A 115343-nucleotide genomic window follows, 5' to 3' on the forward strand; every position below is an offset into this window, starting at 1 on the left:
ATGTCTCCTAATATTATATATTTAAACGCTTTCTGGGAAAATATCCTTGAGAAACTGAAAGATGAATTATCTAAGCCCAGTTTTGAAACTTGGCTGTCTTCAACGAAGCTGGTTGATTTCTCCAACAATCGGTTGACCATCAGTGTTTCCAATGAGTTTGCAAAAGACTGGCTGGAAAGCAGGTATTCCTCGCTCGTTAAATCCACTGTTCAAAATTACCTGAATGCACCAGTTACTCTAAACTTTATCGCAGAGCAAGATCCTTCCGATATTCCTCCAATAGAAACCCCTGGTGTTAATTTTGGCGTTTTGTCTCATTCCCTGAACCCAAAGTATACGTTTGATACTTTTGTAATCGGCAACGGGAATCGTTTTGCCCATGCCGCAGCACTTGCAGTTGCGGAATCTCCTGCTAAATCCTATAACCCTTTATTTGTCTACGGCGGCAGCGGGCTTGGCAAAACGCATCTAATGCATGCGATCAGTCACGTGATCAGCAAGAATTTTCCTTCGATGAAAATTCTCTATGTCACCGGCGAACAGTTCACGAATGAAATGATTGATTCTATTCGTTATGAAAGACAGGTCGAATTCCGGAACACTTACCGGAAAATTGACATCTTATTAATTGACGATATTCAGTTCCTGGCAGGCAAAGAAGGCACCCAGGAAGAATTCTTTCATACGTTTAACACTCTTTATGAGGCCAACAAACAAATCATTATTTCTTCAGACCGTCCCCCGAGAGAAATACCAACACTCGAGGAAAGACTTCGTTCGCGATTTGAATGGGGTTTAACAACTGATATTAATCCGCCTGATTACGAAACAAGAATTGCTATTTTACGCAAAAAAGCTGAGCTGGAAAATTTTATTGTACCTGATGAAATTATTATTTTTATTGCTTCCGAGATTCAATCCAATATCCGGGAGCTGGAAGGTGCCTTAAGTAAAATAACAGCTTACTGCATGCTCACTAACCAACCGATAACCGTTACCCTGGCAGAAGAGATATTGAAGGATATGATCCCACAGAAAAATCAAAAATTGATTTCTCTTGATATGATTCAAAAAAGTGTTGCTGAACATTATAAGATGTCCATTCAGGAATTCAAACAGAAGAAAAGAACAAGAACCATTGCTTTTCCCAGACAAATCGCGATGTTCCTATGCCGCGAGATGACGGATCTTTCTTTGGAACAGATCGGTGACAAATTTGGAGGCCGGGATCATACAACAGTCATTCATGCCTGTGAAAAGATAAGCGAACTGAAAAAAAATGATCCACTGGTTGAAAAGAGCATCAATGACATTATCAGTAAAATTAAATCAAGTTAGAGTCTAATGAATATTTATTTTATTTACTTAAACACACCTTAAATTAATAATTGTGGATATCATTCTATCATTTCCACATGATATCAATATATTTATCCAATCAGACAAAAACCATATTTGGCTTTATATATCCTTTTATCCACAATTATTACCGCTATACTACTACGGTTACTACTAAATTAATATCTTATTATGAATAGTGAATAAATATGGTATAATTTTGAAATAGAGTCAGAATACATAGGAGGTATCCGATGAAAGTCTTATGCAAAAAGGAAGATTTGATTTTAGGAATCAATACTGTACAAAGAGCCGTGTCCTCCAAAAATACGCTTCCTATACTTCAAGGAGTCAGACTGAGAGCAGAAAAACAAAATCTCTGGTTTGAAGCCACTGATCTAGAAATTGGTATTCGATGCCAAGTCCCAGTCAATGTTCAGGAAGAAGGACAAGTCGTTTTACCGGCTAGGCTTTTTTCGGAAATTGCCAGGAAGCTTCCGGATACCGAAATTAGAATTGAAAGTACTGACAATAATATTAATATCTTTTACGATTCCTCTGATTTTGCGGTGAATGGATATGATCCTGAAGAGTATCCTGAGATTTCCGATATTACTTCCAATGAAAGCATTGAACTTCCGGCTTTACTTTTTAAAAGTATGATTCGTAAGACCATATTCGCCTGTTCAGTCGAAGAAACCAGACCTGTTTTTACCGGCGTGCTACTTCAGGTGAATAAAGAAAATATAACACTTGTCGGAACAGATACGCACCGACTAGCACTCAGCAATGAAGTTTTGCAGGGAAATCAAAAAGAGTTCAACGGGATTATTCCAGCCAAGACGCTGCATGAGATTTATAGGCTAATGGAAGATGATGACAGTATTTTAATCAGTTTTAACAATTCCAGAATTATTTTTAAATTTAGCCAGGTTCAAATTGTCACCCGTCTGATTGAAGGACAGTTTCCAAGCTACAAACAGGTTATTCCAGCAACATGCAACACGAAACTTTTGATATATACTCGAAAATTGATGGATGCAGTAGAAAGAGCCTCTCTTTTATCCAAAGACAATTACTTGAAGACCAATACGGTCCGTTTTAATATTGAGAATTCCCATATTAACATCAATCATTTTTCGGAAATGGGTAAAGTATTTGAACAGCTCGAAGTGGAACAGAATGGAGAGGACGTTGCAATTTCTTTTAATGCCAAGTATATCATTGACCTGCTTAAAGTTGTAGACACCGAAAACGTGGTTATGGAAGTTTCTGGACCATCTAGCCCCTGTATCTTCAGGCCCGAAAGTAATGATAAATATTTATGTTTAGTTCTGCCGCTAAGAAATTAGCATGATGATTCGTTTTTAAACATGTATATTAAAGACTTATATTTGGTTAATTTCAGAAATTATCAAGAACAAAAGATTGACTTCCAGCCGGGAATCAACCTGCTAATGGGTTCCAACGGTCAGGGAAAAACGAACATCCTTGAAGGAATCGGGTATCTTATTAGCGGTAAATCGGCCCGCTGTAAGTCAGAAAATGATTTAATACGCTGGGGGGAGAAAAATTTTTATCTCTCAGGTTCTTTTCTTGTTTCAGAAAGGCTCTTCATGCTGGAGGGTTATTACGAGACCGGAAAAAAAGTCATGAAGATTAACCAATTGGCTTGTAAACGTCTTTCAGATTACGTTGGTACAGTCAATGGGGTTTCTTTTTATCCGGATGATTTAAATATTGTTAAAAAAGGACCCAACGAAAGAAGGCGTTTTATTGATCTGCTGATTGCCCAGATTAGACCTACGCATTTTGCCCTTCTAAATGCTTATTTAAGGGCTGTTCACCAGAAAAATATTCTTTTGAAAAACGAAAGGAATATTAATCTGTTAAGAATTCAGCTCCAGGCATGGAATGAACAAATTTGTGAGATCGGTTCCAAGATTATTATTAATCGATCTGAATTTACAGATAAACTGAATACCCACTGCAGAAAGATATTTCAAAGCATTTTTTCGGATGAGGACCATCTCGATATCATTTATCAAGCCTTAGGAAAAAAGGATTTAGAGCAGGCTTTACAAAGCTTTCCGGAGATACTTGAGAAAAAAATGATGCAGGAAATTGAGAGAAAAGCTGTATTGTTCGGACCCCACCGCGACGAAATAATTATTTATCTGAATGGAAATGATACAAGAATATTTGCATCTCAAGGTCAGCAGCGTTCTCTGGTGCTCAGTCTAAAGCTGGCTGAAATGGAAATCATCCGGAATGAAAAAGATGAATATCCGATTTTACTGCTGGATGATGTTCTTTCCGAATTGGATGAATATCGGAGGGACTATTTGATTGAGTATATTAATACCCTGCAAAAACAGACAATCATCACCATGACTGGTGCAGATGACAGGATTACGAATCAGAACGCAGTGGTATATCAGGTATCTAATGGAAATATAAGGAGGAAATAGTTGATGTTTCTGCACATCGGTAATAATATTATGGTGAGAAAAGACAAAATCATTCTGGTTCTTGATTTGGATACAGCAGGAAGCAACCAGATTTCCCGCAGTTTGTTGAATAAAATGATGAAAAAGGGAAACGTACAGAATATTACTGAAAAAGGAAAAGAAAAATCCTTTGTGATGACAGATTCGGAATATTATCTGTCTCCGATTTCTTCGTCAACGTTAATGAAAAGATCACAAAGCGGAAGTATTCTTTAGTGTATAAGCAAGTGTAAGTACTTTTTTATACATCTAGACTTCTAGGACTTCTGCCAAAGGATTGGCGCCAGCCAAGTTTTCTTTAAGGAAGACGATTCGTTGTTTTATTGACCTCCGGAAGATGGGAGGTCTTCATATTTGAATGAAAGCAGATTTTATAGTATAATATTAAGGTTAAAGGATAAATTTGGGAGGGAACAGCTTTGCAAAATGAATCGGAATTAGCAAATCAAATAAATCCCGGATCTGATTATAATGCCGGCCAGATAGAAGTACTCGAAGGATTAGAAGCTGTTCGAAAACGCCCCGGTATGTACATCGGTTCCACCAGCAGCCGTGGTTTGCACCATCTGGTTTATGAGATCGTTGACAATAGCATCGATGAGGCTATGGCTGGTTACTGCGATGAAATAGAAGTTATTATTCATCAGGGAGAGAGTATTACTGTTCAAGATAATGGCCGCGGCATACCGGTTGATATGCATGAAAAGATGCAAAAGCCGGCAGTGGAAGTTGCCTTGACAGTATTGCATGCCGGCGGAAAATTTAATAACGAGGCTTATAAGGTTTCTGGTGGCCTGCACGGGGTCGGCATGAGCGTTGTTAATGCGCTTTCCGTTAATTTGTGTGTCGAGATCAAAAAAGATGGGAAAAAGTACAGCCAGGAATATTCCCGCGGCAAAACACTGACGGAACTCAAGCAAATCGGTACGTACCAAGGAAGATCCGGGACAATGATTACTTTCCAGCCTGATCCGGAAATCTTCGAAGATATCGTTTATGACTATGAAGTTCTGGCGCATCGTTTGAAGGAGCTTTCATTTCTGAATAAAAATGTCATGATTACTCTGATTGACGAGCGGAGCGAGGCCAAAGATGTCTATAATCACAATAATGGGCTGATTGATTTTGTAGAATATTTAAATAAAAATAAAGATCCGATTCATCAGAAAGCGATTGTATTTGAGACGGAGAAAGATAATACAAAGGTTGAGATTGCCCTTCAGTATAACGAAAGTTATACCGAAACCTTATTTTCGTATGCTAATAATATCAATACCACAGAAGGCGGGACGCACGAAGCGGGATTTAAAGCGGCTCTGACCAGAGTTGTTAATGACTACGCGCGTAAAAACAATATTTTAAAAGGCAATGAGAATAACTTAAGCGGTGAGGATGTCAGAGAAGGCCTTACAGCCATTATTTCGGTTAAGATCATGGAACCTCAGTTTGAAGGACAGACAAAGACTAAACTGGGTAACAGTGAAGTTAGATCCATTGTCGACAGCGTGGTTGGCGAAGGTTTAACGACCTTTTTTGAAGAAAATCCAGCCGTTGCCAAAAAGATTGTTGAAAAGGGCTTGCAGGCTACCCGGGCAAGGCTTGCCGCCCGTAAGGCCAGAGATCTTACCCGCAGAAAAAGTGCATTGGAAAGTACTTCTTTGCCGGGTAAACTGGCCGACTGCACCTGGAAAGATCCAAGGTACTGTGAAATGTACATCGTCGAAGGAGACAGCGCCGGCGGCTCAGCCAAACAAGGCAGGAATCAGAAATTTCAAGCGATTCTGCCGTTGCGCGGTAAAATTTTAAACGTCGAAAAAGCCCGATTGGACAGGATTCTGGGAAATATGGAAATAAGAGCAATGATCACAGCGCTTGGAACGGGCATATCTGAAGATTTTGATATTGAAAAAGCCCGCTATCATAAAGTTGTGATTATGACAGATGCCGATGTCGATGGCGCACATATCCGGATTCTCTTGTTGACATTTTTCTACAGGTTTATGAAACCGCTGATTGAAAATCATTATGTTTATATTGCGCAGCCACCACTTTTTAAGATTAAAAACGGTAAACAAATTCAATATGCTTATAGTGATAAAGAATTGAGTAAGGTTATGGAAACTGTCGGCAGAGAAAAGACAGAAATCCAACGCTATAAAGGTCTTGGTGAAATGAATCCCGAACAGCTTTGGGAGACAACCATGGATCCTGAATCGCGGACCATGTTCCAGGTCGAAATGGAAGATGCCATGAAAGCGGATGAATTGTTCACGATGCTGATGGGCGATAAAGTGGAGCCCCGTAAGGAATTTATTCAAAAACATGCCAGGGATGTACGAAATCTGGATATTTAAAGGAGCGTTGAACCATGTCCATGGAACTTTTTAGCGGCAAGGTTTTGCCCATTGAAATTTCCGATGAATTAAAAAAATCATTTATAGATTATTCCATGAGCGTTATTGTCAGCCGAGCCTTGCCGGATGTACGCGACGGACTGAAACCGGTTCATCGCAGAATTCTTTATGCGATGAATGAATTAGGGATGACGCCGAATAAAGGGTATAGTAAATCGGCCAGACTGGTTGGGGATTGCATGGGGAAATATCACCCACATGGAGATTCATCGATCTATGATGCGTCTGTCAGGATGGCGCAGAATTTTTCCAGTCGTTATCCTTTAATTGACGGACATGGCAACTTTGGTTCCATTGATGGCGATTCAGCGGCTGCCATGCGTTATACAGAGATGAAGATGGCTTCGCTGGCTACGTATATGCTGGCTGATATTGATAAGGATACCGTCAACTTTAGTCCGAACTATGATGAAAGAGAAAAAGAGCCGGACGTTTTGCCGGCGAAATTTCCGAATTTATTGGTTAACGGTTCTTCCGGGATTGCTGTCGGGATGGCCACGAATATACCGCCGCACAATTTGGGAGAAGTCATCGATGGCGTCGTATATTTGATGGACAGTGAGGATAACGAAGATGGAGCACCTCGACCTGGAATTAGAGATCTGATGAAATTTATTAAAGGACCTGATTTTCCGACCGGTGCCCAAATCATGGGCACGGAAGGAATCATCAGCGCGTACACGACTGGCAGGGGATCAATCAAGGTCCGGGCGAAGGCCAATATCGAAAAAATCGAAAAAAACGGAAAAATGCAGATCGTTGTTACGGAAATTCCGTATGTGGTCAATAAGTCCCGGCTGATTGAAAAGATAGCTGAACTTGTTCAGGAAAAGAAAATCGAAGGTATTACCGATTTGCGCGATGAGACCACAATGAAAGGGATTCGTATTGTGATTGAACTGCGCAGGGATGTTACACCTCAGGTCATTCTGAATCAGTTGTATAAGCATACCCAGATGGAAGATAGTTTCGGGATCAATATGCTGGCGCTGGTTGACAATACCCCGAAAGTACTCAACCTGCAGGAAATTCTGGAATATTTTATCAAACACCAAAAGGAAGTTATTGTCCGGCGCAGCCGGTTTGAACTGAAGAAAGCAGAAGATGAGGCACATATTGTTGAAGGACTGCGCAAGGCGCTGGACTATATCGATGAAGTCATTGAGATCATTCGTTCTTCCAAGGATGATGACATTGCTAAAGCCAAACTGATCCTGCGCTTTGATTTCAGCGACAGACAGGCTCAGGCTATTCTGGACATGCGCTTAAAGCGCCTAACCGGTTTGGAACGTGAAAAATTGGATGCCCAGTATCAAAGGCTGATGGATGAGATTGCTTACCTGACGGCAGTTTTGAATTCGGACAAAATGGTTCGTGGAATTATTAAAACTGAACTGAAGGAAATCAGGGATAAATTTGCGGACTCGAGACGTTCAGAAATTACCTTTGATGCGACGAAGATGGAAATTGAAGATCTGATCGCGGATGAGGACGTCGTAATTACGGTCACACACAGAGGGTATATCAAAAGACTGCCCTTAAACACCTATCACAGCCAGAGAAGAGGTGGACGTGGTGTCAACGGCATGTCTACCGGAGAAAATGATTTTGTGGAGAGCCTGTTTATTGCCTCTACACATCATCATATTCTTTTCTTCACTTCACGTGGCAAGGTTTACCGTCTGCGGGCGCATGAAATACCTGAGGCAAGCCGGACCGCTAAAGGGACTGCGATTGTGAACCTTTTGAGTCTTGCGCAGGATGAAAAAGTCACTGCGACGATTGCTGTCAAGGAGTTTAAAGACCAATTCAACCTGCTGACAGCAACGAAAAACGGAATTGTCAAAAAGACTTCGCTCCAGGATTACGACACAAAAAGAAGTGATGGCTTGATTGCGCTGACGCTGGATGAAAATGACGAACTGATCGGCGTGCGCCTCACGAAACAAGATGATGATGTCGTGATTGCAACCCGTCTGGGTTTGGCGATTCGTTTCTCTGAGGAAGATGTCAGAGCCATGGGACGGACAGCCCGCGGCGTAAGAGGAATCTCTCTCAGGAAAGATGACTATGTCATTGCCATGGATGTCGTGGATAAAACCACTAGTGATTTGGAATTGCTGACCGTTACCGAGAATGGCTTTGCTAAACGAAGCGAACTCAGTGAATTCCGGATCCAGGGACGCGGTGGCAAAGGCATTATCGGGCACAGAGTCACTTCTAAGACTGGGCCTCTGGCCGCCGTCAAGGTCGTCACCGCCGATCAGGAACTGATGGTCATTACCGATGAAGGCATTGTGATCCGTCAGGAAGTCAGCGGCATCTCCGTCCAGGGGAGATCGGCCCAGGGAGTCACTGCCATGAGAACCGGTGAAAGCAAGGTCGTGGCCGTAGCTAAATTTGTAAGCAAAGAAGAAGAATAAACGATTAATAAAATGATGTTAACAGGGAACAATAGGACGATTAACAGATCTATTAGGAGGAATCATTCATGGTTAAGGTAGCTTCATGGAAAGTAAAAACAGGCTTGGCGGAGATGTTAAAAGGCGGCGTCATTATGGATGTCACAACACCCGAGCAGGCAAAAATAGCGGAGGAAGCCGGGGCCTGTGCAGTTATGGCCCTGGAAAGAGTGCCCTCTGATATCCGGGCGGCAGGCGGTGTGGCAAGAATGGCCGATCCGACCATCGTTAAAAAAATCATGGAGGCAGTAACCATTCCGGTTATGGCTAAAGCAAGAATCGGACACTTTGTCGAAGCCCGGATCCTAGAAGCACTTGGCGCGGATTACATCGATGAGAGCGAAGTTCTGACTCCTGCCGACGACCTTTATCACATTGATAAGCATAATTTTAAAGTGCCATTTGTCTGCGGTGCGCGCAATCTGGGTGAAGCCCTGCGTCGGATTGGCGAGGGTACTGCGATGATCCGCACCAAAGGTGAACCCGGAACAGGCAATGTGGTTGAGGCAGTGCGTCATATGCGGACGGTTATGGCCGATATCCGCCGTCTGACCACCATGCCGAAAGAGGAACTGATGACCGCAGCCAAGGAAATGGCTGCACCTTACGATTTAGTTCTATATGTTGCCGAACACGGCAAACTGCCGGTTGTAAATTTTGCCGCAGGCGGAATTGCAACACCGGCTGATGCAGCCCTCATGATGCAGCTGGGTTGCGACGGTATTTTTGTTGGCTCCGGCATATTTAAATCCTCTGAACCAGCCAAGAGAGCCAGAGCAATCGTTCTCGCAACCACTCATCACAATGATCCGGACATACTGGCCAAACTTTCCGAAGAAATCGGTGAAGCAATGCCTGGTCTGGAGATTTCCTCGATTGCTCCGGCGGAAAGAATGCAGGATCGGGGCTGGTGAGCATGAAAAAGAAGATTGGTGTCCTGGCTATCCAGGGCGCTTTTCGCGAGCACTGCAAATCTTTGGAAAAACTTGGAGTTGAAGCAGTTGAAGTCCGCAGTGTCGATGATTTAAAAGGAATCAGTGGGCTGATTATTCCCGGCGGGGAAAGCACAGCAATCGGTAAGCAGCTTGAAATTGACGGTTTTGGCGATAAAATTGTAGAAATGGCTGGTGAAGGTTTTCCCATTTTTGGGACGTGTGCCGGTATGATTCTGCTCAGTAAAAAAATTGACCGGAGTAACCAGTATTCTTTGGGGCTTCTGGATATATCCGTCAAACGAAATGCTTTTGGCCGGCAGATTGCGAGTTTTGAAGCCGATATCCCGGTTAAGGGACTAAAAGGCGGAAATTTGCGAGCCGTATTCATCCGCGCGCCGTATGTGACGGAAGCAGGTCCGGAGGTCGATGTGCTGGCCGCATATGCTGGCAAGATTGTCTTGGTCCAGGATGATCATATTCTGGCCAGCGCGTTTCATCCCGAGCTTACCGATGATACCAGAATTCATGAATATTTCATTAACATCGTTGATCAGTATCGAAAATAGGAGGGGCCCGTTATGCTCGATCTAAAATTTGTGCGCAGCAATCCCGAGATTGTCAAAGAAGCGTTAGCGAAACGCTGTGCCGATATCAACCTGGATGATTTTTTGCGCCAAGAGGAAAAAAGACGGCAAATCTTATTTGAGGCGGAAAATCTGAAAGCGGAACGCAATAAGGTATCTGAAGAAGTTGCCCGGCGGAAGAAAAGCGGGCAGGATGCCGAGGAGCTGATCCTTCAAATGCGTGAGGTTGGTCAGAACATCAAAACGCTGGATGACAGTTTAAACGAGATCGAGCAAAAAATGCTGGAAGTACTCTATTTGATCCCGAATATTCCCGATGCATCTGTTCCGGTTGGTAAAGATGAAAATGATAACATCCAAGTCCGCAAATGGGGTGAACCCAGGAAGTTTGAATTTCAACCACTGGCCCACTATGAGCTGGGGGAAAACCTAGATATTTTAGATTTTGCCCGGGCCGGCAAAGTAACCGGGACTCGATTTACGTTCTACAAAGGGCTCGGAGCGCGCCTGGAAAGAGCCTTGATCAATTTTATGATGGACAGGCATGCTGCCAAAGGCTATACGGAGGTCTTTCCGCCGTTTATGGTCAACCGGCAATCTATGTTTTCCACCGGCCAGCTGCCCAAATTTGAAGAAGACGCTTTTAAAGTAGAAAAAACTGATTATTTCCTGATTCCTACAGCGGAAGTACCGGTCACCAATATTTACAGAGATGAGATCCTTGAAGCAGATATGCTTCCAATTAAATTTTGTGCCTACAGTGCGTGTTTCCGCGCCGAAGCCGGAGCGTCCGGGAGGGATACTCGCGGGCTGATCCGCCAGCATCAGTTTAATAAAGTCGAGCTTGTAAAATTCTCCTTTCCGGAGAACTCTTTCCAGGAGTTGGAGATGCTGACCGCGGATGCTGAAGCGATTTTGCAGGAACTGGAACTCTCTTACCGCGTTGTTGCCTTGTCCACCGGCGATCTTGGATTCAGCTCTGCTAAAACGTACGACATTGAAGTATGGCTGCCAAGCTTTAATCTGTACAGGGAAATATCTTCCTGCAGCAATTTTATTGATTTTCAGGCCAGAAGAGCGAATATTCGCTTTCGGCGCGGACCTAAGGAAAAACCGGAGTTTGTGCATACCTTGAACGGCAGCGGACTGGCCATCGGCAGGACCGTATCGGCCATTCTGGAGAACTACCAGGAAGAAGACGGCAGAATCAGGATTCCGAAAGTACTGGTTCCGTACATGGGCACGGAATTTATTGGTTAGATTAGAATAAAAGTTTTTTAGATTATGTTGAGAGCATTAATTCAATTAGATTATTATATTATTTGTTGCTTCATTATTTAAAATTGGCGCAAACAGCTTCTTGTTTAGTTATAAAGTTTATGTTATACTATCTTTCGTCTTACTGCTGGAGGGGTGTCCGAGCGGTTTAAGGAGCCGGTCTTGAAAACCGGTGACTCCGAAAGGGGCCGTGGGTTCGAATCCCACCCCCTCCGCCATGCAATCCATATGGCCTCGTAGCTCAGGTGGATAGAGCGGGGGTTTCCTAAACCCTGTCTTGCGGGGGTTCGAGTCCTCCCGGGGCCACCATTATATTGCAAAGGTTTTAAGGCCTTTTTTTTATCAGATTTGCCGTTGCAAACGTTTCGAAGTACTCGTACTATGTCAATCCTGAATCTGTATTTCCTGTCCAGCATATTTTGATTTTTCTGCGGACCTGGCAGGATGGTATTCGAGGCTGAGAGAAATGAAACATGAAGATTGGATGAGACTTGCGCTTGACCAAGCCCAAAAGGCGTATGACTGCAATGAGATTCCGGTTGGTGCGCTCGTTGTCGTGAATCAGCAGATTCTCTCTGTCGCCTTCAATGAAAAAGAGCAGAAACAAGACCCGACCGGACATGCCGAAATCCTTGCCATCCAGCGAGCAGCCGAGGCGATGGGCCACTGGCGGCTGACGGATGCGATGTTGTATGTTACCCTGGAACCCTGCCCGATGTGTGCCGGCGCGATTCTTCAAGCTAGGATTAAACACCTGGTCTACGGAGCGATGGATGCCAAAGGCGGTGCTGTTGAGTCCGTGATGAATGTACTGAACAGAAACTGTTGGAATCACAAAGTTGAAGTCACGGCAGGTGTCTTGGAAGAAGAATGCTCGGTACTGTTAAAACAATATTTTCGGGAAAAACGTACCGGAGTCTAAAGCAAAGCCTCATAAATCTTAAAAATAATATATTTATCATGGAGAAGTAGCGAAGTGGTCATAACGCGCCGCACTCGGAATCGAGTGAGTAGCGTGGAAGACATGTAGCCGAAAACCTTGTATTTATGCGGTTTTTACTACCCCTGGAGTTCAAATAAACATAGATTTTTGAGCTGTTCTATCCGAGGCGCTTAGATAGTTAATAATTCGGAGGGTTGTCCGAGAGGCTTAAGGAGCCGGTCTCGAAAACCGGTATACCGCAAGGTATCTAGGGTTCAAATCCCTAACCCTCCGCCATCATGGGGCTGCTGATCTTAAAGATTAGCAGCTCCTACCTTTTTAAGCGGTAGCGATTTCTGAATGATCTTAGCTGTTTTTTTCTTGGACTGATATTCCAGATGACCGTAAGTGTTGACTGTAGTCCGAATGTCACTATGGCCAACCCAATCCTTGATCCGCTCCATCGGTACTTCATTAGCCATCATCAAGCCTACACACGAATGCCGAAGGTCATGAAACCTGACATGGGGCAATCCGGCTTTTTTGAGTAAATCAGCGTGCCTATTGGTAATATATCCTGGGTCGATAATTTCTCCCAAAGGATGAACGCATAGATACCCAAGCCATTCCTTGCTGTAGGAGTTGCCGCAAAGTTCCCTCAGTTCCTTGTTCTCCGCTATTTTTGCTTTTATCCTTTCTTCGACATAAGGAATCAAGGGATAAGTACGGTTGCTCAAATCGGTTTTGAGCTTGTCTAATGGGATGTATATTTTTTCTTTGTTAATTCTTGCTGTGGTTACGGTATGATTGACCCTAAAGAATTTATACTTGAAATCAAACTGGCATTCTCTAGTTCTAACGCACTCACTGCGCCGCATCCCGTAAAAGCCACCCAGCAATATGGGGATTTCAATAACATCGCCGACAATAAATTCAAGGTAATACAACATTTGTTCGGCATTGAGCGTAGCAGCATTGTATTTTTCAATTTTGTGCAGGGTGATGGCGCTGTTCGGATTCACACTGATGATTTTTTTGCTAACGGCATAATTCAATGCCTGGTTGATAATGGTGTAATCCTTTACAACCGTGGACTTCTTCTTGCCGGATTTCAGTCGGTAAGCGTAATGTCCTTTAAGCAGATCGGGCGTAATCTCCCGGACCGTGCAGCCGTGAGCCTTGAAGGTTGGATATAGGTTGCGCTCGATGTTCTCCGCATATCCGGCCCAGGTATTGAGCTTGATTGGCTTGTCAAAATTAAAATCTTCGCCCACAATAATGTCTCTTTTAGCAAATCCGCAAATAGGGGATTTGCGGATTGGTTTGTATCGGAATCATCCTGAACGATATTGTCTTCATCAGGCTCTTCATGCGCAAGCGTCTTCCCAGTTTTATCAGCCACGCCATTTTTTAAGTCAAGGGAATATTGGATTCTAATTTTTTTTTTCTGGATGAGACCGTAGCCTGTCTTAAGGCTGATGCCAAGGATTTCAAACATTGTTTGATGTCAAGCACGTCGGGATATCCTTTCAGAATGATCCGGTAGGCTTTTTCCTGTGACAATTTTACATTAGCCATAGTTCAGCCTCCTTTTCATTTACATTCTGTTTTAAGATGCACAGCAAAAGGGTACGCCCTAAATTGGGCATACATATATGTTCGCATCAATGGGCGCACCCCTAACCTGCATGGTCCGTTTCAGTTTTATCGTTATGGGCTTATCGGTGGACGGTGGCTAACCGTCCTCATAGGAATTTCACCTCCCCCTATACTGACGGGCCGCCCCCATTGCCTGCGACGCTTTTAACGCTCGGACTGTGGCTGGAAGTATCAGTGTCCCAGTCTATGCTCATCGCCCCACAAGTTACCACGCTCATTTTGCGGCCTGGGTGGTGATCGCTCGTTCCCTTGGGGGAAGTCGTGGTGCACCCGCCGTCCGGCTCGGCATAGACCGAAAGTATCGATTTGCCCTAATACTTCTTGTGGTTAGCGTGCTTTCTTTGTCAAAGAGCAAAAGGCGTTTATCAGCCTGCAAAAGAATATTGGTTTATGATGTACTTTTGCAGAATGGCAAGCACAAAAAGCCTGCTACAGGAAGCGTGGAAAGGGGGGACGCGTTCTCGTTACAGGCTTTTCGTTATGCTACCCTGAAAGTCAGAATTTTTGTGAACAGATCGTGTCGGAAGCCACAAATTGCAGTCCCTGTTCGAACAGTCCGCGGGAACTCGGATGCGAAATCTGCGTCTTGAAGCCCAGGGCATGGAAGAACGTCGTCCAAAACGGCATACTGTCCTAAAACTCCAGTACGCGCGGCAGACCGATTACCGTCTTTTTTTCGTGAAAACGACACGGTTGGCATAATCCCTAAACAGTAACTCCTGACGGAGCCGGAACATGTCAGGGACTGCGTTCGCCGTCCGCTCGGCCTCGCTGACCTTTGACGCCAGTTCTTCCTTGGTATCGGCGACAATCGCGCCGCGCTCGCAGCGGTTTCTAGCGACCCATTACGCCCCGGAGCTGAAGGTTGTCACACGGTTCGGCTGTAATGGTTGGCGCATAGCGAGCAGCTGACACTGTCCTTCTGCGTGTAATCAAAGCCTGCCACAGCGTCAAACCCGATAAAGGAAGAACTGCTTCCATTTGCGTATCCGTGTTCCTCTATGAAATGCTTGGCAGCGATTGCCGCTCCCAAAGCCCCTTATTGAGTTTGGAATCAGTAATGCGCCAAGCATCGGAAGAAGAGGACCGAGGACCCGGATTCCCAGATTAGCCGGACTTACTACCACATAACTACGTTTTGGAGCGAGCGCTCTAACTGGAATAAACGCATCTCCCACTGGCTGGGTGTGATTTCCGTAAAGAAAGCATCCGGACTTTGCGCATTGTCTCAGGACAGCGATTTTCAATTTTCGCATGCAAACCAAACCGGCAGTATAAAAAAGAAAAAAGCAATGCGAGCAGATAGAGGCATTTTGATGCCAGGCGATACAACAAATTTCTACGAATCCAGACGTAATCATCCGGCGGCTGGAAAGACTGATTTTTGCTTTCAACGAAATCATCCGTATAGGATTGATAATATATTGTTTCTATTTTCTGGTTATCATTTATGTCCAAGGCCGGTAGTTTACCACGCATAACCACTATCCTTTCCGGGTCTTGCCTTGGAGTAATGTGGAACACCCTATTCGGCAACCTTGTAACCGTATCCGGAGAAACTGTTCAAGTTTTTTATTATGAATACCAATATTTTAGTGAACAAGACATAGCTAAAGACAAACAATAGTTGATGTCGTACTGTTTTTAACCAGAATGGAGGGCAAATTACCCATCCAATGGGCGTAAATAAAAACAAAGATCAGGAAGTGCCTACAAAAACCTACCTTGCGTTAAAAAGTATAGAAATCGTTAAAAAATAGATAGCATTACTCGTATCCGACGTCTGGCAAAGGCAGCTGACAGATTTGTTCTCGTGTTCGAGGCACATTGAGTGTGTCGCGTTGAAAGGATATATAATATCCAGGCCTTAGAGGCATTTGACCTTCTTTTTTCCTTTCTCTCCCGCTAACCCCTTCGACAAACGTTCTCTAATAATAGTTTCTTGTACATTTGTCGTATCTCCTTATTGGATAAATCAACTCCCATATAATGGTTAATATGCTCTCCCATTAAGAGAGGAAAGTTTAAACCACTTATTAAATTCAATGTTTTTAGAGAAAGAACACTGTCGTCTAGCTCCGGTATTTTTTTCCCAATCGTGTTTTTAATCAATTCAAATCCTTCGGTTTGGATGAAGACCAAGTACTCCTCATGTTCAGCAAGCGGTTTGTGGTGAATGGCATAGCTCGCCATGTGCCTGATAATATCCGGATACTTAAACAAGATGTCGATGTAGTTGTTGATAAACGTGGACAACTGCGTCTCCTCATCCTCGTTCCCCGTCTTCAAATATTCAAATATGTTTTTAAGCTGATCCATAACATGCTTTAAGGCTTCGTTGATTAAGACATCCTTGGAACCAAAATGATAGTTAATTGCGGCTGCATTAACACCTGCCTTCGCAGCAATTTTTCTGTTGGTAATGTTTTGAAACCCATCTTGAGCAATCATATCAATGACAACCTGAATAATTTTTTCTTTGGTTGTAAGCATATGTAATTGGCTTTTCATCTTTCAGTTCCTCCGTATTAAAAACAGCGTTTAAAACAATTGTAGAGGGAGTTACTACTCCTTTTTCAATCCCTATGGGAGTTGACATAATTTTATCATAAGGATATGATTAAATCAATCACTGATTTAATCATTGATTAAATCAGTGATTGAATGGAGGAGATGCGAATGATCAATGTACTACGTATGGGCCTAGATGTAGGATCTACAACAGTTAAAATAGTCATTATGGACGATGACGGCAGAATAATTTATAAAAACTATCGCCGGCATCACGTAGAAAACCGAAAGCACACCGCTCAACTTCTCCAGCAGGCATATGAAGAGGTCGGAAGCAGACCCCTTACAGCCAGGGTAAGCGGTTCAGCAGGATTGGCGATCTCCTCCTGGTTGGGCGTTAAACATATTCAGGAAGTCATTGCATGTAATCATGCGATCGAGTGCTTTATCCCTCAAACCGATGTTGCCGTCGAACTGGGGGGAGAAGATGCAAAGCTTACTTTTTTCCGTGGCGGGTTAGATCAACGCATGAATGGAATCTGCGCAGGAGGAACAGGCGCATTTATCGACCAAATGGCAACCCTGCTGGGGACAGATGCCCCTGGCTTAAACGAACTGGCCAGGCATTATTCCAGCATCTATCCGGTGGCAGCCCGTTGCGGTGTTTTTGCCAAAACGGACATTCAAGTGCTTTTAAATGAAGGTGCACGTAAAGAAGACATTGCAGCTTCTGTGTTTCAAGCGGTTGTCAATCAGACGATCAGTGGGCTGGCCGGCGGAAAACCAATAAGAGGTAATGTCGCCTTTCTCGGTGGTCCACTGCACTTCTTATCTGAACTTCGTGCAAGGTTTAAAGACACCCTGCAGCTTGATGATAAACAGGTCATCTTTCCGGAACAGGCGCAGTTTTTTGTGGCAATGGGTGCGGCGTTAACATCCGACAACGATAAGATTATCCATTTACCGGGCCTCATACAACGCTTAGCTGATGTAGAAGTTAGCCATGAGATTTCTCGGCTGCAGCCTCTCTTTAAGGATGCGGATGAGCTGGATCAGTTCCGCAAGCGGCATGATCTTCACCAGATCGGCAAGAGAGACTTAAACAGCTTTGCAGGAGACTGCTTTTTGGGTATCGACGCCGGTTCAACCACGACCAAAGCAGCCTTGATCGATGAAAATGGAGACCTCCTCTATTCTTACTATAGCAATAATACGGGTGATCCCTTGAATTTTGGCATCAATATCCTAAGAGACCTGTACAGCCGCCTGCCAGTCAACGCAAGAATTGCCAATGCAGCCGTAACAGGCTATGGCGAAGGACTCTTAAAAGCCGCTCTGCGTGTTGATATAGGGGAGGTGGAAACGGTGGCCCACCACAGCGCCGCGCAGTTTTTTGCACCCGGTGTAGATCTGATCCTGGATATTGGCGGCCAGGACATGAAATGCCTCAAGATTAGGGGCGGCATCATCGAAAATATTATGCTCAATGAAGCTTGTTCGTCGGGGTGTGGTTCTTTTATCGAAGGCTTTGCCAACACATTAAATCTATCGGTGCAAGACTTCGCCCAGCTGGCACTCCATGCGTCAGCCCCGGTGGATTTAGGTTCCCGCTGTACCGTCTTTATGAATTCTATGGTAAAGCAGGCCCAGACGGAAGGGGCTACAGTCGGCGATATCTCAGCCGGGCTTTCATACTCGGTCATTAAAAATGCCTTGTTTAAAGTAATGAAGATGAGAAATCCTCAAGAGCTGGGTGAAAAGATTGTGGTTCAGGGCGGGACCTTTCAAAACGATGCAGTCCTCCGAAGTCTGGAGCTTATCATTGAAAAAGAAGTGATTCGGCCCAATATTGCACCGTTGATGGGGGCCTTTGGCGCAGCACTCATTGCCCGGGATCGCAGCCCCAAAGGGCAGGCGAGTTCACTGTTATCCAAAGAACAATTAGAACATTTTTCTATTCAAACCGCTTTAAACCGCTGTGGGGGCTGTGGCAATACTTGTTTACTCACCATTAATAAGTTTCAGGATGGCAGCAGATTCGTATCCGGTAATCGCTGCGAAAAAACCTTTGCGAAACAAAGTAAAGAGCATTCTTATCCAAATCTCTATGCTTACAAATATAAACGACTTCTTGCTTATGAACCTTTGCCTGAGAAAGACGCCAGAAGGGGAGCTGTTGGCATTCCAATGGTTCTAAACATGTACGAAAATTATCCTTTTTGGTTTACCTTTTTTACTGAGTTGGGCTTCAGGGTGGAACTTTCCCCCCGTTCATCACGGTCGCTTTATGAACAAGGTATTGAGACCATCCCTTCAGATACGGCCTGTTTTCCTGCCAAATTGGTGCATGGGCATATCGCCGCCCTGATTAAGCGGGGGATAAAGCAGATTTTCTATCCTTCCATCATTCATGAGCGTTTGGAGCAAAAAGAGGCGGATAACCATTTTAATTGTCCAATGGTTATTTCCTATTCCGAAGTCATTAAAAATAATATGGACATCATAGGGGAGAATGACGTGAAGCTGATGGCCCCCTTTCTGCCTTACGATAATAAGAAGCAGCTAATCATCAGACTTCATCAAGAATTAAGTAACCACGGGATTTCGAAAAAAGAAATCGCTCGGGCTGTAAACAGGGCCTGGTTGGAAGATCTGCACTTCAAAGATGAGATTCGGAAAAAAGGCGAAGAAGTACTGGCTTACCTTAAAGAAACCGGAAAACATGGCATTGTGCTGGCCGGTCGTCCTTACCACATCGACCCGGAAATCAATCATGGCATACCGGAGATGATAAATTCTCTGGGGATGGTGGTTCTCTCAGAAGATGCAGTGGCTCACCTGGGGACCGTTGCGCGCCCTATACGCGTTATTGACCAATGGATGTATCATTCGCGGCTTTATGCGGCGGCCAGCTTTGTGAGCACCCAATTTAATTTGGAGCTGGTTCAGTTGAATTCCTTTGGCTGTGGCCTGGACGCCATTACCTGTGACCAGGTGCAAGAAATTCTCAAAGCCCGGGGCAAGGTTTACACCGTCCTTAAAATCGATGAAGGCAGCAATCTTGGCGCAGCCAAAATCAGGCTCCGCTCTCTTCTGGCAGTCATCAGGGAAAGAAAGAAAAATCCTACGGCAACTGAGAGTGTGCCTTGTGTACAGAAGAGAACCGTGTTTACCAGAAAGATGAAGGAGACCCATACCATCCTGTTCCCTCAGATGGCCCCGATTCATTTTGAATTTTTAGAAGAAGTATTTAAAAACGAAGGGTACCATGTCGAACTGCTGCCTACGGTGGATAAAAAGGCTGTGGATGAGGGCGTTAAATATGTGAACAATGATGCCTGCTATCCAGCCATCATTGTCATTGGGCAACTGCTTAAAGCCCTTCAATCAGGTAAATACGATCTCAACAATACTTCAGTCATCATGAGTCAGACTGGTGGTGGATGTCGAGCCACCAACTATATTGGTCTTCTCAGAAAAGCACTTAAAGAGGCTGGTTTTGAAAATATCCCAGTTTTATCTGCCAACCTTTATGGCGCAGAAAAAACCCCGGCTTTAAAATAACTACCAATCTCATAAAAAAAGCGATTAAAGCCCTTGTTTATGGCGATCTACTGATGCGCGTTTTGCACCGTGTAAGGCCCTACGAAAAAATTCCGGGGTCAGCCGACGTACTCTATCAGAAATGGGTGGAACGTTGCAAGGCGCAGCTGGTCACTGGAAACAAACAGGCATTTGAAAACAACCTGCAGGGAATTGTAAAAGAGTTTGATCAGTTAGCTTTGTCAGCATTAATTAAACCTCGGGTGGGTCTGGTAGGAGAAATTTTGGTCAAATACCATCCTGCTGCCAACAACAATATCGTAAGAATCCTGGAAAAAGAAGGGGCCGAAGTGGTGCTGCCGGATCTGATGGATTTCTTCCTTTTTTGTGCCTATGACTATATATTTAAGGCTAAGTATTTATCTGGAAAAACGAGTGATTTATTACGGGGGAAGGTTCTTATTCATAACTTTGAGAATAATCGTAAGCGCATGAATGTGCTCCTGGAACAAAGTCAGCGCTTTCATGCCCCTGATTCGATCTACCATAAGGCCAATCTCGCCAGCCAGATTATGTCATTGGGACACCACTGCGGGGAAGGATGGTTTTTAACTGCCGAAATGATTGACTTGATTCAGAGCGGGGTCCCCAATATCGTTTGTGTGCAGCCTTTTGGTTGCCTTCCCAATCATGTTGTCGGCAAAGGGATGATAAAGGAATTAAAAAAAACCTATCCAGAAGCTAACATTACTGCGATCGATTATGATCCTGGTGCCAGTGAAGTCAATCAGCTCAATCGCCTAAAGCTAATGCTATCAGTTGCTTTTAAAAATATACTACCCATGAGCGAGCCTCATCCTAGCCGTCATTTGCCCACGTTTCATGTGCCTAATAGCCAGTAAGATGCAATCGGGTTCTACTCATTATTTTGGAGGTATTAGCGAAAGTATCTACTGGAATACATGTCGAATGGTCTAAATGTTAATGAGGTAAGGTTATAATAATGAAAAAAATTACACGTAATAAAATAGTACTTAAAGCTTATGAGTTGTATCAATATAAGGGCTTTAAAAGTGTTTCGATGAACTAGCTGAACATCTTAATATCAGTAAACGTACTTTAACCGCTATTTTGACAGCAAAGAAGAGATTATTGAGATAGTAATAATGACTGTAATAAACCAACTACAAGTTCTAGGTGATCAGATTGTAATGTCCATTGATAATCCCGTAAATAAACTATTTAGGATTCTTATTAACAATAATAGAGTCAACTAAAATAACGCCTTTATTTTTTTATGACATTAAAAAATATTTTCCAGAATTCAAATCAAAGCTTATTAATCAAAATTTCTTTAAATTAGGGAAATTATAAAAGAAGGACAAGAACAAGGCTTTATAAGAAATGAAATAAATTGTGATTTGGACTTGTCATTCATGACATCCTCCGGCAGGCCATAGCTTCCGACTTCCGCTAAAACAAGGTGTGTCAGGCTTGTTTGGTGACGTATGGATTTCTTCGTCCACCATTTCAAGAATGGAGGGGCTAAGCTCAGTTAAACGGATATACCGGAATATTTGAGGACCACTTTCACCAGATTGTTTTGCTAGAGTTTCTCTTGATGATGTTCCTTTTAACTTCTGTTCAACTTGAATAGAAGTTAAATCTGTCCGAAATCTTTGGTATACTCATTTTCTAATTCATTAATCTTTTTGTATTGATACAGCAGGATATCGGTAACTGTTATCCGTTGTCTCCTGTCTTCTGATGTGCTAACATAATCGTAGGCTGTTGATACGCAAATACCCAAGATGGCACACATTTCCTTTTGTGTGACATATTCAGGATAACGATCAATTACCGAACGGCAATATTCATTGAAATTCATTTGCTTCATTCACTTTCTTAAATTTGTCAACGGCAAGTGGTGAAGTGAGTTTTAATGGTTAAGAATGATAGAATTTTCGAGTTCTATCCGAGTTCTATCCAAAACAGGGTTGGACGCAATTTTTTCGCTGATTTTTGCAATGCCTAATTTTCCTGGCAAACACGAAAAAAATTCCCGAAATCCCTGATTTCACAAGGCTTTCGGAGAATACTATCTACATGTATTGACTTCCATCTACCGTTAAAGTACAATTAAGCAGTTAGACTCGAAATCAAATCGGTCAAAGGCTCGACCGCTCGGCGAAAACCCAGTAACCATCAGGCTTTGTTAGCGCCGGATGAGTGAAAAATTTTTGCGAATGCTAACACTTTGCTAACAGTTTTCTAAAAAGCGTTTTTCCGCTTCGGCGGTAAAATATATATGGAAGAGTATCGAAGTGGTTGTAACGGCCCTGACTCGAAATGCGGTTGTCCGCAAGGGCACGTGGGTTCGAATCCCACCTTCTCCGCCATTGAAGATAAAGCTTCATCGCAAGATGAAGCTTATATTAATAAGAAGGTGGGATTCGAACGGGCGGATAAAGAAAAGCCGACCTATGGGAGGGTTTTCCCGCCCCGGCGTGAAAGCGAGCCGAAGGCGAGCGGAGCGAATCCCACCTTCTCCGCCATTGAAGATAAAGCTTCATCGCAAGATGAAGCTTATTTTAATAAGAAAGTGAAATTCAAACGGGGCGCGCTCGGGCTGTCATCCATGGCCTGGCGGCAAAGTAAATTAGCTATTAAATAGTTTGTCCCCATACTTAGCATATAACAAGTTGAACCAAAGCTTATATTGCTCCCGCTTTTCTTGTTTATTTTTATACATTTCATTATCAGCATTCCTATAAATGTGATCTAAGCTGCCATTATGAGCATTCCCTAATGCAGCACCAATGGAAAAACTCACAGGTAAGTAAGAGTTTTCTTTGTTATGTTTTTCGAGTTCAAATTCGATTCTTTGACAGACCTCTTTTAATGAGCCAGGTGAACAATTTGGTAAAACAATTGCAAATTCATCACCACCTACCCGGGCAGCAACATCGTTTTCCCGGACAGAACGACGAAGTATTGAAGCAGTGAAAGTAATAAGCAAATCTCCGGCATGATGTCCCAAAGTATCGTTTACTACTTTAAGCCCGTCAACATCACATTCTATAATAGCTACTGGATTAGACCTGCCTGAACACAGTCTTAACAATTCTTCATTAAAGAATGCTCTGTTGTATAATCCTGTAAGATCATCGTGAAAACTGATAAATTTTAACCTGTCCTCAATTTGTTTTCTATATGTTAAATCCGTAAATATAATCACTGTACCTTTATATTTTTCACTTACGTCCAGCATGCGGTGAAAGTTTATAACCAGATTCCTAATTCCTAATTCGAGCATCTTCAAATTCTTTTCAATGGATATTTCAATATCATTTCCGCTGATAAAAGTAGTGAATTCTTCTGCGAGCCAAGGTAATGCATGTACAAAATATATTTTAGGTTTTTCACTGGAATAATAAGATGTCCCATCAATTCCTGCAGACTTAAGAAACTCTTTAGCAGCATTGTTCATGTTGTCAATCATATTATCACTATCCAAAATGATCGAAGGAGTTGGAATGCTTTCAAATATTGTTAAATACTTATTCTTTTCATTCGTCATCATACGATTTGTATTTTGAAGACTTAGCGTAAGTACTTCCTTTTTCTCGTTGATCCACTCACTGCTAAAAGCTAATTCTACACGATCAAAAAACCGATTAATAAACAATAAGAAGTAATCACAATCTATATTTTTTTTCCTATAAGTTTCTATTATCAGATCGAGATAGGATTGACGATAATATTTCATCAATCCTAAAAACATTTCTAGGGTAACGCCACGTTTACGATGAAGCTGTGCTTCAAGTATCCCAAAAGAACCAATTGGATCATTTACATAATCTTCATCCACATTTAATTCAGGTATAGATTCACAGGACTTGAGAACTGAGATTAAAGCTTCGGATAACCCGTCAATTGATGTACGCCAAGCTTCTTCCAGAGTAGAGGTATATTTTGTATAATTATGCATTTTTGCATATTCTAAGGTACGTCTAATTAAAAATGTTTGATTTGATTGGATCAACTCAACTGGCTCTTTCATCATAGTCCCTCCTCTCCTTTAGAAAGAATTAAAAAAGTGTATTTAGAATCAATGATTCGACATTAAATGACATACTCCTCTCCGTTTGTATCAAACTATCATTTGGGATTATGCAGATCCATATTTCCTAATTTGATGGGACTTAATTCCTAAATATTAAGGAAGAAAAAGGAATTAAATTAATACTGTAGAATTTAAATTTCACGTAGTTAATCTTATTTTTACATTATTTTTAATTGAGAGTAAGTTACTCGATGCAAACGGTGGTATGAAAGGAGAAAAAACCATGAAACCTCGTTTATCTAGAAATATTGCAATTGCGATATGTGCAGTCATTTTTTGTTTAGGTATAGTCACCTATGGTTATGCGCAAAATGCTTACTGGCCCGGATTAAAAATAGGCGAAGATAAAACTCCATATGTTGCTGTGGCAGTGAACGGGGAGATTTCCGGTGATAAACTTATCTTACATTGGGACCAGGTTGATCATCCTAAATTTTCCGGCTATAAAGTGGTGATTTCAAAGAGCAATCCGAATCCGAAGTATCCTGACGACGGGTATTTATACTACATTACCGACAGGACCACGACCAGTGCGGTGATCAATAACAGTGAAGCATATAAAAACGGAGACTTTGGCGAGAAACTTGTCCCTGGTGAAAAATACTATTTTAGCATTACGGTGCTTTATTCGGATAAGACCGTTCCGGGTGACAGTCTGCAACTGACATATCCGGTCGGTACGACTGTCTCTTCACCGGAACCTGCCGAGGAAGCTATCGCAACGCCGACCGAAACAACGCAACCCACTAAGGAAACACCGGCTACAGAAACAAAACCCACTGTCAAACCGGCTGTATCTCCCTCTTCAAAGGCGCCTCAGGTGACCGTTTCTACGGACAACAACCGGCTCATTATCAAATGGAATCCGATTTACAGTGAAAGCTTCCAGGGCTATAAGGTCGTTATTTCCAAAAATAATTCCAGACCGGCCTATCCCAGTAGCGGTTATTTGACCTACATTACCAATCAAAGCACCAGCCGATGGGTAATCGACAACAGCACAGCGTATCACGGCGGAGACTTTGGTAGTTATCTGACTCCCGGACAGGCGTATTACGTTAGTGTGACGGCTTTATACAGCGATGGCAAGTTTGCCGGAAATGCCGTTCATGTCACGTATCCGGCCGATGGATACGATCCACTAGCAGAGAAGGAAGGTGTCCAACAGAGCTTGGATCCGATTGCCATATCGGCAACAGCTAGCGGCAGTAATTTAATTTTGAGCTGGCCAGCTTCAGAAGCAGCAAATTTTGAAGGCTACAAAGTGGTCATTTCAAAGAGTAATCCTAACCCAAAATATCCAAATGACGGTTATCTGGAATGGATTACCGACCGGAACAGGACCTCGGTGACAATCAATGCTGACACTTATTATCAGGGCGATATCCAGGGTAATTTAGTTTCCGGCGAGTACTACTATTTCAGTATCAGCATCATTTATGACGGATGGATCATTGTTCCGGGCCCTGCGCAATATGTCAGGATCCCTTAGCTGAAAAAATCTTCAGTTTTGGCTCGTTTTTTATGTGAAAAGCGGGCCTTTCTGTTGGTCTGAAACATAAAACGCAAAAAGTAAAAAGCAAAAAAAGTTCTTTTTTTTTTGAACATAATCATATATTATAAGTAGGTAGTAATAAAAAAATATACTTGTAGAATGGAAGGATGGGAGAGAATGTTGCCACTACTGCTTGCACTGCTGCCAATAGTAGTCATTGTTGTTATGCTTATTGTGTTTAAAAAGCCAGCCCATACCAGTGGAATTGTGGGTTGGCTTGCTGTTTCTCTTGTGGCGTTTTTGTTTTTCCAGACGTCGGGAGAAGTCATTGTACGCTCGACACTGGCCGGTCTTATTAAATCTTTTTCGGTATCATTGATCGTAGCCACATCGCTGCTGCAAATGGCCTATATGGAAAAGACAGGAGCCTTAAGACGAATTATTATATTTATTAAAACCTTAGCCAGTGAAAACAGAGCCGTTCAGATTATGATGATTAACATTGGATTTGGAACCCTGATGGTTGCCGTCGGGGCAACTCCCGTATCTCTTCTGCCGCCTATCTTAATTGCGATGGGATACTCTACGTATGTAGCCATAGCTTTACCGGCGATCGGATATGACTCCCTGTGTACGTATGCCTTACTCGGTGCCCCGATTGTGGTATTTGTGGATATCGCGAACAGCTTTTTAGGAAAGGGCAATGAAATTACCCTTTCTCAGGCCGGAAGCATCTTCTTTATGTTTTTGCCGGTTGTATCTACCCTGATTGGCTTTTCGATGCTTTGGATTGTCGGAAAGTGGAAAGCCGTCAAAGAGGGGATTGTCCCAGTATTGGTTACGGGCATTACCATTTCGATTGTCGCTTATTTTACCAATCATTATGACAATCTGGTTGTCCTCACAGGAGTCTTAAGTGGTTTTGCAGTCATTCTTGTAATGATCCTGTACCTTAAGCTAACGGGTAAAAAAATTATTGATCGAAGCCGGCTGACGCCAGAAGAACTTGCCTATGAAAATGAATATCCTTTGTGGAAAGCCATTATGCCCTGGCTGCTTTTAATCGTTCTGATTCTGGCGCTGAACCTGCCGAAGGAATCTTTCGATTATTTATACCGGACACTGACGCTCGGTATTCCCGGCTTATCTGCAGATGGCAAGCCGATAGCAACCAGAGCTTTATGGAATGCCTATACCTGGATTCTGGTCAGCATCTTGATTTCGATTCCGATTATGCGCCCGAAAGCCGCCCAAATTAAAGATTCAATAAAAGTTTGGTGGCGAAGGGCACCAAAACCTGTTTTCTCAGCGGCGATCTTCTTTGCGATCGGTGAAGTCATGAATATGTCTGGATTTAATATGGCTTCCAATCTCAATGCCGCACTGCCGAAAACACTGTGCCCAAGTATGGTTAAAGTACTCGCAGACTATTCCGCACAGGCTTTTCATGGAGCCTACGGTGCTGTTGTAAGCTTTATCGGATTATTCGGAGGATTCATTACCGGAAGTGAAGCTTCGACGATTGCGATGTTTGCAAAATATACCATGTCTACAGCAACGAATCTTAACTGGGGACTTAAGGGTATTATCATCGTTACAGCCGGGTTAGCCTTTGGTGGAGGACTAGCCAGCGTAATTTCCCCGGCAAAGCTCCAAAATGCGGCCGCATCTATTGATAAACTTGGTGAAGAAAACAAAGTTATGCGCGTTGCCTTTATTTTCGCGCTCATCATGTCAGCAGTGACTGCAGCTGTGGTGGTCGCCTTGCTTAAGTTCCTGGTGTAATCAGGAGATCATATGTAAATAGAGTCCCTGCTGAAAGATGATCCTTCAGTGCCCCGATCTCTGAGAACCGGTCATCCAAATAAGAACAAGGGCTTCACAATTGTGAAGCCCTTGTTCTTTATTTAGATCTATCAGTTTTATATCAGCCTGAACTATCCTACGCTGACAGCAGGCTGATTTTTGCTAAGCCGTCTTATTTCCAGCGTTATCAACATTGCGGTGATCAGAACGGATAAGATATCCGCAATCGGTGCAGCTCGCCAGACCCCCTCAATTCCCCAAAAATGAGGCAGGACCAAAAGAAGCGGTATATAGAGCAGTACCTGCCGGGAAAGGCTCAGAACAGATGATTGAAGCGGCTTGCCGACTGCCTGAAAGTAACTTGAGCAAATAATTTGAAAACCAATCAGCGGGAACATGGTAAAAAATACCAGTATCACGTGAGTTGCCAGTACTGTAAGCGCCGTATCGTTGTCACTGAACAAGCCAATAATTTGTTCGGGCCAGAGATGTATGACCAGATAACCGACAACAGCAATACCGGTGCTCGCGATGATGGCCTTCTTCAACGCTGCCTTAACTCTTTCAAACTGCCTGGCTCCATAGTTAAAGCCTATGATAGGCTGAGCACCCTGGCTGACACCGATAATCGGCATAAAGAACAATGTTGAAATACTCATAATGACGCCGACGGCAGACAGCGCCAGGTCGCCGCCATAAAGCATGACACTCTTATTCAAAAGCATATTCTGCAAACTGTTGGCAAGTTGCATCGCAAACGGAGCAAAGCCAATGGACAATATGACTAGATAGATCGAAAAATCCGGTTTTAAATTTTTTAGGCGAAGCTTAAGTGTGCTGTGGCCGAGAAGAAAATAGCCCAATACCCAAAGCGACGTAATGAATTGGCCCGAGACCGTTGCGAATGCGGAACCCGCTATACCTAATCCCAAATGGAAAATAAAAATGTAATTCAACACCCCGTTAATCACAGCGCCGAGAATTTGCGTCAGCATCGCAATCCTAGGGTTTCCTTCAGCTCTGATAAAATTATTCATGCCAAAACCGATTGCGCCAAAAACGGATCCCGCAACAATAATATTGGTAAAATCAAGTGCATTGGGCAATACTTCCTGATTAGCACCAAAAAAGACTAAGAGCTGTTCAGCAAATGAGAAATAGAAGGCCATAAAAAGGAGCGGAAACATAATCAAGAGAGTAAGTGCATTACCCACAATTTTCTCGGCTTCTTCTTTTTTCTGTTCTCCGAGCCGGATGGAGATTAATGCTGTTGCACCAATACCAACTAGCATCGCGAGTGCCATAAACAGAAGCATAATTGGGAAGGCCACTGTCGTTGCAGCAATCGCAAGTGTGCCAACGCCGCGGCCCACAAAAATCCGGTCAACAATATTATATAAGGCATTCACCAACATGCCGACAATCGCCGGCCAGGAAAATTGCCATAATAGCTTCCCGATGCTCTTATTACCGAATTCAAAACTTTTATCCATGTACAGTCTCCTTCTACAGTTTCTTCATAAACTGGGCTACATTTTTACCTAAAGAACTCAGGTAAATTAAAGATTTCCGCTTGTTGTTTTTATCCTCTGAACAGATTATCGGAAAAACAATAATTATTCATACTAGCATTTTTGTTTGAATATTTCAAGGAGTTTTTTTGAAATATTCTTGTATGCATTTGTCAAAAAAATAAAAGGACTTCATTCCATAGAAAAATCCTTTTCATTTGAAAAATACTAATATTATTCTGTTCCTAATATTCCTGATCGCCGAGAAGCGTCGACAGACGGACTCCAAGGGCTTGAGTAAGATGGAAAAGTGTTTTAATAGATGGATTTGTTTTATCTCTTTCGATTTCACATAGATAAGAAACGGAAATACCAGCAATCTTAGCCAGTTCCTTTTGTTTTAAATGCTTTTTCTTTCGAATCTCCCGAATTTTTGAACCAAGGGACATAACACCACCTCTGTCTAATAATTACGCATATAGCGTAATTATGCAATGATTAAATTTAGCCGTCTGCTAAAAATAGGTTCCAATCCCAAGAAAATATAGAATATTCTTCCACGTTGCGCGTATTTACGTCAAAAATGTATAGTAGCTCAGTAGACCTGGCGTTTTTCAGCGATTATACTAGTATTAATTCGCTATTATCGAAAATTTGGAGGAAATTGCGTTGACTGTCGGGGATAGGATAAAAGAACAAAGAAAAGAAAAAAAGTTCACACTTCGTAAGCTTTCTGAAAGAAGCGGTATCTCCATCTCTTATTTGAGTGATATTGAACAAAACAGAAGAAGGCCTTCTTTAGACCGGCTGACAGATATTGCCCTGGGTCTAGGAGTATCGGTATCCTACCTTTTAGGAGAACAAACGATGGATGCGGGCTCAGAACCTGAGTATTATTCCCTGGCGGATAAAAGCGTTCATTTCAGGGAAGTTTTAGAGAAATTGGACGACTTTGATTTCTGGGAAGAAAAAGATCAGGAAGAACTGCTGACGTATCTGCAAATAAAAAAGAAGATCAGGGATTCCGACTCCTCCTGAGCTGCAGACCGGCCTTTAAACGGATATGAGGCGTTTTAAAGACGCTATTATCAAAAAATAATCACATATATAATGGTAAAAGAGGAAATTAATGTTTCTCTTTTTTGCGTTTTTTGATTTAATGTGGTAAAATCGGTTAAAGTAAAAAAATGTAGAATTTTGTCACCTTGAGATACAGGACAAACATTATGGGAGGATCTCAAGCATAGAAAGATTTTATTCTGACAAAATAACAAAAGATGATGGCGAAAAGCTGTCAAAAGTCCTTAAGGAGGAAAGACCGTGTTTCAACAGAAAAGGATTGGCCGTTTTCTGGCTATGTTCCTGGTAGCATTTACGATTGCTGCACAGGTGATGTTTGTCGGGACAGCCGCCTTTGCCGAAGACAGGGAAAAAGTAAGCCAAGAAGAATGTAACGTCGTTAGTGCAAAAGAAGATCAAACATACAGACAAGAGAATTTAGCACGAATTGCCAGAGACTATCAGGTCGACCCAGAATATCTAGCGTATATTGCGAGCGTTGAAGAGACCTTTCAGCTGGAACCTTATGAACTGTTTGCCTTAATTGCCCAAGAATCAAAATATGTGCCTGCCACCAATATGGATGGTGGATCCTTATCCTACAATACAACTCAAATGAAATTGGCTACAGCTAAAACGGCCTACATGGCTATCACCGAATATTATCATAAAGAGATCCCTTATCCGAACGGGGAACTCCTGTCAGCAGACAAATATTATGCGACCTACTTAGCCGGTGGATATCTGAAGTATTTAGAGGATGTCTATATGAATAAATATGAATCGTACACGGCATATCGATTGGGGATCAACGGCAGGTTGACCTTTTACGAGAATAATGGGCATTACAAATCGGCTTATGCAGTTCAAGTCGAATCTTTAAGCCGTTCCTTTGCCCAATAATTGTTACATTTAAAAATTCAAGTATACTTTTTCCTGGCAAAATTGAAAAGGGATTTTCACCGTGAACGCGGTGAAAATCCTTTTTTAATGGTTTAGTGGCTTATATAGAAGAATTTCTATCTGGTATATTTCGTTACAGCCATTTATTAATTCACCATATTCCAGGCGGAATCCGAAGTCATTCCTTCAATGTCTGGATAGGCGCTTTCGCCATGTTGGCTGATATCAAGGCCTGTTTCCTGTTCTTCAGTCGTTGCTGCAAGAGGAGTAATGAGACTGATGACTTTAAGGATCAAGAAGGTCATGACGCCGCAGTAAGCATAAGTTGCGAGGATGGCCAAAAGTTGTATCCCAACCTGGGAAAATGACCCGGAATAGAAAAGTCCATCCGCACCATTGGGGTTTAGAGCCGTGGTGCAAAAAATGCCGACAGCCAGGGTTCCCCAGGTCCCGCCAATACCATGAATACCAAAAGCATCAAGTGCATCATCGTAACCCAGTTTAACTTTCAGCCAAGCGACTGCAAAGTAGCACAAACCTGAAGAAACCAGTCCGATCAAGACCGCAGCAAGCGGAGTCACGTAAGCGCAGGCAGGTGTGATGGCGCCGAGCCCTGCAACCATGCCTGAGACAGCACCGAGTACGGTTGGTTTGCCATGAAGCAGTTTTTCAATAATTATCCATCCCAGTAGTCCGGCACAGGCAGACAGATGCGTAGTAGTCGAGGCAAGCACAGCAATACCGTCTGCAGCCAGTTCACTACCGCCATTAAACCCGAACCAGCCAAACCACAGGAGACCTCCGCCAAGAATCACATATGGAATGTTATGTGGGATAGCCTGTTCTGAGTCTTTATGGTAGCGTTTGCCAATATACAAAGCGGCAATCAAGGCTGAAAAGCCCGAACTAATATGGACAACAATCCCTCCGGCAAAATCCAAGACGCCCAGATCAGCCAGCCAGCCTCCGCCCCATACCCAATGGGTAAGAGGCACATAAATCAAAAGGCTCCACAGGGAGATTAAAAGGATATAGGCTGGAAAGCGCAGTCTCTCCGCTGTTGCTCCGGTCATAATAGCTGGAGTAATGATTGCAAACATCATTTGATAGAGCATAAACAACATATGAGGAATTGTTGCACTTTCTGTTTTGGGATTCAGACCAACACCTCTTAAGCCTTCATAGTCCAATCCGCCAATCAAATGCCCGATATCCGGCCCAAAAGCCAGGGTATAACCGATAACAATCCAGAGAATCGAGATAATTCCGATTGCAGCGATGCTTTGCATCATGATCGACAGGACATGGCGTCTTTTGACGAGCCCTCCATAAAAAAAAGCGAGTCCGGGTATCATTAAAAAAACTAGGGCGGTGCTGAAAAGCATAAAGGCAATATCGCCATAATTCATTACAATCTCTCCTTTTTATCCTTGCCATCCTTGCCAGCAGGTTTTTGACATTCATGGCATCGCGACATTGGTCCAGTCGAATTACTTTATCGTCCGTGACGTATTCAACACCGTGAAGGCTATTTAGACGCCTCCACGCTTCCTGTTCCGCCGTCCATAGACATCAAAAAAAGAAGCCCCCAAAAAACCGGCCTGCAGGCTGGCTTTTTTTGTGGCTCCTTTGCCTAAGAAAAATATAATGAACATTCAGCAGGCTGTAAAGAGATAATAATGATAAATAATGTATACAGACAAATATACTGTATACATTATTTGTTGGCGAAACGAATCTTATTTTCAGAAGGGATAGTTTGCTTAATTTGAGATACATATGCCAGCATCTCTGCATAATCTGCACTGTCCAGCAGCGGATCCTGCCCTGACTGATAATTGGCCAGGGCCTTTGTCACATTTAAGACGCGATATGTCTTCGGACCGGCTCCTGGAGTTTCATCAATCCAGGTCGGATAGTATGCAACATGTGTGATAACTGGTTTTTCAGCAGAACGGATATCCAGAAAAATATCAACCATGATGCCCATATTCGCCGTATCTGTTTTTTGATCGGAAATAAAATTTCCCTGGGCATAGATCACCAATCCTTCTTTTTCTTTACCAGTGGACTTGCTTTTTACTTGGAGAAAGGTGATCGGCTGGACAGCATGGACATGATTGCCGGCGATGATATCAACCTCCGTATTTTCAAAGATCCAGGTGGCCAGATTGATCTGTTCAGCGGAGGGTTTTACGGCATACTCCGTTCCCCAGTGCAAAGAGGCAATAACTAAGTCTGCTCCCAGAGCGCGCGCCTTCTCAGCATCCCTAAGGATTTTTTCCCGGTCCAGATAATTCACAGCAAAAGCTTTATCTTCAGGAAGGGTAACCCCATTGGTGCCATAGGTATAGCTTAAGAAAGCGATACGCAGGCCGGAAATTTCCTGGATCAGAATTTTCTGACTGTCTTCGGCGGTCTGATAGGTTCCCGTATGTTTCAGACCAGATTGATCCAGAAAATCGATCATCCGGCTTAGGCCCGAAAAATTCCGGTCTAAAGAGTGATTATTAGCGGTAGAGACAACATCTACACCAAGTGTTTTCCGGACAGCGTCAGCCACTTGTTCCGGGGTATTAAAAGAAGGATAACCGCTATAAGTCATTTCCTTCCCGGCCAGGGTCGTTTCAAGATTGGCAAGAGTCAGGTCGGCGAGCCTTGTATCCTCCCCGATTTCTTCAAAAGAAGGTCTAAAATCATAGCCTCCGCTTATCTTGGCTGCCTCGTATTGCGTTGGATGGCACATGATATCCCCAAGCAGCGTAAGTTTAATTTGCGTAGATTCAGCAGCCTCAGGTTCAGAAGCAGCGGTCTCTGACGAATTACTTTCAGAAACGGCATCATTGGCGGCAGGCATCAGTTCTGTGGATTCGGAAGCCAGCGGTGTCTTGGCTTTTTCCCAAACGGTAACACTAAGAAGTAAGATCACCGCTGCAAATATAGGAAGCCAACGTTTTCTTAACATAGCCATCACCTAAATTCTTCACAAATTTGTTAACCAGCGTTCACATTAATGACACATAGAGTGGATAAAATAGCATCATCAAAAGATCGTTGGAATATGCGACAGGGGGTGAGCATGTGAGTAAATATCGCCAGGAAATTAAAATGAGCATCAATAACTTCGACAGAGCAGTACTGGTCAACCGTTTAAATAGGGTGCTTCCCAAGGACAAACATACCGGGCCGGAAGGCTTTAATACCGTCAGAAGTCTTTACTTTGATGATATTAATGATACGGCATTATTGGAGAAGTTGATAGGGGCTAAATATCGGGAAAAATTTAGAATCAGAACATATGATCATTCTACAGCAATCATCCGGCTTGAGAAAAAAGTCAAGAACGATGGGTCAGGCTTTAAAGAGAGTGCGATTTTGACCGAAGAGGAATGTCAAGACTTAATCAACGGCAACTATCAATTTTTGAAAAATTGTCCGGAAGCTGTATGCCGGCATCTTTATACGAAAATGAGAACTGGCCTGTTTAAGCCAAAGACAATTGTAGAGTATCAACGTCAGGCCTACATATGGGAACCGGGTAGGGTAAGAATCACGATCGACGGTGATGTAAAAACCGGACTCGCTGCAACCAGCTTTTTGGATTTTACCACCCCACTGGCCTATGCTTTAGCGAGTGATACAGCGATTCTGGAAATTAAATATGACTGTTACCTGCCGAGTCATATTGCCAACCTGATTCAATTAGACAGCAGACAGAAGGCAGCAATCTCAAAATATGTTTTATGCCGGAAATACGGATAAAAACGCAAAAGATAAATAAATACAAAGAATGCGGATTAAATGCGCAAAATTGAACCTCAACATCAAAATAATTTAGAATCTTAATGGAGGATAGTATTATGGATGCAACAACGACTGCCGTTACAACGGCGGCTACAGATCAAACATTTACCTTTGCAGATATTTTTAAAAACAATTTTCTTGAAAACGCAGTCACAAATTTTTCTATTGTTGATGTGGCGATTACGTTACTGATTTCTTTTCTACTCGGACTGTTTATCTATGCGGTGTATAAGAAGACGTTCAATGGGGTCATGTATTCCAGGAACTTTAACGTTTCTCTTGTAGGGATGGCAATGATTACCACACTCATCATCATGGGTGTCACGTCTAACATCGTTCTTTCTCTCGGCATGGTTGGAGCTTTAAGTATCGTACGTTTCAGATCAGCAATCAAAGATCCAATGGACATTGTCTTTATCTTCTGGGCCATCGCAGCGGGAATCGTCAGCGGGGCAGGGCAGTATCTGCTGGCCATTAGCGGGTCGATTGTCGTCGGAATCATGCTGATTATTTTTACAAGTAAGACAACCAATGAAATTCCTTATATGGTGGTTGCAAACTGCAATAACGGCGAGGCAGAAAGAATGCTGCTGTTAAAGCTGGCGGAGCATGTCAAAAGAATGAAAATTAAATCAAAAGCAGTTCGCGGCGGACAGGGAATCGAGCTTACCGTTGAAGTGCGATTAAGAGTTGATAACACAGATTTTGTCAATACCTTGGCAGCTATAGAAGGAGTAAACGATGTTGTCCTGGTAAGTTATAACGGAGAGCTTGCAGTGTAATCATCCTTTAAGCAGCATTGCATCCGACGCCTGAAAAAGAGGGGTTAAAACATGGACAAAAAAATTACAGGGATTGTTGCGGCCCTGCTTGCAGTATGCACCTTAACGACCGCCTATTCAGTACTGTCTTCCAAGCAGGGAGACAGTGCCGTCCATTTGAACACTGGAAGAACAGGAACAGGCAGCTCCTCCGCAGGGTCAGTTTATTCTGCTTATATGGAACGTTTCTTCGATCCTGACAAAGTCATCGAAATTCGCATTTCAATCCCTGAGGCGGATTATCAGGACATGCTGCAAAATCCCGCAGAGGAAGAATATAAAGAGGCTCAGGTTGTGATTGATGGCTTGAAGACAAAAAGTGTCGGAATCCGCACCAAAGGCAATTCCAGCCTTAATTCAGTCCTGAAAAGCAATTCCGACCGCTACAGCTTTAAAATTGATTTTGATCATTATATTGAAGGGCAAAGCCTTTCGGGTCTGACCAAACTGAATTTGAACAATGGCTGGGGTGATGCGTCCTGTATGCGGGAATACCTATCCTACTCGCTGCTGAAAGAGATGAACGTTCCTGTTCCTGCTTATTGCTACGCGAACCTTTATATCAATAATCATCCAGCAGGTTTGTATCTGGCAGTTGAGGGCGTTGAAGAAGCATATGCGGAAAGGTACTTTGGCCAGGACCATGGGACACTCTATAAACCGTATGGCGATCGGGGTAAAGGAAACGATTTGGTTTACAGTGATGACAATATTGAATCCTACAGCGGCCTGCAAGCTGTGACCGCCTTGAAAGAAGGCAGCAATGAGGCTTTAGTTAAGATGATCAAAGCACTAGATGAGGGCGGTGATTTAGAAACGTACCTGAATATTGACGAGATCCTACGATATTTTGCAGTTAATACCGTACTTGTCAATATGGACAGCTATCAGGGACAGTTTACCCACAATTATTATTTATATGAGGAGAACGGAGTATTCAGTTTCCTCCCCTGGGATTATAATTTGTCCTTTGGTGGATTTGGCGGAGGTACTGCGCTGTCTATTGATCAGCCGGTTTCCGGAACGTCATTAGACCAGCGCCCACTGCTGGGCAAACTACTCGAAGTACAGGCGTATAAGGACGTCTATCACCAATACATGAAAGCTTTTATCCAAGGGCCTTTTGCTTTGGAGAAAATGACGGCTAAAATCGAGAAAACCGCTGATCTGATTAGACCTTATGTCGCAAGTGACCCAACCAAGTTCTATACGCTGGAACAATTTGAACAAGCAATCGGCGAAGGCTCTTCTCAGGAACCTATAACAGACAGTAAGACCACATCCCGAGGCGGCTTTGGGGCTGGAAAGAATATGCCGGGAAGCGGAGATTTGATAGGATTGGTTGCATTTATCCGGGACCGGATTGATAATGTCTCCAAACAGCTAAGCGGGGAACTACCTTCATGGGGAACAACAGAGGATGCGGCCGGTGAAAATGCAGGTGGGCTACAGCCGCCGCTGACAAGACAGGGACAACAGGCGCAATGGGGACAACGGGCAGAGCAAGGGCTGCAGGGAATACATCCCGATATAAGACAGGATCAAGGCATGCAGCCACCGGGAAATATGCCAGAAGGAATGGATTATAAGCAAAAGATACCGGGCATAAATTGGCAGGAAGCGCCGGGTCAGAATTCTAATAATAGATGGATAAACCGTCGAGAAGATTATCTTATTGGCGGTGCGGCATTCGTGCTTATAATTTTAAGTCTGGCTATCCTGAAAAAAAGGAACAAGCATTCGATTTAAGTATAAAGAGGGTTTGCTGTTTGAACATTGATTCAGAGCAAACCCTCTTTATTTAGTATCATGCCTATCCTAAATCTACATATTCCTACTGGTAAAATTTCAGTATACGGCGTTGTCTTGCAGCTCCTTGCCATACAAAATTCCCCTCAATGGTTTACATAAATTTTAGGGTTGACAAGGCACTAGTGCTGGACATTATATTCTTTAAGCTGGGAGATTACTTTTTCATTTTCCGGCATCACGTACTCGGATTTGACCAGACCGACGTCTTTCTTATAGTAATATAAGCTGTAATTTCCGCTTTCAGGATACGTGATTTTTACAGTCAGGCAATTTTCAAAAATCCCGGCTGGCACTTCTACCGTGGCGGCCGTGTCAATGATCTCATATGAATTTCCTTCACTGGTCCACGAATTGCCTGCGGCAAGCGGTAATTGCAGCAGGACGGCCTCAATATTTGACGGTTGGTTCAAAATGTTTTTATCTTCATAGAATTCAGACTGTCTGAAGGTATTAACAATACGGTCTGCTGCAACTTCATACCTGTTAGCGGTGACAGTGCCGCCATTGTCAATAATGACCTGGTATTGATTACGCTGCTGGTACGTAACTTTTTCTGTATACGAAGCATATTCGTTACCGATTCCTTCATAGAACCAGTAATTGCCGACACTCAACGGAATGTACGCGGCAATATTTTCAGTCTGCTCGCTGGAGGGAGAAGGGGCCGGTTTCGGTTCCGGTTTGGCGAGAGAGCATCCGTTAAAAAACAAGAGAGCCAGAACGATAATGCTCCAGAGGGCATGCTTTTTCTTTAATACATGTGTAATAGGTTCGGGGACAATTTTCATTGAATTAGCCTCCTTTGCAGTCTAAAAAATGATACAACACTATTTTCAGTATGCCAAAAAAATAATAATATAGCCAACTTTTCATTCTGTTTGATTTCCTATCTTGCAAAACAATGTTGTCATGCTACAATGTCACTATAGTCATAAATTCGTGACTTCCGTATAAAATATAAATGGATAAACTGTATCACATCCTGTATGATATTGCTGAAACGGCAGAGAAAAAGAAAAGCATATTTGAAAAGGGGACGCGAAAATGGCGAAAAAAAAGAAAATCGTGGCAGCCATTATTGCTGCAGCTGTATTGCTTTCAGGCTATCTGGGGTGGGAATATTTTTATTCTTCTGATGACGGGACGGTTGAGGCATCCGGTACAATTGAAGCTACCACCGTGGATTTGCGTGTGATGATCGCCGGCAAGGTTCAGAATTTTCAGGTAAAATCCGGGGATAAGGTCAAGAAAGCAGATATCATTGCCGAGATACAGCGTAATGATCTGGCAGCCCAGCTGGAAAGGGATAAACTAAATGTAGCAATTGCTCAAAACAATCTGGATGCTTTGCCGTCGGGAAGCAGTGACCATACAATTACAGCTGCCCAAGATCAGGTAATGCTGATGCAGGCTGTCGTCAAAGCAACGGAGGCGCAGCTGGCTGATCTGCAGATAAAATCTCCGATTGACGGGACCATTCAAGCCAAAGATTATGAAATTGGTGAATATGTCACGGCCGGATCCACGTTGGCCACGGTTGTCAATCTGGACCAGGTCTGGATTAACGTATATATACCGACAGATGACCTGCCATTTTTAGAATTGGGAAGGGAAGCGAATTTCACGATCAGTGGTCTGGACAGGGTGTTTACAGGCACGATTGCTGAAATTGCCAGCCAGGGAGAATTTACGCCCAAAACGATTCAAACCAAAAGAGAAAGGGCCAACATTGTCTACAAAGTCAAAATTGCAGTGGATAATCCCGAAGGATTATTGAAACCAGGCATGCCGGCAGATGTTGTGATCAAAATGCTAGAGACGGCCAATGATTAAGGTAAATCAGCTGTCTAAAAAATTTGGATCTCTGCTGGCCGTTAACGATGTAAGTCTGAACGTCAGCGAGGGAGAAATTTTTGGTTTGATTGGTCCGGATGGAGCAGGTAAAACGACGCTCATTCGGGTTATCTGCGGGCTGTTGACCCCAGATGCCGGTGAAGTAAGGGTTCTGGGGCTCACGGACAGAGAACGGGAAAAAGGAAAAGACGCCGGTGCCAGAAATTTTGGTTATATGCCGCAGCGTTTCAGCCTCTATGGCGACCTTACGGTCATGGAGAACTTACTCTTTTTCGGGGAGATGTACAGCCTTAAAAAAGAAGTCATTATCCATCGTTCGGAAGAGATTCTGGAAATCACCAACCTGGTTGCGTTTAAAAAAAGATTTGCGGATCAACTTTCCGGCGGAATGAAGCAAAAACTGGCGCTGACCTGCGCGCTTGTCACCAGGCCGAAACTGTTGATTCTCGATGAACCGACCTATGGTGTTGATCCGGAATTCCGGAAGGAGTTCTGGAAGATTCTATACCAGTTGAACCGGGAAGGAATGACCATTCTGGTGTCTACCCCATATATGGATGAGGCGGAACTTTGTACCTGGGTAGCGTTCATGAATGAAGGAAGCGTTCATGTGCTGGATACGCCAGTGGGCCTGAAAGAAAAATTCCCTTATCAGGTCTGGGAGGTTATGGCTGATACAAAAGAACCCTGGCTGTTCGGGAAAACAGATGGAATCCTGGATTATTCCCTATTTGGAGACAAGTACCGTTTGATCATGGACAAGAACGTCGAGGCAGAAGCCTTGATTGAACAGACCCTTACGACAAAGGGCTGCACCTTTAGCCAGCTGCAAAAAGTGGCCCCTTCCATTGAAGATGTCTTTGTCATCATGGCAGGAGGAAAATAGATGGAAAATGTGATTATTACCGAAGGCCTGATAAAAAAATTTGGTGACTTTACCGCAGTTGACAACGTTTCGCTTCGGGTCGGAAGAGGGGAGATTTTTGGTTTTTTAGGACCGAATGGCGCGGGTAAATCGACGACAATCCGAATGCTCTGCGGCATTTTGGAACCAACCGGGGGCTCTGCGGTAGTTCTGGGCTATGATCTCCGAAAGGAAGCTGAAAAAATTAAACAAAGCATCGGCTATATGTCTCAAAAATTTAGCCTCTATGATGACCTTACAGTGAAAGAGAATTTAAAATTCTATGCAGGTCTGTATGGAATTCCGCGCAAAAATTTATCCGGGAGAATGGATGAAATGATTGCGATGGCCGATCTGACAGGAAGGGAAAATGAACTTGCCGGTAACTTAAGCGGGGGCTGGAAACAACGGCTTGCCTTGGGTTGCGCTATCATTGCCAAACCACCGCTGCTTTTCCTAGATGAGCCGACCAGCGGAGTTAGTCCGACCAGCCGCAGAATGTTCTTTCAGATCATCAAAAAAATGACGAATGAGGGAACCACGGTCATGGTAACAACCCATTTTATGGATGAAGCAGAACGCTGTCATCGGGCCGCGTTTATATCCGGCGGGAAACTGATGGCGGTGGATAGTCCGGACCAACTCAAGAAAAAATCAATTCAAGGTTGCATGGTTGAGCTAAAGCTCAAGGATGGCATGCAACGCGTGAAGGAAATCGAAAAACTGCCTTATGTTAAGGAGTGTACGATCCACGGGGCGCTCCTTCACGTCCTGCTGACAGGAGAGGATGATGTTTCGCAGCTGGAGCAGGACTTGGCCTGCGAACCTCAAATTATTATGCCTTCTCTGGAAGATGTTTTTGTAGCTTTGGCCAAACAGCAAAGAACCTCGGGATACGCCGAATAGACGAGGAGGATACGAATGGGAAGAATTCAGGCTGTTCTTTATAAGGAGTTTCTGCATATCCGCAGAGACAGACTGACACTGGGACTGGTGTTTATGCTTCCTCTGATTCAGCTGCTTCTATTTGGTTATGCGATCCAAACGGAAGTCAAACATATCCCGACGGTAGTATTTGATCAGTCTCTTAGCGAGGAGAGCAGAGATCTACTGGAGGCTTTCAGTGCTTCCGGATATTATGACGTCCTTTATGCGGCCAATAGCTTTCAGGAAGTCAATGATATGATTGACAGCGGTAACGCGAAGGTCGGGATCGTTTTTCCGCCAGGTTTTGCCAATAACGTGCAAAAAGGCGAATCTGCCCCTGTCCAGGTGATTGTCGATGCGAGCGACAATATGGTAGCGAACCAGGCCATGGCGACAGCTAATTCCATCGGCCTGCTGAAATCACAGGAAGTCATCACTCAGAAACTGCATATCGATCTGACTAATCCGCCGTACGACATCCGAGTACGGGCCTGGTATAATCCGGACGGAATTACCGCTTATTATATGGTGCCCGGGATCCTGGGAATTGTTGTGACACTTTCTATGGTGATGATGACATCGATGTCCCTGGTCCGGGAGAGGGAAAAGGGAACGCTCGAGCAGCTTATTGTTACGCCGATCAAGTCGTATGAGCTAATGATCGGAAAAATTATTCCTTATATCTTTCTGGGTTATATCCAGATTACCGTTGCCCTGCTGGTCGGGGTCCTGGTGTTTGGAGTTCCGATCAAAGGGAGTCTGCTGGAACTGTATGGCTTGACGCTTTTCTTTATCACAGCGTCCTTAGGTCTGGGTATCATGATATCCAATATTGCCAGAAATCAAATGCAGGCTTTCCAGATGTCCTTTTTTATCATGCTTCCGAGTATTATGCTTTCGGGTTTTCTTTTCCCGCGGGACGCCATGCCCAGGATCATTTACTATCTCAGCGATGTGATTCCGCTGACATATTACCTGGACATCATCAGAGGAATCGTTCTGAAAGGAATTGGTTTTTCCTACCTGGTCAGCCAGGTCATCTGCCTGATTTTATTTTCAGTGTTGTTTCTTACGATCAGTATTCTGAAGTTTAAGAAGAAAATAGCCTAAAAAGAGGAGTTAACATCGTGGATACGAGAGAAAAAATTATTCTGGCCTGTGAACAGCTTACTATAAAGAATGCTCTGGGTTTTTCCCGTCTTTCCATGGAAGAACTGGCCAAAGCGGCCGGATTAAGTAAAAGAACGATCTATCGTCATTTTGCCAGCAAAGAAGACTTGTTTGAAGCAACAATTGATAAGGTAACGGATGAAATTATTGCCAGGAATTTGAGACTTTCCGATTCAAAAGATATCAACACGATCATTGCCGGGGCTCTTCAGAATATTTCTTATCTGATCAATCCTCAGTTTTTAGCTGACTTAAGCCATCATTATCCGATGCTCTGGCAAAAAATTGACCAGATCCGTCAGAAAAAGATTGACAGGCTGATCGATCACCTTCTGGTCAGCAGTAAACTGCGTTTACGAGTAGATTCCGGGATTTTTAAGACATCACTGTTAACAGCGATGTCAGAGATTCTCAGTCCTGAGTTTATCCTGAAGAGCGGCATGTCTTTTGAACAGGTCGGATTGGAATTCCTGAATATGTTCATTTTCGGGGCCGTTGAACCGTTAAGCAATACAAAGCAGGAAGCAAGTTTAGCTAATTTGACAGAACTGAAAGTAAATTTGGCTGATGAGCAGAACGGGTAAAAGCTGTAGAAACATTAATATTGAATTAGAGTTGACGTTCGCTGTCCGAGCCAGTATAATAACATTTGCGACTTTGTTAATCTTTTGCGAAAAACTGATATTAATGAATAATTGCTGTTTCAGACCCGGAGAGATGGCTGAGTTGGTCGAAGGCGCTCGCCTGGAAAGCGGGTACATGGTGATGAACTGTGTCGTGGGTTCGAATCCCACTCTCTCCGCCATTGACATTATTCGAAGCCTTGACATTTAAAGGCTTTTTATTTATTTACTTTCTTTTTCATGGTATAATAAAGTTTGACCGTGCTAGACGGGGAGTCAGCGGTTCCTTGTAACCCGCAATCCGCTATAGCGGGGTTTAATTCCTTTGATGAGGATCTGGTCGTCGGAGCAGTCCATGTTTGAATGTGATGAGTTTCTGGTCTTGCGCAACGGAACGCTTTGAACCGTGTCAGATCCTGACGGAAGCAGCACTAAGGAGTTAGTTCTGTGTGCCGCGAGGTGACCGGGAATGAACATTTGAGCAGGGTTAACGTCCGGAGGTTTTGGTTCGATCAAAGGTGCACGGTCTTTATTCATATAAGGTGGTTTTTGGAGACCATCTTTTTTGGTGTATCAGAAAATTCAAGTTTCTGGTCGTATATCCGAAAGTATATTGCTTTTTGATATATCTAAGTGCAACTAAGGCTTCCGCCAACGGCTTGGCGTCGGCCAAGTATTCTTTATGAATTTAGGAAGTGACGGGTGATAACATGGCATATCTTGCACTTTATCGAGAGTGGCGGCCCAAAAAGTTCAGTGAGATGGTGGGCCAGGAACATGTCAAAATAACCTTGACTAATGCACTGAACCAGAATAAGGTCGCACATGCTTATATGTTCAGCGGCCCCCGGGGTACAGGAAAGACTTCGGCAGCGAAGATTTTGGCGAAAGCACTGAACTGCTCCGACCGGGATGGCGCTGAACCGTGCAGCCGGTGTGCATCGTGTCTGGATATTGAGCAAGGAAATGCGATGGATGTCCTGGAAATCGATGCCGCTTCCAACAGAGGCATTGATGAAATCCGGGATTTAAGAGAGAAAGTAAAGCTGGCGTCGTCTGGCGGCAAATATAAAGTATATATTATCGATGAAGTCCATATGCTCACACCTGAGGCTTTTAATGCTTTGCTCAAAACATTGGAGGAGCCACCGGTCAATGTTGTCTTTGTCTTGGCAACGACGGAGGCCCATAAAGTGCCACTGACGATTTTATCCAGAGTGCAGAGATTTGAGTTCCACCGCATTTCCGCGGAAGGCATTGCGATGAGACTGCAGGAGGTGTGTCAGGCTTTAGGGCGGGATATCGAGACCAAAGCACTGCGGGTTATCGCGGCTAAGGCCGAAGGTGGTTTGCGCGATGCATTAAGCATCCTGGACCAGTGTCTACTGCAGGATGATCCTATTAGGATGGAGCATGTTTATCAGGTGATCGGCATGGTTGGGGAAACTTTCAGTGCAGATCTGACGGATTCCCTGCTGAATCAAGATTATGCTTTGACCCTGGCTAAGCTCGGAGAAGGAATTTCTCTGGGTCGGGATCCCCGGCAAATCATCCGCGAACTGTTGGACTATCTGCGGCAGGCGCTTTTATATTTGGCCGGCGGTCAGGAACCTTTGATGGCACCTGAGATGACCCGGCGGCTTGTTGCGCAGAGTCAGGCAATCGGTCTGAACCGGCTTCTCTGCTGGATCAATGTCCTTCTGAAGGGTGAAGGGGAATTGCGCTACGCGACAAATGCCCGTCTGGCAGCGGAAATGATTCTGGTGCAGACCATTTTTGGAGCAGATATAGCGGGGGGTTCAACTGATTCAACCGAAAACCGGCCTAAAGAAACGCACGTTAAACAGCCGCAAAAGGCTGTGCAGACGGCCAGTAAACATCCGGCTGAAAGTAAGGATGAGGCTCCAACGAAGGCAGTTGAAACCACCGAACAGGACCAGAATATGGCTGAGACCTTACCTGCTGCTGAACAAGGCAGTGTCAACTTCCAGACGGTCCAGGATAAATGGCCGGAAATACTCGAGGAAGTCCGGAAACGAAAAAGATCTACTCATGCTTTCCTGCTGGAGGGAAAACCGCTTGCCGTAAAAGATGATCAGGTCTATTTGGTTTTTAAAGACGGCTATTCTTTCCACCGGGACAAATTCAATCAGGTAGAAAATAAAAATGTTGTGGAAGAAGTACTTCTGCAAACATTTGGTAGAAAACTCAGTCTGAACAACCTTATTGAAAGTGAGGTTCAGGCTCTGCCGGCTGAAGCTGCGGATTTTACAGAGTCAAAAAAAAGAGTAACGGACCGGATGGGACCAGCTGAAGACGACTATTTGGTCCAAAAAGCCCGCGAATTATTTGGAGATCAGCTTGTGCAGGTGCGAAAAGAAAAGTAATATAGATGATAGACAGCTTTAAGCGAGCCATAAGCGGGCAAACGAATGTTAGAAAAAAGAATCAAGCAATAGCAAAAAAAGAATAGTCGAATAAGGAGAGTGTTATTCATGGGATTTAAACAAGGCGGCGGCGGAATGGGCAATATGAACCAGATGCTGAAACAGGCACAGAAGATGCAAGAGAATATGATGAAAGCGAAGGAAGAACTGGAAAGTCAAAGTATTCAGGCATCTTCAGGCGGCGGCATGGTGGAAGTCGTTGTCAGCGGTAAAATGGAAGTTCTGGAACTCAAGATAAAGCCGGAAGCGATTGATCCGGATGACGCTGAACTACTCGAGGACATGATTAAAGCTGCAGTCAACCAGGGACTTAGGAATGCCCAGGCGATGGTCGAGAACGGCATGGCCAAAGCAACCGGAGGATTCAATATTCCCGGATTATTCTAAAACATTGATACCGTTTAACGCTAAATCTAATCAGTATAAGGTTGACAAGGGACTAGAAAAATTCTGGAGAGTATACATTTTATGGATTATCTATATTATCCTCAGCCAGTATCCGATTTGATTGCGGCATTTTCTCGCTTGCCTGGAGTTGGGCCGAAGACTGCAGGGCGCCTTGCCTTTTATCTTTTGAGGCATCCGGAACAAGCCGGTGAACTGACGCAGGCAGTGACAAAAGCGTTGCAGGATATCAAACAATGCACGGTTTGCGGGAATTATACCGATATTGATCCATGTAAAATTTGTTCAGGGGAGCGCAGGGACAGAACGCTTCTTTGTGTCGTAGAACAGCCCCGCGATGTGATTGCGCTGGAGAAGACCGGCGAATATAAAGGGCTTTATCATGTCTTACACGGTGTACTGTCGCCAATGGAAGGGATCGGGCCGGAGCAGCTTAATCTATCTCCATTATTCCACCGGCTGGAAGGGGTTCAGGAAGTTGTACTGGCAGTGAATCCAACGGTTGAAGGTGAAGCCACCTCATTGTATATTTCAAAGCTCCTAAAACCCATCGAGATTAAAGTGACAAAGATCGCGCATGGCCTGCCGGTAGGCGGAGATTTAGAATACGCGGATGAAGTCACCATTGCCCGGGCGCTCGAAGGCAGACGTCAGCTGTAATTCAGATGTCGGTCCGTATTTTTAGATTATATTGATCATTGTGGGAGTATCTGAATTTGGGATACTCCCTTTGCTATTTTGGTTCTAACTTGTCCACTGTCGGCATAGCCTGATAACAGGATATACGGCGGGAGGAATCATCATCATGACGTTCGTTTTTTTAGGGTTGTTTATTGTCCTATTAATATTGGTGACCGTGGCCTCATTAAGAAAACCCAATAAACTGATTAAGCTCTTCATTCACATCCTTGGCGGAATTGTTGGTTTATGGGTCGTGGATTTGCTGTTAAGCATTTTTTCATTTGAGATCCCGATTAATATTTTTACCGTGAGTGTTGTCGCAATACTTGGATTTCCTGGGGTAATTGTGCTTGCTGTTCTGCAATTAATAGGAATATAAATTGTCTGATTGAATACAGTATTCTTTTTTAAATAAGCCCTTTTGCAGCAAAATTAAGCTTGACGAATAGAAGAAATAAAAAGTATACTAAAATAGCAGGGGACTATCGTAAAAAAATAGTTCCCTGTATTTGTAGCCTAATCCAGGTAGTTTACTCTTAATCGCATACTACTGGCCGAAGCAACATTTTCAATCCGTTAATGTTATTTTTTTAGTTTCTTTTATTTAGTTGGTCGGATAGGGGTTATCTCTACGAAAGAAAAACAAACAAGAAGATTGAGGAGGAGAAAACAAATGTCGAAAATGAAAACAATGTCAGGGAACGAAGCTGCTGCGCATGCTTCATATGCGTTTTCCGAAGTAGCTACTATTTTCCCGATTACCCCTTCATCCGACATGGCAGAGCTTGTTGATGAATGGGCTGCGTATGGCCGTAGGAATATTTTTGGCCAACCGATGAAGGTAGTTGAGATGCAATCGGAAGCCGGAGCCGCCGGTGCTTTTCATGGTTCGCTGCAGGCTGGAGCGCTTACTACGACGTATACGGCTTCTCAAGGTCTGCTTCTGATGATTCCGAATATGTATAAAGTCTCCGGTGAGCAGCTGCCCGGTGTCTTTCATGTCAGTGCCAGAGCACTTGCAGCACATGCCTTGTCCATCTTTGGCGATCATCAGGATGTCATGTCTGTCCGGATGACCGGCTTTGCAATGTTAAGTTCCGGAAGTGTGCAGGAAGCCATGGATCTTGCTTACATCGCTCACCTCTCTGCAATAAAAGCCAGAGTGCCGTTCCTTCATTTCTTTGACGGCTTCAGGACTTCTCATGAGATTTCCAAAATCAACGTGCCGGAGTATGAAGAAGTTGGAACGCTGCTTGATTGGGAAGCATTGAAACAGTTCAGAGACAATGCCTTGAATCCTGAACATCCCTGTCTCAGAGGGACCGCCCAGAATCCCGATATCTACTTTCAGGCCCGTGAAGCCAGTAATAGTTTTTATCAGGCGGTGCCTGGGATTGTCGAAGAATATATGCAAAAATATAAGGGTCTTACGGGACGTGAATATAAGCTCTTTCAGTATTATGGAGCGCCAGATGCTGAGCGGGTTATTATTGTTATGGGTTCTGTCGGGGATACAATCAGTGAAACGATTGATTATCTCGCAGCCCGGGGTGAAAAAGTAGGTGTATTAAGGGTTCGTTTGTTCCGGCCTTTCTCTGCGGAACACTTTATCGCAGCTTTGCCCAAGACAGTCAAGAAAATAGCTGTATTGGAACGTACCAAAGAGCCGGGTTCCCTTGGCGAGCCTTTATACCTTGATGTTGTAGATGTTTTCTCCAAACAGGCCGAAAAACCGGTAATTGTCGGCGGACGCTATGGTCTGGGTTCCAAGGATACCACGCCTTCTCAGATCCTCGCGGTATATGAGAACCTGAAAGCGGAAAGTCCCAAGCACGGTTTCACGATCGGCATTATTGATGATGTTACGTTTACTTCTTTGGAAGAGAAGCAATTTATTGATACAACCCCTGAAGGAACCATCAGCTGCCAGTTCTGGGGACTTGGTGCGGATGGAACCGTCGGTGCCAATAAGCAGGCGATCAAGATTATCGGAGATTTCACGGAACTCTATGCTCAGGCTTATTTCGCCTATGACAGCAAGAAATCAGGAGGTACGACCGTATCGCATCTGAGATTTGGCAAAACCCCGATCAAAGCGCCTTATCTTGTCAATACCGCGAACTACATTGCCTGTCATAACCAGTCCTATGTGGATAAATATCATCTGCTGAAAGGACTGAAACCTGGAGGTACGTTCGTATTAAACTGTCAGTGGCCGGTGGAGGAACTGGACGAAAAGCTTCCTGATGCACTCAAAAAAGCCATTGCGGCTAAGAATGCCAAGTTCTATATTATTGACGCCGGCAAGATTGCCAGGAAAATTGGACTCGGCAGCAGGATCAATATGATTATGCAGTCGGCCTTCTTCAAGCTGGCCAAAGTCATTCCGCTGGAGGATGCGCTTCAGTACCTGAAGGATTCGGTTGTTAAGGCCTATGGCAAAAAGGGACAGGAAGTCGTTGACATGAACAATAAGGCGATCGATGCCGGATGTAATGCACTTGTGCAAGTTGAAGTTCCCGCATCCTGGGCTGAGGCCGATGCCAATAAGGGCATTTTCCTCGGAAATGAGAAAGACCCTGCCTTTATCAAAGATGTTGCGCGTGTTATGGCTGCCCAGGAAGGTGACAAACTTCCGGTAAGTGCATTTTTAGGCCGTGAGGACGGAACATTCCCTCTGGGGACCTCGGCTTACGAGAAACGCGGGATTGGTACTGCGATTCCTGAATGGATCAAAGATAACTGCACCCAATGCAACCAATGTTCTTATGTATGCCCGCATAGCGCGATCAGACCTTTCCTGATGGATGAGCAGGAAGCGGCTCAGGCTCCGGAAACTTTTGCTGCTGTCAAGGCTGCCGGCAAAGATCTGGCCGGACTTCAATACCGCATGCAGGTCAGCCCGCTCGATTGCACAGGCTGTGGCAACTGCGCGGATATTTGTCCTGCGAAAGAAAAAGCGCTAGTTATGAGAGAAGTCGAAGAGATGACCGCTGTCCAGGCTCCTCTCTGGGAGTATGCGGTGACTTTAAGCGGTAAAGAAGACAAAATTGCCAATAAATATTCCGTGAAGAACAGCCAGTTTGTTAAACCGCTGCTTGAATTCAGCGGCGCTTGCCCCGGCTGCGGAGAGACTGCCTATGTAAAACTCTTAACCCAGCTGTTTGGGGATCGGATGATGGTTGCAAATGCCACAGGCTGTACGTCAATCTGGGGCGGCAGTGCTCCTTCCATTCCATATACCACCAACAAAGAAGGTAAAGGACCTACCTGGGCCAACTCCTTGTTTGAAGACAATGCTGAATACGGGTATGGTATGTATCTTGGCGTTCAGCAGATACGCAGCAGACTGGCTGACGAAATGAAGCAGGCCCTCAGTCTGGATATTCCTGCGGAAATGAAAACAGCTTTCCAGGAATGGACAGAGAATATGAATGATGGAGATACCTCCAAGGCCGCTGCCAAAAAAGTGCTTGACGCTTTTGCTTCCGTCGATGTGAAGTCCAATGAACTTCTACAAAAGATTTGGGAGAAGAAAGATCACTTGGTCAAAAAATCACAGTGGATCATCGGTGGAGACGGCTGGGCTTATGATATCGGCTACGGCGGACTGGACCATGTCCTGGCTTCGGGCGATGATGTCAATATTCTGGTTCTCGACACAGAAGTCTATTCGAATACAGGCGGTCAGGCTTCCAAGGCAACACCACGTGCTGCCATTGCTAAATTTGCTGCAGCCGGCAAGAAAATCCGCAAAAAGGATCTCGGCATGATGGCCATGAGCTACGGCTATGTTTACGTTGCCCAGGTTGCTCTGGGATCCAGCATGACTCAGACCTTAAAGGCCATTCAGGAAGCAGAGGCGTACAAAGGACCTTCTCTGGTTATTGCGTATGCACCCTGTATCAACCATGGCATTCATTCCGGTATGGCGACCAGTGTCACACAGGCCAAGAAAGCTGTTGAAGCTGGGTATTGGCATCTGTACCGTTACAATCCGGATCTTCTCGAAAAAGGAGAAAAACCGTTTACCCTCGATTCGAAAGAGCCATCAGCGTCCTTCAGAGATTTTATCATGTCTGAAGTAAGATACAGCTCCTTGCTTCGTACTTTCCCGGATACGGCGGAAGACCTTTTTAAAGGAGCCGAAAAATTTGCCGGAGAACGCTACAAATCATACAAGCGCCTGAATGATCAGGATTGGAACTAACACTGCAAAAATGGAGAACTAACGGAAGCTGCTGCAGGCAGATGATGAACATTTGCCGCAGCAGCCTCTTTTTTTTAGTTTCCATATCCGGCAAAAGGGTACTAATAACTCTTTTTTAAGGGAAGAATATACTATGAACAGTAAGCATTCTGGTTAACCGAAAGGAATGAGTCTCAATGCATAATATTTATCCACGTTGTTCACTGTGCCGGAATACTCCCTTAAATGGTCTGTATGACGGGTTTCGCCTTGCCGGAAAGTTTATTTGCTCAGCTTGTGAAGAACAAATTATGACAGCCGATGTCCGGACCCCAACGTATCAGGAGAATTTACTGCTTATACGGAAAGTCCTATATGGACAGTCTGCTGATTACATAAGTGGACAGTCAAATCGCTAAAACAAAGGTGAAATACAAGTGAAAATATGCTAAAATAAAATGATACCTATTGTGGGGAGGAACCCGGTGGATTCACTGAGAAAAGGACTTGATGACTACTGTGGGCAGGGTATGGTTTCGTTTCATACGCCTGGTCATAAAGGCAGTAAGGAACTACTGTCCGGAATAATGTTTCCGGATTATGATTTGACGGAACTTCCAGGGTTGGATATGCTCCACCATCCACATGGGATTATCGCTAAAGCACAGAAAAAAGCTGCGGAAGCTTATGGATCGGAAGAGACCTTTTTTCTGATTAACGGAGGTACTGCGGGTAACCAGTCTATGTTTGCCGCGCTGATGGCCGGTATGCGGCTGACAGACAGAAAAGTCCGAATTGACCGCAGGGCGCACCGGTCAGTTTTTGGTGCCTTGATTCTGTCGGGAGTTGTTCCCGAATATATTGCTCCGATTATTCATCCGGATTTTCATTTGGCGCTAGGAATGGATGCGGTAGAATATTCCGACGATCTGGCAGGAATTGGGGCCCTGCATCTGACGAGTCCAAGTTATTACGGAACAGTCACAGATCTCAAAACAATCATCAAGCAAAGGGACGGGAATGCTCCGTTTATTCCGATCCTGGTGGATCAGGCCCATGGCTCCCATTTGCAGGGAGGGCTGTTCCCTGCCGGTGCTGTAGTCGAAGGAGCAGACCTGGTGCTCCATAGTTCCCATAAGACCCTCGCGGCGCTTACTCAGGCCGGAATGCTCCATGTACAGGGCAGCAGAGTTGACCGTACGGCCCTGAAAAAATCATTGGAATTTCTGCAGACTTCCAGTCCGAGCTATCTTCTGATGGCTTCTCTGGAAACGGCGCTTGAAGGATTAACACAGACAAAGATCTGGCAGGATCTTTACGTGGAAGTATGTCTGCTACACCAAAAACTGGAGGGACCTCTTCGGATACTTACAGGTAAGGACTCCGGGAAATATGGCATTTATGATGTTGATTGGTCCAAAATTCTGATCAATGTTTCGGGTTTGGGCTTGACTGCGTTTGAAGCTGTAGATTTTTTAAGAAAGGTATTCCAGATTGAGCCTGAATTATGGGACAAAGAAAATATTCTTTTTATGCTCGGCGCAGGCAGCAGGCCTGAGGACGTACGTCATTTGACGAAGGCGCTGGAATACCTGGTGGGCAAGTACCGTGGGCTGGCAGGACAGCAAAAGGAGCGAAGAACGGATCAATCTCAGAATTCTGCCGGATCAGGCTCCACTCTGCTTATCCCTCCGATGCATTTGACACCGAGGGAAGCATGGCTGGCAGCCAAGAGACCGGTGAAACTAAAGGATGCCCTTGGTTTAATTTCCGGAGAAACTATTTCGATTTATCCCCCCGGCATCCCGCTTATTGCAGGAGGAGAAGAGATCACCTCTTATGTACTGGAATATCTGAACAGGGCCAGGGAGTATAATTGGCAGGGATGGGATGGTTCGGAACGCGGAGAAATTCTCGCAGTGAATATTTAAGGTGGATACGATCATGGGGATCAATTATACATTATTAACAAAAGCAGCACTTGAAGGAAAACTGGCCCATTTTCTCTTATTTCACGGCTGCGGGATGATCGAAAGAGAAAGGGCTGTTCGAGATCTTGCTCTCATGTTAAACTGTAGAAAAGAAAATAAACCCTGCAGGGAGTGTCCGGATTGCAAAAAGATGTTATCCGGCAATCACCCTGATTTTCATATGATCAAACCGCAAAAGACATCGATTGGCATCGAACAGATTATTCAAATTCAGGGGAAACTATATCGTAAGACCTATGAAGGGAAATTCCGGATATGTTTGATTGACCAGGCAGACAAGCTTACACTCCCTGCTGCGAATGCGCTGCTTAAATTGGCCGAGGAGCCACCAGATCATACGTTAATTGTCTTAAGTGCAGGAAATGCCGAGGGAATTATTAATACCTTAAGGAGCCGCGCTCAGGAAGTCTATTTCTCTTCGCCGGCAGAAAGCGATTGGCTGGAGGAGACGGATGCTTTCCGGCTTAGCGGCGGAGATCCAGATCTGGCAAGGAAAATCCAGGAAGTTGGTCTAAGTCGGATCAAGAGCCTGTCAGGAAGCTATCTGGAGGCCATTGATAAAAAAGATTTTCTCAAAATGTTTGCGCTTTTTCCGATGGAAAGAGAAGAAGGCCAGCTTCTTCTGCAGGTCCTGGCTGTTGTCCTGAAAGAAATGGTGATTAAAGGGCAGCAGTCACCTCAAGTTCTCAAAGAAATTACACAAATGACAGAAGTCGTCCGTAGACAGGTTAATCACAGGCTGGCGCTGGAAGTACTGGCCCTAAAACATTTGAAATTGGGAGGAACCGATATTGGCTAAAGTTGTTGGTATTCGTTTCAAAAAAGCCGGCAAGATCTATTATTTTCTTCCCGGCAGCCTCGATATAAAGCCGAACGACGGTGTTATTGTGGAGACGGTACGGGGAATGGAATACGGTAAAGCGGTCATTTCGTTAAAAGAGATTTCCGAAGAGGAAGTGGTATCGCCGCTCAAAGAGGTGCTGCGCTTAGCAACACCCGAAGATGAGGAAATCTATCAAAACAATGAGAAGAAAGAAAAAGAGGCTTTTCAGATATGCCTCAAAAAGATTCATGCCCATCAGCTTCCGATGAAACTGATTGATGTAGAATATACTTTTGATGGCAATAAGATTATTTTTTCTTTTACAGCCGAAGGCCGGGTGGATTTCAGGGAACTGGTGAAAGATCTGGCCTCCGTATTCCGTACCCGCATAGAACTTCGACAGATCGGGGTGCGGGATGAGGCGAAGATGCTCGGAGGACTCGGTTCCTGTGGCAGGGAACTGTGCTGCAGCTCTTTCCTGGGAGATTTCGAACCGGTATCGATCCGGATGGCCAAAGATCAGAATCTTTCGCTTAACCCGACAAAAATTTCCGGCATCTGCGGAAGGCTGATGTGCTGTCTTAAATATGAGAATAGCTGCTATGAATGCCACAACACATTAAATAAGGGACCCAAAGAGAATCGAATTTTCTCTGAGGTATATGATAAGGAGAGCCAAGAAGAATTGCGCAAACTTGTTGCCGAAGAAGCGGAGGAATAGAGTTGGGCCAGCTATATCAGGCAATTACGGAAGTTGAAGAAAATATCTCAACGCTTTTAAGTGAAGTAAAAAGCCTTAGGCAATATGTTGAGTATCTGGAAGAAGAAAACGTCAAACTAAAAAGGCAGCTTTGTGCCGTCTCAGAGGCAGATACGGTCAGGGTACAGAAAAATGCAGCCAAAATCCAAAAGGAAGCACAGGAAAATCTCGAAAAGCTCTATCAGGAAGGTTTTCATGTTTGCCATATTTATTTTGGGGAACCCGTTGAAGGAAGCTGCCTTTTCTGCAATGCTTTTCTTCGTAAAGACTGACGACCGGAGGATATCATGCCGCAAATAGGGACTTTGTATGTCTGTGCCACCCCAATCGGCAATTTAGGAGATATTACGCTTCGGGTGCTCGAAACACTGAAAGCAGTCGATTTTATAGCCGCGGAAGATACGAGGCATTCGAGAAAACTTCTTGATCATTATCATATTAAGACCCCCCTTTTAAGTTACCATGACCATAATGAAAAATCGCGTGCCGAGGAGATTGTTCGCTTCTTAAAAGAAGGAAAAAGCGGTGCGTTGGTCTCTGATGCGGGAATGCCTGGGATATCTGATCCCGGTCATATACTTATTGCCCGCTGTCAGGAAGAAAAAATCTGTGTTGACGTTTTGCCTGGCGCCAATGCTGCTTTAACAGCACTTGTTCTGTCGGGAATGCCGGCGGAGAATTTTCTTTTTCTGGGATTTTTGCCTTCGACAAAAACAGAGCGCAAGAAAATTCTTAGAGAAATGACCGAGATTCCTTACACCATTATTCTCTATGAGGCACCTCACCGGATCAAAGCAACGCTGGAAGACATTCTGGAGATTCTTGGGGACCGTCAGACCGCAGTTGCCAGGGAGCTGACTAAACTGCACCAAACGGTACACAGGGGTCTCGTAAATGAACTTCTGCAGGAATTCCGGCTTGCACCAGTAAAAGGTGAATGCTGTATTATTCTGGCACCTGCAGAAAAAAACATTGATCCCGGGGACCCTTCCCTTTGGATGGAGGACCTCCGGAAATTTGAAAAAGACGGCAAAGATCGCAAGGAAGCAATGAAAATGGTTGCTAAAAAATATGGTATGAGTAAAAGTATGATTTATAAGGCTTTTCTGGATCAGAAGTGACAAAATGGACAAAAAAAACAGGAAGTAACTATTTACCTCCTGTCTGGAAAGCCAGATGTTCAACCGGCTTTATTTTCTGAAGCAGCAGCTTCCCCCATTGCCGCGGCACATTCACGACAGACATTCTTCCCGCGGAATACTTGAACATTGGAAGCATTGCCACAGAAGACGCAAGCTGGCTCATACTTTTTAAGTATGATTTTTTCTTCGTCAACATATATTTCCAAAGCGTCTCTTTCATCAATTCCTAATGTTCTGCGAAGTTCGATTGGTAATACGACCCGACCCAATTCATCAACTTTTCTCACAATTCCTGTAGATTTCATAATTTTCATCCCCTTTCTCAACAAGTTTCGACATATATCATCCTAATGTTACCAATCATGTCTGAAAAAGTCAATAGGCGAAAAGTTTCAAAAACGCTTTTTTATCAGAAAAAATATATAGTGTATTCATGATATCCAAAATTATAATATTTAGTTTACCGAAATAGTCTCGTTGGCCTTGACAGTATTTGCTGAAATTTCCTATATTTATTGAAGAGAATGCAAACATAGCAAACCTTGAAACTACTGATGATAACGAATTGTCTACCGTAAATAAAAGGAGGTCTATTCCTGTGAAATATTATATTACCACACCTATTTATTATCCCAATTCCAGTCCTCATATCGGGACTGCGTACACGACTATTGCTGCCGATGCGATGGCTCGTCTGCGAAGAATGAAGGGCGATGATGTCTATTTTTTGACCGGGACGGATGAGAATGCGCAAAAAATTGTACGGACTGCTGAAAATGCCGGGATGGATCCGCTTACATATGTTGACGGGATCGTCGATAAATTTAAGGAATTCTGGAGACTGCTCGACATTTCCAATGATGATTTTGTCCGGACAACAGAAGAGCGGCATGCCAAAGTCGTACAGCAAATATTTACAATGCTCTATGAAAAGGGCGATATTTACAAATCTGAGTACGAAGGTTGGTACTGTACACCATGTGAAACTTTCTGGACAGAAAACAAACTTGTTGACGGAAAATGTCCGAATCCAGATTGTGGAAGAAATGTGGAACTTCTGAAAGAAGAAAGTTATTTTTTCAGGATGTCCAAATACAGTGGCAGACTGCTGCAATATATTCAGGACCATCCCGATTTTATTCAGCCTACTTCGAGAAGAAATGAAATGATCCGGTTTATTGAAGGCGGGCTTGATGATCTCTGCGTATCGCGTACGACCTTCCAGTGGGGCATCAAGGTTCCTTTTGATCCGAAACATGTGGTCTATGTCTGGCTCGATGCTCTGATTAACTATATCTCTGCGCTGGGCTATCCCGACGGCGAAAAATACAAAACTTACTGGCCGGCCAGTGTTCATCTTGTTGGCAAAGATATTGTCCGTTTCCATACCATTATCTGGCCAATTATTTTGATGGCGCTTAATCTTCCTTTGCCCGAGAAGGTTTTTGGCCACGGATGGTTCTTAAGCAAAGAAGGTGGAAAAATATCCAAGTCAAGAGGAAACGTTCAGGATTCGTTTCAGTTGATTCAGAGATATGGCGCTGATCCCATTCGGTATTTCCTGTTAAGAGAACTACAGTATGGGATGGACGGTACTTTCTCTGAGGATGATCTGGTCGAAAAATTAAACAGTGATCTGGCGAATGATCTCGGAAATTTTGTGTCTCGCACCTTGGCCATGGTCGTAAAATACCGGAATGGAATTGTCCCGGAACCCGGAGAAGATACCGATCTGGAGAGGGAGATCAGAGATTTAAGCAGCAAGGTAAAACAAGGGACGGAAGAAAAAATGCTGGCCTGTGATACGGCGGCGGCGCTTGAGGTTATCTGGCAGTTTGTCAGCAGGTGCAATAAATATGTCGATGAGACAGCTCCCTGGAATCTGGCAAAAAGTGAGGATAATCAGGACAGGCTGGATACGGTGCTTTATACATTTATGGAGTGCATCAGGATCCTTGGCATTTTATGTGCTCCCTTTATGCCGGGAGTACCGAGAAAAATCAAACCCCTCCTGGGAGATACAGATTTCTTCAAGGACTGGGAACAGGCAGACAGCTGGAATGTTATTCAGCCGGGCACGGCCATCCGAAAGGGAGAAGCCATTTTCCCGAGAATCGATGTCTCCGCATACCTTGAGCAGGTCAATTCTGAAATGGAAAGGTGTGTCACACAGGTGCAGGGTAATACAGGCCATCAACAAGAAGTAAATCTAGAAGTCAGTCCTTCGCAACTGGGAAATTTGCAGCAAATGGCGGAGATGGTTCCGCTCAAGGAAGAAATCAGCATTGAAGAGTTTGCCAAAATGGATTTTAGGGTTGTTAAAGTGCTGCAGGCAGAAAAAGTAGAAAAAGCTGACAAGCTGTTAAAACTGGAAGTTGAAATGGGTGGGGAGCGTAGAACAATTGTATCCGGTATTGCCCAGCATTACAGCCCAGAAGCGCTTGTCGGTAAAAAGGTCATTCTGGTTGCGAATCTTAAGCCTGCCAAGCTCCGCGGAATCATGTCCCAGGGGATGATTCTGGCAGCTTCGCAGGACGGAGAGCTGGAAGTACTTACAGTTCAGAAAGATCTTCCGACAGGGGCTCAGGTCAAATGATTTGGGATACGCATGCGCATCTGGAAGACAGCCAGTTTAGCCCGGACAGGGGTAAGACCATTGCCCGAGCTACTGCAGCTGGCGTAACGACGATTGTAAACGTCGGATCTACCGAAGCGACAAGTCAGAATTCGGTGAGGCTGGCTGAAGAATACCCGTTTATTTATGCAGCAGTAGGCATTCATCCGCACGATGTTGAAGCTTGTACGGATAAAACCTGGGAGACGCTGCTCAGATTGGCGCAGAACCCGAAAGTTGTTGCCTGGGGAGAAATTGGCCTGGATTATTTCAGGGACATTTCTCCCCGGGATGACCAGCGCAAGTGGTTTATTCATCAATTAAAACTGGCCAATGAAGTTGGTTTGCCGGTGATCATCCATAACCGGGATGCACACGGGGATATTCTCCAAATTATAAAAAATCATCCTCCTGAGGCAGGCGGCGTTTTTCATTCTTATTCGGGTTCCTGGGAAATGGCAAAAGAACTTTTGGCCATGGGTTTTTATTTGTCTTTTTCGGGGCCGCTTACTTTCAAAAATGCCCGCCATGCCCCTGAAGTTGCGGAGAAAGTGCCGGAAGACAGGTTCTTAATTGAGACGGACTGTCCGTATCTTACCCCGGAGCCCTACCGCGGTAAACGAAATGAGCCTGCTTATATATGTGAAGTATTGGCGAAAATTGCGGCAATCAGGGGAATGGAGGTCAGGGAAGCAGCCCGTCTGAGCAGTGAAAATGCTCGCAGATTGTTCAGAATTGATCAGTTTCAGTGTGAGATAGGAAGTAATCTTCAGTGATCTGCTGCAAACCAAACGGAGAGACGTATTATTATTCTGAAAATTTTGGCGGTTTCTTGTCAAAATGGTCATTTTTTCTATTGTGAATACTCCCGGTCTAATGGTAAAATGTACAGTGTATAGGAAAAATGTAAATGCCAAATCAGATTAGACTCGTTCAAGTTTCGAAAGGGCTAATAATTTTTTTCACTATCTTGTAGATACAGTTATACACTTCTAGCGGCAAAATTTGTTTTGGAACTGGAGCCTTCGATTAAGAAAACACATGCCAGACAGGAGGAGTGCAATATTTCTCAGTTACCTGAGGATATTATTTCAGTTGTAGAAACAAGATATTAGCATTAAGCAGATGCGAACTTTTAACAATTGCTTTGCGTTATTAATTTTAAGGAGGAAATAAAATGATTGATCTGAAAGTGTTAACAGATGCCGTAGGTGACCTGGACGAAGATAAACTGATGGGGATGCTGAATGACTTTGTTGCATCGAAGCCGACCGAAGAAGAGGCTCAGTCCGTCGTTGGTGCCTGCCAGCAGGGAATGGCAAAAGTAGGGGAACTGTTTGAAAGCGGCGAGTACTTTGTAGGCGATTTGATCTTTGCCGGTGAGCTCTTAACCCAGTCTATCGATATCTTGAAACCGGTAATCGGCAGTGACAAATCCGCCAAAGTAGGCAAAATCGTACTGGCCACTGTCGAAGGTGATTTGCACGATATCGGCAAGAACATTTTCAGAAGCATGTCTGAAGCAGCCGGATTTGAAGTCTTTGATTTGGGGATCGACCAAGGCCCAAGCGCATTCATTGAAAAAGTCAAAGAAGTACAGCCGGATATCGTAGGGATGAGCGGTGTACTGACGTTGGCCCTGGAAGCGATGAAAAAGACGGTAGATGAATTGAAAGCTGCTGGCGTGCGTGACAGCCTCAAAATCATTATTGGCGGAAACCCTGTAACAGAAGAAGCCTGCAGACAGATCGGTGCAGATGCATTTACCACGAATGCAGCCGAAGGCGTTAAGATTTGCCAGAGCTGGGTAAAGTAAATATCTGATGTAAAAGCCGAAGCGACCATGTTCAGCAGAACTAAGGCGTTTTGGATGTTAGCGGCGAGGAGATAAGGGAAATAGTCCACTGGGACTGTTTCCCTTATTGCTGTTTGGAGCTGCAAAAACGCCTCAATATAATGAAGCGTCCTTGTTAAGCTTGCTTGGATTCATGTTATAATAATCTATTTACTTCGCGAGCTCCTTCAAAAAGCTTAGCGCAATATCGCAGACAACAGCATGATCTTCAGCGTTGAAGTAATCCAGTGTATTGGCATCAAAAAGAATATTGGCTCCCGTGGCAAATTCCTCGTCGCCGTTCCAGAGAATAAAGGTGACATAAATGTTGTTTATAAACTGAAAACGGTAGCTGAGGTCTCCGTGCGTTGTTTTCACTGCATTCAGCTTTTGCATCGCGCGTTCAAGCGCAGAAAAATCCTTACCAAACATTCTGGCCAGCCGCATGATACAACGGCCGTAAAAATTCCGGTAGTACACCTGTCCGCCAGAAACTTCCTGATAGGTGATGTTCCTTTGTGTAGGAGGTGTACCCTTGGCGTGGACCAGGTAACGCAGGATTAACGTCATAACCGGAAAGTTTGTAATTTCGGAGCGGTTTGAATCGTAGATTTTCCCTGAGGGGTAGGAGACAAAATAAGTTCTGCCCATTAGAAAAACACAAAACTCTTGCTTTTGGCTGTCATACGCTGTTCCGGATTTCCGGGATATTTCCACAGGGTCACAGTCTATGAGCTTTGTGCGGATAAATTCATAATGCATCGGTGTATCGGACACGGCTTTATTCCTTTACGCTTTTTCGGTAATCAGGATTTTATGTTCCAAAAGTTTAATTTCCTGAATTATACCGTTAATCGTTTTTTCGTCTCCCAATAAACCTGTTAAAAAGATTTTACCAGAGTCAACCTTCATGTTCGCAACATTTTCCATAACCATTTTTTCTCCGTCAGGAGTCAGAACATAAGCATTCGATTCACACATACTATATCACCTTTCTTAACAGTTATTCTATGGTTTTATTTCATTCAGATGATTTTGCGCTGATCTTTAACCGTTGGAAATCTTTCTATTTCGGTGTGGGGAAGGAAACAGGCGGATATGAATTCTCCCATGTAGGAGCTGTCGGTACTGAGTTCCAGGTAAGTCATATGAGAGGCAATATCCTCGGCTTTTTTTCTGGCATCAGTGCTTCGCAGGGTCAGATAACTGCCCATTAAGGAACTATTGCCGAGATATTTAAACTTTTGGACCGGAAGGTCCGGGAAAAGCCCAATGGTTATCGAGTTGTTCATACTAATATTTGTGCCGATTCCGCCGGCAATATATATTTTGTCTATTCCGGAATAATCCATACCCATGCTGTTTAATAATACTGCTACAGCAGCGTAGACAGCGCCTTTGGCCCGGATGAAATTTTCCAGATCAATTTCCGTAATCGTAATATCTTTGGGAATATAATATTCTCCTCTGAAAGCGAACACGTATTCACCGATTCCATATTCGTCAAAACGGATACGGCGAGTTTTTAGATTTCGGTTCAGACGTCCCCGGCTGTCAATAATGCCTGCCCGGAACATTTCGGCAATAGCATCAATGATTCCAGAGCCGCATAAGCCAAGTGGAAGTTGGTTGTCAATCGTATCTATTGTAGGCTCAAAAGTTTTTCTGTCAATCCTGACATTTTCAATCGCGCCTGGTGCCGCACGCATCCCGGAACTTATTTCTCCGCCTTCAAACGCAGGTCCGGCGGAACAGGCACAGGTGAGTAAAAAGTCTTTATTGCCAAAGACAATCTCGCCATTGGTACCCAGGTCCATAAAAAGAATATTCTGATCTTCTGACCACAGGCCGGAAGCCAGGATGCCAGCAGTAATGTCCCCGCCGACATAGCTTGAAACTGAAGGCAAAATATATAAAAGGCTCTCTGAGTAGGCTTCTAACCCAAGGTCGGCAGCTTTAAGGTATTCAGAACTTAGGAAAGCGGGAATATAGGGTTCTTTCCGCAAATAGTCCGGATAAACGCCTAGCATAAGGTGCATCATGGTTGTATTCCCGGAGGCAACCATCACACTGATGTCGTCTTTGGAAATATGAGTTTCCTGTCTCATTTTCTTAAGCAAGGGATTAATCGTTTCTTTGATAATGGCATGAGTTAATTCCTGCAAGCCATTTTTCTTGGTTGCGTGAATAATTCGATTGATTACATCAGCACCATATTTAATCTGAGCGTTTCCGGCAGAGGCTTTGGCTATAATCTTTCCATTATAAAGATCGACCAGGAAGGCAGCTACAGATGTAGTTCCTACATCTATAGCTGCTCCATATAGCCTGTCGGAAGTATCACCAGGTTCAATATTGATAACCCTGATTCTTTCGCTGTTTTCTGCAAAATACGTAACAGTCGCGTGAAAATCATTTTCTCTTAGAACATGAGGGATCTTTTTTAGGATTGGTAGTCGACAAAGGGCTTCACTGTAAGAAATATTTTTAAGCAGATGTCTTTTAATTCTGTCCCAGTCAGAGATGCAGTCATCAAGGCTTGGTAGGTCTAACTCCATATAGGCCTTTTGCACCGGGGAGTTAAATAGAATATGGTTCTCGGCAGCCAGGTTAATGACCGTGTCGATAATCTGTTGATCTTTCGTTCCAGCCAAGTCCTCAACTTTCATTCCGCTTAGTGCGGATGTCTGGATAGCCGACACTTCAACAGTAATATCGCCATTAATTTTGGAATTACATGCTAAGACAAAACCCTGTGCTAGTTCAGATTCAGTAATGTGATGGCTTTTACGAAAATTTACACTGCCTTTAAGAACCTTTAGCTTGCATTTGCCGCATGATCCGAGTCCATTGCAAGGCGCATCAAGGAAGATACCAGCTTTGCGGGCCACATCGAACAGTGTCTCACCTAATTTGGCAATCACAACGGTGTTTTCAGGGATAAATTTTACTTTAAACATGTTGCACCACACCCCTTCTGATAGGACAGTCCTATAACAGTACAAAATTACATCAGCGGATCCATTGTTAAGGCAGGGTGACCTTTTTCGCTTAAATACTCTAAGACTGCTTCAGATTCTGAAGCAATTGTTTCATCGCAGATCATATCGACAAAATTGTCTATTCCATACATCTCTTTGGCGGTTGCATTCAGTTTGTCAGCAACAAATTCTTTAAGCTCTTTTGGCATCCAGACAATACGCCCAGGACCACCTTCAGCTGAGATGAATTTCTTGGAGGAGATGAACTGTCTACCGTGTCCCATAAATCCAGGAGTCTGAACGCCGCCACCTGTCATGGAAGCCAGTTCGCCGAACGTCATGCCCACCGGAGATACGCCGGAGAACTCTCTGTTCACGATGACAATGCCGTTGGCTTCCGGCATAATGCCAGCAATACATTCAAAGCAGCCGCAGGAAGTCATCGGATCTTCCAGTAAACTGTACAGCGTAATCTGGCTCAAAGCGCCTTGGGAGTGCCGTTCCACGGTTTTGTTGACTTCTTGCCAGATACCTTTGACAGGATCATCAACAGGACCTTTGTTAATTGGCTGACAAGGACCGGTTGGATCGAGCTCAAAAGTAGCTTTGGAATCAAGCCAGCTTACGGCGCCGCATAATCCTAGTCTTTCCGGTGTAACAATGCACACATGGGAAGGGGCAAAGGACTGGCAAAGAATACAGGTATAAAAAGTGTCGACACTTTCATCAGTCAGACTGGCAATACGCTCGTCTCTTGCTGCATATTTGGGAGCAACCTGCTGGGTTTTCACTTCTTTGACTTTGTCAGGATCAGTAATAATCGTGACCTGACATTTGTCGACGACTGCGCCAAACTCGTCCAGCATCTTGGCATACAGCACTTCACCAAAATGGCGTAGTCTGAAGCCTTTTTCGTAAGCATCCTTGCTGATACGGATCCAGGTGGCGTCTCTTTGACCGACGTGCATGATGCCTTCAATATAGTTCATAAAATAGTGGATTCTTCTTTCCAGAACTGGCTCAAAATCTGAATGCATGCTCTTGCCGGCTACTTCGACGAGTACTGCCAGAGGCATTCTTCCGGGGACCTGCTGCACGGTGTCAATATCGTCACCAATGATCACAATCTTATGATCCTCAATCTCACTGGCTTCTCTTTGCGTAACAAGCTCCCAGGACTCTGTTTTGCTGCCGCCGAATTCAACAAACATAGCATCTTTTCTGATTCTCTCTCCTTCAAAAGCAGCAGCAAAAGCAACCGGAATCGGAATTTCTGTGATCTTTATCTTAATGCCTCTGATCTCAAGGGAAGTTGCAGCCATTTTATCGTAATCTTTTTGGGTGATAAGCTTCATCGGGACTTCGGCAACATCCTGGTCGGTTACAACCGGGAAGCCGAGGTTAATCGCAGCTGCGCCTGCAGCAACTTTGTAATTGCTTAAAGGTCCTACTGCATTGACAAAAGCTTTCAATCTTTTATAGGTATAACGCTTGAATTCTTCCCAGTCGCCAGGGGTCAAGGCTCCAAAGATTAAAGCAGCGCGGATGGTTACCGTAACGACGTGGATTACAGAGGTCATGTTATAACCTAAAGGCATGACCCTGAACTCAAGTCCTACTTTGACCCCGCCTTCAATGGCCTGATCGATGACGTTACCGACAAGGAAGGTTAAAAGCCCTTTAGCTTGGTATTCTTTGATGACTTTGGCGGCTGATTCGGGGTCCGGAAACTCACCAATGATAACCGCTTGCCCCGGGATATCGTCCATTACGAGACCAACACCCCAACCGCGGATAATCGCATCCGTCAAAAAACCCATGCACGGAGCTTCATAGGGCTTTTCGTCCACGACATACTTTAAAGCTTCAATAATTTCGGAAGAGACAGCAGCTGCCATTCCGGCATTCTCTGCTTCTCGAAGCTGTTCTTTTTCCACAATAAGGCTTCTGACAAGGTCTAAAGCACCTTCAAGTTCTCCCAGGGTGCCTATTTTTTTGCCGGTAATGGCATATATAAGGGACAGGGAGTAAGCGGTATCCGGAAAAGCAACTTTATGCTCTCTTCCTTTTAAGGAGATTGCTTTTTCAACATATCCGGCAGCAGTATCGAGAGCTTGCTTGGCGCCTGCAAATATGGTGCTATATAAATTCATGTATATTCCCCTTTCCGTAGAATTCCCCCAGGCCGTTGCAAGACGAGGCTATCAATCATAGCTCCAGGTAGGAATCGGCATATAACATATTGCCTTTAATCATATCACAGGTTTTGATTGTCTCCATAAGCCTGTGGTCGCAAGGGTTTACAATGGCTGCAGTCAGACCGCATTGCATGGCCATTGCACAATAGGTGGCGTCAATGATCGGACGGACATGTTTTGGAGCACCATTGGAGACATTGCTTAATCCAGCATTGGTTCTGAGGCCCATTTCCGTGATCTGGCGAATGGTCTCAAGGACTTCCGGTGCTTTTTCCTGCATGCCCTTGATGACCAGAAACAGCGGGTCAAATAAGAGATCCATCGGGTCGATACCGAGCATCATTGCTTTTTCCAGCATTTCGGTGCAGTAGGTGATGCGTTCTTCAACGTCAGAAGGAATGCCGTCTTTAGCACACAGGGCAATAGCCATGGCATCGTTGGCGGCGGCGACTTCTAAGAGCCCCAGTCTTGGACCGGCATCGGCAGAATTGATAATCGGTTTGCCTTTGGAACGGTTGTAGACTCTGATACCGGCTTCAATTGCTTTTTTATTGGCTGTATCCAAACAAATCGGAACATTATCAAATTCATTCTGCAGAAGCTGAACGGCCCAGGCCATGACTTCTTCGCCGTCTCTTTCGGCAGGTCCAATATTCAGGTCGAGGTAAACAGCACCGGCATCAAGCTGTTCTTTAGCTCTCTGGAGAATCGGGGCAGGATTACGGTCAGCGATGGCCTGCCGAATGATTGGAGAAATACAGTGGATTCTTTCACCAATTACTAAAAATCTATCCATGTTAGGAGCACCTCCGAAATTTTTTATTGAGAACAGAATACTTCGAGTTAATACTTCAGGTTAATTCGTATCTTTTTCAGTTCAGTTAATGCCTTCCATCGTCCTTAAGAATTTAGGAAGATGCATGGCTTCATCAGGACCAATGATAACTTCCCAGTCAGGAAGACTGTCCTGGATGTCACCTTTCAGAACGGCAACTTTTCCAGGGATAATAAGCTTTCTGCATTTCGTTTTGCTTTCAATGCCAGACTCTTTAATGAATTTGGCAATGACCGAGCCGCTAAACTTGCCTGCGGCCCATGCTGTCAGTACAGAGTAACCGCCGGCATCAGGGATTCCCATCCAGGCCGGTACTTTGGATCTTTCCACTTCACCGGAAACAACAAAGTAAGTCAGGGCAAAGTCGACCGTAATCAAAACAGGTGAGTTGTCGCCAGGGTTATTGATCGGATAGAATTCCGGTTCAACTCTCATCGGTTTCTGCGGGTCAGTATAGATATTCTGTCTTAAACCGAAGAGCGGGAGAGCGCGGGTGTAATCCATATCGTCCATAACAATAAGGGAACCATATTTCATGATGAACAGGGAGGCCAGAGCAACTTCCATAAATTTGTCGCCTTTGGCCAGCTCGTTGACAAAGACTACGGAAGGATAACCAAAGGTTCTGTCTTGTTCTTTTAAAGCTGTTCTGCGGATCTGCACAGCGTTGGTAAAAGCTTCACGTGCGGAAGCGTTGCCGATATCCAGCAGTAATTCTTTGTAATCAAGTTTCTGGACATTTTCAACCAGATCATACAATTCAGAAAGTGAGGGGGCTTTTAAGCCGAGAGGCAGTTTGAGCTCCTTGACCAAAGCAACCATTTCCTGATAGTTGTTGCTGTTAGCACCGAATACGATCGGGAGTTCATCTTTGACCAGTTCCAAAGCATCTTTCAGCACGGAAACATCGGCGCATACCAGCATATAGGCTACTTTTAAACCGGAAGCTTTGACTTTGTTGATTAAAGCCAGATAAGCGTCTTTGTTTCCAACATACTGTAGGGCAGCAATTTCAGCTTTCATTTCTTCGCCGATTCGGACATAGTCGACGCTTTTCATATTGGCGATTTTCGCATCAATTTGTTCCTGGGACATCGCATCGGAAAGCAGTACAGCAAATCTGTTGCGGTTGACAAAGGTTTTCTCGTGACGGAAAAGAACAGTTTCACCGCCAAGTTTACATTCGGTTTCTCCTTTGCCGAAAGTCACGATCTTCATCAGGGGAGCCGTGGACTCAGAGAGCTTTGCCATCGCATCATCACTCATGTGCGAACACTTGCTTATTTCTACACCGCCGGCTGCTACCTTCATCGCAAAAGCCATACAGGTAGGAAAGCCACATTCTTTACAGTTGGTTTTGGGAGTCAGTTTATAGATATCCAATCCGGACATTGCCATTTTCATTTTCCTCCTTGAATCAAAATTACTATCAAAGTCTTCAAATATTAATTATTTCAGGTTATTCACCAAAGCACGGATCGTCTCTGCGGAACGCGGATGACGCAGAACAACAGCATCGGAACCGACGGCGATAACACTGGCGGCGGTGGAAACCTCCATGGCAATTCCACGCTCTTCCTGGCAGCCCCATTCCGGAGAATCTTCCTCTGTAGAGGCAGACTCTTTAACGTCCCAGGTATCAAAAGCAACCGGTGTAATAATCGGCATCTGTAAGGTTTTATCATTTTGACCCAAAGCAGCCAGTCTGATTCTGTCAATGGTTGAAGCGACATACTCAAAACCATAACCGACAGGTGCGGTCCCGACATTCATTACGATATTTTCGTTTTTGACTTCCAGTTGGTTGATTAAAATGTTTAATTGCTTAGCCAGGTTGATGTCAACCGAGGACTCAGCCGCTACTTTATGTTTATAAGCTGTTACACCGGCTGCGGCAACATTCTTATAGTTATCTTCAACAGCGGATAACAGAAGGACATTTTTACCTTCCAGCTCTTGGGCTACTTTCTCAAATAATTTAAGGTCTTTCTCATAATTTTGTGTCCCGGCAATAACAAGAGGCAGTTTAACAGCATTAGCAACTTCCTTAGCCAGAGTGGCACATTCTTCAAAGGATTTATTTAGGCCGTTCGGATCTGCGCCTTCAAACCGTAAGCAAATGAAATCGGGTGCAAATTTTTCTTCCACATATTTGGCCCATTCTACAGTATTTCCAACAACCGAACCATAAAGTTCTTTAAGGCCTTTTACCCAATTTTCCGGGTAAACATCAAGAATTTCTAAACCGATCTTTGTACCACTACCGGTATCACCGTCAAAACTGTAAAACGGAAACACATTCTGTCCACCGAGCGCTAAGGTGTTTTCCCCTGTCCCTAATTCCAAGTTGTAAATGCTTCCACTATACTTTTGGACTGAGGTTTTAAAAGCCACTAGAATCTCCTCCTTCTTCTTATAAACCAATTATTTGGCAGATATCTTTAATTGCCCGTTTTGATAAACTGTCATCAGGCAAATTAACCAAGGCTTTTCCCTGAGAATCATACGCATATATCAATGGATCCAGGGCAATGATTCCCAGCAGTTCCAACCCCTGCAAGGAAATTTCTTCAATAATTCCCTCGTTTAATTTCCCATCCGGGGCTTTATTGATAATTAAATATTGTTGAGCTACTTTTAAACCTAGTTCTTTGACCAGCTTGTTAATACGGCCTACCGCCTGGACACCGCGGCGCGAACAGTCACTGACGAGAATCAAAATATCAATGTTTCTTGCTGTTCCGCGGCTGAGGTGCTCCATGCCGGCTTCATTGTCAATTATGACATAGTTGTACTTATCAGAGACTTTGTCGAGCTGTTCCCGCAAAATCCCGTTGACGAAACAGTAGCAGCCTTTGCCTTCGGATCTTCCCATGACGAGGAGGTCATAACCATTTCCTTCAGTGATACCGGTATTCAGTTGGTACTGAAGGTACTGGGCCTTGGTCATTCCTCCAGGAAAGCCGTCACGCATAGTTTCTCTTAAATTGACTTCTTCTCTGATTTCTCCAAGCGTAACTTCGATTGTTTCTCCCAGCACTTCGTTCAAGTTAGCATTGGCATCTGCATCGACAGCAAGTACAGGTCCTTGCTTGTTTTTTACAAGGTAATCGATCAGAAGTCCAGTAATGGTTGTTTTTCCGGTTCCGCCTTTACCTGCTACCGCAATCGTTTTTCCCATCGAAACTACCTCTTTTCTAGATCAAAGCAGAGCTTAATTGCTTTGACTTCCTCAACAATCTTGCTGTTCATGAAGGGAGACTGATCTGGGCGGTCAGAATTGACAACGTCTACGTTGTAAGAGATAAAGCCCAGGCAGGCTTCAGGATCGATATTTTCGAGGATATACGCTTTATCCAAATCGTTTTTGATCTTGTTGCCCACAGCATAAATTTTCGGTATGCCAATATCGGAAGCCAACTTCTTAATCTTGTGGTACGTCTGGAGACTCCTAGCTCCGGGCTCAACGACCGCGATAAAGGTATTCACACCCTGGGCTGTTCCTCTGCCGAGATGCTCAATCCCGGCTTCCATATCCATAACGACAACATCTTTATTTTGCAGGACTAAATGAGAAGTAAGTCTTTTCAACAGGACATGTTCCGGGCAAACGCAGCCGCTGCCGCCGCTTTCAACGGTACCCATCGTCAACAGATTTACACCGTTGCAGCAGGTACAGTATTTGTCCGGGATATCATCTACCTGAGGATTTAATTTGAACATTTTACTAAAGGAATCGGTCGGGGTACTTGTTCTTTCTGCAATTAGTTCTTTCATTTCGGCAATCGGCACGATCTTGGAAATAATCTCGTCAGGAAAACCAAGGGCTAAAGCCAGATTGGCATCAGGATCGGCATCAACTGCCAGGACCCGGTAGCCTTCCGCTGCATACAGCCTGCTTAGAATTGCTGCAAAAGTTGTTTTTCCGACGCCACCTTTACCTGTAATTGCTATCTTCATTTAAATCACCCCGACGCATCATTTATCTTTTGTTATCTGTTGCCTGAAGAAATTCTTCTGGCAAAAAAACGACCATGGCCGCGTTTTTTAAAAGCCGGCAGGAGCTAAGTCGTCATAGTCGGTAACATTCATTCTCTGAACGTTAAGCGCTTCGACTTTGGCTCTCTTTTCTTCAATTCTGGCCAGCATTTTTTCTGCGGCTACAGCCGGATCAGTTTCAAAGTAGAATTTTGCCCCTACCCAGTCTTCCAGTCTGTTTGTCAGGATATCCGTAACTTCCGGGCTTCCGGTTACCGGAGGAACAACGCCTAGAAAGGTATCGATTCCAGAGCTTACCACGTAGGTACCGATTGCGACAGCTTTTTCGGACATCCATTCCGGAGCTGCGCCGACAACCGGCAGTTCGCTCATATCGAGTCCCAGAATCTTGGCTACTTCACCAACCAGCTCAAGGATACGGCTGTTGTCAACACAGGAACCCATATGCAGAACAGGAGGAATATCGGCCAGTTCGCATACTTTTTGTAATCCTACTCCGCAATACTTGACGGCATCTTTGCTTAAGAGACCAGCTTTGGCAGCAGCCTGAGCCGCACAGCCGGTAACAACAACAATTACGTCATTGGCGAGCATCTTTTTAATAATTTCGATATGGCTGTGGTCACCTTTCACCTTCGGGTTGTTGCAGCCGACGACACCGGCTGCGCCTCTTAATACACCAGAGACCAAGCATTGCGCCAATGGTTCAAACGTGCCTGGCTTATGCGTATAAGAATTGACAACGCGGTCCAACTGGCCAATAATAGCCTGGTTGCTGTAACCGATCATGCCGGTTGATTTATGTGTTGGGATGGAAACTTTTTCGTGCTTTCTGTTTGTATAGTTCTCTACTGCTTTCCGAATTATTCCTTTTGCGCATTCATAGGCGTTGTTCTCATCAAATTCAATATGAACGGCGTCTTTAATTTTGGCAAGTTTTGAGGTGGTGATAAATTTGGTATGGTAACATTGAGCCAGGTTGGCCAGGGCAGGGAAGATACATTGAACGTCCACAATCATGGCTTCAACGGCACCGGTAACAATCGCGAGCTCCTGCTGATTAAAATTCCCGGCAATTTTAATGCCGTGACGCATCGCGACTTCATTGCCGGTACAGCAAATGCCGACCAGGTTGATTCCCTCTGCGCCGACACCCCTGGCAAGAGCTTTTAGCTCAGGGTCATCAGCGGCAACAACGATCATTTCCGATAAACTAGGTTCATGACCATGCAAGACAATGTTCACCATGTTTTTCTCAATAACACCCATGTTGGCTTCAATTTCTCTCGGCATCGGGGTTCCAAAGATAATATCGCTGAATTCGGTACCGATATAGGAACCGCCCCAACCGTCGGTCAAAGATGTCCGCATGGAAAGATTGATCATGCTTTCAGCATCAGCGGTACAGCCCATATGTGTAGCATGCATAATCGATACAACTTCTTTGTCAATAGCATCGGGGAGGATATCATTATCTTCCCAGACTTTTAATCTTTGTTTAGTAATACTTGGCGGAATAACCATCGAACCAAAAGGCTTGCCAAAGTCATTCAGAGCTGCTTCAGCAACGTCATGGGCAACCTGGTAGATATCTTTGCCTTCTGTAGCCACACCCCATCTGGCTGCAACATTCAGCAGTTTTTTCTCGTCACGGATTTGATAATCTCCGTCCCGACTTGCCATATGAAGTACATGGGCAATATGTCTGCCGTGATCGGAGTGTGCAGATGAACCGCCTGCTACCATTCGGGCATAATGCCTGGAAGCAATAACATCCGCAGTGGCGCCGCAAATACCTTTTTGAACGCCTTTTCCTGGAATCGGGCTGACGCGGCAAGGACCCATAGTACAAATCCGGCAGCATACACCTTGCTCACCAAAACCACATTGGTTTTTGAGAGCGGCTTTTCTGTCCCAGAGTGTTTCAGAACCGTCATTTCGGGCCTTGACGTAAAGTTCTTGAGTAGCTAAATCTACTGACAGTGTTGTTTCGTCCAGTAATTTTTCGTCCATTGCGTTTCCTCCTTCAATAACCATACGTTGTCTTTAAATCGTTTAGCTGCTACAGATGGCTAATACTTAAAGTAAAAAGTGTCGTGTACTGAGGTTTTAACTCAGATCGGGCCATTTATGAGTAAATTCACAAACTTTTTTAAAGGATCAAAGCTTTATCTCTGGCAGTAAAAATGGTATAAAAATGACATTATATATTTAAGATTATTATAGTACGAAATTTTTTGGGAATATATTGATCCGTTGTTAATGAACGAAATGGGGGGCTGAATTGCAATAATTCAATTCTTAACAGCATAATTTATATATACTTGTATATAAATAAAAATTAAAAAAGTTATCTGTATAGGCCTGTATATTTTTGTATATACAAGGATAATTGCACTAAAAGAATCTTTTCACAAGACCTTGCTTATCGATCTCACTTAGTAACTTAGCACGTAGGGTTAGGATCTCGGGATGTTATGATATTCTGAGGAGATCTAGACGACAGGATAGTGTATGCCAGTTTTCCGATGATGGCAGAAAGCTCGTTTTTCAACATTTTACAGCAAATCACTACTGTCTTCATCATAATTCCTCAACTCAATCGATTTTTGCTTGGAATATATAATCTAATTCTTTATTGTTGAGATTTAAAGCGCCGATTCCGTTTGCAGTGGCCAGCTCCAAAACGGCGTGTTTACTTATTCCTGTCATAACCATGTGATCGACTTCATCATAAAAACCTTTTCCATGGGATACACCGTATGAACCCGCATCGCTGCCAACGGCGATTTTTACGCCCAATTCAAAGGCTTTTTTGACTTGAGCTTTCTGGGCATCATAAATCCGGGCAATATTCGGCAATTGGTCTGTAAAGCGGCTGTCTTTTGAAGTAATCAGGTTTCCCAAAGGTGCTAACGTAGGAATCCAGATGGTATCGTGTTCCAGCATCAGCTGCAATTCATTTTCTGTCAGAAAATAACCATGCTCAACTGTATTTGCACCGGCTTTCACAGCGATACCAACTGCTTCTGCCGAATTAGTGTGGACCATTACGGGAAGGTCTTGATCCTTTGCCGTCTGTATCATGTAGTACATTTCATCATAACTGAAATGTGAGCCGTCAACTTTCCCGAATTGATTAAAATCTACAAGTCCGGTCAGTAGTATCTTAAGATGATCAGGATTTGACGTAAGCAGCTTTTTAAAAACATTTTTGAAATCAGCCATATCGGCGACCGGCTTGCCTAAGAAACTGCCGTAGCATCCTTGTTTGTAGATCGCAAAACCAGGGGTCCGGAGAATCATTCCTTCTTCAAGGGCCAGTTCTCTGGCCAGAAGAGATACATTTAAGTTATCTCCTCCGTCGCGCAGTGCACAAATCCCCATTTTTTTATATTTTCTAAGGAAATTGGTAATTATAGTTGAATTAGGGTTATCTTTGTGCTGCAGACGTGCCTCTTGAAAAGCTATTCCATCTAAAGCCAAATGAACATGGGCGTCAACCAATATGTTTTTAATCATTTTATTCACCTGGCTTTAAAAGGTTTTGCAGACCACCAGAAGGGGACCGCCCTTTCTAGTGGTCACAACATTTCATTTTTCTCGTCTATCTTTATTTCACAGGACCAATTTTACCTTGTCTGAAAGCGGTGCTGAACTTTCTGCAGTTCTTGTCTTTACCCATTAATGCTTCAGTTGCAAGCAGGGTTGCAATCATATCTCTGCTGCAGGGATCCATAATCGCGGAATCCATACCAAAGAAAGTAGCCAGGGCCAGGAAGTTCTGGTTGACAACTTTTCTTAAAGGCATTCCGAAAGAGATGTTGCTCAAACCGGAAGTGATTTTGATTGTCGGGTACATTTCTTTGATTCTTGTCATGCTTTCATTAAAGGAGTACATAGAATTGTTATCAGTAGACAAAGCAATAACCAAGGGGTCGACATGCATCCTGTCAGGAGTAATATCATATTTAGCAGCTTCCTCGACCATTTGCTTTGCAATTCTGACTCTGGTGTCAATGTCTTTGGGAATTCCGTCATTGTCGCAAGTCAGTGCAATGACTTCCCAAGTCGTTCCCTTAATCAACGGGAAAATGATATCGCATTTGTCACCTTCCATGGAAACGGAATTGATAAGTCCCGGTCTCTTGGCATATTTAAAAACGGCTTCAATTGCACGCGGATTCGGGCTGTCAATACAGAGCGGAGTGTCAACGGCATCCTGAACAATATCCATTAACCATTTCAGTGTTTCCACTTCAACATCAGGTGATGTACTGGCACTGACATCTAGGTAGTGGGCGCCGTCATTGGTCTGGTCAATCGCACGCTGGCGGATAAAGTTAGCATCTCTCTCTTCAATCGCTTTTTTCACGATAGGGATTGTACCATTGATTTTTTCACCAATAATAATCATTTATCAAATTCACTCCTTTATGAAATTTGTATATACAGGTATACGCTTAGAGTTTAACATTGTTTCTACATACGGTCAATATCTTTTTCGACAAAGTATACCTATATTCTAAAAAGATTTAAAAAATAAAAGTATCCTACATATTCTATCTTTCATAGACTATTTAAATTGCTGGGTCAACAAGGTTTACCAGTGTTTTTTTCTGGCTGCCCGCAGACAGTTTTTCATCAAAATCGCGGTGGTAATCGAACCTACGCCGCCCGGTACAGGGGTGATCGCACTGACTTTGTTCACGACTGCATCATAATCGACATCCCCGCACATCTTGCCGTCACCGGCATCGTTGATGCCAACGTCGATGACGACAGTGTTTTCGGATACGTATTTGTCATCGATCATTTTGGCTCTGCCCATTGCAGCAATGATAATGTCCGCTTTCTTCGCAATTCCAGCCATGTCTTTGGTCTTGGAATGGCACATCGTTACGGTCGCATTCTCTTTTAAGAGCATCATGGCCAGTGGTTTTCCTACAACTAGGCTTCTTCCCATGACCACTACATTCGCGCCGCTAAGATTGTAGCCGTAATGGCTCAAGGTTTCCATACATGCTGCGGGCGTGCAGGGCAGGAGTCCGCTCATATCGCCTTCAAATACCTTGGCCAGGTTCAGTGGATTCATGCAGTCAATGTCTTTATCTGCCGAGATCAGGTGCTTGATGACTTCTTCGTCCAGCTGTTTCGGTAGTGGACGGAACAGCATGATGCCATGAACGGTACTGTCATTGTTGACTCCCGTCATGACTTTTGTGAATTCTTCCATGCTGATATTTAAGTCCAAAGGATAGGTCTTGGTTGCAATGCCAAGATTATCGCAGTTTTTAATAATACTGTTTTCATAGTAAACGTCGTCCGGACGGCTGCCAACGCGAATGATGCCTAAGGTCGGGTTGATGCCTTCAGCTTTTAAAGCCGCAACTTCCTGCTGGAGGTTTTCTTTCATGGCCTGGACAACGGGTTTAGCGTTAAGAATCTGAGTCATGCTGCTTATTTACCTCCCGTAATTGCATTCTGAACTTCCGCAAAGATGTGGTCGGCTTTGGCGGTATATGTGGTGACAAGTTCGTTCAGTTCGGTCTCGATTTTCTGTTTTAGAACCTGATCTTTCATGATTTGGGTGTTGATTAAGACATTCAGCTTGGCGCCTTCGAGCGCAGCTTTCAGGAAGGTTACGCCGACACCGACGTCGCTGATCGCAATACGGGTGCCTTTCTGAGCAAACTCTTCCTGAAGATTGATGCCGTCAGCGCAGCATCTAACAATATCAAGCGGTACAAGTGTTGCTTTAACCAAAGCAGCCTGCAGGGTTTCTTCTTTGATCCGGATTTCTTCTTCAGTATTTTTGGGTAGTCCGTAAGCCTGGGAAAGCGGATAGAAAGCATCAGCATCTTCCTTGACCAGAACCTGCAGTTTTTCAATGATCTTCTGGCCTTTTTCCATAAGGACGAGTACATCGGCTTCAACATCAGCATATTTCTTCTTGCCGACAGTTAAACTTCCTACCATGACACCCAGCGCCGTGCCGATGGAGCCAACATATGCAGAAGCACCGCCGCCGCCAGGAACCGGCTCTTTGGAAGACAGAGCATCTACAAATTCGATACAGCTCTTTTTCAACATAATATCCATCTCCTGTTCTTCATTTTTTCTAAATTCTTAGCTACTGATTATTGCATGAGCAACCAATATATAGCGATCCCATAGTTATGTTATCTTAAGACAAGTATTCTACAAAATACTCAAAGCTTAAATTCTGGTATCTTGCTCTAGAAACTAGTCTGTGTAATACATAGACAACGTCAGTTAATAAAGATTAAGAGCATTTATAGAATGAGATGGTAGTACAAAGCTGCCATCTCATTCTTATTGGAAACAATATCAAACTTTATCTTAGAATAAGCCGGAAATCTTACCGGTGCTGTCTACGTCAATGTTTTCAGCGGACGGTACTTTCGGCAGGCCGGGCATGGTCATGATGTCCCCGGTAAGTGCAACGGCAAAGCCCGCACCAGCAGAAATCTTCACGCCACGGATCGAGATTCTGAAGCCTGATGGACGTCCCAGTTTCTTCTGGTCATCAGACAAGGAATACTGGGTCTTCGCCATACAGACCGGAACATCACGATAGCCGATCTTTTCGATGTTCTCGATATCTGCGGAGCTGCTGCCAATGAAGTCAACACCGTCTGCACCATAGATCTTGGTGGCAATTGCGGTAATCTTGTCTTTGAGGCCCATGTTGATGTCATAAGCAAAGTTAAAGCTTTTCGGGCTGTCAATGATGCGAAGGACTTCTTCAGCCAGTTTCGCGCCGCCATGGCCGCCTTTTTCCCAAACTTCGGAAAGGGCTACATTAACGCCCAGTTTCTTGCACTCGTCTTCAATCATTGCCAGTTCAGCTTCGCTGTCGGTCGGGAATTTATTGATCGCAACAACGGCAGGCAGACCAAAGTTGACGGTGACGTTTTCAACGTGTTTTAAGAGGTTCGGCAAGCCTTTTTTGAGGGCCTCCAGGTTTTCTTTGTTGAGATCAGCTTTAGCTACGCCGCCATGGGATTTGAGCGCACGAACGGTTGCAACGATAACAACGGCTTCCGGACGCAGGCCACTTAAACGACATTTGATATCAATAAATTTCTCAGCGCCGAGGTCAGCACCGAATCCAGCTTCAGTTACAACATAGTCGCCAAGTTTTAAAGCCATCTTGGTCGCCATAACACTATTGCAGCCGTGAGCAATGTTCGCGAACGGTCCGCCGTGGATGAAAGCTGGTGTATGTTCAAGAGTTTGTACAAGGTTCGGTTTTAAAGCATCTTTCATCAGGGCACCAACAGCACCTTGACATTTCAGTTGACCGGCAGTTATGGGTTCACCGCTTCTGTTGTAGGCGACAATGATTCTCTCAACTCTCGCTTTGAAGTCGTCAATATCGCTGGACAGGCACATGATCGCCATGATTTCAGAAGCAACCGTGATGTCAAAGCCGTCTTCTCTCGGAGTACCATTGGCTTTGCCACCAAGTCCGTTGACAATGGAGCGGAGCTGACGGTCATTCATGTCCATGCATCTTTTCCAAGTAATTCTGCGAACATCGATATCCAGCGCGTTGCCTTGTTGGATATGGTTGTCGAGCATCGCTGCAATCAGGTTGTTAGCAGCACCAATGGCATGAAAATCACCTGTGAAGTGAAGGTTGATATCTTCCATTGGTACGACCTGAGCATAACCGCCGCCAGCGGCGCCACCTTTGACACCAAATACAGGGCCTAAGGATGGTTCGCGTAGTGCAATAACAGTTTTTTTGCCGAGATAATGGAGAGCATCTCCTAACCCGACAGATGTCGTAGTTTTACCTTCTCCGGCAGGAGTCGGGTTGATGGCAGTAACCAGAATCAGTTTGCCATTCGGTGTGTCCGCTTTTTGATTCAATAAGTTGTAGTCGACTTTGGCTTTGTATTTGCCATAGGATTCCAGATAATCCTCGGGGATTCCGAGTTCTTTTGCTACATCTAATACAGGCAGCATGGTTGATTCCTGGGCAATTTCAATATCACTTTTGAAAGCCATTGGTTGTTTTCCCCCTTTTTTTAATTATGGACATCTTTGCTTAACTTTATTTAGATTTTACGTAAGCACTATCAAATTTTTTCTGGACAAGATGGTCTATATCCATAACAGCAGTAGGTTTTTTTTTGTACATGAAACTCATCCAGTAAATAATCCCGACAAACAGGCTGCCGCCGACAATATTTCCGAGCGTAACAGGAATAAGGTTATTCACAACAAACGTTCCCCAGTTAAGGTGAGCAAGTTTTTCAGGTGTTACACCGAGCGTTGCAGCCTGGGCCACCCAGGTTGGGTTGGCTTTGGCGAGAATGCCGGCAGGAATGTAATACATATTGGCTACACAGTGTTCAAAACCGGAAGTAATAAACAGCCAGATCGGGAAAAAGATAGCGAGGAGTTTACCGGTAATATCCTTGGCTGCATTCGCCATCCAAACGGCCATACAAACTAGCCAGTTGCACAAGATCCCCATGAAGAAAGCTTTCGGGAAAGTCAGGCCCGTCTTGTATGCGGCGACTTTGATTGTAAACCCTCCGAGCAAACCTGCGGAAAAGTCAAACTGGCCGGAGTAAAGGATAAACAGGACGATAAGCATGGAACCAATAAAGTTCCCGACATAGACAATCGTCCAATTCCGCAGCATCTTTAGCCATCTTGATTCTTTTTCCATACAAGATACCACAATCAGGGTGTTTCCGGTGAATAATTCAGCTCCGGTGATAACCACCATCATCAGTCCTGTGGCAAATAAAGCACCAGCGAGTGCTTTGCCTAAGCCAACAGAAGTGATGGTGTGAATGGCAGTATTAGAGCCTTCCGCCGCGAAGGCAATAAAGGCTCCTGCTAGGATTGCCAACAGCAGCAATTTCAATATAGAAGAATTCGTTTTATTCTTTCCATATTCTACAAATCCCTCAGTAATCTCTGAAGGAGTTTTAAACATTTTTTCCATTTCTCCTACCCCTATTATAAGTGTATTTAGGCTGATTTAAAAGGTCATAAAGTTTAAAGGACGGTTACAAAGACTGAATGGCCTTTAAACCTTATGACCTTTATTCTTTTTCTTCGAAATTTGTTATAGGTTTAATGCCAAGTCTTTCCGCAGAGTGGTCCTGGCCTTGAAAAAAGTTTATCCAGCCTGAAGTATGCTGTTTTTCCCAATTGTAAGGGCTCACATGATAGGAATTCAGCTTTTCTTCCTCAGAATAGCCTTTTAAGCGGTAATAGGCTTTGACCCAGATGCACTTCTGCTTGTTCGGATACACTTCACACCAGCCGTTGTAGCTTCCTTCACATGGGCCGTTCCGTTGGTTCTTGGGACAGTTGCCCATTGGACAGACGTAGGCTACATCAATCAGCGCACAGTCACCACAGTCCTGGCAATTGTACATGCAGGATTTGGCAAAGTGCTCAATGCTGTGAAAAGGTTTTTCCAACGCAGAATCTTTTATGGCATGACAAAATCCACGCATAAAGCCGAACATTCCTTTGTTGGGTTCAAACATCATTTTGTGAACAACTCTGGACATCTTATAATTTAAATCAAAGCTCTTCTCATAATTGTTGTAGTCATTGGATTTTTGAGCAGTATTCAGGCCGGTCTTTTCATCTTTGGCGTAAACATAGAAACCGTTTTTCTGAGGATAGTCAAACTCCCGGACATAATCCTGCCAGTTGGCGGCCAGTTCGTTTCCGCGGTCAATAATATATTCAACTTGTTCGTACGTCGTATTATGCCCGCCGAGATGAACGCCTTTGTATCCCATACCTTTCAGGATAGCAAAGAGTTTCGCTGCCCTATCGAGCATGGCGGCGGCACCCTTGTCACTGCTTTGTTTTTCCTGTTCCAGTTCAGCAACGAGCTTGTCCGTAATAACACATCCGGGGACTTTATTCATACTCATCGCTTTGGCAGCACCATAAGTCAGCAGGTAAATATTTCCCATTAAGCATCCGCGCAGGTTATTGTGCTTCACAAATTGATAGAGTTCGTGGTACTTCCTGACATCGTAGCCAACTTGGGGTATAATGAACTGAGCACCGTTCTCGATCTTCTTTCTGAGCTTGGTGTACTGGAGCATCTGTTCGGCTTCGGTGGCTTTAAAAGGTGAAACAGCAGCACCCGCAAAAAGATGGGTTGGCTGAAGTTTATGGATACCTTTAGCTGTGGGGAGTTCCAATCCGTCATTCATCTTGGCGATAAAGGCCAAGAGCTGAGTGGAATCAAGGTCAAAAACCGGTTTGGGCCGTCCGAAAAAATTACCCGGATCATGGTCGCCGGTCAGTACCAACAAGTTATGGAGTCCCGAACGCTCCAGGGAAAAAAGCTGGCTTTCCAGTTGCGTGCGGTTTTTGTCTTTGCAGGCAACGTGAATGATTGCATCTAAGCCTAGGCCCTTGATTTCCCTGCCAATGCCCTCAGGATTAATGCCGACGCTTCCACCCGGGTTGTCAGTCAGACTAACCGCATGGATCTTTTTCCCTTTAGCAGCCTGCTCCGCCAATTGAAGCGCTTTTTCCTGGGAAACTTCTTTGGAGCCACGGCCTGGTACGAGTTCCCATGTTACAATAAACTCATTGTTGTCCTGTATTGATTTGCGAAAAGCGTTCTCCATGAGTATCCCCCTTTTCCAATTATTCTCTGAGAAAATCTAACATAAGATAAGATAATGAAAAGAGATAAATTGTGTCCAAAATGATGTATACTATTGTATATACAGGAGTTTTGCTTACTCTAATATATCACCCAAATTTTCAATAGTCAATATATTCAAAAGACAAAAAACAAGAGATTTTTTAGAAAATAATTTCTATTTCGACAATAGCCTCAACCACCGACTTGTAATTAAGGAAAGTTACGTTTTATAATATGATATGTTAGAATGATTCTTGGAAAAAGACGGTTGTCCTTCGCTGAAAATGGCAGGTTTTATTATAACAGAAAGGAAAACAATATGATGAAAAAAGTTCTATTTCCAAGCCAGAATAAAGAAATCTTATGCCAGAAGAATGACACGGTTGCTGTTGCATGTTCAGGCCTTGGATATCCGCTTGATCTTGTATGCGGAGGAAAAGGCACATGTAAAAAATGCACAGTCGAAATAGAAAAGGACGGCATACGGCAGGAAGTATTGGCGTGTCAGGAACCAGTAAGCGACGGCTTGATCGTTTATCTTAAATATGGAGACTACAAACATGAAGCCTCGATTTTAACGGACCGCATTGAAACAGAGCTGAACATCGATCCGCCGGTTAAAAAGATTTTTATCGATAAGAAGTTTCTAAAAACACCGTTCTATTACGGGGACTGGGAACATATTCAAGCCAAGGTTCCGGTCCGGATTAATACGCCAGCTTTATGCCTTCTGCAAAAATTATCACAGCTGATGCAGAAACAGGAAATGGACGGCATTACTTTGGTCTTAATAGACGAACAGCTGCTTGATATTGAGCAGGGCGACACCTCAGCCAGCAATTATGGATTTGCCGTTGACCTTGGGAGTACCTCTGTTGTGGCCTACTTATATGACCTTAATAGCGGCAAAAAAGTAGGGGTATATTCCGCCTTGAACGGTCAGATTACGGAAGGCGCGGATGTTATATCCCGTATCATGGCGGCGATGAAGAATCCTGAAGGGCTAAAAATTCTTCAGCGTAAAGTGGCAGAGACCATTAACGCTCTGATTCTGGAAGCGATACAGCAAAACCAAATCAGCGCCGAAAATATCTATACGATGGTGATTTGCGGCAACAGTGCCATGCAGCACCTCTTTTTAGGTTTGCATCCTGGATCGCTTGGCAGGACGCCTTACACCAATACGATTTTAAGTGAAGTGTTGACAACAGCACGGGAGTTGAGCCTTAACATTCATCCCAATGCCATTATTGATTTTTTACCTTTGATCGGGGGCTTCGTCGGAGCGGACACTTTGGCTGTTCTGCTGGCTTTGCCTGAAGGGGAACGTCAAGGGAACAGATTGATTATTGACCTTGGAACAAACGGCGAAATTTTATTGGGGAACGAGAAGAAATGGCTGGCCACATCAACTGCTGCCGGACCGGCCCTCGAAGGAGCAACGATCCGCTTTGGAATGCGTGGAACAAACGGAGCCATCGAACGGGTAAAACTGTCGGAAGGTAAAATTGAATTAAAAGTGATTGGCGGAGAACAGCCCAAAGGGATTTGTGGCTCCGGTATTGTTGATGCAGTTGCAGAAATGCTGAAAGCCGAGCTGATCAGTAAAGAAGGCAGATTGCTGTCTCCCGACAAATATTTAAAAGTTTGTCGGCCGGAAAATCAAAGATTTGCCAATTATCTGGCAAATCTTGACGGGGTCAGCGTTTTCTACCTGATGGATGAGGGACAGTCCGGTGATAACGACCGAATTTACATCAGCCAAAAGGATATTCGTGCTGTACAGCTTGCCAAAAGCGCCATTTATACAGGATGCATGCTATTAATGAAAGAATATGGGCTGGAAGGAGAAGATCTCGAGGAAATTCTGATTGCCGGGGCCTTTGGCAACTATATTGACGCTCCAAGTGCTCAGGTACTAGGTTTGTTTCCCAATTTTTCGAATGTACCCATCCGGTCCATAGGCAATGCGGCAGGAGCCGGAGCATCGAATTTTCTACTGTCCAGAAATATACGGATAAATACTTTGATATTATTGGCAAAGATAACGCATTTTGACCTGGCGGCAAATCCTGCTTTTCAACAGGAATATCTGCTGAATACAGGTTTTTAAAGAAAGTAAATAAATTAGTTGCTTAAAAAATATTGATGGATTTATTAATCTGTTCCTATGTATAATATATGATAACTAAATAATTGCCGAGGAGTAAGAAGATGGAATTACCAATCTATCAACATATTATTGAAGAGATAAAGAAAAAAATTAAAGAGGGTGTTTTGAAACCGGGAGATGCGATCCCTTCAGAAAATTCATTATGCGATACCTATGGCGTGAGCCGGATGACGGTCCGCAAGGGTCTGGCAATTTTAGTGAATGAGGGATATATCACCTCTATCCCTGGCAAGGGTAGCTTTGTGAATGAGCCGGATTCCAAGAAATACATCTTATATTACAACGAGATGGCAAATCTGATTAACACCATCGATACAACCAAGCTGATTGAAGTTAAAATTATCCTGCCGACACCAAGACTCATTGACAGTCTGAATATACCCCAAAGCAAAAAAATAATTATGGTTAAACGGACCCATTACAGCAATGGAGAAGCAGTCGCGTATGATGAAAAATATCTGATTTACTACAAGGGAATGCCTATCGTTGAAAAAGAAATCAAATACAGTACTTTCCCGGAAATTGTTTCTCGGTATACTTCTCTGTTTGCGATTAAGAAAGAATTAACAATTTCTGCCCAAATGCCTGATGAAAAAATATCAAAATACCTGTCCCTGTACAATGCCCTCCCACTTTTGGTTGTTGAGCAAAGACTGTTTAATACACAGGATAAGCCAATCGGGCTGGGTATTACTTATTATCGAGGAGACAGCTGCAAGCTATCCGCATCCTGGCCGTTTACCGATATGGAATAGACCATTTAACTTAATAAGACAGTTCGGCATCCATCCTGTCTCTAAACAAAACTAGGAAAGCTATCGTCTGGTAGTTTTAGGGCAGTTACATGCCCTTTTTATTTTAACATCCATGGACGGCAAGGGGTGGCACACTTTTGGATCATTATTTATTATTAGGAGAAAAATAATGTTGCTTATTCTTTATTTAGCTGCCATCATTATTGCGAATATCATTACTGCAGCGCTGGCACCTTTGCAGATAGGACCGTTTTTAATTCCTTACGGAAGCTGGCTGATCGGGGTGACGCTGGTACTTAGGGACATTATCCAGCGCAAGTACGGGCGAAAAACTGCTTATCTGGCGATTACCACGGCTCTTGTCCTATCGGCTGTTTCCTCCAAACTTCTTGGAGATACTTTGACCATTACTTTGGCTTCAGCCATTTCCTTTTTGATCTCGGAATCGGCAGACACGGAAATTTATACGAGGCTTAAAGGCTCTTTCCTGCGTAAAGTGTTTGCGAGCGGGATTGTCAGCAGTTTTCTCGATAGTGTAGTCTTTATATTAATTGGTCTGTCCCCGCTTATTTCAGGCATTCTGACCTGGGATTTTGTGCCGAATGCAGTACTGGGGCAGTTTGCTGTTAAGAGTCTGATGCAAGTGCTCGGAATAAGCATTCTGTTTATGATTAAGAACCGCTGGGAGGTTACCGTAAATGAAAAACAAGGAAACTGAGGGCCTGTCACTTCTGGGATCGGGACAAACACGCTATGTTTTTGATTATGATTCGGACATACTGGAGAGTTTTGCAAACAAGTATCCCGATAATAATTATTTTGTCCGCTTAAATTGCCCTGAATTTACCAGCTTGTGTCCGATTACCGGCCAACCGGATTTTGGAACGATGATTATCAATTATATCCCGGATCAAAAATTGGTAGAAAGCAAATCGTTGAAGCTATATCTTTTTAGTTTCCGCAACCATGGAGGTTTTCACGAAGATGTTGTCAACATCATCATGAAAGACCTGATCCGGCTGCTTGAACCCAGATACATCGAGGTTATAGGAGAATTCAGCCCCAGAGGAGGGATTTCCATTCATCCTTACAGCAATTATGGACAGCCGGACAGTAAATGGGTAGAATTTGCCGTGAAGAGGCTGCTTAAGTACGGGAAATAGACGAGTGAGGACATGGGAGCGCTTCTTTTGTCCCCGCTGCTGTCCCAGAGAGCAGCGGTACAAAGCGGCAGTAGTCATCCCAGCTGTCAATATAGCCTTCCAGATTTGTACTGGTCTTTTGTCTGACCAGCAAACGCTGACAGGCTAGCCCTTCGCCGGCTTCAAGTGGGACAACGATTCTTCCGCCGACATCGAGTTGCTCAAGCCAGCAAGGTTCAATGACCGGTGCCGCTGCCGTTACGATGATTCCCCGGTATGGTGCATTTGGTTCATAACCGTTTCGGCCGTCAGCAATGATACTGCAGATCGGATAGTTCAGCTGTTCAAATAATATTCGAACTTTAAGGGCGAGCGCTTCAATTCTTTCGATGGTTGTCACGGACATACCCATCTCGGCCAGCAAAGCAGACTGATAGCCGGAACCCGTACCTATTTCAAGGACTTTGTCACCAGGTTCCAAAGCCAATAGTTCGGTCATTTTAGCGACAATAAAGGGCTGGGAAATCGTCTGCTTCTCTCCGATCGGAAGCGGTTCATCATCATAACTGTAGGACCATAAATCTTCAGGGATAAACAAATGTCTGGGGATTTTTTTAATGGCGTCCAGGATGCGTTTGCCATGAACTCCTTGAGGAGCTACATACTCATCAACAAGTATAGCTGCTTTTTCCTGCCAGTTTTGCATAGTCTGATCACTTCTTTTCTCAGATAATTTCGGTGGCCGTGTTCATCTATTCAGCTTAATCGGGTACTGATTGGAATTATTTTGGCCTGTTTTCTCATTAATTATAGTATAATAAAATTATTTACGGAAAGTATTCGGGCTTTGGCTCATTGAACTGGTTAATGGAGGAACATAAATGGTCCAAAAATATATTATTGCGCTCGATCAGGGGACGACAAGCTCACGGGCTGTCATTTTTAACCATGAAGGAATGATCGTAGGCAAAGCCCAAAAAGAGTTTGCTCAGATCTATCCGTTCCCGGGGTGGGTTGAACATGATCCTTTGGAAATCTGGGACACCCAGCTGGCTGCTATCAGAGAGGTTCTGGATCAGACGGACATAAATCCGGATGATATTGTTGGGCTAGGGATAGCAAATCAAAGGGAGACGACTGTGGTTTGGAACCGTTTTACCGGCAAACCTGTCTATCATGCGATTGTCTGGCAATGCCGCAGAACGACGGAACTTTGCGAGCAGATATTGAACAGTACCTTAAACGAGTATATTTCAGATGCGACCGGCCTTGTTGCGGATGCTTATTTTTCCGGAACGAAAATCCGCTGGATCCTCGATCATATTCCGGATGGCCAGGCGATGGCTGAAAAAGGGGATTTGCTTTTTGGCACAATTGACAGCTGGCTCGTCTGGAATCTTACCAAAGGCCGGCTGCATATCACGGATTATAGCAATGCCTCCCGGACCATGCTCTATAATATCAGGGAACTAGCGTGGGATGACAAAATATTATCTTATCTGAATATCCCCAGATCACTGCTGCCGGAAGTCTGTCCGAGCAGCCTCTGCTGCGGGGTAACAGATTCTTCGATATTTGGCGCTGAAATACCGATAGCTGGTATAGCCGGTGATCAGCAGGCCGCACTTTTTGGGCAGGCCTGCTTTACAGAAGGAATGGTCAAAAATACCTATGGTACGGGTTGTTTTATCCTAATGAATACCGGTAAAAATATGATCCGGTCTCAAAATAAATTGCTGACAACAATTGCCTGGGGAATTGACAACGGGGTGGAATATGCGCTGGAAGGCAGTGTATTTATTGGTGGAGCAGTCATTCAGTGGCTTCGTGATGAACTTGGATTGCTGAAAACTTCTGCCGAAAGCGAGTATTATGCAACTCAGGTCAAAGATACGAACGGTGTCTATATTGTTCCGGCCTTCGTCGGACTCGGCGCACCATACTGGGATATGCATGCCCGCGGCATAGTGACCGGACTTACCCGGGGAGCAAACCGCTTCCACCTTGTAAGAGCCGCGTTGGAAAGCATTGCTTATCAGACGAATGATGTTCTTGCGTTAATGGCTAAGGATACCGGTATTCGTCTTAAGGCCTTGAAAGTAGACGGCGGTGCAGCCGTTAATAATTTCCTGCTGCAGTTTCAGGCGGATCTCAGCGGTATTCCGGTTGAACGGTCAGAAATTTGTGAGGTTACGGCTTTGGGAGCAGCATATCTGGCAGGTTTGGCAGCCGGATACTGGAAGGACAAAGAAGAGCTGAAATGCCTCAGTAAAGGGCGTTTTATTTCTGATTCGAACATCACCGGATCTGAGCGTCAGCAATACCTGAGTGGGTGGAAAGCGGCAGTCAGTCAGGCAACCTATCGGACCGTATGATGGGATTATGAACGGAAAATACAAATAACAGATATATTCAGATAATATTTATTGGCGTAAAGGTTTCTTTTTTCCCCTTAGTCGTAGTAAAATAGTCTTGCTTGATTTTTTGCACAGGGCAATATCATTATTTTCGGGAGTAAAGTGGAAGGCAAAATGGAATACCTTCGTATAGGCAAAAGGCAAATTGAATATGAGCTTCGAAAAAGCAGCAAAGCAAAAAGATTGATTGTTACCATCAAACATCAGAAGTTAAAGGTTTCTGTTCCTGCCGAAATTACTTTTACCCAGGCCAGACGATATCTGGAAAACAATAAAGACCTGATATTAAAGCACATCGAAAAACAAAATTCAGCAGCAGGTGAAACTGCTGCGAAGGAATATGTTTCAGGTGAAAAACTACTGTACAGGGGCAGACATTATCCTCTGCTGATCGAGGAAAAGGCCGGACCCGGAAGCTCCTCAGCATCGTTTATTGGAAGCAGGATCGTTGTAACCATTCCACCGGGGTTATCAAAAGAGAAGAAAAGTCAATCAACCAAAAAGATACTGGAAGAATGGTATATCCGGCAGGCCCAAAAGCTTCTTCCTGAACAGGTCGAATATTATGCCAGACAGCTGGATATTGCCTACCAAAAATTTAGAATTAAGGATCAAAAAACAAAATGGGGAAGCTGTTCAAGCAAAGGATACATCAACTTAAATTGGCGCATTATCATGGCACCGAACCAGGTTGCGGCTTATGTGATTATTCATGAATTGGCCCATCTTAAGTACATGAACCATTCCAAGGAATTTTGGGCATTCGTGGAACAAATTCTGCCGGACTATAAGAAGTGGAAAAGCTGGCTAAAAGAACATTGTAATGAATTGATGGACGGATGAGATTAAAGCAGCTCCGATTTTCGAAATTCCACCAGGTTATGACGATAGCGCTGGGGGATAAAATGGGATTGGAGCTTTTTATTTTTGCGGTTTTCAATGCTGATACGGGTAAAATATTTAGCCCAGAGCTCCTGGTATAATTGTTCTGTCTCAGAATCAGGAATGGCTGCTTCCTCGGAAAAATCGGAAAGGTACCAGTCTTTTTCATTGCAGATGATCGCAAGGCTTCTTTTTTTGTCATGAATAATGAAACGTTCGCCTGCTAGCCTGTCGGCAAAATGGTCGGCCAGAAGAATTAATATATTATGATCCGGCTCCAGGGCCGCATAAAGATAACTGCGGGTATCCGTAAAGCGAAGTAGCCCCAAAAAGCGTTCTGCTTCAAAAGATACTTTCTTGGCTGTTTGCCGGATCGGCAATACCTCGGGATGAGTATGAATGCTGTCAACTTTCGGACCTAATTGAAAGCCAAGCTGAAGGTATTTTAAGATGAGGTTTTCTTTAGCGGTATTGTTCGAGAGGTATACATAATAGATCTGCATTAAGGAGTAGACAGAAATTTTTCTGTCTATCGCATCATAAACCCTGGCAGCAAGCACAGGATCACTTTGGATAACGGTAGATGGTGTGAACATATTGAACTGATACGAAGCCTCAGGATAGATTCCCTGGGCTCTTTGTTCATAATAGCTGTAATATATTGAAGTCAGCAGACCGTCAAAGCTTCCGTCATATAAATAATCCATTTTCAACAGTCCCTCATTCTTCGGAAGATTCCTAGAACCTTGTCAACCCTAAAATGATCATCTATGTTTACAGGATAAATCAGAACAAACATAGCTGAACGGGTTTGGCTACAGGTGCCAGGGCCTGGCGCACCAAGGCACTTTCTGCAGGGATGCCTCCGTAATAACAGCCCTGACACGTAATAAAATATTTAGCGCGCTTAAGAACCACACCCATTTTTTTAAGATGATTATAAGAAATATTACCCAGCCTGCGCTGCAGAATGATTCTCTGGGCGGAAGTCACGCCTACGCCAGGAATTCGAAGCAGTTCTTCATAAGAGGCTTGGTTGATTTCTAGAGGAAATAACTGCATGTTTCGAAGCGCCCAGGAAATTTTGGGATCAAAATCGGTATCCAAAAACGGACTTTGTTCATTGACGATTTCATCCGCTTTAAAGCTGTAAAATCTCAGCAGCCAGTCCGCCTGATAGAGCCGGTGTTCTCTAAGCAAAGGCGGAGAAGTGGAAAGAGCAGGAAGATTTGGGCCCTCATTAACGGGAACATAGGCCGAGTAATAGACTCTTTTCAACTGAAAACGGTTGTAGAGGGTTTCTGTGGCTTTAATAATGGAAAGGTCACTGTCTTTGCTTGCCCCGACAATCATCTGGGTCGACTGTCCTGCCGGAACAAATTTTTGGACGTGTCGGAAGATCTTTCTTTCGGAAGCGTTTTGCGTCATTTGATTATTAATCTGATTCATCGGCGCAAATAGGACGGGCAGTGTCTTTTGCGGCGCCAGGAGTTTGAGGCTCTGCTCTGTAGGCTGTTCAATATTAATGCTCATCCTGTCGGCGAGTAATCCGGTCTTGTTGACCAGCGCCGGATCGGCGCCGGGAATCACTTTGACGTGTATATATCCGTAAAAGTGATATTCATGCCTCAGAATGTCAAGAACCTGATAAATCCTTTCCATGGTATGATTTGGACTGCGCTCAATCCCCGAGCTCAAAAAAAGACCTTCAATATAATTTCGCCTGTAGAATTGAATCATCAGGTCGGCAACTTCCCTTGGCGTGAAACTGGCTCGCGGGATATCATTCTGATTGCGGTTGACGCAGTAATTGCAGTTATAGATGCAGTAGTTGGTCAGGAGAATCTTTAAAAGCGAAACACAGCGGCCATCGGCAGACCAGGTGTGGCAAATGCCGAATGATTTGGAGTTGCCGATACCGCCTTGATTATGCTTATTTACCCCGCTTGACGCACAAGAAACATCATACTTGGCTCCATCAGCGAGGACTGCAAGTTTTTCCAGAGTACCCATGCTCATCACCCCAATTAATTCTAGCACAGGATAATGAATAAAGCAAACATATGTTCGATAAAGTAGTGCTGCCCCCCTTTTTTTCGTATGAGAATCCCACATTCTCTATATGATGGAACCATGTCGTCAACCTTAGCTTAGCTCAAAAAATGCTGATAACAGTCAAAAACCATTAGCAGCATCATATCGGTTTAGAGTTACTCTTGTTTTGGGGTTCACCCCAACATTTGACATAGAGCCTAAAAAAATACTGCCAATAGCATAACACTATTAGCAGTATCCTATCGGTTATTTTTTGTATAGAGATACAACTCAGCGGTCAAAACTGTTCCAGCCCTCTTCAAAAGCTTTCAGATTGACCTCAAGCAGTTTGGTGGGGACCGTTTCCCGGATAACATCAAGCCAGGTTTCCTTGTCTATCTTCAGACATCTGGCCAGCAGTCCCAGCAGAGCTACGTTTACCGTTTTGGCGTTGCCGGCTTCGATAGCTTTTCCGAGACCGTTAATGATGAGGACTTCTTTGCATTCTTTTTTTATGATATCCAGGATATCGGAAGGATATTGCGCCGTTCCGACGACTACTGGCATAGGATCGATCCTTTGGTCATTGATTAAGATGCTGCCATCCTTTTTCAGATAGGGCAGCCAGCGGAGAGCCTCCAGCTTCTCAAAAGCGAGTATAATATCCGCTTCACCTTCAGGAATGATCGGGGAGGCGACTTCTTTGCCGTATCTTACCTGGGTAACCACACTCCCGCCCCGCTGAGCCATCCCGTGAATCTCCGAGACCTTAACGTCCTGGCCGGTCATTTGGACGGCGCCCGCCAGTACTCTGCTTGCAAGGATTGTTCCCTGTCCCCCTACTCCAACAATGAGAATATTCGTGATATCAGTCATTGGCGCTACCTTCTTTCCTGATTGCTTCACTGGGGCAGACGGTGGCACAAAGCCCGCAGCCTACACACTGGGCAAGGTTGATCCTGACTTTTTTCCCTTCCTTGGCAATACAGGGACAGCCTAACTTAAGGCAGCGTAGGCAGCCGGTACAAGCTCCCGGGGATACGCTATAAGGGTTATTCCGGCTTTTATCGATCAGGGCGCAATTCCGTTGGGTGATTATGACTGAAGGTTCTTCTGCAGCCAGTTCTTCTCCGACGATTTTTTCCAGCTCCTCCAGCTCAAACGGATCAACAACTCGTACTCTTCCTACGCCGACGGCCTTGGCCAGAAGGACGAGATCAATTTCTTTGGTAGGTTCTCCTTTAACTGTAAACCCGGTCGTCGGGTTATGTTGGTGGCCGGTCATTGCCGTGATGCGGTTATCCAGAATAATTGTCGTTGTCGTTGCTTTATTGTAGACGACGTCAACAAGTGCAGTTATTCCCGAATGAATAAAAGTAGAATCTCCAATTACAGCGACCAGGCTGCGTGCAAAATCCTTACCTCTGGCTTTCTCCATACCAATGGCAGTACCGATGCTTGCTCCCATACAAATGGTCGTGTCAATGGCTTTAAGCGGAGCAAGGCAGCCAAGCGTATAACAACCGATGTCACCGGCGACGGTGACTTTAAGCTTATTAAGTACATAGAAAAGACCTCTGTGCGGACAGCCGGGACATAGGACAGGAGGACGCGGAGGAACTTCATATTGCAGTTGATCTGGTTCGGCCGTCTCGCGGGGAGAACAGTCCCCAAGCGTCTGCACCATTTTGGCGGCAATCGTTTCCGGCAGTAATTCTCCGATCAGCGGAAAAGTATCCTTGCCATGAACATCAAGACCCCAGGATCTTACATACTCTTCGATAAAAGGTTCCAATTCTTCGACAATATATAACTGATCTACTTTGCCCGCAAAGTCCATAATCATTTTTTGGGGCAGCGGGAAGGTCATGCCAAGTTTTAAGATTGAAACTTCCGGTAAAACTTCTTTGACATACTGGTAGGTTACGCCGCTGGTAATTACTCCGATCTTCGTATCGTTCCATTCAACGCGGTTTAGATCGGTACTTTCAGCGTAGTCTTTTAGTTTTATTAGCCTATCCTCAACAACCACATGGCGGTGACGGGCATTTGCGGGAATCATCACATATTTGGAAGGATTTTTCTGATATTCCTTGAGTCCTTTCTCCTCGCGGTCATTAAGTTCGACCAGGGACTGGGAATGTGCCACCCGTGTTGTCATTCTGAGCATAACCGGCGTATCAAACATCTCGCTGATGTCAAAAGCCAATTTGGTAAAATCTTTGGCCTCCTGGCTGTTGGCCGGCTCTAGTACCGGAATTTTTGCTGCCCGTCCAAAATGACGGTTATCCTGTTCATTTTGAGAACTATGCATGCCCGGATCGTCAGCAGATACAAGTACCAGTCCACCGTTAACACCGGTATACGAAAGTGTAAACAAGGGATCTGCTGCTACGTTTACCCCGACATGTTTCATGGAGACAAGCGCTCTTCCACCGGCAATCGCAGCACCCAAACCAACTTCGAGTGCTACTTTTTCGTTCGGGGACCATTCCGCATACATCTCATCATATTTTGCTGCGTTTTCTGTAATTTCCGTACTGGGGGTTCCTGGATAAGCCGTGCATACTACAACTCCGGCTTCCCAGGCACCTCTTGCAATCGCTTCGTTGCCTGTCAGAAGCTTTTTCATTGTCCCCATCCTCTCAAATTTTAGATCTGTATTTATAAGATATCATCAAATGTTATAGGTTGTTTTCGGTGATATAAGATTCATTATAGTATGAATAAAGAAAACAGTTCAAGCAAAATCCAAGCTATTTTTTTGAAAATATCTGGATGATTGCCAAACTGTTATAATTTATATAACTGTTCAATTTATATATAGAAATCAATTTAGTGGTTCGTCATTTAGTCATTTGATTCGCTTTCAAGATCCAGGCCTTCGGGGTCTTCACTTTCAAGGAAAATATTGATTTCATCGTCAGAAAGAACATTATTTGTTTTCAGGGAGGCATAATTATCCTGGAAATGGGGCGAATAGAGCGGAGAACTGATATTCTGACCAGAGGCGACCATATCTCGAATGCGCATTAGTTCCGAATATTCATGGATGGAGATGATGACAGCCTGGGGTTTGTTATTTTTGACGATGATATAGGGATTGCCTTCATCTTCAACGGCCTGAATAACTTTTGAAGCTTGTCCACGGCCTAACTCCGAAACGGAAATCATACAGTCAAATACCCGGCGCAAATCCATGCGAGAATCTCCCCTCCCTCAGCAGATCACAAATGTCATGCTCAGACAAACGTCCAAAGACATTTTGATTATAAGCTGGAAACTGGAATAATGCAACAAGCGGCTGAATGATTTTAGTGGTAATTAACATGCATATCTGCATGAAAATAGTCGAAGAAACGACAATCCTTATTAATAAGAGAAATAAATCAATGAGATTTGTCAAAATTTTTTTCCTGAACTGCCCTGAACCATCAATTGAACCTTTTAAGGCAACAGGCAATAAAATGAAGCGTGAACATATTATTCATTGAGGAGTGTGTCGGTAAAATGAAAGGAAACATGAAACATGTATTTCCGGGCGGAAATACCTCAGAGGGATTTTTTTCGTACTATTCGTTTCTGCTGGAAAAAGGTACGAAACGAACTTTTGTGGTCAAAGGGGGACCTGGCGTCGGAAAATCAACGTTGATGAAAAAAATTGGGAACAGAATGGCAGAAATGGGTTATGATGTGGAATTCCACCACTGCTCTTCCGATCATCATTCCCTCGACGGAATAGCGGTTGTGGATGCCGGGATTGTGATGGTTGATGGAACTGCACCGCATATTGTGGATCCAAAGTATCCTGGAGGTCTGGATGAGATCATAAATCTGGGAGAATTCTGGGATACGGATGCCATACAGCACAATGTAAAACATATTATCGCGTCAACGAATGAAGTCAGCCGTCTGTTTGCCAGGGCTTACCGTTTGTTAAGTGCAGCCAGAGCGGTCGCGGAGAATATGATGGCAATAACCAGGCAGTCTATGGATTTTTCCGCATTGAATATGGAAATATCGCGTTTGGCAAAGAAAATATTTGAGGGTGTGTACATGGCGGAAAACTCCGGTAGGACCGGCGTGGCCAGACATCTGTTTTCCTGTGCGTATACACCGGAAGGTTTTGTTGATTTTACAGATTCTATTCTTCAGGAAATCCGGCAAATCGTTTATCTGGAAGGCGAGATGGGCACAGGAAGATCCGTTCTTATGGAGAAAATTGCCACCAAGGCCATGGAAAAAGGTTTTGATGTAGAAATCTATCACTTACCGCTGATCCCTTCCAAGATCGGAACGATTGTGATCAAAGAACTGCAGGTTGCCCTGACGTCGAGCGAATATTTCCGAAACAATCATCAAGAGTCCGTTAACCTGAACAGGCATGTCCATACAGAGCTTTCTTCATCACTGACACAGGAACTGAACAGTGACCTGGATTTGTTTGGTCATCTTATGCACAGCGGAATGGACTGCATTCACCAGGCCAAACAGGAGCACGATGCTCTGGAGCAATATTATGTCCCGTATATGAATTTCAAGGCTGTCGAAGAAAAATACGAGGAGATCTTGAGCAGGATTTTGGATATTGCGGACAGTGAGGCCTGCGCAGCAGAAAAACAACTACATTAAGACATACCGCGGAGGGGGGACAAAAGATGTGTCCCTCCCTTGGTTTTCTATCTCCCTGATGCGGTCCTTTGAAGTGATTTTTTGTTTGATGATTGGTTATGATAGAATAGGAAAATATCCTATCATGAGGTTTTTATGGAAAAAGATCTATATATGACAATTTCCAGCAAAACAAAACAGCTGCTGGTCAAACAGGAAGGTTTCGATGCGGATTTCAAGATGACAGTTAAAGGCATTCAAGCCACAGATTTAGTAGCATTTGCGAATTCAGAAAATGGAGGAACCATTTTAGCTGGCGTGGGTGAAGTTGAAGATAAAAACAGCATGCAGAAAGGTAGAATCATCGGCTGTCCTGTTGGTGACAAGGAGAGACTCTTTATTTTAAGTAAAGCTGAGAGTTGTGTTCCGCCTGTTGAAGTCGCTATAATAATAGAAAACTATGCCAGAAAGCCAATCTACCGAATTGAGATTCCCTCCGGTAAAGAAAAGCCGTACTGTACGGCCGGGGGCACATACAAGATCAGAGGGGACGGCCGGACCAACACCCTGCTTCCTGGAAGGCTGCTGACCCTTTACATTGAAAAACAAAGCGAAACATTTTTTAACCGCTTTCGTGAAGCAACGAAAGAACTGGGGAAAGATATCCTGGCTTCGGATACACTGCTTCAAAATGCCTTAAACGAGCTCAGACGCAAAGTGCTGCAGATTGAATCTGCCATTGGGAGCAGCAATCAAAACAGCCTGGAAAAAATAGCGGCTATTGATAAGAAAATAGATAAGCTTTTGTCGCTGCAAGCTAAAGGAGAATGAAATGAATTTCAACACAAATACGGATCTTGATTATGAACCGCTGATCGTGGTTGAAGGGAAAAACGATGCGCATGCGGTCAGACGCGCCCTGGGCAAAGTTGACGTCATCTGGACGGAGGGGTTTGGATTGACCGAGCAAAAGCTGGAGTATATTGCGGAGATGGCAGAGAGACGCGGCGTTATTGTCTGTACGGATCCTGATTTTGCTGGAAAACAGATTCGGGAGCGAATCAATAAACGGATCCCGAAAGCCAGGCACGTTTATCTTTCCGTCGAGGTAGCCCGCAATCCGAAAGATCATGATATTGGCCTGGAAAACGTTTCTTCGGAGGAGATCAGGAAAGCGTTTTCCAAAATACTCGAAGTAAAGATTTCGAATATGGACAGCAACGATGGAGTGAAAATTGCTGAGAAGATAAATGCTGAGGCGGTAGTAATGGCTGATTTGCGGCAAAGCGGCCTGGTTGGGCAATGCTGTTCGGCTGCAAAACGGGTCCGGCTCGGGAAAATTTTGGGGATTGGGGATACCAACGCCAAGCAATTTTTATTTCGCGTCAACCGTTTTGGGATAACTAAAGACGAATTTTATTCCGCAGTAAAGCAGATGGAAGGGAATGGGAAGTAAGTGACGAAAGCAGGATGGGAAGATACGGCGTCCTATATCCGCAGAGTTGTACGCCATGGGGTCCGGGCCAAAAAATCTTTGGGTCAAAATTTTTTAGTTAATGACAGCATTATCGAAAGGATCGTTCGGGAGGGTATGCCCTTAAATGATCTGCCACTGGTTGAGATTGGACCGGGGCCGGGTGCTCTAACGAGGATGCTTGCCCCAAAATTCCCCAGATTGTGGGCGGTAGAACTTGATAAGGAAAAAGTTGAGTTGCTCCAAAGAGAATTAAACGCCTACCCGTTTGTTCTGCTGCATATGGATGCCCTAAAGCTTAAACTAGCCAATCTTTGGGGACAGGAAAAAGGCTGGCTGATTGGCAATCTCCCGTACTACATCACAAATCCGCTACTGATGCATTTCCTTGACCAGGCGGAATCGCTGCTGGGCATGACCGTAATGGTCCAGAAAGAAGTTGCCGACCGAATGTGTGCCCTGCCCGGGGGAAGGGATTATGGGATATTATCGATTGCCGTTCAGTTATCAGCCGAGGTTAAAAGGCTGTTCGATGTTCCACCTTCGGCCTTCTGGCCTCAGCCGAAGGTCACATCGACGGTGCTAAGACTGGATATCCGGCCATATCCAGGATTCTCATTGGAAAAGAGAGACGTCTTTTTCAAGGTTGTGCGGGCGGCTTTTGCGCAGCGAAGGAAGATGTTGCTGAATACGCTTTCCAGCGGACTCTCTTTACCCAAAGAGCAAACTGCGGAGATACTCAAGGCTGCGGGAGTAGACCCGAAGCTCAGGGCTGAAGATGTCGGGATACTTGATTATCAGAAGATTGTAGCCGTCTGGGAGGCGCAAAGAAATTGATTCTAAGGATACCGGTTTGGGAACCGGTATTTTTTTATGTCATAAAATAGAGTAAATCAGAAAATATAGATGCAGCGATTTTTAAAGGAGTTTGCGAAGAGCAGGAGGGTTAGACATGTTTAAGACAGGAGATATTGTGGCCCGCCTTTCTTATAACCAGGATTTATTTCTAAAAATACTGGCCCTGAATAAAAGGCGCAAGAAAATAACGGCAGTACTTGGTGGACTCAATTACCGATTAATCGCCGACGCCGATGTCGATGACCTTATTTTCAAGGATGATAAGCAAATTGTCCATTATCAGCTGGCCGATTCTCAGGAAGTTTATAAAAAATTCCGTAAGGTTGTCTACGATCGCAAATTCAAGGTTGAAGAAGAGTACTTTGAAATACCGGGCAAAATTCTTCATTTGGACGGAGATCAGGAATATTTGGATCATTGTCTAAAAACGTATAGACAATTGGGACTTCAGGCCAAAGGAATTTGCAAATCGGAAGCGGAACAGCCCAAGGCAATTGCCGGGTCTTTGCGAGATTATCCGGCGGATATTCTGGTTTTGACAGGACATGATTCTTTGCTTAAAGGGAAAAGCAATTTGAAAAGTCTGGACAGCTACCGGAGCTCGGGTCATTTTGTGCAGTCCGTTACGGAAGCAAGGAGAATTCAGCCGAATAAAGATCAGTTGGTTATCTTTGCAGGCGGATGCCAGTCTAATTTCGAAGCAATCATTGAAGCCGGTGCAAACTTTGCCTCTTCGCCAAGACGAATGATGATTCATGCCTTAGACCCTGTGTTTCTGGTGGAGAGCATTGCCTATACGCCAATTGACCGTACCGTTTCTCTCAAAGATATCATTCGGCATACAGTTACGGGCGTAGACGGTGTAGGCGGAATTGAAACAAGAGGACAGCTCAGAAGAGGTTACCCCAAAGTAGAGCATTAATTCATGAATAAAATACAAGTTTAGGAATAATTTACGCAGATTTCCACAAATTAAGCTCGGAGGGATGCTATGACCGAGCATATTATGGGAAATCTGCTTATTATCGGCGGAGCAGAAGACAAGGAAAAAGACTGTAAAATTTTAAAATATTATTACCGCGAGGCAGGAGAAAAAAGATCCAGGATATGTGTTATTACTGCAGCTTCAGAGGACGGGGAGCAGGCGGGGATCATTTATAGAGACCTTTTTATGAAGTTTGGCTGCTCAAATATAGACGTGATTGCCATTCAAGACAGAGCGTCTGCCAATGTAGGTGAAAATATTGAAAAGATCGTTCAAGCCAGCGGTATTTTCTTTACAGGGGGGGACCAGCTCAGGATCACAGCGATGATCGGCGGAACTGCAATGGGTATGGCCTTGCAGCATCTGTATGAGCAAGGGGTTATTATCGGAGGGACCAGTGCCGGAGCATCCGTAATGTCTGATACAATGATCATCGGCGGACAGGGAGATACGCCTGGTGAAGACTTAATTCAGATGGCCCCCGGACTAGGACTTTTGAAGGGTATCATTATTGACCAACATTTTGCCCAAAGGGGAAGGATTGGACGGCTAATGACGGCTGTCTCCTTAAATCCGTACTTCTTAGGAATCGGAATTGATGAAGATACATCTGTCCATATCAGAAATGACGGGAACTTTCGGGTGATCGGGCGCGGAACGGTACTTATTACCGATGCTTCATGTGCAGTAATCAGTAATGTGGACGACTTAAATAATGGAAAGCCTCTGGCCCTTGCCCCGGTCAAAGTACACATTTTGAGTGAAGGCTGGAGATTTAATATTACTGAACGGACCAGCTTTCTGAGTGAGGCTGAAGGATTCAGTATGAATCATTCGGAGCTGTCTAAAAAGGAAATGAAATAGGAGGCTACATCTTCATGAGGATACATCAGGTGAAAGCAATTGAAGGTGCAAACTTTTTCAGTTACAGGCCCGTGATCCGTGGAATCGTCAGTATTGCCGAATGGCAGGGGAAAATGACCCATGAGCTTGGCGATTTCAATCAAAGATTGTTAAAGGCGCTACCTTCACTTGCCGACCATACCTGTTCCCGTGGAAAACCCGGAGGGTTTGTTGAAAGACTGGAAGAAGGAACATTGCCTGGACATGTACTGGAGCATGTCAGTATAGAATTGCTGACTTTAGCCGGAGAAAAAAGCCGTTACGGCAAAACGCGTGTTCTGGTTGAAGAAATGAAAGAATATGAAGTGATCTATGAATATGAATGCAAGGAAGCAGCGATTGAGGCACTTTATGCTGCAGCCGGTTTTCTCAACCAGCTGCGCTATGGGGAAGAGCCGAATGCTGAGCCGTTGGTTGCTCAATTAAAAAAACTTCGTTCAGCCTATATGCCCGGGCCGTCCACGCAAGCCATTCTTCAGGCTTGCCTTGAGAGAGGTATTCCTTACGATAAGCTTGGGGATGGAAATCTTTATCAGCTTGGCTATGGCCGTCTGCAAAAAAGAATACAGGCGGCGATGACAAGTGGAACGAGCTGCATCGGAACAGATATTGCAGCAGACAAACAGCTTACGCGGCTAATACTCAGTGAGTCTGCCATACCAGTTCCACGCGGAAAGATTGCTTCTTCGGAAGAGGAGATTCTGAAGCTGTTCCGACAATTTGCCAGCAGTGTGGTTATAAAGCCATGTCTGGGAAATCAAGGGAAAGGAGTATCTCTCAATTTAACGAAGGAAAGTGAGATTGTTAAAGCCTGCCGCCTGGCGCAGGTCTACAGCACAAAGGTGATTATCGAAGAATACATCAAAGGAAACAACTACCGGCTTCTTGTTGTTGGGGGCAAATTGGTGGCGGCGGCCAGGAGAAGACCGCCGATGGTTGCCGGAAACGGCAAATCGAGCATTGAAGAACTGATCGAACAGGAAAATAACAACCCTCTAAGGGGAACGGGGCATGAAAAGTATTTATCAAAAATTGCGGTTGATCCCATTCTTATTTTGGATCTCAGCCGGCAGGGATTTTCGCTGAAATCTGTTCCGCATCTTGGAGAACAAGTCGTACTCCGGCAAAGTGCGAACCTCAGTACCGGATCAACGGCAGTGGACGTGACGGGTTTGGTGCACAGGGATAATGCTGAGCTGGCTGTTTACGCAGCAAGCGTACTGGGACTTGATATTGCCGGGATAGACTTTATTCTGGGAGATATCAGGCATTCTTACCGGGAGCAGGATGGCAGAATTATTGAGGTCAATGCAGCTCCGGGTTTAAGAATGCATTTGCTGCCCAGTGCCGGCCAAAGCAGGAATATCGGCAGGGATATTGTCAATATGCTCCTTCCGCATGGAAACGGCAGAATCCCTATTGTCTCGGTGACAGGAACCAATGGCAAGACAACTGTCGTCCGTCTTTTAAGTAAGATGCTCCGGAAACAGCAGTTAACGGTAGGGATGACATCCACGGAAGGAATCTATATTAATGACAGGCTGCTCAGCAAGGGTGATCACAGCGGACCTGCCAGTGCCCGGACTGTTCTGAGACACCCCGATGTCCAAGTTGCAGTCCTGGAAACAGCCAGAGGGGGGATTTTACGGGCAGGTCTCGGTTATGATTATGCGGATGTTGCGATTATCACAAATATTTCTGAGGATCATCTCGGTCAATACGGTATTGACAATATTGAGGATTTGAGCAAGGTGAAGAGTCTGGTTGCTGAAAGAGTACAAAAGCATGGTTTTGCCATTCTAAATGCGGATGATCCTCAGGTTGTGAACCTGGACCAAAAAGCCAGTGGACATGTTATTTATTTTAGTACCGAAATCCAGAACAGAAGAATCTGTAAACACCTGGCGTTTGGAGGGGTTGCCGTGGTCGCAGATCAGAAGAAGATATGGATTTATCAGGGGACCTGCGGCTCAACTGTTTGTAACCTGAACAAAATCCCGATTACCTGGGGAGGAAAAGCGAGGCATAATGTTCAAAATGTCCTGGCAGCTGTTGCAGCTTGCTATGCGTTGGGATATAATGCTCAGCAAATCAGGAGGGCGGTAAGCGGCTTCGGGCAAAATCCTGAAGATAATCAGGGAAGGCTCGAATATTATGAAATGGATGGCTTTAAGGTAGTTCTGGATTACGGTCATAACCCTGCCGGTATTAAAGAGATTGTCCAAACACTTCAGATGATTGGGCACAAGAGGATTGTAGGGTGTATCGGCTTGCCCGGTGACAGAAGCGACGCCACAGTAAAACAATTTGCCAGGGAAGCTGCCGCAGGATTTGATCTGCTGTATATTAAGGAAGATGCAGATCTGCGAGGCAGAAAATCAGGAGAAATTGCGCATATGATCTATGAAGAAGCTTTAAGTGAAGGAAAAAAGGCAAGTTCAATGAAGATCATTCTTAAGGAAGAGGAAGCTCTGCGCGAAGCTCTAGCAAAAGCCAGAGAAGGAGATATTGTTGTGATCTTTTATGAAAAAGCAGAGCCGTTAAGAAAAATCATTAATGACCACCTCAATTTAATCCTGCCGGAAATAAGAAATTTGGCGGATTAGAATATTTTTCTGGCAGGATGAGGGTGTAATACGCTATAATATTAGGAAAATAATTCTATCGTATCAAAGGTAAAAGAACTTGGTAAATATGAAAGAAAATTCTGTGGTTGTTTTGGCACCGGCCAAGATAAACCTCGCGCTGGCTGTCAATGATATCAGGACTGACGGATATCATAGTCTTGAAACGGTCTTCCAATCTGTGTCTCTATTTGACCGGGTTGAAATCACACTTCAAGGTGACGGGATATCTTGCCTTTGCGGCGAATTAAGCGGCGAAAAAAATCTCGCTTATCAGGCTGCCGGGCTTTTTCTGGATGAATATAAGGCCAGGACATCAGGTGTAACTCCCGGAGCTGAGATTAATATCGAAAAGCATATTCCGTTGCAGGCGGGGCTTGCCGGGGGAAGCAGTGATGCCGCAGCTGTTCTTATAGGACTGAACAGGCTACTGTCAAATCCTTTCTCTTATGAACATTTAGTGGGACTGGCTAAACAGTGTGGTTCGGATACGGCATTTTGTCTGCTTGGAGGAACAGCATGGGGGGAAGGGACCGGTTCTGAACTCAAAGAACTTCCCCGGGCACCCGAGATGGATATCATCCTGGTTAAACCGGAACAGGGAGTAAGCACTGCAGATGCATATCGATTGTTTGATAAACGCGCTGAATTTTCGAAGCTCAATCAAAAAAAATGGGTGAGTGTTCTAAGTGCTGCCAGGATTGATATGATTGGCAGAATGCTTTCCAATGATCTGGAGAATGTTGTTTTTGATCTTGTCCCTGAGATTTCTGTCTTAAAACGGTGGCTGCTGGAAGGAGGCTGCCTTGGAGCTCTGATGTCCGGAAGCGGGTCTACACTGTTCGGCGTCGTAAAGGATCATGGTCAGGGAGAAAAGATGCGCAAGGTTCTGGCTGAGAAGGGTTATCATCAAACCTGGTTAGTAAAAACGATCGGTTCTCGAAATATTAAATCTGGAGAAAAGGAGTGATTTTTGGTGGAAAGACGTTTAGTACCGGTAAAACTTGACAGTTATAAACCTCTGAGGGAAATTGTGCTTGAGGCTCTACGGGAGGCTATCGTCAGTGGAGTCCTGGAGCCGGGAGAACGCTTGATGGAAATCCAGCTGGCGGAAGAAATGGGCGTAAGCCGTACACCTGTAAGAGAAGCGATCCGTAAACTTGAACTGGAGGGCTTTGTGGTCATGGTTCCGCGAAGGGGCGCTTATGTGGCAGGAGTCTCTCATAAGGATGTTAAAGACGTATTTGAAATCCGCGCAGCCCTGGAAGGACTGGCAGCAGGACTCGCCGCCGAGAAGATTACAGAAGAAGAAATTGACGAGATGGAGCGGATTTTATATTATGAAAAAATGCCTGATTCTCTGGATGTTATTGTCCAGTCCGATATAGACTTCCACGCTCTTTTGTATAAGGCAAGCCGGAATGAAAGGCTGATTCAAATTCTTGCGAACCTGAAAGAGCAGACACAGCGGTTCCGGACAACATCTTTGGCAGTTCCGGGAAGGGTTAAAAATACGATTCAGGAACACCGGGCGATCATTGATGCTGTGGCAAGGCATGATGTGGAAGAAGCGCAAAAGCTTGCAGCGGCGCATATTGAAAATGCCGGGAATGTCATGTTTGAAGCTTTAAGGGGCATGTCATCGAGCCGTAAAAGCGAATAACAGTTCCTGCATAGTGTTTTATGAGATAAAATAAAAGAGATGATTGCATGAAAAGAATTGAAAGAATGATTGCGTTAACAGAAATCCTGATTTCCCACCCGAATGAGCTTTTGACTTTAGGTTTTTTTGCTGACCGTTTTGATACTGCGAGATCGACCATCAGTGAAGACCTGGTCGCGATTAAAGAAAGTTTAACGCTCACGGACAAGGGAAATTTGGATACAATCTCAGGGGCGGCCGGAGGTGTCAAGTATTTGCCCGGAATCGGCAGAGAAGAAGCAAAAGACTTCCTGACATCTCTTGCCGGAAACTTAAATGCGGGCGACAGAACGCTTCCTGGCGGATTTCTTTATATGTCTGATATTCTCTATAATCCTATCATTGCCAGGAAATTAGGGCTTATTTTTGCGAGCGTTTTTCGGAAAAGAAGTCCTGAAGCCGTGATAACGATTGAAACAAAAGGGATTCCGCTGGCCCTGATGACTGCTGATGCGCTGGGTGTACCTGCTGTTGTGGTGCAGCATGGCAATAAAGTGACGGAAGGTTCTTCGGTTAGTATCAATTACATATCCGGTTCCTCCAAAAGAATTCAGACCATGTCTTTAACCCGCAAGGCTTTGGGTACCGGGAAAAAAGTACTGATCATTGATGATTTCATTAAAGCCGGGGGCACAGCCAAAGGGCTGATCGACCTTATGCAGGAATTTGATGCCAAAGTCGTAGGCCTTGGCATTTTGATGGAAGACACACTCTGGAATAACTCAAGGCTAGTCGAAGACTACCTTGCTCTTCTGCAGCTGGAAATCGATTCTTCAAAAGGCAGGACGTTTGTCAAGGCAAATGACCCAAAAATGATGTAGAATATTTTGAATTGGAAATTTTTTTTGTTAAAAAGAAGGAGTTTTTTGCCAAATAGAGAATAAAAAAAGAAGATTTTTCTGGAGGCGAAAGAGAAGGGTGGTGATTCTCAGCATGGAGATTACTGACGTCAGAGTCCGAAAGGTAAATGCCGAAGGCAAGATGAAAGCAGTCGTATCGGTTACATTTGACAACGAATTTGTTGTTCATGATGTAAAAGTGGTTGAAGGGACGAATGGTTTATTTGTGGCGATGCCCAGTCGAAAGACCCCGGAAGGCGATTTTCGCGATATTGCCCACCCGATTTCATCTGCGGCAAGAGAAAAAATCCAGACTAAGGTACTGGAAGAATACGGAAAGGGCATTGAATAATATTTGATTCAGCTGAGGAGAGACCATCATTTGAGAGGTCTCTTTTTTATCATATTAAATAAATCTGCAATAATATAGGCGGAATACAAAAAAATATCTGTAATTTCTTTTTATTCTTGGCAATAATTCGTTATAATAATGAAGTACAACTATGCGAGTATCTGCTCATCCATCATAGGATATTTTAAGGTTGATAAGGTACTTGATCACTTTGGAGGGTAAATAAGGAAATGTCTCATTTTACAGCAGTCATTTTGGCTGCGGGAAAAGGTACCCGTATGAAATCGGAATTACCAAAAGTGATGCACACGTTGGCTGGCCGTCCGCTGATCGACCACGTTCTGGAGAAGGTTGCAAAACCGGGAATTAATGATGTTATTACGATTGTTGGTCATGGCCGCGAAATGTTGTGGGAACACCTTGGGGAACGAACCAGGGTGGTTGTTCAGGAAGAACAATTGGGCACAGGTCACGCCGTGATGCAGGTATTGCCATTGATCGATGAAAACAGTAGCATTCTGGTCTTAAGCGGGGATCAGCCGCTTTTAGCCGGGCATACGCTTCAGTCATTAATGGAGATTCACCAAAAGACGGGCTCTTCAGCTACAGTACTCACGGCGGTCATGGAGAATCCTTCTGGTTATGGAAGGATATTGAAAGAGAACAATGTTTTTCAAGGCATTATCGAAGAAAAAGATGCAGATGTTTTGCAAAAAGGGATTAAGGAGATCAATACAGGCACCTATTGTTTCAACGGAGCAGCCTTAAAATTTGCGCTTCAGAAGATTACGCCTAAAAATGCCCAGGGCGAGTATTATCTCACTGATGTCTTTGATATCCTACTTTCGTACGGTCAAAAAATTGAGATCTTTTGTACGGACGACCCGTCAGAAGCTTTAGGCATTAATAATCGGGTTCAGCTGGCTGAAGCTGAGGATATCTTGTATGATCGAATCAGAAAATACTGGATGATGGAGGGAGTAACGATCATCAATCCTCCATCGGTTTTTATAGATGCGGAAGTTGTTCTTGGGAAGGACGTCATCCTTAATCCTTTTACAATGATTAAAGGAAATACCAGGATTGAAGAAGGCGCGAACATTGGCCCCTCGACAACACTGATCAACTGTGTTTGTCAGAAGGGATGTCAGATCGAACACTCTGTTGCGAGAGACGCGGTGATCGGAGAGAATTGCCTTGTGGGACCGTATGCTTACCTGAGACCCGGAACGGTTTTGGGTAAAGAGGTTAAAGTTGGTGATTTCGTAGAAATTAAAAACAGCATCATTGAAGAGGGAACCAAAGTCCCTCACCTGAGCTATATTGGCGATTCCAGGTTGGGCAAAAATGTGAACATAGGTGCAGGAACGATTACCTGCAACTATGATGGCGAGAATAAGCATCAGACCATTATTGAAGACCGTGTTTTTGTTGGCAGCAATACAAACTTTGTTGCTCCAGTATCTATCGGCAAAGAAGCAGTCATCGGCGCCGGGTCAACAATTACGAAAGATGTTCCTGATCAGGCTCTGGCGATCGAAAGATCACAACAGCGAATTATTGAAAATTGGCACTTGTCCAAGAAAAAGTAGGGGGAAAATTATGGCTACGAAAGAACTTAAAATTTTTTGCGGAAACGCAAATAGGGAACTCGCGCAGGAGATTGCCGATTATCTTGGCATTTCCATGGGGGTTGCCAATGTCAAAACATTTATGGACGGCGAAATCAACATCGGAATTGATGAAAGCGTAAGGGGTGCCGATGTGTTTGTTGTTCAGCCGACCTGCGCGCCAACCAACGATAGTATTATGGAGCTGTTAATCCTTATTGATGCCTTGCGGAGAGCGTCAGCCTATCGGATTACGGCAGTGGTCCCCTATTACGGCTATGCCAGACAGGAAAGGAAGACAAAGGCCAGAGAACCGATTACGGCGAAACTCATGGCCAATCTCATAACGACTGCTGGAGCGGATCGTCTGGTGGCCATGGATCTTCATGCACCTGCAATTCAGGGATTTTTCGACATTCCAGTTGATCATCTCCCTGGAGTACCGATCCTCGCGGAATATTTTATGGAGAAGAAACTCGAAGATATTTGCGTTGTATCACCTGATATTGGAGGAGTCGGCAGGGCCAGGAATTTTGCGGAACGAATCGGGGCATCGCTCGCAATTGTGGATAAACGTCGGCCTGAACCGAATGTATCAAAAATAATGCATGTCATCGGTGACCTGCAGGGAAAAATAGCAGTACTTATTGACGATATCACAGATACCGGTGGTACGATTACTCAGGCTGCAGCTGTACTGATGGAAAAAGGGGCCAAAGAGGTCTATGCCTGTTGTACGCACCCGGTATTATCTGGCCCTGCTATCGGCATTCTCGAAAAATCCGTTATTAAAGAATTTGTCGTAACAAATACCATTCCTTTAACCCCGGAAAAGAAGATTGATAAGATTAAAGTACTTTCTGTTGCTCCTTTATTGGGCGAAGCTATCGTTAGAATCCATGAGGATTTATCCGTCAGTAAATTATTCAGTTAGTTCTTCGGAGCACTTAGATAAGGCCGTCTTTGGGACCCTTGTCAGCATTGGTGGTGGCTTCTTCATCCTGCCCCTCGCAGAAATTATCCGTAACAGACGTGCTGATTTCTGCTGAGACAGGCTGGATTGGTTTGTCTGTATCATCCGGGAAATCTTCGCTTGTTTCAGCGTCCTTGTTCTTTTTCCAGAATCTGTTCAGATCCTGACTTTTTCGACTTGCCTTTTGGGAAGCAACCTGGATCATGGATTTGACATTATCATTGATGCCTTTCGTAAAAAGTTCAAGTCTCTCTTCACAGTCTTTAACCGCAACGACGACATCGGAACCGATGGTAAGAATATCGTCGGCTTTCAGGCTGGCTTTTCCCTTGAAAAGCCCCTCTATTTTACCTCCGGAGATATCAAGACTTGATATCATGCCATTTTCGGTATCGATATAGAACTCTTCAATGATACCGAGGGTTTTGCCGCTGGCAGTAATGACTTTTGTTCCAATGATCGCCGTTTTTTCTTTGAGAAGTTCTAAAATATCAGGTAAATTTGTCGCTTTTTCCGCCTGATTCTCAGTGCTGACGGTGATGACGTTTTCACCAATGCTGACAACCCTGTTATAAGGAATAATACGCTGTTCTTTGAAGAACCCCTTGGGGTCGACCATCAATGCGGCAACAGCTTTGGCTTTCGGGTCAATGACGATATTGCGCACAAACCCGATTTGTTGGCCTTCTTTTAGAGAAATAATCGGCAGGGATAAAATTTTTTTACTGGGCAGCATAGGATTCCCTCCTTTTTTAAGTCTATCAAGAAAACGCTAACAGCTTTCCGACAGATCTAAGTGCAACTAAGGCTACCGCCGAAGCTTGGCGCCAGCCAAGTTTTCTAAAAAATAATCTTTATAAAATTAATCCTTGATTAATGCTGTTCTGTCTATTCAATTTATGCTTAGGACTTAAACGATATGCCGATAAGGAGAATTTATGAGGGCTGTAATCGGTCTCGGGAATCCGGGAATTAAATATAGCGAGACAAAACATAATGCAGGGTTCATGCTACTGGACAGAATTGCGGCTCAGGAAGGATTGTCTTTCCGTAATGATTTTCGCGGCAAAGTGGTTGAAATGAGAAACAAAGATGAGCGGATATTCTTTCTGAAGCCAATTACCTATATGAATCTAAGCGGTTTAGCCGTTGGGGAACTGATAAGCTATTATAAAATAAATACGCAGAATATATTGGTGGTCCATGATGATATGGATCTCCCCCTCGGCAGGATACGATTGAGGGCCAAAGGGAGTGCCGGGGGACATAACGGACTGAAATCCATAATTGCGGAATTGGGGTCACAGGATTTCTGGCGTCTTAAAATCGGCGTTGGAAGACCAAAGACAGAATTTGATGTGGTTAATCATGTACTCTCAACGTTTCCCAAAGAGGAAAAAGCAGTGTTGGATGGTACTCTGGACAGGGCACAGCGTGCTGTAGGATTGTGGATAGAGGGCCGTGGGGACGAGGCCATGAATCTATTTAACCAGGAAAAACAGTCACTTTAAATGAAGCTGAAGCGTATAACCTTAGATTGGATAGGCAAGCATATTACTTAGGAGGTGTTTTATCCTATGTATATGCTTAAAATATGCCGTTGCTGTGATACCATCGTTGGTGAACTGGAGATGGATGACGCCAGGCCACTCAGGATGGATTTTTCTGTTGAAATTAAAGGTAATGTTGCCTATACACTTTGCTCAAAATGCATGAGGGAACTGGATATCAGCCGAGTGACGTACTATCAGTAAATATGGTTTGCTCAACCCGAATACTCGGAGAACAGGTATTTTCTATCCTGACCAGAGATATGATAAGGAATGAGCCACTTTTTGCAGGAGGGCAGCACATGCCTACGATTAATGATTTTTTGTACAAAGGTTTGGATATTGGGGAAATAAGCGCTGCCTTAAGCAGAAAAGAGTCCCCACAAATGATTTACCAAATAACCGGCAGCGAAAAAGCTGCGTTTGTAGCCCAGGTCTCCTTGCTGAAGCAGCAGGCTCTGATCATCACCTATACAGATGAACAAGCCCAAAAATGGGCAAGAGATCTGGAGGCATGGCTTCCCGGAAAAAATATTATGCTTTTCCCGACAACAGAGTGGCTTCCGTTTGAAGTTTTCAGCAGAAGTCACGAAATTACGGCAGAGAGAATCCGGGTCCTGAGCAGCCTGCTCCCATTCAACCGGGAAACAGACAGCGAAACAATTGTCGTTGCACCCGTCCAGGCGATCATGAAGAAACTAATTCGCCCGGAAAAGTGGCTGATACATTGTATCCTTTTTAAGGTCGGGGAACAGTATGCAGTTTCTGACCTTATGCGCTTATTGGTAGAGGCCGGCTATGAACGTGAAGAAACCATTGAGGGCAGAGGCCAGTTTGCTTTGCGCGGTGGGATTCTCGATATTGCACCACATGACAGAGATCCTGTCAGGATAGAATTTTTTGATGAGGAAGTAGATTCTATCCGGGTATTTGATTTGGAGACTCAAAAATCGCTGGAAAGTATTTCTGAGGTCCTTATTGTTCCTGTTCAGGAGTATGTTATTGATACCAAAAGGCAGCAGGATCTGAAAGGGGAAATCAAAGCCAGGGCCCGCAAAGCCGTCGGTCGTTTACAGCGGCTGGATCGGGTAGAAGCGGTTAAGAGACTTCATAAAAAAGTAGAATATCTTGAAAACCGGCTGAACACGGGAATTCTTGATGAAAGCATTTATCCCTACCTTAGTCTGCTGTCCGAAGAGTATGTTCCTTTCTTTGAATGGCTCGATCAGGATTGTCTTGTATTTCTCGATGAACCGCTCCGGCTTAAGGAGCAGCTGGATTTTCAGTCCAATCAGCGTCTTACTGAATTTACGGACAACCTAGACAAGGGAGAAGAGTTTGTTAATCCCGATCATTTATTTATTAGCTTTGAAGATTTGCTCGCTAGCGGAAAGCGTCCTTTGCTGGGCCTGTCGAATTTATTGCGGGAAATACCCGGGTTTGACCCTAGAAGAGTGACGAACATGATTGCCCGCCCTTTAGCCGGGTATGGTAAGACTTCAATCCTGGTGGAAGAGATTCAGCGGTGGAAGTCCATCGGATACGTGATTGCACTTTTTGCAGGGAATGAGGAACAATCTCAGCGACTTGGGCAAGGGTTAAAGGACAGAAGCATTAATGCCAGTCTGGTCAGGATGGAAGATCGAATCATACAGGGCGGCGTTTATATTTATCCGCTTTCGATCAACCAAGGCTTTGAACTGCCTGTAAGCAAAATGGTTATTTTTTCAGAATCGGAAATATACCGAAGAGAACGAAAACACCAGGCAAAGCCCAAAAAAGGCCCAAAAGAAACAGATATTCTTTCTTTCAGCGACCTTAAACCAGGTGATTACGTTGTGCACTTTTACCATGGAATCGGCAAGTTTACCGGAATTGAAACCATTGAGGTCGATGGTATTGAAAAGGATTATTTTGCGATTCGTTATGCCGGTGAAGATAAGCTGTATGTGCCGCTTGATCAGCTGCAGCTGCTGCAGAAATACCTCGGGACAGAAGAATCAAGCACGCCCAAGCTGAACAAACTGAACGGCAATGAATGGAACAAGGCGAAAGCCAGGGCACAGAGTGCTGTTAAAGAGATGGCCATCAATTTACTTGAGCTTTATGCGAAAAGGGAAGGGGCTGTGGGATTTGCTTATCCGGAAGACAGCCATTGGCAGAAAGAGTTTGAAGACCGCTTCCCATATGAAGAAACACCAGACCAGTTGCAGAGTATTATGGAAGTCAAGAAAGATATGATGAAGTCCCGGCCGATGGACCGGCTTCTTTGTGGGGATGTGGGGTACGGTAAAACTGAAGTTGCCCTGAGAGCCGCATTTAAGGCGATAATCAGCGGCAAGCAGGTTGCAGTCATGGTACCGACGACCATCCTCGCCCAGCAGCATTATAATACGTTTAGAGAACGCTTTATGGATTATCCTGTAAAAATCGAAATGCTAAGCCGTTTTCGCACAGCCAAGGAACAGAAGCAGATCATTCAGAGTCTGAAGGACGGGTCGCTTGATATCGTGGTCGGTACCCACCGTCTCCTATCGGAAGGTGTTAGCTTCAAGGACCTGGGTCTGCTTGTTGTCGATGAAGAGCAGCGTTTTGGTGTTGCTCACAAAGAGAAGATCAAAACCCTGAAGACCAATGTCGATGTTTTAACCCTTTCAGCTACGCCCATTCCCAGAACCCTGCATATGTCTCTAGTTGGCTTAAGAGATATGAGCGTTATCATGACGCCTCCGGAAGATAGGTTCCCTGTTCAGACATTTGTTGCCGAATTTAATGCGGATCTGGTAAGAGATGCAATACGCAGGGAATTATACAGAGGGGGCCAGGTGTTTTTTGTCCATAACCGGGTCGAGACACTGGATAGAGTGGTCAGACTGCTGAATTTGATTATCCCGGAAGCCCGTTGTGGGGTTGTACATGGGCAGATGAGCGAAAGCCAGCTTGAGAAAGAAATGATTTCCTTTTTGGAAAAAGAGAAAGATATTCTAATTTGCACTACCATCATAGAAACAGGTTTGGATATGCCGAACGTCAATACACTTATTGTCGATGGAGCGGATAAATTTGGCCTGAGCCAGCTTTATCAGCTCAGGGGCAGGGTGGGCAGGTCAAACCGGAAAGCGTATGCCTACTTTTTATACCAACCGCAAAAAATTCTGACAGAAGAGGCAGAAAAGAGGCTGACTACAATCAGGGAATTCACTGAATTTGGTTCCGGTTTCAAGATTGCCATGCGTGATTTGGAAATAAGAGGAGCAGGCAATTTTATTGGGGGGGAACAGCATGGGCATCTTGCAAGCATTGGCTTCAGCCTTTATGTCAAGATGCTGAAAGAGGCAGTTCAGCAATTACGTGGTGAAACAGTGGAAGAAGTCGCTGAGCCAGTCATAGATATTCAGGTCAAGGCGCTCCTTCCTGATGAATATATCGTGGATAAGCAGATTAAGGCTACGCTTTACCAGAGAATGCTCGGCATTTCTAGTGAAGAACACTTAAGTGACTTTCTGGATGAACTGGTGGACAGATTTGGAAACCCGCCCGATGAAGTTGAAAACCTGGCTAAAATTATCAGGATAAGAATGAAAGCCAAACAACTGGGTCTCGAACAGATTGCTCAGCATAAACAGAATATCTCCCTGCGGTTTGCCGCTGATCCCGGAATATCCGGAGAACAGCTGATGAGTATTGCCGCAAAATTTCCTTACCCGTTGTCATTTGCAGCTGGGGAACAAGGTAATCTTGAATTGAATCTGCGGCTTAGAGTTTCGAGTATAGAAGATATCTTTAAAGCCATATTCAAATTATTTGATATTTTAGAGGAATATGTGATGCATCCGGCAGCAGCTGCCAGGACCGTATCCAGTACAGTTTAAATTGCTTAATAAATCGTAACTTGGTATAATGACTTCATCCGAGCGAAAGGGAGATAGGGATTAATGAAAAAAATAACAATAACAATGATCATCATGCTGCTTGCTTCGCTGCTTATGCTCAATGGCTGCGCCAAACAGGAATTTGCAGTTAAAGTGAATAAGCAAAGTATCCTCATGACGACTTATGAAGAAAAGTTAAATGCCAGCAAAACCTATTATGAGAAGCAGGGTATGGACTTTAGCACGGATGAGGGCAAGGCCAGTCTGGAAAGCATCAAGAGTTCCGTCCTCGAAAATATTATTATGACAGAATTAATTCGACAGGAAGTTGAGAAGAATAAATGGGATACAACCAATCCAGATGTTACAAAGAAAATAGATGAGCTCAAAAGTACGCTGACCAATCAGGATTATGCAAGTTTTCTGAAAGAACAGGCGATGACCGAAGAAGAAGTGGCCAATTTTTATGCTTTTTCGTATTACGTTGGTAAAGATGTGACAGTTTCGGATCAGGAAGTCCAGCAGTATTTTGAATCGCATTACTCGGATTTTGGCGGACAGGATGAACAGGTCAAGGCCAGCCACGTTTTGGTTGCAACTGAAGCGGAAGCCAATAAAGTAATCCAGGAGTATAAGGCTGGTAAAGATTTTTCCGAACTGGCCAAGGAATATTCTACAGACACCGGCAGTAAGGATTCAGGCGGGAATCTCGATTATTTTTCCCACGGAGAAATGTTGACTGAATTTGAAGAGGCTGCTTTCAGCCAGGAGGTAGGAACCATCTCGGAAAAACCGGTCAAGACGAAATATGGCTACCATGTCATTCTGGTTGAAGACCATAAAGAGGCTGTTGTGCCTGACTTTGAAAAGGTTAAAACAAGCGTTCAGGAAGCTGCTTTGGCAAATGCCAAAAATCTGAAAGTATCAAGCTATTATTCGGAACTCAGACAAGCAGCTGAAGTCGAATACGCCGAAGAATTAAAACCGGCAGATACAACTGCTAAATAAGCAATAGGATTGTTTAATCTGATCAAACCATAAGAGGAGTAACAAAACTTCAGTTTTTGTTACTCCTCTATTTATTTATTCGTGAGTCTGCAATAGACCAAGAATATTTTGGTACAAGACAGATCGGTCATCTCGGATTATTCTTTTTTGCGTGTATGGAAAAATATGAATAATAAAGCAGTTCAAGATATATACTAAGATTGAATTAGTCGCTTTGGAAAAAGGAGGGAGAACTTAATGAAAGCAACCGGAATTGTCAGAAGAATAGATGATCTTGGCCGAGTAGTTATTCCCAAGGAAATCCGGCGGACTTTACGGATAAGAGAAGGAGATCCACTGGAGATTTTTGTGGACAGAGAAGGGGAAGTGATACTAAAGAAGTATTCGCCAATTGGTGAGTTGGGAGACTTCGCCAAAGAATATGCGGATTCTTTATTTGAATCAACAGGACATATTGCCTGTATCGGAGATAGAGATGTCATCATCGCGGTGTCAGGGGCTTCCAAGAAAGACTACCTAAACAAATCTCTTGGCGCTGTAGCCGAGCAGGCCATGGAAGAAAGGAGAACCATTTACAATACGGGAGAATCTTCTGTTTTGAAAGAAACAGAAGGAGAGGAAAAAGTCAAAGCAACAAATCAGGTCATTGCACCGATTATTGCTGAAGGCGATCCCATTGGGGTAGTCGTACTCATGTCCAAAGAACCGAACATCAAGATGGGAGATTTGGAAATCAAACTTGCTGAAACTGCAGCGGGCTTTTTAGCCAAACAAATGGAACAGTAATGTTTAAATGCAAAGAATAAAAATCAAAAAGGACTGTTAACAGCATGTTGACAGTCCTTTTCTTAATGGTGCGTGCTCAGATAAGCGCGCATTACCTAATTGGTGAAAGTCCAGTTGGGGTAAGTACCAAGGCGTCCCGAGATGCTTGCCAAAGATCTTCCTACCATTTATAGTATTATTGGACAAGCAACGAGTGCCTTATCAACCTTAATATCAAACAGGAGGAAAGCAAGTGAACCCGATATTAAATATTCTGGGCCTCGGAGACCAAGGACTTGATTCTTTGTCTCTTGCCGCCTATAAATTATTGAAAGGTTCAGATCTGATATTCCTGTGGAATGCCGAACATCCGGCAGCTTCAGATTTGATTCGGGAGGGTTTTCCGTGCCAGGAAATATTCGCAGCAGCGGAAAAAACGGAAAATATCCTTTTAGACTTAGACACAGGACTCGATTTAATTGCAGAAAAGGTTATGACGGTGTCCGGTAAGAAGCAAATAACGCTCGCTTTGCCGGGTTTCCCAATCGCGGAAGGCAGGATTACAGCCGGACTTTACCGAAGGCTTGGAACCTCTTTTACTCTGAAGGCGACAATGATCAGGGAAAATAGTGACCCGCTGGAAAGGCTCACTGCAATTATGGCCGAATTGCGTTCTGCTCGGGGGTGTCCTTGGGATAAGGAGCAGGACCATGAGTCGCTGAAGAAATATCTGATTGAAGAGACCTATGAAGTGTTGGATGCAATTGATTCCAAAAATATGAATAATTTATGTGAGGAATTGGGAGACTTATTATTACAAGTCGTGTTCCATTCCCGCATTGCAGAGGAATCTGGGCGATTCAGCCTGAACGATGTCATAAAGGGCATTTCGGATAAACTGATACGCCGGCATCCTCATGTTTTTGGGTCAGTTGAAGTAGCATCAAGCCAGGAGGTTCTGGTAAACTGGGATGAAATTAAAAAAATGGAAAAGCTGACATCCCAAAGTCCGGAAAAAGAAACGGAAAGGAATTTCTTTGATATTCCAGGAGGGCTTCCAGCGCTGCAATTCGCTGAAAAGACTCAAAAAAAGGCTTCTAAAGCCGGTTTTGACTGGGAGGATCACCGGGGCCCCCTTTCTAAAATCTATGAAGAGCTCGCTGAGCTTGAAAAGGAAGTGGGAAAAAGTCCAAGAATAGAAGAAGAACTAGGCGATTTGCTCTTTTCTATTGTTAATCTGTCGCGCTTTCTCGGAATAAACGCTGAAGA

Annotated in this window: 99 protein-coding genes, 4 tRNA genes, 1 other RNA gene and 2 pseudogenes (1 of these 106 running past the window's edge); 68 read left to right on the plus strand and 38 right to left on the minus strand. The window is 44.3% G+C overall.

Annotation, left to right across the window (positions count from 1 at the left end):
• From dnaA to AB3489_RS00065, 13 genes are all read left to right on the plus strand, one after another.
• Positions 1-1338 carry a chromosomal replication initiator protein DnaA gene (gene dnaA / locus AB3489_RS00005; protein WP_019224899.1) on the plus strand — a complete coding sequence of 446 codons (1338 nt, stop codon included), beginning with the start codon at positions 1-3 and terminating at the stop codon, positions 1336-1338.
• A 254-nt stretch (positions 1339-1592) separates the two neighbouring features.
• Entirely contained in the window at positions 1593-2690 is a 1098-nt protein-coding gene (dnaN, locus tag AB3489_RS00010) for a DNA polymerase III subunit beta (RefSeq protein ID WP_368293457.1), read from the plus strand.
• A 21-nt stretch (positions 2691-2711) separates the two neighbouring features.
• Entirely contained in the window at positions 2712-3809 is a 1098-nt protein-coding gene (gene recF / locus AB3489_RS00015; protein ID WP_368293459.1) for a DNA replication/repair protein RecF, read from the plus strand.
• Positions 3810-3812: 3 nt separating this feature from the next.
• Positions 3813-4064 (plus strand): extracellular matrix regulator RemB, encoded by a 252-nt coding sequence (gene remB, locus AB3489_RS00020; protein ID WP_368294643.1) that lies wholly within the window; start codon positions 3813-3815, stop codon positions 4062-4064.
• Between the two features lie 203 nt (positions 4065-4267).
• Complete coding sequence (gene gyrB / locus AB3489_RS00025; protein ID WP_368293461.1) at positions 4268-6202, plus strand: DNA topoisomerase (ATP-hydrolyzing) subunit B; 1935 nt, start codon at positions 4268-4270, stop codon at positions 6200-6202.
• Positions 6203-6216: 14 nt separating this feature from the next.
• Positions 6217-8685, plus strand: coding sequence for a DNA gyrase subunit A (gene gyrA / locus AB3489_RS00030; protein ID WP_368293462.1), 2469 nt, complete (start codon positions 6217-6219; stop codon positions 8683-8685).
• Between the two features lie 68 nt (positions 8686-8753).
• Positions 8754-9638: a pyridoxal 5'-phosphate synthase lyase subunit PdxS gene (gene pdxS, locus AB3489_RS00035; RefSeq protein ID WP_368293463.1), complete on the plus strand. Its 885-nt coding sequence runs from the start codon at positions 8754-8756 to the stop codon at positions 9636-9638.
• On the plus strand, positions 9635-10225 hold the full coding sequence (gene pdxT, locus AB3489_RS00040; RefSeq protein WP_368293464.1) for a pyridoxal 5'-phosphate synthase glutaminase subunit PdxT: 591 nt from the start codon (positions 9635-9637) through the stop codon (positions 10223-10225). The genes pdxS and pdxT overlap by 4 nt, the downstream gene beginning before the upstream one ends.
• Before the next feature lie 12 nt (positions 10226-10237).
• Entirely contained in the window at positions 10238-11503 is a 1266-nt protein-coding gene (serS, locus tag AB3489_RS00045) for a serine--tRNA ligase (protein ID WP_020492333.1), read from the plus strand.
• Positions 11504-11650: 147 nt separating this feature from the next.
• Positions 11651-11739 (plus strand) — tRNA-Ser (locus AB3489_RS00050).
• Between the two features lie 12 nt (positions 11740-11751).
• Positions 11752-11830, plus strand: a tRNA-Arg gene (locus AB3489_RS00055).
• A 157-nt stretch (positions 11831-11987) separates the two neighbouring features.
• Positions 11988-12443 (plus strand): tRNA adenosine(34) deaminase TadA, encoded by a 456-nt coding sequence (gene tadA, locus AB3489_RS00060; RefSeq protein ID WP_368293465.1) that lies wholly within the window; start codon positions 11988-11990, stop codon positions 12441-12443.
• Positions 12444-12652: 209 nt separating this feature from the next.
• Positions 12653-12740, plus strand: a tRNA-Ser gene (locus AB3489_RS00065).
• Positions 12741-12757: 17 nt separating this feature from the next.
• Here AB3489_RS00065 and xerC read toward each other — a convergent pair.
• From xerC to AB3489_RS00090, 5 genes are all read right to left on the minus strand, one after another.
• Positions 12758-13717 carry a tyrosine recombinase XerC gene (xerC, locus tag AB3489_RS00070; RefSeq protein WP_368293466.1) on the minus strand — a complete coding sequence of 320 codons (960 nt, stop codon included), beginning with the start codon at positions 13715-13717 and terminating at the stop codon, positions 12758-12760.
• A 136-nt stretch (positions 13718-13853) separates the two neighbouring features.
• On the minus strand, positions 13854-14021 hold the full coding sequence (locus AB3489_RS00075) for a hypothetical protein (RefSeq protein ID WP_368293468.1): 168 nt from the start codon (positions 14019-14021) through the stop codon (positions 13854-13856).
• Between the two features lie 576 nt (positions 14022-14597).
• Complete coding sequence (locus tag AB3489_RS00080) at positions 14598-14729, minus strand: acyl-CoA dehydratase activase-related protein (RefSeq protein ID WP_368293469.1); 132 nt, start codon at positions 14727-14729, stop codon at positions 14598-14600.
• A 241-nt stretch (positions 14730-14970) separates the two neighbouring features.
• Positions 14971-15135, minus strand: coding sequence for a hypothetical protein (locus tag AB3489_RS00085; RefSeq protein WP_368293470.1), 165 nt, complete (start codon positions 15133-15135; stop codon positions 14971-14973).
• Between the two features lie 872 nt (positions 15136-16007).
• Positions 16008-16613 carry a TetR/AcrR family transcriptional regulator gene (locus AB3489_RS00090; RefSeq protein ID WP_368293471.1) on the minus strand — a complete coding sequence of 202 codons (606 nt, stop codon included), beginning with the start codon at positions 16611-16613 and terminating at the stop codon, positions 16008-16010.
• Between the two features lie 168 nt (positions 16614-16781).
• Between AB3489_RS00090 and AB3489_RS00095 the strand changes: the two are divergent.
• Positions 16782-21058 (plus strand): annotated as a pseudogene (locus AB3489_RS00095) (acyl-CoA dehydratase activase-related protein).
• Positions 21059-21655: 597 nt separating this feature from the next.
• Here the strand turns inward: AB3489_RS00095 and AB3489_RS00100 are convergent.
• A pseudogene (locus AB3489_RS00100) lies at positions 21656-21841 on the minus strand (chromosome partitioning protein ParB); the annotation flags it as partial.
• Entirely contained in the window at positions 21817-22053 is a 237-nt protein-coding gene (locus AB3489_RS00105; protein ID WP_368293472.1) for a hypothetical protein, read from the minus strand. The pseudogene AB3489_RS00100 and the gene AB3489_RS00105, both read right to left, overlap by 25 nt.
• Positions 22054-22464: 411 nt before the next feature.
• Here AB3489_RS00105 and AB3489_RS00110 point away from each other — a divergent pair, with 411 nt between their 5' ends.
• Positions 22465-22830 (plus strand): hypothetical protein, encoded by a 366-nt coding sequence (locus tag AB3489_RS00110; protein WP_368293473.1) that lies wholly within the window; start codon positions 22465-22467, stop codon positions 22828-22830.
• Here AB3489_RS00110 and AB3489_RS00115 read toward each other — a convergent pair.
• Entirely contained in the window at positions 22816-24219 is a 1404-nt protein-coding gene (locus tag AB3489_RS00115; protein ID WP_368293474.1) for a diguanylate cyclase, read from the minus strand. The genes AB3489_RS00110 and AB3489_RS00115 overlap by 15 nt on opposite strands.
• Positions 24220-24505: 286 nt before the next feature.
• On the opposite strand from AB3489_RS00115, the gene AB3489_RS00120 reads away from it, so the two are divergent.
• A complete protein-coding gene (locus AB3489_RS00120; protein WP_368293475.1) occupies positions 24506-25774 on the plus strand; it encodes an S-layer protein in 1269 nt (422 codons plus the stop codon).
• Between the two features lie 180 nt (positions 25775-25954).
• Positions 25955-27562: an L-lactate permease gene (locus tag AB3489_RS00125; protein WP_368293476.1), complete on the plus strand. Its 1608-nt coding sequence runs from the start codon at positions 25955-25957 to the stop codon at positions 27560-27562.
• A gap of 152 nt (positions 27563-27714) precedes the next feature.
• Here AB3489_RS00125 and AB3489_RS00130 read toward each other — a convergent pair whose 3' ends face one another.
• Together AB3489_RS00130 and AB3489_RS00135 are read right to left on the minus strand one after the other, a co-directional pair.
• Positions 27715-29076 (minus strand): MATE family efflux transporter, encoded by a 1362-nt coding sequence (locus AB3489_RS00130; protein WP_368293477.1) that lies wholly within the window; start codon positions 29074-29076, stop codon positions 27715-27717.
• Positions 29077-29339: 263 nt separating this feature from the next.
• Positions 29340-29543, minus strand: coding sequence for a helix-turn-helix domain-containing protein (locus AB3489_RS00135; RefSeq protein ID WP_368293478.1), 204 nt, complete (start codon positions 29541-29543; stop codon positions 29340-29342).
• A gap of 220 nt (positions 29544-29763) precedes the next feature.
• Here AB3489_RS00135 and AB3489_RS00140 point away from each other — a divergent pair, with 220 nt between their 5' ends.
• Entirely contained in the window at positions 29764-30132 is a 369-nt protein-coding gene (locus AB3489_RS00140; RefSeq protein WP_368293479.1) for a helix-turn-helix domain-containing protein, read from the plus strand.
• 282 nt (positions 30133-30414) lie between these two features.
• Complete coding sequence (locus AB3489_RS00145) at positions 30415-31056, plus strand: hypothetical protein (RefSeq protein WP_019224884.1); 642 nt, start codon at positions 30415-30417, stop codon at positions 31054-31056.
• Between the two features lie 146 nt (positions 31057-31202).
• Here the strand turns inward: AB3489_RS00145 and AB3489_RS00150 are convergent, their stop codons facing one another.
• Both AB3489_RS00150 and AB3489_RS00155 read right to left on the minus strand, forming a co-directional pair.
• A complete protein-coding gene (locus tag AB3489_RS00150; RefSeq protein WP_368293480.1) occupies positions 31203-32465 on the minus strand; it encodes an ammonium transporter in 1263 nt (420 codons plus the stop codon).
• A gap of 308 nt (positions 32466-32773) precedes the next feature.
• Positions 32774-34021, minus strand: coding sequence for a CapA family protein (locus AB3489_RS00155; RefSeq protein WP_368293481.1), 1248 nt, complete (start codon positions 34019-34021; stop codon positions 32774-32776).
• 116 nt (positions 34022-34137) lie between these two features.
• Here AB3489_RS00155 and AB3489_RS00160 point away from each other — a divergent pair, with 116 nt between their 5' ends.
• The 3 genes from AB3489_RS00160 to AB3489_RS00170 all read left to right on the plus strand — a co-directional run bounded on the left by AB3489_RS00160 (position 34138) and on the right by AB3489_RS00170 (position 37430).
• Positions 34138-34818 carry a polyphosphate polymerase domain-containing protein gene (locus AB3489_RS00160; RefSeq protein ID WP_019224881.1) on the plus strand — a complete coding sequence of 227 codons (681 nt, stop codon included), beginning with the start codon at positions 34138-34140 and terminating at the stop codon, positions 34816-34818.
• Between the two features lie 98 nt (positions 34819-34916).
• Positions 34917-35642 (plus strand): DUF4956 domain-containing protein, encoded by a 726-nt coding sequence (locus tag AB3489_RS00165; RefSeq protein WP_368293482.1) that lies wholly within the window; start codon positions 34917-34919, stop codon positions 35640-35642.
• A 51-nt stretch (positions 35643-35693) separates the two neighbouring features.
• On the plus strand, positions 35694-37430 hold the full coding sequence (locus tag AB3489_RS00170) for a CotH kinase family protein (protein ID WP_368293483.1): 1737 nt from the start codon (positions 35694-35696) through the stop codon (positions 37428-37430).
• Between the two features lie 182 nt (positions 37431-37612).
• Here AB3489_RS00170 and AB3489_RS00175 read toward each other — a convergent pair whose 3' ends face one another.
• The gene (locus tag AB3489_RS00175; RefSeq protein ID WP_368293484.1) at positions 37613-38281 is read right to left on the minus strand and encodes a hypothetical protein; all 669 of its coding nucleotides are present in this window, start codon (positions 38279-38281) and stop codon (positions 37613-37615) included.
• A 256-nt stretch (positions 38282-38537) separates the two neighbouring features.
• On the opposite strand from AB3489_RS00175, the gene AB3489_RS00180 reads away from it, so the two are divergent.
• The 18 genes from AB3489_RS00180 to rsmI all read left to right on the plus strand — a co-directional run bounded on the left by AB3489_RS00180 (position 38538) and on the right by rsmI (position 55388).
• Positions 38538-39326 (plus strand): efflux RND transporter periplasmic adaptor subunit, encoded by a 789-nt coding sequence (locus AB3489_RS00180; protein ID WP_368293485.1) that lies wholly within the window; start codon positions 38538-38540, stop codon positions 39324-39326.
• Entirely contained in the window at positions 39319-40233 is a 915-nt protein-coding gene (locus AB3489_RS00185; protein WP_368293486.1) for an ABC transporter ATP-binding protein, read from the plus strand. Before AB3489_RS00180 ends, AB3489_RS00185 begins: the two co-directional genes overlap by 8 nt.
• Positions 40234-41157 carry an ABC transporter ATP-binding protein gene (locus AB3489_RS00190; protein ID WP_019224875.1) on the plus strand — a complete coding sequence of 308 codons (924 nt, stop codon included), beginning with the start codon at positions 40234-40236 and terminating at the stop codon, positions 41155-41157.
• Between the two features lie 15 nt (positions 41158-41172).
• The gene (locus AB3489_RS00195; RefSeq protein WP_019224874.1) at positions 41173-42288 is read left to right on the plus strand and encodes an ABC transporter permease; all 1116 of its coding nucleotides are present in this window, start codon (positions 41173-41175) and stop codon (positions 42286-42288) included.
• Positions 42289-42305: 17 nt separating this feature from the next.
• Positions 42306-42932, plus strand: a complete 627-nt coding sequence (locus tag AB3489_RS00200; RefSeq protein WP_368293487.1) for a TetR/AcrR family transcriptional regulator — start codon at positions 42306-42308, stop codon at positions 42930-42932.
• Positions 42933-43059: 127 nt separating this feature from the next.
• A tRNA-Ser gene (locus tag AB3489_RS00205) sits at positions 43060-43153 on the plus strand.
• A 77-nt stretch (positions 43154-43230) separates the two neighbouring features.
• Positions 43231-43497: signal recognition particle sRNA large type (ffs, locus tag AB3489_RS00210), an RNA gene on the plus strand.
• A 184-nt stretch (positions 43498-43681) separates the two neighbouring features.
• A complete protein-coding gene (dnaX, locus tag AB3489_RS00215; RefSeq protein WP_019224872.1) occupies positions 43682-45358 on the plus strand; it encodes a DNA polymerase III subunit gamma/tau in 1677 nt (558 codons plus the stop codon).
• 108 nt (positions 45359-45466) lie between these two features.
• Positions 45467-45805: a YbaB/EbfC family nucleoid-associated protein gene (locus AB3489_RS00220; protein ID WP_015042278.1), complete on the plus strand. Its 339-nt coding sequence runs from the start codon at positions 45467-45469 to the stop codon at positions 45803-45805.
• An 81-nt stretch (positions 45806-45886) separates the two neighbouring features.
• Complete coding sequence (gene recR, locus AB3489_RS00225) at positions 45887-46483, plus strand: recombination mediator RecR (protein WP_368293488.1); 597 nt, start codon at positions 45887-45889, stop codon at positions 46481-46483.
• A gap of 145 nt (positions 46484-46628) precedes the next feature.
• Complete coding sequence (locus AB3489_RS00230) at positions 46629-46883, plus strand: pro-sigmaK processing inhibitor BofA family protein (RefSeq protein ID WP_015042280.1); 255 nt, start codon at positions 46629-46631, stop codon at positions 46881-46883.
• A 294-nt stretch (positions 46884-47177) separates the two neighbouring features.
• Positions 47178-50714 (plus strand): pyruvate:ferredoxin (flavodoxin) oxidoreductase, encoded by a 3537-nt coding sequence (nifJ, locus tag AB3489_RS00235; RefSeq protein WP_368293489.1) that lies wholly within the window; start codon positions 47178-47180, stop codon positions 50712-50714.
• A gap of 176 nt (positions 50715-50890) precedes the next feature.
• Positions 50891-51112, plus strand: a complete 222-nt coding sequence (locus AB3489_RS00240; RefSeq protein WP_083221924.1) for a sigma factor G inhibitor Gin — start codon at positions 50891-50893, stop codon at positions 51110-51112.
• A gap of 66 nt (positions 51113-51178) precedes the next feature.
• Positions 51179-52624 carry an aminotransferase class I/II-fold pyridoxal phosphate-dependent enzyme gene (locus tag AB3489_RS00245; RefSeq protein WP_368293490.1) on the plus strand — a complete coding sequence of 482 codons (1446 nt, stop codon included), beginning with the start codon at positions 51179-51181 and terminating at the stop codon, positions 52622-52624.
• 1 nt (position 52625) lies between these two features.
• Positions 52626-53483: a DNA polymerase III subunit delta' gene (locus AB3489_RS00250; protein ID WP_368293491.1), complete on the plus strand. Its 858-nt coding sequence runs from the start codon at positions 52626-52628 to the stop codon at positions 53481-53483.
• Complete coding sequence (locus AB3489_RS00255; RefSeq protein ID WP_019224867.1) at positions 53476-54228, plus strand: stage 0 sporulation family protein; 753 nt, start codon at positions 53476-53478, stop codon at positions 54226-54228. Before AB3489_RS00250 ends, AB3489_RS00255 begins: the two co-directional genes overlap by 8 nt.
• A 2-nt stretch (positions 54229-54230) precedes the next feature.
• Positions 54231-54539: an initiation control protein YabA gene (locus tag AB3489_RS00260; protein WP_015042287.1), complete on the plus strand. Its 309-nt coding sequence runs from the start codon at positions 54231-54233 to the stop codon at positions 54537-54539.
• Positions 54540-54554: 15 nt separating this feature from the next.
• Entirely contained in the window at positions 54555-55388 is an 834-nt protein-coding gene (gene rsmI / locus AB3489_RS00265; protein WP_368293492.1) for a 16S rRNA (cytidine(1402)-2'-O)-methyltransferase, read from the plus strand.
• A gap of 59 nt (positions 55389-55447) precedes the next feature.
• On the opposite strand, the gene AB3489_RS00270 is transcribed toward rsmI, so the two are convergent.
• On the minus strand, positions 55448-55714 hold the full coding sequence (locus AB3489_RS00270; protein ID WP_015042289.1) for an AbrB/MazE/SpoVT family DNA-binding domain-containing protein: 267 nt from the start codon (positions 55712-55714) through the stop codon (positions 55448-55450).
• A gap of 293 nt (positions 55715-56007) precedes the next feature.
• Here AB3489_RS00270 and metG point away from each other — a divergent pair, with 293 nt between their 5' ends.
• The 3 genes from metG to AB3489_RS00285 all read left to right on the plus strand — a co-directional run bounded on the left by metG (position 56008) and on the right by AB3489_RS00285 (position 59839).
• A complete protein-coding gene (metG, locus tag AB3489_RS00275; RefSeq protein WP_368293494.1) occupies positions 56008-58005 on the plus strand; it encodes a methionine--tRNA ligase in 1998 nt (665 codons plus the stop codon).
• Positions 58002-58799: a TatD family hydrolase gene (locus AB3489_RS00280; protein ID WP_368293495.1), complete on the plus strand. Its 798-nt coding sequence runs from the start codon at positions 58002-58004 to the stop codon at positions 58797-58799. Before metG ends, AB3489_RS00280 begins: the two co-directional genes overlap by 4 nt.
• Before the next feature lie 401 nt (positions 58800-59200).
• A complete protein-coding gene (locus tag AB3489_RS00285; protein ID WP_368293496.1) occupies positions 59201-59839 on the plus strand; it encodes a B12-binding domain-containing protein in 639 nt (212 codons plus the stop codon).
• 189 nt (positions 59840-60028) lie between these two features.
• On the opposite strand, the gene AB3489_RS00290 is transcribed toward AB3489_RS00285, so the two are convergent.
• The 17 genes from AB3489_RS00290 to AB3489_RS00370 all read right to left on the minus strand — a co-directional run bounded on the left by AB3489_RS00290 (position 60029) and on the right by AB3489_RS00370 (position 80525).
• Positions 60029-60619: a DUF3786 domain-containing protein gene (locus AB3489_RS00290; protein ID WP_025204934.1), complete on the minus strand. Its 591-nt coding sequence runs from the start codon at positions 60617-60619 to the stop codon at positions 60029-60031.
• A gap of 27 nt (positions 60620-60646) precedes the next feature.
• Complete coding sequence (locus tag AB3489_RS00295; protein ID WP_019224861.1) at positions 60647-60838, minus strand: CooT family nickel-binding protein; 192 nt, start codon at positions 60836-60838, stop codon at positions 60647-60649.
• A gap of 44 nt (positions 60839-60882) precedes the next feature.
• A complete protein-coding gene (acsV, locus tag AB3489_RS00300; RefSeq protein WP_368293498.1) occupies positions 60883-62817 on the minus strand; it encodes a corrinoid activation/regeneration protein AcsV in 1935 nt (644 codons plus the stop codon).
• 47 nt (positions 62818-62864) lie between these two features.
• Entirely contained in the window at positions 62865-64991 is a 2127-nt protein-coding gene (gene acsB / locus AB3489_RS00305) for an acetyl-CoA decarbonylase/synthase complex subunit alpha/beta (RefSeq protein ID WP_368293499.1), read from the minus strand.
• Positions 64992-65046: 55 nt separating this feature from the next.
• Positions 65047-65832: a carbon monoxide dehydrogenase/acetyl-CoA synthase methytransferase subunit gene (gene acsE, locus AB3489_RS00310; protein ID WP_368293500.1), complete on the minus strand. Its 786-nt coding sequence runs from the start codon at positions 65830-65832 to the stop codon at positions 65047-65049.
• 81 nt (positions 65833-65913) lie between these two features.
• Positions 65914-67269 (minus strand): acetyl-CoA decarbonylase/synthase complex subunit gamma, encoded by a 1356-nt coding sequence (gene acsC, locus AB3489_RS00315; RefSeq protein WP_368293501.1) that lies wholly within the window; start codon positions 67267-67269, stop codon positions 65914-65916.
• 51 nt (positions 67270-67320) lie between these two features.
• Positions 67321-68265, minus strand: a complete 945-nt coding sequence (acsD, locus tag AB3489_RS00320; RefSeq protein ID WP_025204938.1) for an acetyl-CoA decarbonylase/synthase complex subunit delta — start codon at positions 68263-68265, stop codon at positions 67321-67323.
• Between the two features lie 19 nt (positions 68266-68284).
• Positions 68285-69052 (minus strand): AAA family ATPase, encoded by a 768-nt coding sequence (locus AB3489_RS00325; protein WP_368293503.1) that lies wholly within the window; start codon positions 69050-69052, stop codon positions 68285-68287.
• 5 nt (positions 69053-69057) lie between these two features.
• A complete protein-coding gene (locus AB3489_RS00330) occupies positions 69058-69831 on the minus strand; it encodes an AAA family ATPase (protein ID WP_368293504.1) in 774 nt (257 codons plus the stop codon).
• Between the two features lie 87 nt (positions 69832-69918).
• Positions 69919-71883 (minus strand): anaerobic carbon-monoxide dehydrogenase catalytic subunit, encoded by a 1965-nt coding sequence (gene cooS, locus AB3489_RS00335; RefSeq protein WP_368293505.1) that lies wholly within the window; start codon positions 71881-71883, stop codon positions 69919-69921.
• 585 nt (positions 71884-72468) lie between these two features.
• Complete coding sequence (locus tag AB3489_RS00340) at positions 72469-73392, minus strand: amidohydrolase family protein (protein ID WP_368293506.1); 924 nt, start codon at positions 73390-73392, stop codon at positions 72469-72471.
• Between the two features lie 91 nt (positions 73393-73483).
• Positions 73484-74287: a methyltetrahydrofolate cobalamin methyltransferase gene (locus tag AB3489_RS00345; RefSeq protein WP_368293507.1), complete on the minus strand. Its 804-nt coding sequence runs from the start codon at positions 74285-74287 to the stop codon at positions 73484-73486.
• A 186-nt stretch (positions 74288-74473) separates the two neighbouring features.
• Positions 74474-75325: a bifunctional 5,10-methylenetetrahydrofolate dehydrogenase/5,10-methenyltetrahydrofolate cyclohydrolase gene (locus AB3489_RS00350; protein ID WP_019224855.1), complete on the minus strand. Its 852-nt coding sequence runs from the start codon at positions 75323-75325 to the stop codon at positions 74474-74476.
• A gap of 5 nt (positions 75326-75330) precedes the next feature.
• Entirely contained in the window at positions 75331-75963 is a 633-nt protein-coding gene (locus AB3489_RS00355; RefSeq protein WP_368293509.1) for a cyclodeaminase/cyclohydrolase family protein, read from the minus strand.
• 270 nt (positions 75964-76233) lie between these two features.
• Positions 76234-77910 (minus strand): formate--tetrahydrofolate ligase, encoded by a 1677-nt coding sequence (locus tag AB3489_RS00360; RefSeq protein ID WP_368293511.1) that lies wholly within the window; start codon positions 77908-77910, stop codon positions 76234-76236.
• 46 nt (positions 77911-77956) lie between these two features.
• Complete coding sequence (locus tag AB3489_RS00365) at positions 77957-78862, minus strand: formate/nitrite transporter family protein (protein WP_019224852.1); 906 nt, start codon at positions 78860-78862, stop codon at positions 77957-77959.
• A 100-nt stretch (positions 78863-78962) separates the two neighbouring features.
• Positions 78963-80525, minus strand: coding sequence for a methylenetetrahydrofolate reductase C-terminal domain-containing protein (locus tag AB3489_RS00370; protein WP_368293513.1), 1563 nt, complete (start codon positions 80523-80525; stop codon positions 78963-78965).
• Between the two features lie 342 nt (positions 80526-80867).
• Between AB3489_RS00370 and AB3489_RS00375 the strand changes: the two genes are divergently transcribed.
• From AB3489_RS00375 to queF, 4 genes are all read left to right on the plus strand, one after another.
• Positions 80868-82658, plus strand: a complete 1791-nt coding sequence (locus tag AB3489_RS00375) for an ASKHA domain-containing protein (RefSeq protein WP_368293514.1) — start codon at positions 80868-80870, stop codon at positions 82656-82658.
• A gap of 101 nt (positions 82659-82759) precedes the next feature.
• Positions 82760-83473 carry a GntR family transcriptional regulator gene (locus AB3489_RS00380; protein WP_368293515.1) on the plus strand — a complete coding sequence of 238 codons (714 nt, stop codon included), beginning with the start codon at positions 82760-82762 and terminating at the stop codon, positions 83471-83473.
• A gap of 169 nt (positions 83474-83642) precedes the next feature.
• The gene (locus AB3489_RS00385) at positions 83643-84191 is read left to right on the plus strand and encodes a VUT family protein (RefSeq protein ID WP_368293517.1); all 549 of its coding nucleotides are present in this window, start codon (positions 83643-83645) and stop codon (positions 84189-84191) included.
• On the plus strand, positions 84172-84636 hold the full coding sequence (gene queF / locus AB3489_RS00390; protein ID WP_015042314.1) for a preQ(1) synthase: 465 nt from the start codon (positions 84172-84174) through the stop codon (positions 84634-84636). The genes AB3489_RS00385 and queF overlap by 20 nt, the downstream gene beginning before the upstream one ends.
• On the opposite strand, the gene AB3489_RS00395 is transcribed toward queF, so the two are convergent.
• On the minus strand, positions 84620-85321 hold the full coding sequence (locus AB3489_RS00395) for a protein-L-isoaspartate(D-aspartate) O-methyltransferase (RefSeq protein ID WP_368293518.1): 702 nt from the start codon (positions 85319-85321) through the stop codon (positions 84620-84622). The genes queF and AB3489_RS00395 overlap by 17 nt on opposite strands.
• A gap of 175 nt (positions 85322-85496) precedes the next feature.
• Here AB3489_RS00395 and glpK point away from each other — a divergent pair, with 175 nt between their 5' ends.
• Together glpK and AB3489_RS00405 are read left to right on the plus strand one after the other, a co-directional pair.
• A complete protein-coding gene (gene glpK / locus AB3489_RS00400) occupies positions 85497-86990 on the plus strand; it encodes a glycerol kinase GlpK (RefSeq protein WP_368293519.1) in 1494 nt (497 codons plus the stop codon).
• Positions 86991-87146: 156 nt separating this feature from the next.
• Positions 87147-87875 carry a M48 family metallopeptidase gene (locus AB3489_RS00405; RefSeq protein WP_368293521.1) on the plus strand — a complete coding sequence of 243 codons (729 nt, stop codon included), beginning with the start codon at positions 87147-87149 and terminating at the stop codon, positions 87873-87875.
• A gap of 2 nt (positions 87876-87877) precedes the next feature.
• Here the strand turns inward: AB3489_RS00405 and AB3489_RS00410 are convergent, their stop codons facing one another.
• From AB3489_RS00410 to AB3489_RS00430, 5 genes are all read right to left on the minus strand, one after another.
• The gene (locus AB3489_RS00410) at positions 87878-88621 is read right to left on the minus strand and encodes a TIGR03915 family putative DNA repair protein (RefSeq protein ID WP_368293522.1); all 744 of its coding nucleotides are present in this window, start codon (positions 88619-88621) and stop codon (positions 87878-87880) included.
• Between the two features lie 79 nt (positions 88622-88700).
• Positions 88701-89927, minus strand: coding sequence for a putative DNA modification/repair radical SAM protein (locus tag AB3489_RS00415; RefSeq protein WP_368293524.1), 1227 nt, complete (start codon positions 89925-89927; stop codon positions 88701-88703).
• Between the two features lie 312 nt (positions 89928-90239).
• Entirely contained in the window at positions 90240-90824 is a 585-nt protein-coding gene (locus AB3489_RS00420; protein WP_368293525.1) for an indolepyruvate oxidoreductase subunit beta, read from the minus strand.
• Positions 90817-92580 carry an indolepyruvate ferredoxin oxidoreductase subunit alpha gene (gene iorA, locus AB3489_RS00425; RefSeq protein ID WP_368293527.1) on the minus strand — a complete coding sequence of 588 codons (1764 nt, stop codon included), beginning with the start codon at positions 92578-92580 and terminating at the stop codon, positions 90817-90819. Before iorA ends, AB3489_RS00420 begins: the two co-directional genes overlap by 8 nt.
• A 218-nt stretch (positions 92581-92798) precedes the next feature.
• Positions 92799-93149 carry a type II toxin-antitoxin system Phd/YefM family antitoxin gene (locus AB3489_RS00430; RefSeq protein WP_019224840.1) on the minus strand — a complete coding sequence of 117 codons (351 nt, stop codon included), beginning with the start codon at positions 93147-93149 and terminating at the stop codon, positions 92799-92801.
• A 309-nt stretch (positions 93150-93458) separates the two neighbouring features.
• On the opposite strand from AB3489_RS00430, the gene AB3489_RS00435 reads away from it, so the two are divergent.
• From AB3489_RS00435 to AB3489_RS00495, 13 genes are all read left to right on the plus strand, one after another.
• Positions 93459-94580, plus strand: coding sequence for an ATPase (locus tag AB3489_RS00435; protein ID WP_368293529.1), 1122 nt, complete (start codon positions 93459-93461; stop codon positions 94578-94580).
• A 135-nt stretch (positions 94581-94715) separates the two neighbouring features.
• On the plus strand, positions 94716-95390 hold the full coding sequence (locus tag AB3489_RS00440; RefSeq protein ID WP_368293530.1) for a helix-turn-helix domain-containing protein: 675 nt from the start codon (positions 94716-94718) through the stop codon (positions 95388-95390).
• A 1-nt stretch (position 95391) separates the two neighbouring features.
• Positions 95392-96015: a toprim domain-containing protein gene (locus AB3489_RS00445; RefSeq protein WP_368293531.1), complete on the plus strand. Its 624-nt coding sequence runs from the start codon at positions 95392-95394 to the stop codon at positions 96013-96015.
• The gene (gene rsmA, locus AB3489_RS00450; RefSeq protein ID WP_019224835.1) at positions 96016-96870 is read left to right on the plus strand and encodes a 16S rRNA (adenine(1518)-N(6)/adenine(1519)-N(6))-dimethyltransferase RsmA; all 855 of its coding nucleotides are present in this window, start codon (positions 96016-96018) and stop codon (positions 96868-96870) included. It begins immediately after the preceding gene.
• 115 nt (positions 96871-96985) lie between these two features.
• Positions 96986-97813 carry a sporulation peptidase YabG gene (gene yabG / locus AB3489_RS00455; protein WP_368293532.1) on the plus strand — a complete coding sequence of 276 codons (828 nt, stop codon included), beginning with the start codon at positions 96986-96988 and terminating at the stop codon, positions 97811-97813.
• A gap of 69 nt (positions 97814-97882) precedes the next feature.
• Complete coding sequence (locus AB3489_RS00460) at positions 97883-98740, plus strand: cyanophycinase (protein ID WP_368293533.1); 858 nt, start codon at positions 97883-97885, stop codon at positions 98738-98740.
• A gap of 14 nt (positions 98741-98754) precedes the next feature.
• Positions 98755-101385 carry a cyanophycin synthetase gene (gene cphA, locus AB3489_RS00465; RefSeq protein ID WP_368293534.1) on the plus strand — a complete coding sequence of 877 codons (2631 nt, stop codon included), beginning with the start codon at positions 98755-98757 and terminating at the stop codon, positions 101383-101385.
• Positions 101386-101473: 88 nt separating this feature from the next.
• Complete coding sequence (gene ispE / locus AB3489_RS00470) at positions 101474-102373, plus strand: 4-(cytidine 5'-diphospho)-2-C-methyl-D-erythritol kinase (protein WP_025204964.1); 900 nt, start codon at positions 101474-101476, stop codon at positions 102371-102373.
• Between the two features lie 6 nt (positions 102374-102379).
• The gene (locus AB3489_RS00475) at positions 102380-103066 is read left to right on the plus strand and encodes a GntR family transcriptional regulator (RefSeq protein ID WP_015042331.1); all 687 of its coding nucleotides are present in this window, start codon (positions 102380-102382) and stop codon (positions 103064-103066) included.
• A gap of 47 nt (positions 103067-103113) precedes the next feature.
• Positions 103114-103926 carry a pur operon repressor gene (gene purR / locus AB3489_RS00480; RefSeq protein ID WP_019224831.1) on the plus strand — a complete coding sequence of 271 codons (813 nt, stop codon included), beginning with the start codon at positions 103114-103116 and terminating at the stop codon, positions 103924-103926.
• Between the two features lie 112 nt (positions 103927-104038).
• The gene (gene spoVG / locus AB3489_RS00485) at positions 104039-104296 is read left to right on the plus strand and encodes a septation regulator SpoVG (RefSeq protein ID WP_015042333.1); all 258 of its coding nucleotides are present in this window, start codon (positions 104039-104041) and stop codon (positions 104294-104296) included.
• Positions 104297-104526: 230 nt separating this feature from the next.
• On the plus strand, positions 104527-105888 hold the full coding sequence (gene glmU / locus AB3489_RS00490) for a bifunctional UDP-N-acetylglucosamine diphosphorylase/glucosamine-1-phosphate N-acetyltransferase GlmU (RefSeq protein ID WP_368293535.1): 1362 nt from the start codon (positions 104527-104529) through the stop codon (positions 105886-105888).
• Positions 105889-105898: 10 nt separating this feature from the next.
• Complete coding sequence (locus tag AB3489_RS00495; RefSeq protein WP_019224828.1) at positions 105899-106840, plus strand: ribose-phosphate pyrophosphokinase; 942 nt, start codon at positions 105899-105901, stop codon at positions 106838-106840.
• 13 nt (positions 106841-106853) lie between these two features.
• On the opposite strand, the gene AB3489_RS00500 is transcribed toward AB3489_RS00495, so the two are convergent.
• The gene (locus AB3489_RS00500) at positions 106854-107615 is read right to left on the minus strand and encodes a PRC-barrel domain-containing protein (protein WP_368293537.1); all 762 of its coding nucleotides are present in this window, start codon (positions 107613-107615) and stop codon (positions 106854-106856) included.
• A 202-nt stretch (positions 107616-107817) separates the two neighbouring features.
• On the opposite strand from AB3489_RS00500, the gene pth reads away from it, so the two are divergent.
• From pth to mazG, 6 genes are all read left to right on the plus strand, one after another.
• Positions 107818-108390 (plus strand): aminoacyl-tRNA hydrolase, encoded by a 573-nt coding sequence (pth, locus tag AB3489_RS00505; RefSeq protein WP_368293539.1) that lies wholly within the window; start codon positions 107818-107820, stop codon positions 108388-108390.
• A 66-nt stretch (positions 108391-108456) separates the two neighbouring features.
• The gene (locus AB3489_RS00510) at positions 108457-108633 is read left to right on the plus strand and encodes a hypothetical protein (protein ID WP_167539421.1); all 177 of its coding nucleotides are present in this window, start codon (positions 108457-108459) and stop codon (positions 108631-108633) included.
• Positions 108634-108731: 98 nt separating this feature from the next.
• Positions 108732-112301 (plus strand): transcription-repair coupling factor, encoded by a 3570-nt coding sequence (gene mfd, locus AB3489_RS00515; RefSeq protein WP_368293541.1) that lies wholly within the window; start codon positions 108732-108734, stop codon positions 112299-112301.
• A gap of 63 nt (positions 112302-112364) precedes the next feature.
• Complete coding sequence (locus AB3489_RS00520) at positions 112365-113309, plus strand: peptidylprolyl isomerase (RefSeq protein ID WP_368293543.1); 945 nt, start codon at positions 112365-112367, stop codon at positions 113307-113309.
• 237 nt (positions 113310-113546) lie between these two features.
• Positions 113547-114095 (plus strand): stage V sporulation protein T, encoded by a 549-nt coding sequence (gene spoVT / locus AB3489_RS00525; RefSeq protein ID WP_015042341.1) that lies wholly within the window; start codon positions 113547-113549, stop codon positions 114093-114095.
• Between the two features lie 232 nt (positions 114096-114327).
• On the plus strand, positions 114328-115343 hold the 5' portion of the coding sequence (mazG, locus tag AB3489_RS00530; RefSeq protein WP_368293545.1) for a nucleoside triphosphate pyrophosphohydrolase. It continues 154 nt past the right edge of the window; 1016 of the gene's 1170 nt are visible here — the first part of the coding sequence; it begins with the start codon at positions 114328-114330; the stop codon falls past the right edge of the window.

This window comes from Dehalobacter sp. TBBPA1 (assembly GCF_040931655.1).
GTDB classification, from domain to species: domain Bacteria; phylum Bacillota; class Desulfitobacteriia; order Desulfitobacteriales; family Syntrophobotulaceae; genus Dehalobacter; species Dehalobacter restrictus.

Excerpts from the sequence above, each read along its gene's own strand:
- AB3489_RS00120 (WP_368293475.1), top strand. The coding sequence starts at position 24,506 with ATGAAACCTCGTTTATCTAGAAATATTGCAATTGCGATATGTGCAGTC.
- AB3489_RS00280 (WP_368293495.1), top strand. The coding sequence starts at position 58,002 with ATGATTTGGGATACGCATGCGCATCTGGAAGACAGCCAGTTTAGCCCG.
- cooS (WP_368293505.1), bottom strand. The coding sequence starts at position 71,883 with ATGGACGAAAAATTACTGGACGAAACAACACTGTCAGTAGATTTAGCT.
- AB3489_RS00420 (WP_368293525.1), bottom strand. The coding sequence starts at position 90,824 with ATGACTGATATCACGAATATTCTCATTGTTGGAGTAGGGGGACAGGGA.
- AB3489_RS00165 (WP_368293482.1), top strand. The coding sequence starts at position 34,917 with ATGGATGCAACAACGACTGCCGTTACAACGGCGGCTACAGATCAAACA.
- AB3489_RS00230 (WP_015042280.1), top strand. The coding sequence starts at position 46,629 with ATGACGTTCGTTTTTTTAGGGTTGTTTATTGTCCTATTAATATTGGTG.
- AB3489_RS00365 (WP_019224852.1), bottom strand. The coding sequence starts at position 78,862 with ATGGAAAAAATGTTTAAAACTCCTTCAGAGATTACTGAGGGATTTGTA.
- rsmI (WP_368293492.1), top strand. The coding sequence starts at position 54,555 with ATGCCGCAAATAGGGACTTTGTATGTCTGTGCCACCCCAATCGGCAAT.
- AB3489_RS00295 (WP_019224861.1), bottom strand. The coding sequence starts at position 60,838 with ATGTGTGAATCGAATGCTTATGTTCTGACTCCTGACGGAGAAAAAATG.
- AB3489_RS00375 (WP_368293514.1), top strand. The coding sequence starts at position 80,868 with ATGAAAAAAGTTCTATTTCCAAGCCAGAATAAAGAAATCTTATGCCAG.
- gyrA (WP_368293462.1), top strand. The coding sequence starts at position 6,217 with ATGTCCATGGAACTTTTTAGCGGCAAGGTTTTGCCCATTGAAATTTCC.
- AB3489_RS00380 (WP_368293515.1), top strand. The coding sequence starts at position 82,760 with ATGGAATTACCAATCTATCAACATATTATTGAAGAGATAAAGAAAAAA.
- AB3489_RS00270 (WP_015042289.1), bottom strand. The coding sequence starts at position 55,714 with ATGAAATCTACAGGAATTGTGAGAAAAGTTGATGAATTGGGTCGGGTC.
- AB3489_RS00175 (WP_368293484.1), bottom strand. The coding sequence starts at position 38,281 with ATGAAAATTGTCCCCGAACCTATTACACATGTATTAAAGAAAAAGCAT.
- AB3489_RS00150 (WP_368293480.1), bottom strand. The coding sequence starts at position 32,465 with ATGAATTATGGCGATATTGCCTTTATGCTTTTCAGCACCGCCCTAGTT.
- AB3489_RS00410 (WP_368293522.1), bottom strand. The coding sequence starts at position 88,621 with ATGGATTATTTATATGACGGAAGCTTTGACGGTCTGCTGACTTCAATA.
- yabG (WP_368293532.1), top strand. The coding sequence starts at position 96,986 with ATGTTTAAGACAGGAGATATTGTGGCCCGCCTTTCTTATAACCAGGAT.
- AB3489_RS00115 (WP_368293474.1), bottom strand. The coding sequence starts at position 24,219 with ATGAAAGAGCCAGTTGAGTTGATCCAATCAAATCAAACATTTTTAATT.
- AB3489_RS00325 (WP_368293503.1), bottom strand. The coding sequence starts at position 69,052 with ATGGGAAAAACGATTGCGGTAGCAGGTAAAGGCGGAACCGGAAAAACA.
- AB3489_RS00170 (WP_368293483.1), top strand. The coding sequence starts at position 35,694 with ATGGACAAAAAAATTACAGGGATTGTTGCGGCCCTGCTTGCAGTATGC.
- purR (WP_019224831.1), top strand. The coding sequence starts at position 103,114 with ATGAAAAGAATTGAAAGAATGATTGCGTTAACAGAAATCCTGATTTCC.
- AB3489_RS00435 (WP_368293529.1), top strand. The coding sequence starts at position 93,459 with ATGAAAGGAAACATGAAACATGTATTTCCGGGCGGAAATACCTCAGAG.
- AB3489_RS00345 (WP_368293507.1), bottom strand. The coding sequence starts at position 74,287 with ATGATTATTATTGGTGAAAAAATCAATGGTACAATCCCTATCGTGAAA.
- acsV (WP_368293498.1), bottom strand. The coding sequence starts at position 62,817 with ATGTTTAAAGTAAAATTTATCCCTGAAAACACCGTTGTGATTGCCAAA.
- pth (WP_368293539.1), top strand. The coding sequence starts at position 107,818 with ATGAGGGCTGTAATCGGTCTCGGGAATCCGGGAATTAAATATAGCGAG.
- dnaX (WP_019224872.1), top strand. The coding sequence starts at position 43,682 with ATGGCATATCTTGCACTTTATCGAGAGTGGCGGCCCAAAAAGTTCAGT.
- AB3489_RS00460 (WP_368293533.1), top strand. The coding sequence starts at position 97,883 with ATGACCGAGCATATTATGGGAAATCTGCTTATTATCGGCGGAGCAGAA.
- AB3489_RS00385 (WP_368293517.1), top strand. The coding sequence starts at position 83,643 with ATGTTGCTTATTCTTTATTTAGCTGCCATCATTATTGCGAATATCATT.
- AB3489_RS00155 (WP_368293481.1), bottom strand. The coding sequence starts at position 34,021 with ATGTTAAGAAAACGTTGGCTTCCTATATTTGCAGCGGTGATCTTACTT.
- serS (WP_020492333.1), top strand. The coding sequence starts at position 10,238 with ATGCTCGATCTAAAATTTGTGCGCAGCAATCCCGAGATTGTCAAAGAA.
- dnaA (WP_019224899.1), top strand. The coding sequence starts at position 1 with ATGTCTCCTAATATTATATATTTAAACGCTTTCTGGGAAAATATCCTT.
- AB3489_RS00110 (WP_368293473.1), top strand. The coding sequence starts at position 22,465 with ATGGAAGAGTATCGAAGTGGTTGTAACGGCCCTGACTCGAAATGCGGT.
- spoVG (WP_015042333.1), top strand. The coding sequence starts at position 104,039 with ATGGAGATTACTGACGTCAGAGTCCGAAAGGTAAATGCCGAAGGCAAG.
- AB3489_RS00180 (WP_368293485.1), top strand. The coding sequence starts at position 38,538 with ATGGCGAAAAAAAAGAAAATCGTGGCAGCCATTATTGCTGCAGCTGTA.
- AB3489_RS00220 (WP_015042278.1), top strand. The coding sequence starts at position 45,467 with ATGGGATTTAAACAAGGCGGCGGCGGAATGGGCAATATGAACCAGATG.
- tadA (WP_368293465.1), top strand. The coding sequence starts at position 11,988 with ATGAAACATGAAGATTGGATGAGACTTGCGCTTGACCAAGCCCAAAAG.
- AB3489_RS00370 (WP_368293513.1), bottom strand. The coding sequence starts at position 80,525 with ATGGAGAACGCTTTTCGCAAATCAATACAGGACAACAATGAGTTTATT.
- iorA (WP_368293527.1), bottom strand. The coding sequence starts at position 92,580 with ATGAAAAAGCTTCTGACAGGCAACGAAGCGATTGCAAGAGGTGCCTGG.
- AB3489_RS00105 (WP_368293472.1), bottom strand. The coding sequence starts at position 22,053 with ATGAAGCAAATGAATTTCAATGAATATTGCCGTTCGGTAATTGATCGT.
- remB (WP_368294643.1), top strand. The coding sequence starts at position 3,813 with ATGTTTCTGCACATCGGTAATAATATTATGGTGAGAAAAGACAAAATC.
- acsC (WP_368293501.1), bottom strand. The coding sequence starts at position 67,269 with ATGGCAATGTCCGGATTGGATATCTATAAACTGACTCCCAAAACCAAC.
- AB3489_RS00495 (WP_019224828.1), top strand. The coding sequence starts at position 105,899 with ATGGCTACGAAAGAACTTAAAATTTTTTGCGGAAACGCAAATAGGGAA.
- AB3489_RS00340 (WP_368293506.1), bottom strand. The coding sequence starts at position 73,392 with ATGATTAAAAACATATTGGTTGACGCCCATGTTCATTTGGCTTTAGAT.
- AB3489_RS00430 (WP_019224840.1), bottom strand. The coding sequence starts at position 93,149 with ATGGATTTGCGCCGGGTATTTGACTGTATGATTTCCGTTTCGGAGTTA.
- AB3489_RS00080 (WP_368293469.1), bottom strand. The coding sequence starts at position 14,729 with ATGCCGTTTTGGACGACGTTCTTCCATGCCCTGGGCTTCAAGACGCAG.
- recF (WP_368293459.1), top strand. The coding sequence starts at position 2,712 with ATGTATATTAAAGACTTATATTTGGTTAATTTCAGAAATTATCAAGAA.
- AB3489_RS00510 (WP_167539421.1), top strand. The coding sequence starts at position 108,457 with ATGTATATGCTTAAAATATGCCGTTGCTGTGATACCATCGTTGGTGAA.
- acsE (WP_368293500.1), bottom strand. The coding sequence starts at position 65,832 with ATGGATAGATTTTTAGTAATTGGTGAAAGAATCCACTGTATTTCTCCA.
- AB3489_RS00395 (WP_368293518.1), bottom strand. The coding sequence starts at position 85,321 with ATGCAAAACTGGCAGGAAAAAGCAGCTATACTTGTTGATGAGTATGTA.
- AB3489_RS00125 (WP_368293476.1), top strand. The coding sequence starts at position 25,955 with ATGTTGCCACTACTGCTTGCACTGCTGCCAATAGTAGTCATTGTTGTT.
- AB3489_RS00445 (WP_368293531.1), top strand. The coding sequence starts at position 95,392 with ATGAATTTCAACACAAATACGGATCTTGATTATGAACCGCTGATCGTG.
- AB3489_RS00330 (WP_368293504.1), bottom strand. The coding sequence starts at position 69,831 with ATGAAGATAGCAATTACAGGTAAAGGTGGCGTCGGAAAAACAACTTTT.
- pdxS (WP_368293463.1), top strand. The coding sequence starts at position 8,754 with ATGGTTAAGGTAGCTTCATGGAAAGTAAAAACAGGCTTGGCGGAGATG.
- acsB (WP_368293499.1), bottom strand. The coding sequence starts at position 64,991 with ATGAATTTATATAGCACCATATTTGCAGGCGCCAAGCAAGCTCTCGAT.
- AB3489_RS00355 (WP_368293509.1), bottom strand. The coding sequence starts at position 75,963 with ATGTTGAAAAAGAGCTGTATCGAATTTGTAGATGCTCTGTCTTCCAAA.
- ispE (WP_025204964.1), top strand. The coding sequence starts at position 101,474 with ATGAAAGAAAATTCTGTGGTTGTTTTGGCACCGGCCAAGATAAACCTC.
- cphA (WP_368293534.1), top strand. The coding sequence starts at position 98,755 with ATGAGGATACATCAGGTGAAAGCAATTGAAGGTGCAAACTTTTTCAGT.
- recR (WP_368293488.1), top strand. The coding sequence starts at position 45,887 with ATGGATTATCTATATTATCCTCAGCCAGTATCCGATTTGATTGCGGCA.
- glmU (WP_368293535.1), top strand. The coding sequence starts at position 104,527 with ATGTCTCATTTTACAGCAGTCATTTTGGCTGCGGGAAAAGGTACCCGT.
- AB3489_RS00135 (WP_368293478.1), bottom strand. The coding sequence starts at position 29,543 with ATGTCCCTTGGTTCAAAAATTCGGGAGATTCGAAAGAAAAAGCATTTA.
- AB3489_RS00350 (WP_019224855.1), bottom strand. The coding sequence starts at position 75,325 with ATGACTCAGATTCTTAACGCTAAACCCGTTGTCCAGGCCATGAAAGAA.
- AB3489_RS00240 (WP_083221924.1), top strand. The coding sequence starts at position 50,891 with ATGCATAATATTTATCCACGTTGTTCACTGTGCCGGAATACTCCCTTA.
- AB3489_RS00090 (WP_368293471.1), bottom strand. The coding sequence starts at position 16,613 with ATGAAAAGCCAATTACATATGCTTACAACCAAAGAAAAAATTATTCAG.
- AB3489_RS00360 (WP_368293511.1), bottom strand. The coding sequence starts at position 77,910 with ATGGCTTTCAAAAGTGATATTGAAATTGCCCAGGAATCAACCATGCTG.
- AB3489_RS00195 (WP_019224874.1), top strand. The coding sequence starts at position 41,173 with ATGGGAAGAATTCAGGCTGTTCTTTATAAGGAGTTTCTGCATATCCGC.
- AB3489_RS00290 (WP_025204934.1), bottom strand. The coding sequence starts at position 60,619 with ATGCATTATGAATTTATCCGCACAAAGCTCATAGACTGTGACCCTGTG.
- AB3489_RS00075 (WP_368293468.1), bottom strand. The coding sequence starts at position 14,021 with ATGGCTAATGTAAAATTGTCACAGGAAAAAGCCTACCGGATCATTCTG.
- AB3489_RS00405 (WP_368293521.1), top strand. The coding sequence starts at position 87,147 with ATGGAATACCTTCGTATAGGCAAAAGGCAAATTGAATATGAGCTTCGA.
- AB3489_RS00440 (WP_368293530.1), top strand. The coding sequence starts at position 94,716 with ATGGAAAAAGATCTATATATGACAATTTCCAGCAAAACAAAACAGCTG.
- spoVT (WP_015042341.1), top strand. The coding sequence starts at position 113,547 with ATGAAAGCAACCGGAATTGTCAGAAGAATAGATGATCTTGGCCGAGTA.
- AB3489_RS00285 (WP_368293496.1), top strand. The coding sequence starts at position 59,201 with ATGATTGATCTGAAAGTGTTAACAGATGCCGTAGGTGACCTGGACGAA.
- dnaN (WP_368293457.1), top strand. The coding sequence starts at position 1,593 with ATGAAAGTCTTATGCAAAAAGGAAGATTTGATTTTAGGAATCAATACT.
- AB3489_RS00520 (WP_368293543.1), top strand. The coding sequence starts at position 112,365 with ATGAAAAAAATAACAATAACAATGATCATCATGCTGCTTGCTTCGCTG.
- nifJ (WP_368293489.1), top strand. The coding sequence starts at position 47,178 with ATGTCGAAAATGAAAACAATGTCAGGGAACGAAGCTGCTGCGCATGCT.
- AB3489_RS00130 (WP_368293477.1), bottom strand. The coding sequence starts at position 29,076 with ATGGATAAAAGTTTTGAATTCGGTAATAAGAGCATCGGGAAGCTATTA.
- queF (WP_015042314.1), top strand. The coding sequence starts at position 84,172 with ATGAAAAACAAGGAAACTGAGGGCCTGTCACTTCTGGGATCGGGACAA.
- AB3489_RS00185 (WP_368293486.1), top strand. The coding sequence starts at position 39,319 with ATGATTAAGGTAAATCAGCTGTCTAAAAAATTTGGATCTCTGCTGGCC.
- AB3489_RS00190 (WP_019224875.1), top strand. The coding sequence starts at position 40,234 with ATGGAAAATGTGATTATTACCGAAGGCCTGATAAAAAAATTTGGTGAC.
- AB3489_RS00415 (WP_368293524.1), bottom strand. The coding sequence starts at position 89,927 with ATGGGTACTCTGGAAAAACTTGCAGTCCTCGCTGATGGAGCCAAGTAT.
- mfd (WP_368293541.1), top strand. The coding sequence starts at position 108,732 with ATGCCTACGATTAATGATTTTTTGTACAAAGGTTTGGATATTGGGGAA.
- glpK (WP_368293519.1), top strand. The coding sequence starts at position 85,497 with ATGGTCCAAAAATATATTATTGCGCTCGATCAGGGGACGACAAGCTCA.
- AB3489_RS00500 (WP_368293537.1), bottom strand. The coding sequence starts at position 107,615 with ATGCTGCCCAGTAAAAAAATTTTATCCCTGCCGATTATTTCTCTAAAA.